The following is a 107517-nucleotide window of genomic DNA, read 5'->3' on the forward strand; positions in this document are numbered from 1 at the left end:
GCAGCCCTATCACCTCGGCGCGGGGTGGAGCAGCCCGGTAGCTCGTCAGGCTCATAACCTGAAGGTCACAGGTTCAAATCCTGTCCCCGCAACCAACACCACAACGCCCCCGCCTCGATAGAGCCGGGGGCGTCGTCGTGTCCGCCCTACAACAGCCCCAGCGCCCGAAAACTCGTCAAACCCGTCCGCGTCACGATCACGTGATCCACCAACGTCACGTCCAGCCGCCCGAACACCTGCGCCGCCGAACGCGTGACCGCAATGTCGCTCTCGCTCGGCCGTCCGTCCGCAGACGGATGATTATGCGCCATCACCACACCTGCCGCCTCCAATGACAAGGCTTCCCGCGCAACCAGCCTGAGGGAGAGATCGACGGCGCTCACATGACCCGCCTCACCCTGACGGATGGCAATCACCCTGTGCTGCCGATCGAGAAAGGCAAAGGCAGCGAGTTCGATGGCCGCGCCCCCCAGCGGCGCGAAGATCCTTCGCGCGCCGCCGATATCCACAAGGCATTGGTTTGCCGAGGTCATTTCCTGAGCATGCCATGAACGAGGGCTTCGGGGATTGCCAAGCGCCTCCGTTTCGGACCTGCGATCCGCATGCTTGGGTTTCGGAGCAAGCGCAGCCGGGCTTGCCCCGCCGCTCCCCGCGGCTAAACCGCAAGGCGGATTACGGAGCACCGGCATGGACCATTTCGAGCGACAATATCTCGACCTGCTCGAGGCGGTCTGGACAACGGGCGACGAGCGCCGCGATCGTACGGGCGTGGGCACGCGGTCGCTGTTCGGGCCGACGCTGCGCTTCGATCTGTCGGACGAGCGGGTCCCGCTCCTCACGACCAAGCGCGTGGCGTGGAAGACCGCGGCGCGCGAGATGCTGTGGTTCCTGACCGGCGATACGAACATCCGCGAGCTGGTCCGGCAGAAGGTGCATATCTGGACCGACTGGCCGCTCGACCGCTACCGGCGCGAAACGGGTGAGGCGATCGAGCGCAACGCATTCGAGGCTCGGATCCTGGCAGACGACGATTTCGCTGCGCGGTGGGGCGATCTTGGGCCGGTCTATGGCAAGCAATGGGTGGCGTGGGACACCTATGCGCCGGCGGGCGACGGCCTCTATCGCCGGGGCGAGCCGGTGAACCAGATCGCGGCGCTGGTGGATGCCATCCGCAACAACCCGACGTCGCGGCGCCTGCTCTTCACCGGGTGGAATGTCGCCGAGCTTGGCGGGATGGCGCTGCCGCCCTGTCACATGACCTATCAATATCATGTCGCGAACGGGCAGCTGTCAGGAATGTTGTGGCAGCGGTCGTGCGACCTGGGGCTCGGCTTTCCATTCTTTTCCGGCGTAGCGCCAACCCATCACTGAATGAATGGCGAGGGTGAAGCCTGCCGTTCGGTCGGCGTAGCGCTACTGTCGATGAATGGTTTCGCGTTGCGGGGTCTAGCTTCCCCGACGTACCAAAAATGACCAATTCGAAGCACGGTGCGGCAGATGGATCGAACCGTTTCTACAACAGCGTCTGTTCCGACACTCAGTGCCATAAGCAATGTGCTGGAAAGGGTGCGTGGATGAAGTTTTGGTACGCCCGTGTCTCCACCGACGAGCAGAAACTGGATCTGCAGCTTGATGCGCTCAGGACTCATGGCGTGAATCGGGCGCGCGTGTATGTCGATGCGAGAAGCGTGCGGTATTTTAGGATGCCCAAACTTCAGGGTCCGCTGAAGGCGATGCGTGGAGGGGACGAATGCGTAGCCTGGTGGCTCGACCGGGATGGCGCATCGACCAAGGAACTGCTGGCTACAGTTGAGCTGCTATGCTCTCGTTAGATCGGGTTCGCATCGTTGCGAGATCGAATCGAAGCGATCACTGCTAATGGCAAACTTATGTTCACCGTCTTCGCTGCGATCGCGGCTTTCAAGCGGGACCTTTTGGCTGAGAGGTCGCAGGCCGGCCTAGCCTCGGCACGTGCGCGAGGTCGAACAGGTGGTAGACCTCCTGCACTAAGTAGTACTGATATCGAGCTCGCGTGATCGATGCGTTCCAAAAAGGAGGTATCAGTCACAGACGTAGCAGAGCACTTCAAGGTTTGGCAAAATACGCTATACAGTGCTCTAAGCAAGGAAAAGTAATGATTAGGCATCCAGAACATCAATACCTAGATCTTCTTGCGCAAGTCCTTGAGCGAGGGGACGAGCGAGAGGATAGGACGAGAGTCGGAACCAAGTCGATTTTCGGTGCGATGGTGCGCTTCGACCTTTCTCAGGGAGATGTACCAATCCTCACGACTAAGCGCGTCTACTGGAAAACCGCCGTCAAGGAAATGCTTTGGTTCCTAACCGGCGAGACAAACATCCAACCGTTGCTGCGGGAAAATGTCCGTATTTGGAGCGATTGGCCGCTTGCGACGTATCGGCGCGAGACGGGCGAAGCGATTTCACAAGAGGAGTTCGAACGGCGCATTGTAGAGGACGACGCCTTTGCCTCGCGTTGGGGAGATCTCGGACCGGTCTACGGCAAGCAATGGCGCCGTTGGCTCGGCTCGGACGGTCGTGAATATGACCAAATCGGCGAACTGGTCCGTACACTCCGTGAAAATCCCACAAGCCGTAGAATGCTCTTTCACGGCTGGAATGTCGCCGAACTAAGCGCAATGGCCTTGCCGCCATGTCACATGGTTTATCAATACCATGTAACCTCTGACGGACGGCTCAACTGCCTTCTCTTCCAGAGGTCGGTCGATCTACTGCTTGGAGCTGCGTTTAATTATGTTGGTGCAACCGCGCTTCAGCTTATGCTTGCTCAGCAAACAGATCTTCGGCCCGGTGAGCTTATCTGGGTAGGAGGCGACGTTCACCTTTACATGAACCATCTCGAACAGGCGCGCGAACAGGTCCAACGGCTTCCCCGGCCATTCCCCAAGATGCGCTTAGTTCGAAAGCCTGAGAATATCGACGGATACAGGATCGCGGACTTTGAGGTGGAGGGCTACGCACCGCATAGCGGAATCAAGGCTGACGTGGCGGTATAGCCTACACTCCTCCCCTCATCTCACGTCCTCTGGCCATTCGTGTCCAAGCAGCCAGGGGAAGTGCCAGTCGACATTGATCAACGTGGACTGGCCCTCCTCCGCTCTAAAGAAGCGGAGGCCAGCGTGGCGCCCTTCTTCGTCGGGAGGGTACGTCTCACGTCCGTCGAGATCGAACGCCCTGAGATGTAGGTCGATGTCCTCAAGATGTCCGAACTGACCTTCGGCGAGGATGCGCAGCACCCTCATCATCAGAGAGGCGAACTGGTCAATGGTATACCTTCCCTCGAAGCTCACCCTCATCTGCCATCCTTCCGAGTTGCCAACGCGAGTTTGCGTGACGCAACCTCTCCTAGCGGATAAGTGAGGGACTCAAAAGCCGTGTTCCGCTAGGCCGTGGACGTCCTAACGACTCAACGTCACGTCCTTTTCATGGAACGAGAGGTGCTGCAGATCATCGGAGCGACAATCAGGCGGCTCCGGGAACAATCGGGCCTGAGTCAGGAGGCTTTCGCGCAGGCTGCCGACCTGGATCGCTCCTTCTATGGACGAGTCGAGCGCGGAACGCAGAACATCGCATTAACGACCTTGTGCATCGTGGCGTCGAGTCTAAAAGTTCATCCCAGCGAGCTCTTAGCTGATCTCACGAACGCTGACATCAGCAAGCTGAAGCCTTCCCGGCGGAGGCAGAACGCCGCTAAGTGACCAATTCGCTCAATCAATCAATTACTCGGCTTGATTTTCTCTGCCGCTCGCTGAAGCTCTCGGGCAGGATCGAAATCGAAAAAATCTGACGTTCGAAACAGTTCTACTACTCGAGCAGAACAGGGTGATTTCATCTAAAAGGCTCGGCCTGTTGGCGATCTAATTCTGCCTCCTTCAGAGAGCCGGGATGAGCGACCTGTTCTGGATGACGGATGCACAGATCGAGTGGATGCGGCCGTTCTTTACCGAGAGCAACGGCGAGCCGAGGGTGGGTGACCGGCGGATGCTGAGCTGCATTCTGTTCGTCAACCGCAACGGGCTTCGGTCGCGAGATGCGCCCGGCGAGTACGGCCCGCACAAGACGCTGTACAGTTTGTAGAAGCGTTGGCGCGAAGCCGGCGTGTTCACACGAATGAGGGAAGGTCTGGCTGCAGTTGTGGCGAGCCACAGACAATCATAATCGACGCTACCTACCTGAAGGGCGCACCGCACGGTCTAGATGCTGCGGATTACAATGGGGATCCTGGTCGCCTGATCGGGCGCACCAAAGGTGGCGTGAGCGTCAAGCTAAATGCCTTCGCCGATGTGTACGGCCGTTTCTTGATCTTTTTCATGACCGCCGGGCAAGTCAGCGAATACGCCGGCACGGCAGCGCCGCTCGACGACATGCCAAAAACGCAGTGGCTGCTCGGCCACCGCGGCTATGACGCTGACCGGTTTCGGGACGCTCTACAAGCCAAGGGTATCCGGCAATGCATCCCAGGCGGCAGGTCGCCCAGCGAGCCCGTCGGGTACGACAAGCGGTGCTACCGGCACCGCAGCCGCATCAATATTATAATCGGCCTCCGCAAGGACTGACGTTGCGTCGCTACGCGCTACGATCGCCACCCCACCGCCTTCTTATCCACCGTCGCTCTAGTCATCACTGTCGTCTTACTGCTATGACCATCGAGGCCTGACGCTAGTTACCCTGTCCTTCGGACTAGAAATCGTCGTGCAGCAGCGTTTTTCGCACTGACCTGCGGCACAACTAGTTAAGCGCTACAATCTCACGTCTGGAAAATCAGCAGATTGCAAATAACCACCTGCCGAAAGCGATATCGGTGCGGGGAAGACGAGTATATTACAGCGCCTATAAATTTATCGTTCAGTCGCACCGACCAAGTCGTATTAGCTCATATCCTGGAACCAAACGAACAGACTTAAGCGAATTAATGCCTGGAATACTTCCCTTCAGAGGAGTGCAAACCAGCTTCTGGTAGCGGCTGAATGAGACCCGGATCCGTGCTACCTAGGGCGCGCGCCAATGCAGACGATAACTGCGTCTGATGCGATGCGCCCTCACGATCAGGTCCGCTATCAAGATCGCACCCAGCGCGCTGCAAATGATGCAGAAGCACACGAAGATGTATTTCGGCGCAGGTATGGGCGGCAGGACGCTCACTACGATGAGCATCAAAAGAACGGGGAAGTTCACCATCGAGCGGCGATAAGAGCGCGGCGCGATGCAGACCGTCCGGATGTATATCGCGATCGCCAGAAACAAGATCGGCAAACCAAGGTCGTGCATCGCAGCCTCCTGTCAGCCCATGTCGTAACCCAATCGACCTGAAAAGTCGGCGACAATTCGCATATCGCTTTCCCCGCCATCTGCACCTAGAGCATTGCGGGCGCCATGCGAGCCGCAAACGAGGCTCTTATTTTCGGGACGTGCCCAATCAGTCAGGCTCGCGGTTTGCAGCCCCTCCAGGCCGATGCCATACCGATAGTCATGAGGACCCGGATCAAGGTGTGCTGCATCGCCTCGCCCGACGAGGCGACGATGGCAATCAAGGCCGGCGCCGACGCTCTCGGGCTGGTGGCGCGTATGCCGTCCGGTCCCGGCCCGATCCCTGATACCGCCATCGCTGAGGTGACGGCGTTCGCGCCGCCACCGATCGCAACGTTCCTGCTGACCTCGGAGACGACCGCCGAGGCTATCTCAGCGCATGTTCGAGCCACGAATCCGTCCACGGTTCAGGTCGTGTCGCATATCGAACCGGTCGAGTCGGAAAGACTGGCCGCGCTGGAGGCTCATCTGCGGCGGGTCCAGGTCATCCATGTCGAAGGGCCCGAAGCCCTGGACCTGATCCCCGCCTATGCGCCTCACGTCCACGCCTTCCTGTTGGACTCGGGCAAGCCGAACGCTGCGATCGCGGAGTTGGGTGGGACCGGTCGTGCTCACGATTGGGCGGTAAGCGCCGCCTTCGTTCGGGCGACCGAACGGCCGGTGTTCCTTGCGGGTGGCCTGTCGGCCGCCAACGTGGCCGACGCGATCAAGCGGGTCCGCCCCTACGGACTCGATCTGTGTTCCGGCGTGCGGACCGACGGTCGGCTTGATCCGGAGAAGCTGGCTGCGTTTGTACTGGCAGTCGAGCAGACCGATGCCGTGGTTACCTCCAGGCACCCGATCATCTGAAGCGACCTCCGATCCGGGTTTATTGGTCGCCAGGTTTCTGGGTACCGTAACGTTCGCCTGGTCTCTGAGCCGCACCGCGGCGACGAGCAAGGATCACGGATAAGAAAGCGTCTGGGGATCGCAACGGGGAGCACCGCACGGTCAAGGCCGGGCGGTGCTCCCACCAGGACTAGGCTTCCCCGGTCTTCTTCCGGCGGCGGGTGGCGGGCTTCACCTCGGTTGCGGCAGCCGGCTCCTTCGATGCGTCTGCACGCGCCTGACGCCCTTTCGACCCGAGGCCGATCGCCTTGGCCATAGAGCGCCGCGCCTCCGAATAGCTGGGAGCGACCATCGGGTAATCGGCTTTCAGGTTGTAGCGCGCGCGATATTCGTCCGGCGTGAGGCCGTTCGTCGAAAGGTGACGACGAAGCGTCCGGTAAGGCTTACCGTCGATCATCGAGACAATGTGATCCGGTGAAGCCAGCGACTTCCGCACCGAAACCGCCGGCGTGTATTCGGCAGTATCGACTTTCGCATCGGCGGCTTCAACCGTCGGGGCCGCGCTTCCCGAAAGCTCATTGAGCGTCGCGTGCATCGTACGGAGGAAAGCCGGCACGTCGTCAGGCGACACCCGATTGTTCTGATTGCCGAGCCAGGCGATCGTGAGTTCGGTGGCCAACTCGACCGGGTTGAACGTCGTCTCTTCTGACATGGTCATTTCCAATCTTGAAGCCGCGGAACGAAGTGAAATCCAAAAGCTCGACATGCGGCAGAACGCGATATGTCCATAATGGAGGTTCTTCGCAATCGCTTAAATAGTCATGCGTTTTCGAAGCAGCCGTAATTTATGTTGCCGTCGCTCGCGAGTTAGCCCCTGCAGTGACATTGCGGCAAGTCGAATGGACGTGATTTGTAAGCGCCGCCCTGAACCCGCTTGCCGTCAACGATCCCCGGTGGACCGCTTGAAGCTTTAGTGCGCTGCTATTCCCCCAACCAACTCCCGCCCAACTCGCGGAGCGCGTTGATATCGCGTCGAGCTGCTCGATGCTCTAGACGAGCGCGGATGCTGTTGCTGTTCGTTCTGTCCGTCATCGATGTGGTTCCAGCCGGCACGACCTTCGTCTGCACGCCTGATCGGGTGTGGGATGGAGACGGCCCTTTGTGGTGCAAGGAGGGGCCTCGCATCCGCCTGGCGGGCATTGCCGCCCGGGAGATCGGCGGCGACTGTCGAAAGAAGCAGCCCTGCCCCGCTGCCTCCGCCGAACGCGCACGAGATGCGTTGGCGCAGCTGGTCGGTAAGCCAGTCGGCCGATCACGCGAGGGTCACGTCATCGTCACGGGACCGCAGCTGACATGTCGATCAGACGGCGATGGGCGCGGCAACCGAACTGCCGCGTGGTGCAGGTCCGCGAGGACAGGCGACCTGTCCTGCGCGATGTTAAAGACGGGGACTGTGCTCAAGTGGCAGCGCTATTGGCGGAGACATCGCTGTGACGCCTGACGAGGAGCGCTGGGCAGAGGCGTTGATGGTCGAGCGTCAGCACGGCAGCAGGGCGGGAGAGCACATCGCGGAGCGGGTCACCGCGCTCGCGCTTGCAGGCGACGAAACGGGCGTAGCCAGATGGCTCGAAATCGCTGCGCGACTGGACGCTCTCGATCAACGCCCCGAGCGACCGTCGTGACCGTTCCATGAGGCGTCCGAGCCGGCTAGAGATCGAGGCTTGGCTGATCGGGGCGCTGCTCCTCAGCAGTTTTCTGCTCGGCCTTGCCCACCTCGGCACGTGGATCGTCAGCTTGCTTCACTGACATTAGCTGCGATGGGAACGGCTTCGCCAAGGCAACGGCGTCATCGAACGAGCAGGTGAGCCATCGCTCCTCGTCCTCCTCATCAAGCAGCACCGGCATCGCCTTCGGATGAACCGGGGCAACGAGCGGGTTCGGCTCGGTCGTCAGGAACGCAAAGACGGCGCCGGCCTCGGTTGGACGCCAAACCCCCGCAAAGCTGACAATGGGTCGGCTGGGGACGCCGAACCAGAACAGCGGGCGTTTCCCCGTCGGACCCGGCCCATATTCGCTGAAGCTTGTGAATGGGACCAGGCAGCGCCGCTCGGGGTTGGCCAGCGCTGATTTCCAGAAGGGCGAGGTGTAGTTGCGGACGTTCGTCACCTTTGTGTCGAGCAGCACGGGCTTTCCCGTAATCTTGTCGATCCGTTTGCCCGGGACCTTCCGCGGAAATCCCCACGACATCGTGTCGAGCCGCCGTCCATCATTATCCTGCCGAAGCACCCAGGCCTCGCGATCGGGGAACAGCTCGGGCGGGGGAAAGTTGGCGTCCTCCGGATAGATCGCATCGACGCCGTATCGAGCCGCGAGATCGGCCTGCTTTGCTGTCATCCGGTACCTGTTGCACATCAGAAGTCGCCTACCTCGGTGTCGCTCTCGTCACTTCCGCTGCCGGACTGCTCCTCGGCATATGATCGGCATCCTTCGACGAAGCTCCACGACTTTCCGCCGCAGTCGTCCGCGCTCGTGACACCGCGCCGTTCAGCCCACTGCCTGCCGGCATCATGGCCGCTGCAGTCCTCGGTGCATTCATCGCCTCCTGAATAGAGGCCGGTGGCGATGGCATCGCGTCGCTCATCATATTGGGGATACGTTTCGCCAGCGATGACACGGCCGTCGAATACATCCTCACGATCGTTGGCATCTTGCTGGTCGTCCGTTTCGATCGGTGTGGCGTCGGCCTCGTCCGGGGATGAGTCGTAGGCGGTGATCGTGCTGGCGGTGGCTTCAGGCTCGTCCTTTTTCAGTGAGCAGTAGCCAGCCAAAAGGACCGCCCCGACGACAAGCCAGCCGCCTCCATTCGATGACTTCTTTTGCACAGCGTTGCCCCCCGGATCAGGCAGGGTCGTCCCGACAAGCGGATGAGTCAACGCGTTCCCTCAGGAGCGATTTGCGGCCGTCACGTCCACGCCCAAATCCGTCAGCTGCTGCACGATCCAGCGATATGGCAGGTGACAGCTTGCCCACGGGTGACGAGGCTCTGCGGTTGCCGCCTTCCAGAACTCGTTGAGCAATCGCTGATTGCGAACGAACGGCCGCAGGACATGCAACGCGAGCCGTACTTCCAGCGTCCCGACCGCCTCGTTCGCTGACCGAGCTGTAGCCTCGCGCAGAATCTGCAGCGACAGATCGACGAGCGCGTGATGATGCGCCTCGCGGCGCGCTCGCCGCCTTCCGAACGGTAACGGAAGCAGATCGATTAGCGGCGATGCGCATCTTTTGGGACACTTGATCGATCGCCGTGCCGCCCGCCAATCGGTGTTGCCGCCGTTCCTGCGAACCTCGGCGATCAGTGCGTTGAGCTCCCAGACCTCGGTTGCCTTGCAACCCCGGCACGTAACCCGAACCTGCGCCTCGATCTTGTTGAGTTCGTCGAGGGTCTTGGGGTCGCTAACCACATCAGGCGAAGACTGGCAGGGCCAGCTGCTCGCCGCGCGCGGCCATCACGGCGCGGGCCTGAAGTGCGGCATCGACGGCTTGGCGATAGTGGACCGTTCCGAACCGCTCGGCCTCATCGAAACCGACCGGGGACCAGTCCTCGCTAGGGTAGCAGGCGTTGTAGACCGCGCTAGCAGCCGCACGCAGTTGCAGATCGTACTGCATTCTCATGTCCCTGTGACCGTCGAATCGCCGTCGCTTCGGCGGCCCCAATGTTAGAACGTACAGGGAACGTTTTTCAAGCCGGTGGATCGCCTCGCAGCTTCTCATTTTGCGCCTGGCGTTCGAGCGGCAGATCAATTGGCAGTCGTAGAAACGACCGCCGATAACGGACGGATACCGATCCAGTCGGTCAGGCTTAACGACCGCTTACCACTGCGGGCTTTGCAACCCGGGAAGGCCTCTTTCGCGAAGGCGATTCAGTTGCCGATCCTGCCCGTCCGAATGACCGATCAGCAAGCACCGGCCTTCTCGTACCACTGTGACACCCGGCACCGGATCGGTCGGATCTCAATAGACTCCAGCGGAAAGAGCTCGCAGGCGCCCTCCGAAGCCGCGACTATCTGCCAATTGTCCCCCACCTATTTTCCCGCCGATTTGAGGCAGTGTTCGGCGTGGGCTACCCCGCCTATGTACGCGCGCTTCGCCTGAACCTCGCCTCCCGCCGATTGTTGGAAGTCGGTGAGAGCGCGGCGACGATCGCTTATGCCTTAGGGTTTGCCAGTCCGGCGCACTGCTCGAACCGGTTCAGGGCCCACTCCGGGGTAGCGCCAATCGCCTTTCGCCGCGGCGAAGGCGTTCGCCACGCTGCAGGCGCATGAAGTCACTGCCGAAAGGACCCACTTGCGGTCGTTCAGCGGCATCTTTGCCCTTCCCGGAAGCGGACGCTTGTTCATCTCGGCAGGTACGAACCGGGCGCGCGGTTGGTGGGTCTGCACCGGATGGCCGCTCATTCCCCCGCAGACGATCTGACACAGAATTCTGACACGCCGAACCTCGCATAAAACGCCCGGTAGCGCGGCGGTGTCACAACCGGACGGTTCTGACACCTCAGGCGTTCGGTAAGGCCGCTGGTCCCAATGCCTCAATGATCCGGCATTCAGCGACTGTGCCGCCGTCGCAGGAGTCGATCACCGCCTTCAGTTCGCGGCGAAGGGCGGTCAGATCGGCGAGCTTGCGATCCACCTCGCGCAGATGCTCGTTGGCGATACGGTCGATGCCGGCACAGTCGCACGTCCGATCGTCGGACAGACCCAGCAGAGCGCGTACCTGATCGAGCGAGAAGCCGAGGTCGCGCGCGCGTCGGATAAAGGACAGACGGCCCAACTCGGCCGCGCCATAGGTGCGGTAGTTGCCCGTGCTGCGGGATGGCTTCGGCAACAAGCCGATGCGCTCGTAATAGCGAACCGTTTCGACCTTGGTGTTGGTCGCCTTGCCCAGATCGCCGATCGTCAGCGCCATCACCTTGACCCTGTAGCTGCTACAGACACTAGATGGGGTGTCGCGCTCGGCTTCAAGAGGTGACGACATGGCAGGAGGATGCTGCGGCGGCTGTGCCGCTCCAACCGACAGGGACGACGACCGCGCATGGCGGCGCGTGCTGTGGATCGCGCTTGCCATCAACGCCGGCATGTTCGGCGTCGAGGTCGTCGCCGGCGTGGCCGCGCATTCCGCCTCGCTCAAGGCGGACGCGCTCGACTTTCTCGGTGATGCCGCGAACTACGCAATCAGCCTCGGCGTTGCGGGGATGGCGCTGCACTGGCGAGCGCGCGCCGCGCTCGCGAAGGGCGTCTCCCTGCTCCTGCTCGGCCTGTGGGTGCTGGGCTATACCGTCTGGATGGCGGCGTCGGGCACGCTGCCGGGCGCGGAGACGATGGGGGTTGTGGGCGTGGCGGCGCTGATCGCCAACATGGCTTGCGCCGCGCTGCTCTGGCGGCATCGAGGCGGCGACGCCAACCGGCAGTCGGTCTGGATATGCTCGCGCAACGACGCGATCGGCAACGTCGCCGTCGTCGCCGCGGCGTTCGGCGTATTCGGCACCGGCACCGGCTGGCCGGATATCGCGGTCGCCGCGATCCTCGCAGGCCTCGGCGTCTCCGGGGGCTGGCAGATCATCCGAAAGGCGTGTGTCGAGCTGGCTCAATCCCCGCCGAACCGGAAGCGGACGCCGCCGTTGATGGTGCGGCCGTCCAGCGGACCCCAGGCATCGACCGTCCACGCCCCGTCCGGCGCGCGCCGGGGCAGCAGCAGCGGATCGTAGCGGGTCTGGCGGAAGTTCAGCAGGTTCTCGGCGTTGAGGAACAGGCTGACCTTGCCCAGCTTCAGCTCGCCCATCGCGCCCAGCTCGACATAGGGACGGCTTCGGCTGCGATAGGGGTCGTCCTCAAGGCTCTGGCGGCCGGTATAATAGGCCTCCAGCCCGATTCGGCCGCGCTCGTGCTTCTCCCACACCGCTGTCAGCCCGGCGGTATTGCGCGGAGTGAGGGGAACGGCTCGCCGGCCGATGCCGTCCGGGTTCGGTTCGCGCGCGTCGGTGCGGACATAGCTTCCGGTGAAGGTGATGGCGTTTAGACGGTAGCGCAGCAGCAGCTCGGCCCCGCGCGAGCGCGTCACGCCATCGGCGTTGACCAGTTCGGCGCGGGTGGCGCTCACATCGCGGAGCTGGACGGCATGGTCGATGTTCGACCCGAACAGCGTCAGGCTCGCCTCGATCGGCCCGTGCGCATAACCGAAGTCGATCGAGGCGGTGTCGGCCGTTTCGGCGCGCAAGCCCCGTAGCGGCTCGATCCGCGACAACCCTGCCGCCTCCACTTCCTCGATGAACGGGGTCGGCGCATAGAAGCCGCGACCCAGCGACGCGCGCACGGTGAAAGGGCCGGGCCTGAACAGCGCCGACACGCGCGGACTGACGCGCGTACCGTATTCGCTATGGTCGTCGAGGCGCGCGCTGCCCGCAAGCGTCAGGTTCGCCGACACCTTCTGCTCGGCCTGCACGAACAGCGCGGGCACTCGATAGGTGTAGTCGAAAGCCGGGAAGGTCCGCGAGCGATAGCTGTCCACCTGGTAGGCGGCACCGGCGAGCCAGGTCGTGTCGCCGGTGCCGCCGCCCAGCGATGCCTCGGTCAGGACGGTGTTGTGGCGGTCATTCTCGATCACGTCGCCGAAGGTGTGCCGATGGGCCTGCGTTACGCCCGACGCGCGCAGATAGAGCGTACCGACGCCCTCGATCGGCGCCTGGGCGTTGAGGCCGGCGTCAAATCGCCGGCTGCGCTGATCCTGGGCGAAGGTCGAACCGTCCGGCACGACGCGGCCGGGCAGTGTGCCGCCGCGGCGCTGCTCGGCGAGCGCCCCGACCGTCAGATAGGCTTTCGCGCCGCCCGCACCGTCCCAGAACAGCCGCGGTCGGAACGTCCAGCGATCATAGCCGGGAATGTTCGCCCAACCGTCGCCGTCGATATCCTGGGCGGACTGCCGGTTGAACCCGCCGGTCAGCGAGTAGCCGATCGCCTCTGTCAGCGGACCGGAATTGTAGCCGGTCACGTCCTGCCCGCCCCGGCTGGTCGCGTTCACCAGCAACTCACCCAATTGTGCCGGCGAAGGTCGGCGCGACACGAGATTGATGACGCCGCCCAGCGCCGATGGGCCGTAGAGCGCGGATGCCGCACCCTTGATGATCTCGACCTGTCCAAGGTCGGTAGGCGGTATTTGTAGAAGGCCGATCGATGGCGTCTGCCCGCCGTAGAGCGGCAATCCATCGGCGAGGATTTGCGTGAAGCGACCTTTCAGGCCCTGCACCCGGACGTTCGCCGCCCCCAGCGCCGGCGACGTAACCTGGACGCGCAGACCGGGCGTCTCGTTCACCAGCATGGAGATGTTACCGGGCTGCATGAGGATTTTCTCCTCGACCTCTTCCCGGTTCAACACCTCGACGCGGATCGGCTCGTCCTGCACCCGGCGACCGGTGCGGGTAGCCTGGACCACGATGTCCTCGCCCTCATCAGCTTCCTCGGTGGACGTCGGCGGCACAGCTACGGTTGGTCGATCCTGTGCCGCCGCAGCGTTCGCTGTCAGGCATAGGACCGCAAACACGATGGGCGACGCTATCAAAATCCTGTCGCCTGCTCTGTACGGCAAAACGCTACCCCTGCATGGGCGTCGCGATCATCGGGACGCTTGTGAGGGACGGCCCATAAGGGCTGTAGCCGCTACAGGGTCAACACTGTATTGGTCAGGACCGTTGTGCGCGGTCCCTGGTCGATCTACGACACCGCCATGTCGCTCCGGGCCTTCCCGCTTTTCCGGCTCGTCCGCACCGCCACGATCGTCGTCCTGGCGGTGATGATGCTCGTGCGGCTCGGCCCGCTCTGCGAGACGATGGCGATGGCCGCGACGCCGATCGCGTCCGCGGCGATGGATTGCGCCAACACCCCAGGCCACGTTCCGATCAAGAAAATCCCGCCCTCGGCCTGCGCCACGCCGTGCGCGGCGATGCCCGGCGAGACGGTTGCGCACGTCGAACCGATGCTGTTCGTGCCGCTGTCGCCTTGGGCGGTCGCCCATACCGGGCTGCTCGGACTTACCAGCGCACCGGCAACGCCCCCTCCGCAGACCGCGTGACGTCGAACCTGACCTCACACGAATCGACACGGAGAATACCATGACCAAGTTCAAGCTCATCAGCGCCGCTTTCGCCCTCACGCTCTCGACGGGCGCCTTCGCCGCGGTCGCGAATTGCTGCGCCGATATGGCGTGCTGCAAGGACGGTGCTGACTGCTGCGATCATGGCGACAAGGCGAAGGGCGGCGATCACGCCGGCCACGCCATGCCGAACATGAAGTAAGACGAAGGGACGGGGGGCGGGCGACCGCCCCCCGTTTTCATGGCGCGCCATATCGAGCGTGAAGCCACCACTAGACTACACTTATATATCCACTATGCTAGATATATGGAAAATGAGTCGGCAATCGCTGCGCTAGGCGCGCTCGCCCAAGGGACGCGGCTCGACGTGTTCCGCCTGTTGGTGCGTCACGAACCGGACGGCATGGCGGCGGGCGATATCGCGCGGGCGCTCGACGTGCCGCAGAACACCATGTCGGCGCATCTCGGCATCCTCGCGCGCGCCGGCCTGGTCCGCTCTGAACGGCATAGCCGCTCGATCATCTACCGTGCCGATCTGGACGGCCTGCGCGCGCTGACGCTGTTCCTCGTCAAGGATTGCTGCGCCGGCAATGCGGAGCTGTGCGCGCCGCTCGTCGCCGAACTCGCCCCCTGCTGCTGAAAGGACGCCCCGTGGCCGTCGATATCGTCATCTATCACAACCCCGAGTGCGGCACGTCGCGCAACGCGCTGGCGATGATCCGCAACGCCGGCATCGAGCCGCATGTCGTCGAGTATCTGAAAACTCCGCCCTCGCGCGCGCTGCTAGTCGAGTTGATCGATCGCGCCGGCATGACGCCCCGCGAGCTGCTACGCGAGAAGGGGACGCCCTTTGCGGAGTTGGGCCTGGGCGACACGGCGCTGTTCGACGACGTGTTGGTGGATGCGATGATGGCGCATCCGATCCTCATCAACCGGCCGCTGGTCGTCTCGCCGCTCGGCGTGAAGTTGTGCCGGCCGTCCGAAGCCGTCCTCGATCTGCTGCCGAGCGGCCAGCTCGCCGCGTTCGCCAAGGAAGACGGCGAACAGGTGGTGGACGCTTCGGGCCAGCGCGTCGCCTGATGCTCCTTGCCCTCCTGATCTTCGTCGCGACGATCACGCTCGTCATCTGGCAACCGAAGGGCCTCGGCATCGGGTGGAGCGCGATGGGCGGGGCGATCGTGGCGCTGCTCACGGGTGTCGTCACCCTGTCCGACGTGCCGGTAGTATGGGGCATCGTCTGGAACGCGACAGCCGCGTTCGTCGCGATCATCGTCATCAGCCTGCTGCTCGATGAGGCCGGGTTCTTCGAATGGGCGGCACTCCATGTCGCGCGCTGGGGCAGGGGGCATGGTCGCCGGCTATTCGTTCTGATCGTGCTGCTCGGCGCGGCGGTGTCCGCGCTGTTCGCCAACGACGGCGCGGCACTGATCCTGACGCCGATCGTCATCGCCATGCTGCGCGCGCTGGGGTTCAAGGACAAGGCGACGCTGGCCTTCGTCATGGCGGCCGGGTTCATCGCCGACACCGCCAGCCTGCCGCTGGTCGTGTCGAACCTCGTCAACATCGTGTCGGCCGACTTCTTCAAGATCGGGTTCGGCGAATATGCGGCCGTGATGGTGCCGGTCGATCTAATGTCGATCGCGGCTACGCTGGGCGCGCTGCTCATATTCTTCCGACGTGATATCCCGCGAGATTACGATGTGACCGCGCTGCGTGCGCCCGGTGCCGCTATCCGTGACGCCGCGACCTTCCGCGCCGGATGGATCGTCCTTGCCCTGCTGCTCGCCGGCTTCTTCCTGCTCGAACCGCTCGGCGTGCCGGTCAGCGCCGTCGCCGCTGCCGGCGCGATCCTGCTGCTGGTGATCGCTGGGCGGGGCCATGTCATCCAGACAGGCAAGGTGCTGCGCGGCGCGCCGTGGCAGGTCGTCATATTTTCGCTCGGCATGTACCTGGTCGTTTATGGCCTGCGGAACGCCGGCCTGACCGACCATCTGGCGGCGCTGCTCGACCGCACCGCACAAGGCGGCGTGTGGAGCGCAGCGCTGGGAACGGGCGTGATCGCGGCCGTCCTGTCGTCGGTAATGAACAACATGCCAACCGTGCTGGTAGGCGCGCTGTCGATCGACGCCACGCATGCGACAGGGGCGGTCAAGGAAGCGATGATCTACGCCAACGTCATCGGCTGCGATCTCGGCCCCAAGCTGACGCCGATCGGCTCACTCGCCACGCTGCTGTGGCTGCATGTCCTGGGGCAGAAGGGCGTTCGGATCGGGTGGGGCTATTATTTCCGGGTCGGGGTCACACTGACCGTACCGGTTCTGCTCATCACGCTTGCGGCGCTGGCGTCGAGGATCACGATCGGATGACGGCATTGATCTACATTGGCGCGGCGCTCGCGGAAATTGCTGGATGCTTTGCCTTCTGGGCCTGGCTCCGTATGGGAAAGTCGCCCGTGTGGCTGGCGCCCGGCATCGCTTCGCTGATCCTGTTCGCCTGGCTCCTGACTCGCGTAGACAGCGACGCGGCGGGCCGTGCCTATGCCGCCTATGGCGGCATCTACATCTGCGCCTCGCTACTCTGGCTATGGGGCGTCGAGGGCGTTCGGCCCGATCGATGGGACGTGGGCGGTGCGGTCCTGTGTCTTGTCGGAACCTGCGTCATCCTTCTTGGCCCGCGGGGGGCATGATGGAGCTGACTGCCACATCGCTTGGTCCCGATGAAATCGCCAAGCTGGCATCGTTCCTCGAAACCGCGAACCTGCCCAGCGCCGATCTCGCTGATCCCGGCCGCCTGTTCTTCCAGTTCGAGGCCGATAGCCTCGTGGGTTATGGCGGCCTGGAGGGTGGAGGGGCTGACCGCCTGCTTCGCTCGATCGTCGTACTCCCCGATCGCCGGGGGCATGGCCTCGGGCGGGCATTGGTCGCCACCCTCGAAAGACAGGCGCGCAACCTCGGAGTGGAACGCCTGCATCTGCTGACGACGACGGCCGCGCCGTTTTTCCGAACGCTCGGCTATGCCGACGCCGATCGCGGCGCTGCTCCTCCGGCCGTCGCCGCATCGCGCGAGTTTACCGCGCTCTGCCCCGCATCGGCCGCCTATCTCATGAAAGCCATCTGATGCCGCTCCGCACCCTCACTGAACCCGATACCCTGCCAGCGCTCGATCCGGCCTATGCCGTTCAGCGGCCGGCGCTGGGGCTCGGCCCGCTAGAACCCGCGCCGCGCATCCTCCTCCTCTATGGATCACTCCGCGAGCGATCCTATTCCCGCCTGTGCGTTGAGGAAGCGGCGCGGTTGCTCCGGTTCTTCGGCTGCGAGATACGCATCTTCGACCCGTCCACCCTGCCGCTGCCCGATCAACATGCCGGCGACGATCATCCGGCCGTCCATGAGCTGCGCGAGCTGTCTTTATGGTCGGAAGGTCAGGTGTGGTGCAGCCCGGAACGTCACGGTCAGATCACCGGCATCATGAAGCTGCAAATCGATCATCTGCCGCTGTCGATGGGCGGGATGCGCCCGACACAGGGGCGCACGCTCGCGGTCATGCAGGTGTCGGCCGGATCGCAGTCGTTCAACAGCGTCAACACCCTGCGCGTGCTGGGTCGCTGGATGCGAATGGTGACGATCCCGAACCAGTCGAGCGTCGCCAAGGCGTTCAACGAGTTCGATGACGCCGGGCGCATGAAGCCGTCCAGTTACTATGACCGGATCGTGGACGTGATGGAGGAGCTGGTCCGCTTTACGGTGCTGCTGCGTCCGCACACCGAACATCTCGTCGATCGCTACTCGGAAAGGAAAGAGGCCGGCATACCGATCGACGCAACGACTGATCTGTCGAGCATCGCGACCGAAGCACAGCGCTCGTCCTGACGTGTCATAGGCATGTCGCGGGACGATCATAGCCGCATCGGCCACGTCATGGCACAAACCCGAATATGATCGATCCGGAAACACAATCACGGGGCCGCCCGGGACTACTTGCCATTGCAGACGTGTTCGCCCGCTACGGCAATTTCACGCTGGGCGGCGGTAGCGCGACGGTGGGCACGCTGCATCGCGAGCTGCTGGATCGGCGACGCTGGATCGATGCCGATGCCTTTACGCTGTGCTTCAGCCTCGCTCGCCTGACACCTGGCACCAACGTCCTGGCCTTCTGCACTGGCATCGGATGGCTGCTGCGCGGCTATCCCGGCGCGATCGTGGCGCTGCTCGCCGCCTCCGTCCCCTGCACCCTGATCGTCGTTGTCGCGAGCGCGCTGTTCACCGAGGCGGAGGGCAACGGCCTGGCGCAGGCGGCGATCCACGGCGCGATCGCCGCGGCCGTGGCGATCACCGTCAAGACGTGCTGGACGATCGCGCACCCGCACTATCGACCCGGATCGCGGCTGCGGGTCGTCGCCATCGCGACGGCTGCATTCCTGCTCTACGTCGTGGCGGGCATCCCCGCGATCGAGGTGCTGCTGGGCGCGGCCGTGCTGGGCGCGATCCTGCCCCCGGTCCGCGCATGAACATCGTCCTGCTCTATCTGATCCTGCTCAAGGCGACGTGCACAGCGTTCGCCGGGCTCGCCTCGCTGCCGGTCGTCCAGGACTCGCTCGTCGCCCATCATCACGTCCTGACCGACAAGCAGCTCAACGAAGCCTCGGCGATCGGTGCCGTTCCCCTCTTTCACTAGGCTATCCGTTGGACACCTACACCCTGCTCGCAATCTGCGCCCTGCTCGGGCTGGGCGCTCTGCTCTATACCTCGGTCGGGCACGCCGGGGCGTCGGCCTACATCGCCATCATGGCGCTGTTCGGCCTCGCTCCGGCGACGATCCGACCGGCTGCGCTGGTCATGAACATCATGGTCGCCTCATTCACCTCGTGGCGGTTCATCCGCGCCGGCCAGTTCGACGGGCGACGCCTGCTCCCCTTTCTGCTCGGGTCGCTACCGCTCGCCTTCCTTGGTGGTCGCATCACCTTGCCGGGCGCAACCTACCGGCCGCTGATCGGCATCGTTCTCCTGGTCGCCGGCGTGCGACTGCTCTGGCCGCGACAGATGAAACGACAGGACGAAATCACGACACCGCCGCCTGCTGCCGGGGTCGCGAGCGGCGCCGCGATCGGGCTGCTCTCCGGCCTGACTGGCACTGGGGGCGGCATCTTCCTGAGCCCGCTGCTCATCATGGCGGGCTGGTCGAGCGCGCGGATGGCGAGCGGCATCGCGGCTGTATTCATTCTGGCGAACTCGATTGCCGGCCTTGCCGGCAATCTGTCGAGCGTCGGCCATCTGCCGCCCGAATTGCCCTGGTTCATGCTGTCGGTGGCGATCGGCGCGGTGATCGGGACATCGCTGGGCGTGGCAAGTCTACCCGCACAACGTCTTCTTCAGGCCTTGGGTATCGTGCTGCTGGTCGCGGCGGGGAAGCTAATCCTGACCTGATCGCGTCGTACAGACTTGCTTGCAGCGCCGGCAGGGCTCCGGTTTCCGAATATTGGTGTCACAACCGAACGGTTGTGACACCTGGCATACATCCGCTCGCTGCTGCTCTGACCCAACTTCGGCCATTCGTGGCCTCGCTTCGGCTCCCCAACTTCTGCCATTCATTCATGTCGGCAGGAGGACAGCCGCTGAGCCTCGACCTCCCCGATTCTGTTCGGCTTTCCCAAAAACGATGGTATTTCGGGATTATGGAAGTAGATCGGTTAGCCGGTTCCACCTGAGACATCAGGAGCCACTTTGGGGTCCGGGTCCTGCGCCTTGCCGGTCGCGGGTGCCACCTTCTGGCTCGGCATAGCGGTGAGATAAGCAACGATCGCATCGACGTCCTTCTCGGCCACTGGCGCCTTATACACCTCACGCATCTTGGTGACGGTCGCCTTCCACTGATCCGCCGATAGCGCAGGCTGGGTCAGCGCCATGCTGGCTGAGTGGCACGAGGTGCAATTGGCATTGATGACGTCGGCGTGCGGACCGTCGGGGTAGGTCGCGTCGTCGGCCGGCAGGTCGACGCTGGTCGAGGCAAGCGAGAAGCCGCGCGCTGACACGCTGGCGGCCGGTGCCGGCTCAGACATCTCGGAGATCGGAACGGGCGCCTTGCGGCTGCTCGGCGCGCCGATCGAGACGAGGATGATGCCGGTCAGGCCGATCAGGCCAGCAGCCATCATGCCGGGAGACGGAGTCTTCATGATTTGCTCGCTCCTCAGGCCGCGATGATGGTGGTGGTTTCAATGTTGCCGCGCATGAACCCGCCGGGATTCCAGATCGGCTTCATCGGCTGAGCGACACCGTTGGTGTTCCAGCAGCGCACCATGATGGGGTTAGGCCCGCGTCTCAGCGGCACCCGCCCGTCCCAGCGCCGGAAGCTGTACCTGCCCTCGTCCGCTCCGAGCGTCGTCCTGTACCAGGTGCGGCCACCGTCCGACGACACATCGACCTTGGCGACGTCGCAATCGCCGCCCATTGCGATGCCGCCGACCGGGATCGACGCTTCATAGGCGATCGCCTGACCATCGGGCAGGCTGGTCATCCAGCTACGCGGGATCATGCGATTGATCGGTACGGTCGGGAAGTCCTTGGCACCGGGGGCGACATTCGCGCCGGGTGTCGCGGGGATCTTGTAGGCCTTGGCCATCCAATACTGGTCGTCAGGGCCGGGCAGTACCTCGATCGCGTTCAGCATCTTGACCCAATAGGTCGAGTACCAGCCCGGCACGATCAGCCGGCAGGGAAAGCCGTTGAGGAGCGGCAGTTGCTCGCCGTTCATGCCGAAGGCGATCATGACCTCGCCGTCGCGGGCATGGTCGATGTCGAGTGCCTTCTCGAAGTCAGGAGCGCCCGCCACGACCGGCTGATCGAGAGCGCCGAAGCGCACCTGCACCGCGCCTGCCTTGACCCCGGCGAGGTCGAGCACGTCGCGCAGGCGAACGCCGAGCCACTTGGCGTTGCCCATCGCGCCATTGCCCCATTGCGCGCCGGCGACGCGCGGCTGGAATAGCCCGCGACTGTTGCCCGAGCACTGATTGACCGCCGCCATTTCGACCCGTGGAAGGCGCAGCAGCTGAGCGAGGCTGATCGACAGCGGCCGGTTGACGTGGCCGAAGACGTTGAGGCGGAAAGTCTCGACATCGATCGAGGTCGGGATATCGGCCCAGTGCCAGCGGACGAAGAACTGGTCGTTGGGCGTGAACACCGACTTGTCGAAGACCTCCATCGGCGTCTCCAGCAAGGGTGGATGGACACGCTGGAGGATCATGCTGCCCTTGCCGGGAAAGGCGCTGGTCATCGGCCGTTCGGCATTGCCGCCAGGCAGCTTCAGGTCGACGAGCTGCTGTGCCAGCGCAGGTGCTGCGGCAAGGCCGGCGCTGCCGAGCGCGGCATGCCTAAGAAAGCGGCGACGGCTGGTCTCACTCGCCAGCCCGGCGTCGAAATTGTCCATGACAAGGCTCTCCTGTGGCCAGCCACGCTGGCGGATCGAAGGGGCGTTCTGCAAGTGATCGAACCGACTGATCCGATCACCACGGCGGATCAGTTCGGGGTGGCGATGCAGGGCGAGACGAACAGGTTGCCCCGCCATGCGCCAGCCAGCGTCTTGGCACCGACCAGCAGCCACATCGCCGCAAGCGCGACTGTCAGCACCGTGCCAGCTATGCCGAAGAAGCCGAGGTTCAGCGTCGTGCCGAGGCGGAAGGTGGCGACGGTGTAGACGCCGAGCGGAAAGGTATAGCCCCACCAGCCCAGGTTGAACGGCACACCAGCGCGCCAGTAGCGGATGGTGATAAGCGTCGCGAGCGCCAGCCACCACAGGCCGAAACCCCACAGGCAGAGCCCGGCGACAACGCCGATCCCCTGCGCGACGGTGCCGACGCCGGCTAGCCGGTGCGCGGTGAGGATCGCCGGCGCATCCGCGCCGAGCACCAGCATGCCCAGAGCACCCGTGCCGATCGGCCCCAGCGCCAGCCAGGAGGATGCCGCCATGCTTTCATGCGGCAACTTGTGGAGTGCCATGCGCAGGATGAGGATGGCGAGGATGCCAAACGCGACCGGCACTGAATAGGCCCACAGCACATAGGAGGTCGCAAGCGTGACTAGCTGCGCGTGGGGATCGGCCAGATGCGGCGCGAGCAGCCCGCCGCTGGCACCCGCCACTTCGGCAGCGACGACCGGCAGCAGCCATACCGCGGTCATGCCGTCCAGGCTATGCTCGTGGCGGGTGAACATCAGGTACGGGATCAGCACGCCGCAGACGAGCGACATGGCGACGTCGATCCACCACAAGACCTGCGCGACCGGTACGATGCCATTCCCGAACCGCGCGATGCCGAAGGCGAGGCAGCCGTTGATGATTGTCGCCAGCCCCATCGGGATGGTCCCGATGAACATTGACACGGTGTTGTGCCCGAAGATGCGCCGCGCCTCATGCCCGAACATCACCCAGCGCGCGCCATAGAGGCCGGCGAACAGCGCGAAGAGTGCGATGTTGAAGAACCACAACACCTCGCCGAATGGCTTCAGCGAGGGTCCAATGCCGGGTACCTGCGGCAGTGCGAGCGCGAGGATGCCCGTGCCCATCGTCGCGGCGAACCAGTTGGGCGTGAACTGGCGGATCATCTCGCGGGGGTGATCGAGCCGGCTGAGCGGCTTGAGGCCGCTCAGAACGGAGTGCGTGTCGGCAGTCATGCGACCTGCTCCTTGATGAGGTCCGTCAGCGCGTCGGCCGCGCGGGTGCGATAGCGTTCCTTGTGGCGCAGCGCGTGAAAGGCGCGGTCGGGCAGCCCGAGCGGCAGCTCGACAAGGTCACCGGCCTTGAGCGCACGAGCTACGACCAATCGCGACAAGACGGCAACGCCGGCACCGGCCTCGACCGCGGTACGCACCGCCTCGTTGGACGGCAGCGTCATCGCTATCGTCAGCTGGGCCGGATCAAACCCGCGCGTTCGCAGCACGTCCTCGAAGGTCGAGCGCGTACCGGATCCCAGCTCACGGACGATCCAGCGTTCAGTGCGCAGCCAGGCCTCGTCGACACGTTCGGCGTCCTCGCGGCCGACCAGCACCATCGGATCACGCCCGACAGTCCAGTGGGCGAGTGCCGGTTCGTCCACCTCGCCCTCGACAAAGCCGAGTTCCGCCGCGCCGCTCAGGACCTGCGCTGCCGCACCTTCGGTGTTGTCGATCGCGAGCTCAACCGCGATCTGCGGGTGGCGTTCGTGGAAGGCGGCGAGCTTTGCCGGCAACCAGTAGCTCGCGATCGTCTGGCTGGCGACGATCCGCAATGAACCACGGGCAAGCCCGGCATAGTCCGCCAGCATCGTCTCGGCATGCGCTGCCCGCCCCAGCACCGCGCGCGCTTCCTCCAGAAAGCCGCGGCCTGCTTCGGTCAGCTGGATGCCACGCCCGACGCGGTGAAACAGAGGAACCCCGTAGCGCGCTTCGAGGGCAGCAATCGCGCCGGAGGCAGCAGACTGCGTGACGTTCAGCACCTCCGCTGCCTTGGTGACGTGTTCGCGCTCCGCGACACCGACGAATATTCTGAGCTGCTCCAGGGTCATGCAGCTTATATCGCGCAATCTGATCGATACGACCAACCGTTTGATCTGCTCATTCCAATCTGGATATCGGAACGATCGGCAGCCTTTCGTCTGTGATGGTCTTGAAGACTTGAAGCGATCCGCGCGCTTGCGGCGTTTGTTCGTCCATGACCGATATGATCGAGCGCAAATCCGATCCCTACAACGCCGAGCCGACGCCCAGTGCGTTGATCGAGCGGTTCCTGACGCCGCAGGCGCTGTTCTACGTGCGCAGCCACGGGCCAGTGCCGGATCTGCCCGCCAATCATCGGATCGAGGTGAGCGGGACGGGCATGGCGAGCCGCTCTTTCTCGGTAGAGGAACTGAAAGCTACGTTTTCCACGCACTCGGTGACAGCCGTGCTCCAATGCGCGGGTAACCGGCGCACGGACCTCCAGCAGGTCGGCAAGACGTCGGGCGATCCTTGGGATGTCGGCGCGATTGGCAATGCGGAGTGGACCGGCGTACGCCTGGCCGATGTGCTCGATGCAGTTGGCGCGCCTGATGCGTCCAACCTGTTCGTGGCGTTCACCGGCGCCGACGAGGTGGACGTGGAGGGCGAAGAAGCCTTGTTCGGGGTCTCGATCGCCATGGACAAGGCGCGGCAACCCGACGTCCTCATTGCCTGGGCGATGAACGGCGAGCCGCTGACGCCCGAACATGGCGCCCCGCTCCGCATGGTGGTGCCGGGCTATGCAGGCGTGCGCAGCGCCAAATGGCTGACACGGATCGAGGTGCGAGACACGCCTTCCGACGCACCGATCCAGGCGCACGACTACAAGCTGTTTCCCGCCGATGTGACGAGCGACACCGTCGACTGGAGCCAGGGTCTGACGATCAACGCCATGCCGCTCAACGCCGCGATCTGCGTGCCCGGCTCTGGCGAAAGCCTGCCGGCCGGGGAGGTGCGGATCGAGGGCTATGCCATCGCCTATGATCGCCGCGTCTCTCGGGTCGAAGTGTCGGTAAACGGTGGTCGCGAGTGGCAACAGGCGACGTTCGCCGATGATCCGGAGACGCACTGGGGTTGGCGGCGCTGGACCCTCGACGCCACGCTTGCCAAAGGTCGCCAGCACCTTGTCGTGCGCGCCTTCGACGGGGCTGGACAGGGACAGCCCGAACGGCCGGACACGATGTGGAACTTCGCCGGATATCTGTGCACCGCCTGGCATCACGTCCACGTGCTGGTCGAATGATCGAAGCGTCAGCGGCATCGGACATCGGCTTCTGGATCGATGCGATCGGGCGGCTGGTGGTGGCGACCGCGGCCGGGATGGTGCTCGGCTGGGAACGCTCGCGCGAGAACCGGCAGATCATGGGCTTGCGAACGCTGGGTCTGGTCGGTCTGGCGAGCTGCATCGCCGTGCAGGCGGTCGTGCATAGTGGCCTGCCAAATGTAAACGCCGACGCCGCAGGGCGGGCGATGCAGGGCATTCTGACAGGCGTCGGTTTCATCGGTGCCGGCGCGGTGCTGCGGGTCGGCCAGGGTCAGGAAGTGCATGGATTGGCGACCGCCGCGTGCATCTGGGTGACGGCCACGATCGGCGCGGCAGCGGGGTTGGCAGTGTGGCCGCTCATCATCGGCGGGGTGAGCCTTGCAATGCTCGTCCTGTTCGTCGGTGCGCCGCTGGAACGCCGCATCCGCGAGCGGGCTCGCCGGACGCCGGCCGAGGCCGACAGGAAGGACGTCGAGCGCAAGCCGTGATCCCGCTGGATCGCCCGGTGCCTGTCGGCGTCGGGAAGCGGCAAGGTGCAATCAGGACACCAGCGCCGCATCGGCCTGGCGCCGGACCTCGTCGGCGATCGGATGCAACTCGGCCGCGGGTCGCTCGCCCACCACACTATAGCCGATCCCATCAACCGCCCATGTGACCCGGCCCATGGTCCCGCTGGACGTGCTGGTCATGCTCGCGGTCTTGTCGATCTGCATAGGCCTCGTCAGCACCGCGAGTTTCGACGCTTGCGGTCCGTCGTAGAGGAGCAGTGCCGCAGGGCCGTGAGGCGTCGCGACCAATCGCCCCCCGCCATAGCGATAGCCGGCTGTGCTGAGGTCCGGGATGGTGACGCGCTCACCCAGTCGGGCGGAGGTCCACCGGATCAGCATGGCGCGCTGGTCGGGGCCGATTTCCGCCGGTCGTATCCGGTCGGCGGCATAGACACGGAAATTGTCACTCGCCTCGTTGGCCAGCGCCGCGATGCCCGCGCGGGGTTCACCGCTCCACCGCGCGCTCGACCAGCCCCCGCCAAACCCCAACGCCAGCAGAAGTGACGCGGCAATGGCGAGTTGCCAACGCGGTTGCCTTTGCCGTCCCCTGATCGCTGCCACGCGCATCGTCGCCGGAATGGGTTCGTCCGCGATCGTGGTGAACAGGGATGCAAGGGCTCGCGCCTGCTCCGCCTGCTCCCGCAAACGGGCATGCAGATCCGGCTGGCCTTTAAGGTAGGCGTCAACCAGGCGCTGCCGCTCGGGCGACAACCTGCCATCGATCCATGCGGCCAGATCGTCCTCGCCGATCGGGCTGGTCATTGCACGCTCCTCAATCGCGGCCGTTCACCCTCCCGGAGGAGTGTCGCCAGACGGTCGCGCCCCCGCGATATGCGCGACATCACCGTGCCCAGCGGCACGCCGACGACGGCAGCGACCTCCGCATAGGGCAGACCCTCGACCGATACGAGGAGCAGCACCGTTCGCTGCTCTTCAGGCAACGCATCAAGCGCGCGCAGCAGGTCGCGGTGGTGCAGGCCTGTGTCCTGATCGGCCGGACGGCCGAGCGCGGCGTCATCCACGAGGTGGAGCGGAACCGCCGTGCCTCGCCGGCTACGCTGCCGCTGATGGTCGACCAACAGATTGTGCAGGATCGCGTAGACCCATGGGCGAACCTCCACCCCGCGCCGCTGTCGCCATCGCCCGACCGCGCGCTCGAGGCAATCCTGCACCACGTCGTCCGCCATCGCCCGATCGCGCAGCCACGACCGGGCATAGCGGCGCAGGCCGGGGATCAGGGGTTCGATCGCGGCGGCAAGAGGGTCCATTTCAGTCGCGCTGCACCTGCACGATGCGTCCAGGCGCGCCGTTCACCACCTCCGCCACCGCCAGAAAGCGGCGGGGCGTCGCGGTGCTGCCCTGAACGATCTGCCGGATCGGACCCGATGCGTTGACGATCGCCGCACCTGCCGGGTTGCTCATGAAGTTCGCAAGCGGCTCTACCGCACCACTGCCGTCCGCATTGGCGGTCAGCACGAGCATGTAAGGCTTTTTGGGCTGCAAACCGGTAACGGCACTTTGCACGACCTGAATGATGCCCTGGTCGAAGAGGGTGATGCTGCTTGCTGTACCTTTGCCGCCGATCGGCCCCATGGTCAGATGCAACGCCTTGCCGGCCGTGCCGAGCGGCTGGAGATTGTCGGTGCCGGGGCCTGTCGGAACTGCGTTCGACACATAGGCGATCGCCTGCGGTGCCTGTCCGACCGGCACGGTGGCAACGACCGTGTTGCCAGCGGTGTCGATCGCGGCGAGCTCATCGGCATTCTCCAGCCCGACGTAGATGCGCCGGCCGTCGCCCGATGGCCAGACACCGTGCGGCATCTTGCCGACCGGGATGGTGGCGACGGGCGCGAAGTCGGATGTGCGGAACACCTTCACCGCATTCTCTCCGCCGACCGTCACATAGGCGAACTGCCCCTTGGCCGTGCGGGCGAAGTTGACATGGTTGGTGATCGGCCCGGTATCCAGCACCTTCAGGATCGCGAAGGGTGGTCTCGCATCGAATGCGACCGTCTTGCCGATGTCCTTCAGCGTGAACCACACCTGCTTGCCGTCCGGCGTCGCGGCAATATTGGGACAGAACGGGCTTGGCTGTGCCACCTGTCCGACCTGCGCGTGGGTCGCGACATCGAACACGGCCAGCACCGGATTGAACGACGAACAGACATAGCCGTACCGGCCATCGGGAGAGAAGATCGTCATGCCCGGACCACCGGGCGTCTTGATGCGCCCCGTCTCCTTGTACGTCGTAGGGTCGAGCACGGCGATATAGTCCTCGCCGCGTACCGTAACCCACACCTCCTTGCCGTTTGGCGTGAAGAACGCCTCGTGCGGACTGCGCCCGACATAGGTCGTGTGCTTGACGGTGTTGGTGGCGGTGTCGATCCACGACACGGCGTTCGATCCGATCGACACGACCGCCAAGGTCTTCCCGTCCGGCGAGAAGCCGAGGCCGTGGACCAGCACCTGTCCCTTGTAGAGCGGCGAAAAGTTCATCGGCTGGGGATCGCCCAGCTTGATGACGCCGAGCAGCCGGTTGTCGGCCGGGTCCGTCACCGACACCGTGTTGGAGAATTGTTCGGACGCATAGACGCGGTCGCGGTGGCTGACGGGTACGTCCCTGGCGTTCCATGGCGCCTGCTGGGCCATGGCGATCCCCGGTGCGGCGCTCATCAGCAAGGCGGCCGAGCGCAGGATGGTCCGGATCATGTCAGTGCTCCATATGGCTGTGGTGGTCGCCGCCCTGCGTCGGGGCTGGCGTCGAAGGGGGTAGCGGCTGACCGATCGCCAGCTTCATGGCGGCGATCTCCTGCTGCTGATCAATGATGATCTCCTGCGCGATGCGCTTGAGCTGCTCGTTGTGGCCGTAGCGAAGCTCCGCCACCGCCATATCGATGGCACCCTGATGATGCGGAAGCATCATCGTGACGAAGTCGCGGTCGACGTCGCCGGACGGCTTGACCATCATGCCCGCCATCATCCGGTCCATCGCGGCAGCCACCATGCTGGCGTAACCACCGGCAGGGGCGGCCGCGACTGCGCCTGTGAGCAGGGCCGAAGCAGTCAGACCGAGCATCCAATATCGTCTACGCATAAGCCTCCGGCGCATCAGTCCTGAAAGCATAGACGACGCTCGTCCGGGTTTATTCCATGGGTGAGCCGGTTATCAGCCTTCCCGATTGGGAACCTCAGATGGGAATCCCGCCTCGCCGATCGCTCTGTCAGACGTCTTATTGGTCCACTTTCCCGAAATTTGTTCCCGAATGCATTTTCCCGAAACGGTCACGTGAAGACGGAGAATTGGGAAAGTCGCACCAGCCGCAGGCCGCGGGTTCCGATGCGCAATCGGCAAGGCAAGCAGCGGAGATAGACCACGTCGCGACCGGTGGGTCAGCCGCTACAAGGACCCAATGTCGGTCGTTCGATCGCCTTCGCCCGCGATTCGAAATCGGCCTTTCGTTCATCTGATCGCGGATCGAAATTGCGAAGCCGGGCATCGGCCGTCAGCCCCCATTGAATTGCTTCTTCGCCGACGACGTTTGCATGTTGTTCGACCGGCCGAATGCGCTTCGAGCCGTCGCCGTTATGGGTCTGTAAAACCGCCCTCAGCGAATGCTCCCGCGAGTGGACGGCCCCGATCAACGAGAGGCATCGTTGGACGAATTCAGCGAAGAGCGCGCCGAACGATCAGCCGGTCCAGCGCCCAGTCGCCACCACCGTGCGCGACCAGCGGCAGCAGGAGCGCCACCCAGCTCAGATGCGTCGGCCAGGCGTCAGGATAGACGAAAATCTGGATGACCAGCGTCATTCCGATCAGCGCCAGCGCGGCGAAGCGCGTGCCGAGGCCGAGGATCAGCAGGATCGGAAACAGATGCTCGGCACCCGTCGCCGCGATCGCCGCAACCTCCGGCGGCACGATCGGCAGCGCGTATTCGCTGCGGAACAGCTCATACGTGCCCTCGGTGATCGTCAGCAGACCCTCGACCTTCGTCCGCCCCGACAGGAAGAAGATGGCGGCGATCGCCACCCGCGCGATCAGCAGCAGCAACGCGTCCGGCAACAGGCGCGGCAAGGCGGCCGTGCCGCTTCGATAGAGTTTGACGGCGTGCATGGTCGTCCCTTGAATAAGGAGAGGACCGGCACGCCGCAGCGCACCGGTCCTGTGCCGTTCAGGCCCTGATCGGGGTCAGCGATCCCTTGCCCTTGGGCGTCTTGATTGCGGTGCAGGTGCCGGCCTTCACCAGCTTCCAGGCGTTGCCCTGATAATCGACCTTCGACGTGCCGGCACAGCTCGTGCCGGCGCCGGCGGCGCAGTCGTTCCTGCCCGCGAGCGAGACGCCGTAGCATTTCTCCATCGCCGGCTTCTGCTGCGCGTGGGCGGGAACCGCGAGTGACGCGGCGGCGACGGCGATGGTTGCGGCAAGCGCGGCGGGGGTGGCGGACATGCGGTATCCTTTCGATCGGTCGCCTCGTCGCGCGGCCCGGCGGAGGGAAGCCGGGCCGCGCGGTGACGGGGAAGGAGGCGGGGGACCCACGTCACGCCGGGCTATTCGCGGCGACCTCGGCATCGGTTACACCGGCGCTTGCGGGAAAGTTTGGCGCCCATCTGTAACCAAGCGGCCCGCTCGCCCGAACAGGGCGGCGAGGAGGATGGATGGGGACCACCGAAGCGGCATTGCGGGACCTGATGGTCGCGGGCCTGGCCGGCGATGCGGGCGCGCACGCCGCGCTGCTCCGCGCGCTCGTGCCCCTGCTTCGCGGCTTCTATCGCCGGCGCGTGCGCGGCGGCGACGACGATATCGAGGATTTGGTGCAGGAAACGCTGATTGCCGTTCATACCCGCCGGGCGACCTGGGACCCGGATCGCCCGTTCACCGCCTGGCTGTTCGCGATCGCGCGCTACAAGATGGTCGACCAGTTCCGCCGCCATGCGCGCCTGTCGCCGATCGAGGATGCGGACGCGATCGCCGCGGCGGACGATTTCGAGGCCGAGACGATCGCCCGGCTCGACGTCGACACGCTGCTTGAACACGTCTCGCCCAAACAGGCGCGTATGATCCGCGCGACCCGGCTCGACGGGCTGAGCGTCGCGGAAGCTGCCGCGGCCGAGGGGATCGGTCAGTCCGACGTGAAGATATCGGTCCATCGCGGGTTGAAGGCGCTCGTCGCCCGCGTGCACGGAGGCACGCGATGAAGACCGACGATCTGATCCGGCAACTGGCCGCCGACGCCCTGCCGGTGCGTCGCGGCGCGATCGGGCGGCGGCTGCTCGCCGGGCTTCTCGCCGGGGGCCTGTTGTCGGCGGCGGCGGTCGTCATCGGCCTCGGCATCCGGCCGGACCTCGACCGCGCGATGCTCGGGCCGGTGTTCTGGATGAAATGGAGCTACACGCTGTCGCTGGCAGTGGCGGCGCTGGCGGTGACGGTGCAACTAGCGCGACCCGATACGGTGCGGCCGCGCGGGCTGTGGTTCTTGGCGATCCCGGTGGCGCTGCTTGCACTAGCGGGTGCCGCCGAGCTGGTGCGGACGCCCTCGACCGAATGGCTGGCGATGTGGCTGGGCCATAGCTGGAGGACGTGCCCGTGGCGCGTTCTCGCGCTGTCGGCGCCGATCTTCGCCGGGCTGCTCTGGTCGTTCCGACGATTTGCGCCGACCCGGCTGCGCGCGGCGGGAGCCGCCGCCGGTCTGTCGGCGGGGGCGTTCGCCGCCACGGTCTATTGCCTCCATTGCCCGGAAGTGTCGGCGATCTTCGTCCTCACCTGGTATTCGCTCGGCATCCTGCTGGCGGCGGGAATCGGATCGCTGCTCGGCCCGCGGCTGCTGCGCTGGTGAGCGCCGAATTTTTCGGCGTCGGACGCGTAACCGGATCACGGGGCCGGACGAATGAAGGGGGCCAATCCGGCTGAACTTTTCCTTCAGGAGAGCCCCATGATGACCCTCGACACCGGCCTCGGCCTTGCCGCTTCCGCCGCCGCCATCGCCATCGTTGCCGCCGCCGCGCCTGCGCCCGCCGAAGCGTTCGCCGCCGGCAAGATCCACTGCTACGGCGTCAACACCTGCAAGGGCACGTCGGACTGCAAGACCGCCGCGCACGAGTGCCGCGGCCAGAACGAATGCAAGGGCCAGGGCTTCAAGGAACTGAGCGCCAAGGCATGCAAGAAGGCCGGCGGCAGCCTGACCGAAGGCGCCTGACCCCCGCGATCTGGCCCGGCGCGATCGTGCCGGGCCGCCCATCGAGGAGCGATCCCATGATGCCCCGCCCGACCTTCGGCCTTGGCCTCCGCAAGCCGCATTATGCCGAGTTCCTGTCGCACAAGGTGCCCGTCGATTTCGTCGAGGTCATCTCGGAGAACTTCATGGTCGACGGCGGCCAGCCGCGCCGCATCCTGCGCGAAGTGCGCGAACGCTATCCGGTCGCGCTGCACGGCGTGTCGATGTCGCTGGGCTCCGCCGACGGTCTCGACCCCGCCTATCTCGCGCGGCTGCGCGCGCTGGTGGACGAGGTCGATCCGCTGTTCGTGTCCGACCATCTGAGCTGGTCGCGGATCGACGGGTTCAGCGCGCACGACCTGCTGCCGATCCCCTATACGCAGGAGGCGCTATCGGTCGTCTGCGCGAACATCGACCGGGCACAGGCCGCGCTCGGCCGCACGATGCTCATCGAGAATCCGTCGAGCTACCTCGCGCTCGGCCCTGCCGAGATGACCGAATGGGCGTTCCTGGAGTCGGTGTGCGATCGTACCGGTTGCGGGGTGCTGCTCGACGTCAACAACGTGTTCGTCAGCGCCGCCAATCACGGCTTCGATGCGCTCGACTATCTGGACGGTCTGCCCCATGCGCGCGTCCGGCAGGTGCATCTGGCGGGGCACAGCCAGGGCGAGCAGCTGCTGATCGACACGCATGACCGGCCGGTGCCGCCCTCTGTCTGGGACCTTTATGCGCATGTCCTGCCGAAGCTCGGCGCGGTTGCGACGATGATCGAGCGCGACGACGACATTCCGCCGCTTGCCGAGCTGCTCGGCGAACTCGCCACCGCCCGCCGTATCGCGGCCACCGGCATCCGGCACGCGGCATGATGCTGGTCGTGCAGCAGCGAGCGATGCGCGACTGGCTGAGGAGCGGCTGCGCCGCCGGCTTTGACGCCGGGGCTGCGCCGGGCCTCGCGGTTTATCGCAACAATCACCGTGCGGCGCTGGTGGCCTGTCTGGAGGCCGGCTTCCCGCGGACGCGCGCGTGGATCGGCGACGATGCGTTCCTCGACACGGTGATCGACCATGTCGGACGCGTCCCGCCGAGCAGCTGGACGCTCGATGCCTATGGCGAGGATTTCCCCGTCACGCTGGCGCTGCGCTATCCCGACGATCTCGAAGTGGCGGAAATCGCCGCGATCGAGCTCGCCCTCGACCGCGCGTTCATCGGGCCGGACGCGTCCGTTGTGGGGATCGATCGCCTCGCCGGCTATGACTGGGATCGGGCGGTGCTCCACATCACGCCGACGCTCGAGCTGCTCGAAGGGGCGACGAACGCCTTCGAGCTTTGGGAGTTGCTGTCCGCCGGCGCCATGCCGCCCGCCGCCGCTCGCCTCGATACGCCGCGCGCCCTCTTCGTCTGGCGGCAGGCGGGCATATCGCGCATCCGCATCGCCGATCCGATCGAGGCACAGGCGCTTTGCCGCGTCCGTGCCGGGCTGCCGTTCGGCGACCTGTGCACGCACACGGCGGAGGCATTCGGCCCGGACGAGGGCATTAGCCGCGCCGGCGTCTGGCTCGGCCGATGGATCACCGACGGTTTGGTGTGTGCGATCGACGACGACAGGAGTATCCTATGATCCTTGCCCAGCTGAGATACCGCGCGCCGCTGCTCGCCGCAGCGATCGCGCTCACCGCTTGCAGTGCTGCGGGCACATCGACCGCACCACCCCGCACCGCCGATGCCAGCCCCGCACTGGTTGTCGAGCTATATCAGAGCCAGGGATGCTCGAGCTGTCCGCCGGCGATCGCCAACGTCAACGCGATCGCCGACCGGCCGGATGTCCTCGCCCTGACCTTCGCCGTCACCTATTGGGACCGGCTGGGATGGAAGGACACGTTCGGCGACCCCGCCTTCACCGATCGCCAGCGCCGCTACGCCGTCGCCGCCGGCCGACCGGGCGTCTTCACGCCTCAAGTCATCGTCAACGGTCGCACCTCGATCGTCGGCGGGCGGCGGGCGGAACTGGATGCGGCGCTCAAGGCGACCCCGCGGCTGGCGGGCGGTCCGGCGATCGCGGCGAACGGGTCCGACGTGACCATCGCGGCGGGCATCCGCCCCGGGAGGCCGGCGGCCGTGTGGCTCGTCCGCTACGACCCCCGCACGCTGCGCGTTGCCATCGGCCGGGGGGAGAATGGCGGCCGAAAGATCGACCACCGCAACGTCGTGCGCCAGCTGATACGGCTGGGCAGCTGGAACGGCAGCGCGACCCGGTTTAGCGTAGGACAAGCAGTGCCCAAGGGGCTTGCGGGAGCGATCCTCGTTCAGGATGGCGCGAACGGTCCAATCCTCGCCGCGCGCCATGTCTAGTAGACTGGCGGAGCGAAGCTGAGCGAGAGCGCAATGGCGGCCTCGCGGCAACTGCGACCCAATTCCAGCCGTTCGCAGCCGGCTTTCACCACCCCAACTTCGGTCATTCGTTCATACTGCGCGACAATGCCGATCGGCAGGGCGGAAGGGCGAGGATTGGGACAAAGCCGTCGTTCCCACGCCGCAGGCTGAGCGTCAGCTCTTGTCAGAAGCCGACGTTCAGCACTTGCCTGCGTCATGAAGCGTGACGTAACGTGCAAAGCTTATCTTCGGCGAACAACTCTCGATTGAGCTGGAGCCTCAAGGTAACCTTATACCTCTGACCGGTGCCCCAACTCAGCTCGGCTAAAGCTATCAGCTGAAGTCGTTGTCACCCCGTCGCCAATGGATGAGCTCGAGTTCGTCGATGGCTGACCCGGCGGTGACCAACGCGAGGCCGTCGGCAAAAACCGCGCCGCCGCGTCCCTCAAGATCGAGTCCACGGGCGCGATTGCGTAGATCGTCTCCCATCACCTCGAACGGAATCGACGAGCGATCGGTATCTATCGCGTCGTTCAGGAACGAGCGCAGGGCGAGCTTAGCGACGTCTGCGCGGATCGCAAACAGGTGCGAGTGGACAAATGGGCGCAGCCACGGCCAGTCCGAAGCCGCATGCAGCCGCGTTTGCGGGACGTTCGACACGTCGCTCCAAATGGTCGGCGGAACGAGAGGACCGGTAACCCAATACTGATCGAGCCAACGGAAACGCAGGAACGGGACGAACTCTGTATACCCCGCTCGGTCCGTTCCATGCCGGATCGCGTTAGCTAAAACTGGCGAATGGGCGAGCCCGAAAGCGGTCGCGAAGTTATTCTTCTGAATATCCGTCCCGACCTCGTCGTCATCAACGCTGGCAACAGGGGTGGAGTTCGGCGGGGCGGGCGACGGCGTGGTCGGTGCGGTGTGATGGACCCGAAACTCAGCGGCGGTGGGCGATCTCATCCACGCGCCGATGCTGTAGCCCCGCACCGCGGTCTGGTTGCCTACGACGTGTCCGAGATGCGGCTCTGCGGCAGGAAACGCAGGCCGGTATCAGTGGCTGAAATAGCCAGTTGGCCGGGCTTCTCATACAGGCGTTCGGAGATTTCCGAAAAGGTGCGGCTCGCTGTATCGACGATCGCCGATCGCTCGCGGCGGTCCTGACGCATCGCGCGCACGGCTTCCTCCACCTCGCGTTCAAGCGCCTCGGCTCGCTCTTCGAGCTTTCGAGCCTCCTGCAGACGCCCCTCAAGCTGCTTGAGCTCAGACTCACGTCCGGCGAGTTCATCGCGTAGCCGTAGCAGTTCGTCGGCAGGGCCGCTCGCACGCAAAGATCGCGTGATGTCGCGGCGGCGCGCTTCTATGAGTTCGCGAAGCGGCTGGCGCTTGGCGATACGCTGCTGCGCCGCCGCGATTTCGTTTTGCAGATGGGATTGCCGGTTCTCGAGCAACTTCTCGTGAAAGCGGTGGACCTCTTCATATCGATCGGTCACGAGGTCAGGGAAGACGATCCTCGCTTCTTCGAACAAGCGGGCGATGTCCGGTACGTCGGTAAAGATCTCCGCCTCCAAAGCCCGCGCGTTCACGTCGATCGCCTCTTGATCGATCACATCGCCGTCGGAGAGATCGCGGAAATCTTGATTGAGGGTAGCGAGTTCGCGTTCCAGCTCGCGAAAGGCGGGCAGGACGTTGAACGCTTCGATCCGCTCCGCCAGACGATCGCGCCCGAGCTTTACCGAGGCGATCTGCGCCTCAAGCTGAGCCTCAAGGTCGGCGCGCTTGGCCCCCTCGGCAGCGGCCTTATCCAAGGTGGCTAGAGCGGTCTGTGCATCCTTGGTCTGTTTGAGTGCTGCCTTTGCCTGGTGCAGTCGACGCACGAGTTCAGCATCGAGACCAAACAGGTGGGCGAGTGAAGTTTCAGCCGAAGCGGTGGACTGGTTCCTGAAGGTCCGGACGGGGCTGTCGAGGCCGCCATCCCGCTTGCGGCGGGCGAAATAGCTGACGAGTTGCCGATATGAGACGTCGCCGTTGCCGCGCTTCTCGCGCAGCCTGAACCACTCCTCGCCGAGCCGTTTGCACCACTGCGCGTTCTGAATACGATCTACGCCGGACTGTGGAGAGCGGATGAAGACCTGCTTGGCGTTGGCGACGCTGCGCGTGACCTCGATCCGCTCGGGACCGACATCGAGATCAAGCGTGAAATTCCATTCGGCCAGGGCAGGTGCGGTAAGGGCGCCCTCGGGTTTGCCCCCGAGAAGGAAGTGAACCAAATCGATGGTGCTCGACTTGCCGGCACCATTGCGGCTGCGCCTCTCGCTGGCGCGACTACTATCCTGGTCGCTCCCATCGGCGCGCGTCGCGAGAAGGATGTTGAGGCCGGGGCGGAGGTTCAGCGTCCTGAAGCCTGCCCGGTCCGCTGCCAGCCTGTGCAGCATCAATGCCCTCCTACGCGGCGACGAATCAAGCCGTCGTCGCCGAGCGAGACCAACTTCATCAGGAAGAGGAGATCGATCGCAAGGATGAAGAAGGCATACGAGACCGGCCGGGCCTCCTGCTGCATGCGGAATTCGTCCCAAACTCCGGAGACCGTGCGCGGGGAGCCGAGGCCGTCAAAAACCTTACCCGCCAGGGTGAGCAGTGCCCGATCCGGACTGATGTTCTTCGTTGGAAGAATCACGGCGCAAAACCCATCACTGGAATCTCAAATATCTGACACGTCACAAAAAAGCGGGTCACGATCGCGAGAGCCGCGGTGTCGCGCTCTGCTTCGCCCGTGCCGCCGCCTGCGAAGATTACCAATTCCCTAAATGTGTGATCGGGTTCAAGGCCGGAGGTGACGCACTCTGCGTATCGGGCCTTGAACCCTTGGGCCATACGTTCGGGCTCCTCGGGGTCGGGCTGATCGCGCAGATACTCTTCGACCTTTGCGACGCCGGTCTGGCCGATCGAGAGGAAGTGGCGCGTCGCATCGGATAGCGCGTTGAAGGCCACCTTGGTCGCGAGATCGGCAGAGAGGGATACGGGCTCGTTCGGATCGGTGGCGATGGCGCGGCGAATCAAGGTTAGTGCACGCCCAAGGTTCGCGTAGGTGATCCTTGCCATGTCCGTCGGCCGGGGCGCGCGGCCATATAGTCGCATACGCTCCTCCGCCGGCAGGCTTTTGATCAGGTCCAGAATGTCGGACCGCGTGAGCGGTCCGGCCGGCACCTTAAGTTCGTCGGCGAGCTGCTCTATCTTGCGCACCAGTTCTGAGGGCATCGGCCGGCGGTGCACAGATGCGCAGTCAAGGCTCGATCTCGGCTGCGACGCCGCCATCGAGTCGTTCGAACGCCAGGCAAGCAACGCTTTCAAGTTGGCGGAGAAGCAGCGCGCTGCAATCCGCAACGCCATCGAATTGCCGTTGTCGATCGTCATCGGGGGAGCTGGAACCGGTAAGACAGCATGTCTCGCCGCTCTCCATCACGCCGTGGAACAGCTTCAGGATAGAAAAGACGCTGTCCTTCAGATGGCGCTCGCGGGGCGAGCAGCCAAGAGGATGCGGGAGGCGACTGGGAGAGAAGCTGTGACGATTGCTGGCTTCATTCATACGATGGAGCAGAGTCGCATAATGCAGGCCACTCATGTCATCATCGACGAGGCGTCGATGCTGGACGTAGCCAGCTTCTATGCTGTTCTTCGACGTCTGAAGGGGCGTGCGAACCTCGTGCTGGTCGGAGATGACTTCCAGTTGCCGCCGGTCGGCAGCGGGAAGATCCTTCATCTGTTAGCTGGACGCGAGGGGCTTCCCGTCACGGTACTCGATCAAATCTGGCGGCAGGAGAAGGGTAACTCAATCCGGGACGTCGCGCGCGCCGTACGGAAAAAAGAAATCGACCATCTCCCAATCTTTGAGGGACCCGCAGATGGCGTATTCATGATCGCGCCTGGGGAGGACGCGGTTAGAACCACCTGCGAAGTATTCGCCGATCTCGGGGGTACCGAGGATCATTGTGACATCTGCGTCATCGCTCCTCGCCGTCGCACCGGACACGGCAATGCCCTAACAATCAACACCGCCATCCACGAAAGCCATTTCAGTGCGCGAGGCGTAGCGAACGGCTTGGCGGGGAAGAGCGGGTTCTGCTTGGGGGATCGGTTCGTTTGCGACGTGAACCATTGGGATGTCGACCTGATGAACGGTAGTCTTGGCCGGATACTCAGGTTGGCGACGAGCGACGAGATCGACCAAAGCCGCCGGGACCGCGCAGCGCGTGGAGCCGAAAATGGCGATCTGCCGTTCGTGTTGGTGGAAGTCGATGGCACGACCCGCCTTTTGGATCGCCGACACTTGGCAAGCTGTTCGTGGGGATACGCGCTAACCTGCCATCGAGCGCAAGGATCTGACTTCGAGCGTGTCATCGTTTTCCTCGACGACGACATGGATCAAAGCTGGTTGTATACGGCGATTACCCGTGGAAGGCGGCAGGTCGTGCTTGTGGGGACGCCGGACCAATACCGCCGCATTGTGCGAACGACGCCCAAAGTTGATCAACGGCGTGTCGCGTTGGACGTCCTCCTTGCTTCTCACAGATCCTCCGAAATTTCATCACATGCCTGAATCCGACGTTGCTAACGGGTTGATCGTTCTCACCGATGCGACCTGCATGATCAAAGAGAAGCGCTATCCAGGGATCCCCACGCTTGTGTGGAATGACGGCATTGATGAGGACGCTTCAGACTGGTTTCGAGACCTTGTGGTTCGCGATGGACTAGCGATCAGTAGTGTGGAAGAATATGCGAATATCCTCCGACCCTTCCTTCGCTTCTGCCGCTCGAGACGGAGAAACTGGAGGACCGTCGATGATGACTTCCTGCTGGTTTGGCGAGAAGAGCTGCACCGCGGCCAAAGCGTCGGAATCCCTCGGGTGAACACCTCCTTGGACGTAATATTCAGCTTCTATCAGTGGGCGGAGGAGAAGAGGCGTATTCGTTACCACGTCGGCATCTACACCGATGACGAGATACCGGCTCAGATCAGAGAACACGGCTTTTCCATAACAGCTAAGCGAACATTCCGAAAGACGCGACATGGAAAGGTTTTCGCGAGCTGGTCAACGAAGCTGAAGCTTGCTGGTGCGAGGCAAAGTTCGCGTCTTCGTCATACTCCGACCGAAGATGAGACACGTCGCGCTCACGAGGTAATCGCTGAGCAACCTCTGGGTGAACGAGACTCGCTAATGTTCTCTTGGGCGGAGGAAGTCGGAACCCGTCGGTCTGAGATTCTGCAAGTACGCAAGTCGCATATGCCAACCCAGTCAGAACTGGAAAAGCTTATTGATCTAGGTGAGGACTGGTGTATTGAGCTCAAACGCAAGGGGGGTAAAACAAAGCCAATTTACGTTTCACCAGACCTGGTAATCAGAACGATGGACTTCATAGAGGTTGGAAGGGCAGACATCGTCAGCCTCTGTAAGGCTAAGATCGTTGATTACCACGAACCGGATGAGGTGTTCATCTCGACCCGCACCGGTCTCGTTCTGCATCCAGACAGTGTGACCTCTCTTGGGGCAAAGGCCTTCAACAGCGCGGGTATCACGAACGCGAACATACACCGGCTACGCGCGCGCAAGGCCGTCGAGGTGGTCGAAACGCTCGTCGAGGCGGTATTCAGCGGTGAGATGATCGGCTCCCAGACGAGCTGGATCGAAACCATACTCACGCTTGCAGCCGAGCGCATGGGACATATGAGTCCCGAGTCTCTGCGCCCGTACCTAAATTATGTACTGAAAAGGCGTATCGAGAAATCCGACGCGAACGCAGTGGCGAAGCTCAAAACGAAGCGGCGTCAACTCGAGGCACATGTAGGTACGCTTGCCCGTCGCTTGTCGCAGCACTGCGAGCTTCATCGCGCTGCGCGGTTGATCGCGGATTTGAGAAACGAGGAAGCAGCTTCAGCGTTGCGGCGGATCGCCGACGAGCTGCTTCTCGGTGCCTAAGACTTCTTCCAAATGGATTGTTACCATAAAGACCGTCCGCTCGCTTCACTCGCGCTGCCGACTCCTAACCGAGCGGATGCGTGTTGACCGAGCCCGCTGCTGGTGCAGCGGGAGTGAAAGTCGGTCGTGGGTCCGGCCAATCCCGGTACTCCACAGGTACCTCCCGCGGGCATCACCGCCAGCGCTCTGGGCTGCGCGCGGCGATGCCCGCGGGGCCCTCCTATGGATTACCGGGATCGACCTCTGTCGGTGTATGGCGCATTAGGGTAAGCAGCGATAAGTGTGGTTACTGTAGCGATTGATGCTGATTCATCGCACACCGGAAAAGCGTTCAACGCGTTTTCGGCATCGATGCTGCTTCGGATGCTGGCGCAACAATGCGATCTCGAACCCCGCGAGCTCGTCTGGAGCGCGGGCGACGCGCACATCTATCTCAACCACGCGCATCTGGTCGAGGCGACGCTGGCGCGCGAACCGCGATCGGAGCCGCGGCTCAGGATCACGCGCCGGCCCATCTCGATCTTCGATTACGCGATCGAGGATTTCGAGGTCGAGGGCTACGACCCGCATCCGCATATCGCGGCGCCCGTTGCGGTCTGAAGGCCGGGGTTGAAGCCGGGGGCGTCACCGCCACATCGGACCTGGACATCAAGGAGCAAGCCGATGGGCCAGCGCCCGCCGCACGTCAAACCGCCCGCCTATCTCTCGAAGAGCCCGCCCGTGCCCAAGCCCGAGCCGGCGGAGCGCAAGCCCGATCCCGACGGCCGCGATCCCGTGCGATACGGCGACTGGGAGCTGAAGGGGATCGCGATAGACTTTTAAAGCCTCGCCCGTCATCCTAGCGAAGGCTGGGATCGCTTCGTATGGGAGCGCTCAAACGGCCGGGGTCCCAGCCTCCGCTGGGATGACGGCTTGTCGTTCAAGCTTCGGGCCGCAGCGGCCGTGCCAGCAGCGCCTGGGTGATCGCGCCCACATCCGCGCCCTCCAGCAGCGCGCATACTGCTTCAGTCACCGGCATGTCGACGCCGCGCGCGCGGGCGTCCTCGCGCAGGACGGGTGCGGTAAACGCGCCCTCCGCCACGGTCCGGCGATCGGCGAGCATCGAGGCGGCGGGGCGCCCCTCGCCGATGCCGACGCCCAGCGAGAAATTGCGGCTGCTGGTCGAGGAACAGGTAAGGACAAGGTCGCCGAGGCCCGACAGGCCGCTGAGCGTCTCGACCCGAGCGCCGCGGGCGATGCCGTAGCGCGTCATCTCGGCGAAACCGCGCGCGATCACCGCGGCGCGGGCGTTCTGGCCAAGGCCCGCGCCATCGACCACGCCGCAGGCGATGGCGAGCACGTTCTTGACCGCGCCGCCGATTTCCGCGCCCACCACGTCGTCGCTCGCATACGGGCGAAGACTGGGCGAAGCGAGCCGCTCAGCCAAAGCATCGCGAAGGCCCGCATCGGCGCAGGCCAGCGTGACCGCAGTGGGCAGGCCCGCTGCGACTTCGTGCGCGAAGGTCGGGCCGGACAGGACGGCGAGCGGCGAATCGGGGCGCGCTTCGCTCGCGATCTCGCTGACCAGGCGGCGCGTGCCCGCCTCGATCCCCTTGGCGCATAGGACGAGCGGGCGGCTTGCGACGTCGATCTCGCGCAGGACCGCGCCGACATGCTGGGCGGGCACGACGACCAGCAGCGCCTCGGCATCACCCAGTTCGGCAAGATCTCCGGTCGCGCGGATGGCGGGCGACAGCTTCGCCTTGGGCAGGAACAGCGTGTTGACGTGGGTGTCATTGATGCTCGCGACGACTTCGGGCTCGCGCGCCCAGAGCGTCACGTCCTTGCCGCCGGTGGCCGCGACCTGGGCGAGGGCGGTGCCCCAGGCGCCCGCACCGATGACGCCGATCTTCATGCCTTCACTCCCGCCCCGCGCGCCGGCGCCGCATGGGGATCGAGCGGCCAGCGGGCGCGCGCCGGCGTGTCGAGCGGATCGGTCAGGCCCGCGGCAAAGCGCTCGGCCCCAGCCCAGGCAATCATCGCGGCATTGTCGGTGCACAGCCACAAGGGCGGCGCGACGAAGCGCAGGTCGTGACCCGCCGCCAGCGCCTGAAGCGCGGTGCGAACCCCCTGATTCGCCGCGACCCCGCCCGCAACGACGAGCGCGGTGGCGCCCGGCGCCTGCCCGATCGCGCGGCGGGTGCGGTCGATCAGGCAGTCGATCACCGCTTGCTGAAAGGATGCGGCGGTATCCTCAGCGCGATGCTCGCCCGATTGCGCGGCGCGGGCGACCGCGCTTTTGAGGCCGGCGAAGGAGAAATGGGGCTCGGCGCTGCCGACCAGCGGGCGGGGGAGCGGCACGGCCCTAGCATCGCCCAGCGCCGCGGCGCGCTCGACCGCGGGACCGCCGGGAAAGCCGAGGCCGAGCAGCTTGGCGGTCTTGTCGAACGCCTCCCCCGCGGCATCGTCGATTGTGGTGGCGAGGCGAACGTGATCGCCAACGCCGCGCACCAGCAAGAGTTGGCAATGCCCGCCCGAGACGAGGAGCAGAAGATAAGGAAAGGCAAGGTCGGGTTCGGCCAGCCGGGGGCTCAGCGCATGCCCCTCCAGATGATTGACCGCGATCAGCGGCTTGCCCGCCGCATGGGCCAGTGCCTTGCCGGTGACGAGGCCGATCATCACCCCGCCGATCAGCCCGGGCCCCGCGGTCGCGGCGATCGCATCCACGTCGGCCAGCGTCACACCCGCCTCGGCCAGCGCGCCTTCGATCAGCGGAGCGAGAATATCGGCATGGGCGCGCGCGGCGATTTCCGGCACGACGCCGCCATAGGGGGCATGCGCCGCTTCCTGCCCCGCCAGCTTGTGCGAAAGGATCTGCCGATCGCTGGTGACAAGTGCCGCGGCGGTTTCGTCGCAGCTCGATTCGATGCCCAGGATCAGCGCCATCGCTTCCATCTAGCCGCGCGCCCGGCTAGCACAAGCCATGGCCCGACCCTTCCGCATCGGCACGCGCGGTTCGCCGCTCGCCCTCACCCAAGCCAATCTGGCGCGTTCGCTCCTGTCTGCGGCGCACGGACACGACGCTGCCGCCTATGAAATCGTGCCGATCCGCACGACCGGCGATGCGGTGCAGGACCGTCCGCTGGCCGAGATCGGCGGCAAGGCGCTGTGGACCAAGGAACTCGACCGCGCGCTGATCGAGGGGGACATCGACTGCGCGGTGCATTCGATGAAGGATGTCGAGACGTTGCGCCCCGGCGCGATCGCGATCGCCGCGATCCTCGAGCGCGCCGACGTGCGTGAGCGGCTGCTCGGCGCGCCGTCGATCGAGGCGCTGCCCGAAGGCGCAGCGATCGGCACGTCCTCGCCCCGGCGGGCGGCACAGATGCGGCGGATGCGCCCCGACCTGCGCATCGTGCCGCTTCGCGGCAATGTCGACACGCGCATCGCCAAGCTGACCACCGGCGAGGCGGACGCGACGCTGCTCGCCGCCGCGGGGCTTCAGCGGCTGGGCCGCAGCGAAGTGGGCGTCGCGGTGCCGATCGAAACGATGCTGCCCGCCCCGTCGCAGGGCGCGATCGGGATCGAGGTGCGCGCCAACGATCCCGATTCGATCGCACTGGTCGGTGCGATCGACCACGAAGCCACGCGGGCCTGCGTGATGGCCGAACGCGCGCTGCTCGCCGCGCTCCAGGCCGATTGTCACTCGCCCGTCGCCGCCCATGCGCGGTTCGAGGGGGGCGTGATGACGCTCGCCGCGCAATTGCTGAGCGAGGACGGGGCCGAGCATGTCACCGGCCGCCTGTCAGGCCATGACGGGGTCGCGCTGGCGGAGGCGTTGGCGCGCGACCTGCTCGACCGTGCGCCGCCGCTCGTTTGCGCACGTTTCGGCAAGTGCGCCGCCTGATCGTCCTTCGCCCCGAACCGGGCAATGCGAAGACCTGTGCCGCGATCCGTGCGGCGGGCGGCGAGGCGATTGCGCTGCCGCTGTTCGAAGTCCGGCCGATTGATTGGCTAGCGCCCGATCCCGCAGGGTCCGACGCGCTGGTGCTGACGAGTGCCAATGCCGTTCGACATGCCGGGCCGCAGATTGAACGGTTCGCGCACCTCCCCGTCGTCGCGGTCGGTGCCGTGACCGCGCGCACCGCCGAGGCCGCCGGCATGTCGGTGGCGGCGGTGGGGGAGGGCGACGCCGGCGACCTGCCGCCGCTGCTTGCCCGGATCGGCAGCCTCGCGCCGCTGCACCTGACCGGGCGCGAGCATCGCGATCTGGGCGCCGGATGTGCCATCGCGGTCTATGCGAGCGAGGCGATCGAGGGCGTCGATGCTGCGCCGCTGGTGGGCGCCACCGCGCTCGTCCATTCGGCGCGGGCGGGCGAGCGACTGGCACAGATCGTCGATGTCGCCGGCCTCGACCGCGCGGGCATCGCGATCGCCGCGATCAGTCCGGCGGCGCTTGCGGCGGCGGGTGAGGGGTGGGCGGCGGCGGTCTTAGCGCCGGTGCCGCGCGACGACCCGCTGATCGCCGCGGCGCTTTCGATTGACCGTCCCGTGGCGGGCGGGGATAAGACCGCATGATCGCCGACGAAGTTTCGTTCGAAGCGCGCCCCCGTCGGCGCGGGCGGGGCCTGTCCCTGTTTCTCGCCATGCTGGTGGCGCTGGTCGCCGGCATCGTCGTCGCCGTGATCTGGGTCGCGCCCGCGTGGCAAAAGTGGCGGATGCCGACAGCGCAGCAGGCCGCCTCGCTGCCGAAGACCACGACGCAGCCGCAGCAGCCGGCGGTCGAGCCCGGCGCAGACCTCACCTCGCTCTACGGTCGGGAGGTCGCGCTGGCCGCGCGGCTCGAATCGCTCGAGACCGAATTGAACGGGATCGAGACCGACTCGCGCCTCGCCTCCGGCTACGCGGGCCGGGCCGAGGGGATGCTGATCGCCTTTGCCGCGCGCCGCGCGCTCGATCGCGGGCTGCCGCTCGGCTACGCCGAAACGCAGCTTCGCGAGCGGTTCGGGGCGCTGCGCCCCAATGCGGTGACTGCGGTGACGCAGGCCGCAGCCGCGCCGGTGACGCTGGAGGATTTGCGGCTCGGGCTCGATTCGATGGCGCCGACGCTTTTGAGCGGGACGCGCGACGGCTGGTGGCCGGCGCTTCGCCGTGAGCTGGCCGGGCTGATCGTGCTGCGCGAGGAAACGAGCCCCAGTGCGCGGCCCGCCGACCGGCTGACGCGCGCGCGCCGCCTGGTCGATGCGGGCAATGTCGAGGCGGCGATGGCCGAAGTCGCGCGGATGCCCGGTGCACAGGGTGCGCAGGGCTGGCTCGACGCCGCCCGTCGCTATGTCCGCGCGCGGCGCGCGCTCGACATCATCGAAGCGGCGGCACTGGCGCAGCCCGCGCCGCCGCCACTGCCGCCCGAGGCAGCGCCCGCACCCAAGTCACCTGCGCCGACGGTGCCGGCGGCGCGCTGAGTCGCTACGTCGCGCAGGCGACGCGCGCCGCGTCGATCGCGGTCGCCGCGCCCGACAGGCGGTAGACATCGGCGAACGGCCGGCGATCCGTGCCCACGCTCTCGACGCTCAGGCTGCGCGCGCCTCGCATTGCTGCCACAATCGCCCGGTCTGTCTCGGCATCGGGTGCCCAGCCGTCGCGCGGCCCCGCAGTCAGGCGAAAGCGCCGCTCGCCGATCGTCAGCGTGACGCGGGCGCTGTCGCTGCGCGGCCGGCTGAAGCGGACGTGCAGCTGCGGTCGCGCGCTGGATGCCGGCCAGACGCCGACCGCGACGAATGCGGTGCGTCCTTTCTGCACCGGCGCGCTCATCGCATAGCAGCGCCGCGGCCCCCGATCGGCGAACGCGCCCCACGCGTCATAGATGCCAAGGGATTGCGGCGCGGCGGGCAGCAAAAGGGCGATAAAAAGGCTCATGCGCTTCCGATTGCGGCGTTGGAACGGGGCGCGTCGGCTTCAACCCCCTGTTGCTGAGATACCACGAAAATTCCTGTTTATCTGAGGTTCATGCAACGCCGACGCATCACGCCCATTTGAGCCCACCGTCCGGGACGCCGCGAGCGAACCGGACGCGTGTTCAGGTAAGGAGTTTCTCATGCGTTATGCAATCGCCGCGGCCCTCGTCGCTTCCACCGCCTTTGCCGCCCCCGCCTTCGCGCAGGACCAGGTGAACCCCGCGTTCACCGGCCCGCGCATCGCGGTGCTGGGCGGCTATGACGGCATCCGTCCCGGCTCGAGCGAGGACAGCGACGTTGAGGGTGACGACCAGACGGTCAACGGCTTCCTCTATGGCGGCGAGATCGGCTACGACTTCGCATTCGGCGGCGCGCTTGTCGGCGTCGAGGCGGAGCTGACCGATTCGACCGGCAAGGTTGAGACGAACCGCGTCAATCCCAACACCTTCGGCTTCGGCGAAGTGTCGACCGGGCGCGACATCTATGTCGGTGCGCGCGTCGGTGCGCTCGTCGATCCGTCGACGCTCGTCTATGCCAAGGGCGGTTACACCAACACGCGCCTGAACGTGCTGGCGAGCGACGGGACGACCGATCTCGACACCAACTTCAACCTTGATGGCTGGCGCATCGGCGCAGGTGTCGAGCGCGCGATCGGCACCAACACCTTTGCCAAGGTCGAGTATCGCTACTCGAACTACGAGCGCGCACGCCTCGAATATCCGAACGGCGCGACGACGGGCCGTTTCGACGTCGACACCGACCGCCATCAGGTGGTTGCGGGCGTCGGTCTGCGCTTCTGAACAAGGCCGGGTTCGTTAGCGGGGCGTTAACCCCCGCGACCTAGTCGATCGAAGGGCCGGGGCGCTTGCTCCGGCCCTTTTTCGCGCTAGACATAAGCGGCTGAGGCCGCTCCCGGTGCGGGAGGCGTGACGTTGTTGGGGCGCGGCCCCGGGGGATTGAGATGAAGGCGACGATCGAACGCGCGACCCTGCTCCGGGCGCTGAGCCACGTCCAGTCGGTGGTCGAGCGGCGGAACACCATCCCCATCCTGTCGAACGTGCTGATCGACGCGCAGCCGCAGGGGACGATCCGCCTGATGGCGACCGACCTCGACCTCCAGATCGACGAGACGATTGCCGCCGCGGTGGATCAGGCGGGCGCGACCACGGTGTCGGCGCACACGCTGTTCGACATCGCCCGCAAACTGCCCGAGGGCGCGCAGGTCGAGCTTTCGGCTGCCGAGGGCCGGCTGACGATCGTGGCGGGCCGCGCGCGCTTCCAGCTGGCGACGCTGCCGCGGGACGATTTTCCGGTGATCGCCGAAGGCGAGCTGCCGACGCAGTTCGAGCTGCCGGCCGAGACGCTGAAGGCGATCATCGACAAGACGCGCTTCGCGATCTCGACCGAAGAGACGCGCTACTACCTCAACGGTATCTTCCTCCACGTCGCCGACGACGGCGGCCCGGCGGGCGGACAGGCTGTGCTGAAGGCCGCGGCCACCGACGGCCATCGCCTTGCCCGCGTCACTGTGGCAAGGCCCGAGGGGGCCGAGGCGATGCCCGATGTGATCGTGCCGCGAAAGTGCGTGGGCGAGTTGCGCAAGCTCTTGGACGAAATCGACGGATCGGTCGGCGTGTCGCTCAGCCCATCGAAGATCCGCTTCGACCTGGGCCAGGCGATCCTGACCTCCAAGCTGATCGACGGCACCTTCCCCGATTATTCGCGCGTCATCCCGACCGCGAACGACAAGCTGCTCAAGCTCGACCCCAAGAGCTTCATGGAGGGCGTCGACCGCGTGTCGACGATCGCCACCGAAAAGACGCGTGCGGTGAAGATGGCGGTCGATCGCGACAAGATCACGCTGTCGGTCACGAGCCCGGAGAACGGCACCGCGGCCGAGGAAGTGCCCGGCGACTATGCCGCCCTGCCGCTCGAGATCGGCTTCAACAGCCGCTACCTGCTCGACATTCTCCACCAGATCGAGGGAGACAGCGTCGAGGTTCATCTGGCCGATGCTGCCGCACCGACGCTGATCCGCGAGAACGACAAAAGCCCCGCCCTATATGTGCTGATGCCGATGCGCGTCTGAGGTGATGCAGTGCCGGCCGGCGAGTCGCGCGCTGGTCGCGGCTCTCGCCGGCTAGTCTTGCTGCGCTGCAAGATGCAGCAAAATCAACTACCTCCTTTGGCTCAGATCGCATCTAAATCGTCACGTTGCGCATTCACTCTTCGCTAGCCCGGTAAAACTATAACTGGGATCGGAGAGGTACGATATGAATCGGTCGCAGCCCTTTGACGAAGCGATGGCATCCAGCCGCTCGGACGCCGGCAACGTTTCGAACATGGCCGTCTATTCTTCGATCGCGGTGTTTCTGGCGGTGTTCTGGCTCACGGTCGCGCTGCTCGTCTTCTGACGACTTGCCTCGATGTCGCCGACGCGATATTGACAGGATTGTCAGTAAGGAGCGAGCGGTGGCCACTCTTCCCGATACGATCGGCATTGATGCCGATAACCGCGACAGCGATTTCAACTCCGGTCGACCGCTGAAGCGCGACTGGCGCGGCGCCTTCGTCGCGGTCCGCAAGCTGCTGCAGAACGCCGATGACACCGGTCAGGTGTTTCGCATCATGCGCTCGCTCAACGCCGATACCAGCCACAAGAATTATATCCGCCTCCTGCGCACAGCGGAGGGCGGGCGCATCGCCTTTGCGCATGTCGAACTCGCCGAGCGATTCAGTGACCGAGCCTGGGTCGATACACTTCCCGCCGGATCGGTGGGCGCAGCATATCGCGACTTTCTCGACCGCACGGGTTTTTCGGCACAGGGGCTGGCCGAGATCAGCTATGCCGAAAATGCCGAGTTTCGCGGCAGCGATCATCCCTATGCTTGGTTCGGTCGCCGCGAACGCGACGTGCACGACATCTGGCACGTGCTCACCGGCTATACCGCGGAGGAGCCGCTGGGCGAGGCATGCCTCGTCGCGTTCAGCTATGCGCAGACGAAAGGATTGGGCTGGGCGGCGATCGGCGTGGCCGCGGCGCTCAAGAGCCTGAAGATCACCGGCGACACGCTGTTCGCGAAGGCGGTGTGGGAAGGCTACGCCCATGGCAAGCGCGCGGCATGGCTGCACGGCGAGGATTACGAGGCGCTGCTCGCCGAGCCGCTGGAGGCGGCACGGCGGCGGCTGCGGATCGCCGAGCCGGTGGCGTATCACCGCGCGCAGGTGTCGCTGAGGGCGAAGGGCCTGAGCGGAATCTAGGAACGAAGGCAGTAGGACCCCGGATCAAGTCCGGAGTGACGAATTGTTTGGCGATATCGGTTGCGAACAAAATCTCTTCATCCCGGACTTGATCCGGGATCCCGCTTTTTTACTTCGTAACCTCGACCGCTTCCTCGACCAGCAGCACCGGTACGCCGCCGCGAATCGGATAGGCGAGGCCGCCCTCGTCCGACACCAGCCGGTCGCCCTCTTGCCTGAGCGGCGTGCGCGTCGCTGGGCACACCAAGCGCTCGAGTAGCCACGGGTCGATCGGCGGCGTCATTGCAGCGTCGCGTCGTCCTGGCCATGGCGGCCGAAGAACTGGATGAGCTGGACGAGGAGTTCGGCACGATCGTCGAGGCTTTCGGTCTCGAGCAGCGCCTGCTTCGACGCCACGTCGAACGGCGCGATCTGGGCGATCCCGTTGACCAGGCTCTCGTCGTCGAGCCGCGTCACCGCTTCCCAGTCGACGGCATAGCCATGCACCTCGGCGAAGCGGCGCGATTCCATCTCGATCGACGCCCGCATGCCGAGGCTCAACGTCTCGTCCTCGGTCCGGGGCAACAGCTCGGCCTCGACCTGTCGGAACAGCGTCGTCACCTCAAGCTCGCGGACGATGCGGAACAGCGCGACGCCCTCGAGCACGATGTCGAAGCGGCCGTCGTCATGCGCCTCAACATCGACGATCCGGCCGACGCAGCCCGTCTCGAACAGGGGCGGCGGGTCGCCGGGGCCGCGCGGCTGGACCATGCCGATGCGGCGGTCGCGGGCAAGCGCGTCGCTGACCATCGCGCGATACCGCGGCTCGAAGATGTGCAGCGGCAGGTGCATCCCGGGAAACAGGATGGCGCCCCCCAGGGGAAAGACCGAGAGGCGCGTCGCGCTCATCCGAACAGGATCGCCGACAGGCGGCGGCGCTGCTGCGACACCCACGGGTCCTCAAGCCCGACGACTTCGAACAGCTTGAGCAGTCGCTGACGCGCCGCGCCCTCGTTCCAGTCGCGATCGGCCTGGATCATTTTCAGGAGCAGGTCGACGGCGGCATCGCGTTCGCCGGACGCCATTAGCCCGCCGGCCAGTTCGTATGCGAGCGCCGGATCACCGGGATTGGCCGCCACCTGCGCCTTGAGGCCGGCGAGGTCGTCGACCGGCGCTGCCTCCCGCGCCAGCGCGAGCGCCGCCTGCGCGCGTGCGACTTCGGGCGCCTTGGCCGCTTCCTCTGGCAACGCCGCGAGTGCGCCCTCGGCCTCGTCCACCCGGCCAAGTGCGATCAGCGCACGCGCACGCCCTCCCGCGACGGCAGGATGCTCGGGCGCCATTTCGGCAAGCTGGTCGTAGACCGACAGCGCGCGCTCGGCATCGCCGTCGGCCAGCACGCCCTCGGCCATTTCGATCAGCGGTTCGAGTTCGGCTTCGGCTTGGCTGTCGGCGCCGCCCACGGGCAGCTGGCGCAGGATCTGGTCGAGATTGGCCTTCAGCGCCGATTCGGTCCGTGCCTGGCCGAGGTCGGCGACGAGCTGGCCCTGAAACATCGCATAGACGGTCGGGACCGACCGCACCTGGAACTGCGCGGCGATGAACTGGCTCTTGTCGACGTCGAGCTTGGCGAGGCGGACGCCCTTCGACGCATACTCGCCCGCGACCTTTTCGATCACCGGGCCCAGCGCCTTGCACGGGCCGCACCATTCGGCGGTGAAATAGACGATCACCAGCTCGGTCATCGACGGTTCGACGATGTCGCGGCGGAACGCCTCGACGGCTTCCTTGTCGGCGGCGGAAAGACCCAGCGTGGCCAAGAGGGCACCCCTATATGGAGAAACGGAACGTCGCCCTCATGTGGGCCTTTCGCCGGGCAAGGCCAACCCCTCACTTCGTCACGCGCAAATGGGCGAGAAAAAGGGGTTGCAGGCCCGAAAACCCGGTGCTAGTGGCCCCGCCTCGACACGGCACGCCGGTCGATGAACGCCAGAGCGGGCGTAGCTCAGGGGTAGAGCACAACCTTGCCAAGGTTGGGGTCGAGGGTTCGAATCCCTTCGCCCGCTCCAGTTCGCTGCTGCTGATTAGCAGCGCTAATCAGCAAGATTGCAGTGAACCGGCCGGCGGTGGCAGAGCCACCGACCGACGACGTGGATTCGCCGCGGCGCTACCCGAGCCGTTCCAACGTCGCCGCATCCGCCCCGCCGAAGAACGTCCCCAACGCGTCCTCCACCAGCGCCCCACCGCCCGCCGCCGCGAACAGCGTCAGCGAGGACCGCAGCTTCATCGCATCGACGGTGCCCATGATCGCCTCGGCCGAACGCCCGCGATGCATCAACAGCGCCTCGACACATTCGAGATAGCGCGGTCCCAACACCGGGTGCGCAAGATACGCTCGCGCCTCCTCGATCGACCCGATCGCATAGGCCGCCGCCATCGCGCTTCGCCCCAGCCCGGCGATCTGCGGAAACACGAACCACATCCAGTGGCTGCGCTTCTCGCCCGCGCGAAGCTCCGCCAGCGCGGCGGGATAGACGCCCGCCTGCGCGGTCACGAAGCGTTCGAGATCATAGCCTTCGGTCACGGCATTGCCCTTGGCCACCCCGATGGTTACGCCCGGCACCAAATAACGATCCAGTCGGGGAGACCATCATGCCGCGCACCGCCGTTTCGCTGCTCGCGCTCAGCCTTTCGCTCGGGACCGCGCAAGCCCAGACGCCGCAGACCCAGCCCCCGGTCGAGGCGACCGAAGCGCCCGAGAATGTCGCCCGCTTGCCGCAGCCCGCCGCCGCGCCGCAAGCCGCCCCCAACCCCGCGAGCGTACAGGCGCCCCCCGCGCCCGCCGACAAGAAGGCGAAGTGGGATGTGAATGCGCCGCAGGGCGCGCAGCTTCGCCAGGTGAAGATCGACACTGACGAGGGGAGCTGGATGGACGTCGACGTCAGCCCCGATGGTGGCACGATCGCGTTCACGCTGCTGGGCGACATCTACACCATGCCCATCGCGGGCGGCACGCCGCGCCGCATCGCCGAGGGGCTGGCGTGGGAAGTGCAGCCGCGCTTCTCGCCCGACGGGCGCCGCATCGCCTTCACCTCCGACCGGGGCGGCGGCGACAATATCTGGATCATGAACGCCGACGGCAGCGACAAAAGGCAGGTGACGAAGGAGGATTTCCGCCTGCTCAACCAGCCGAGCTGGTCGCCGGACGGGCAGTATATCGTCGCCAAGAAACACTTCACGACCGGCCGCAGCCTCGGCACCGGAGAGGTGTGGATGTACCACGTCTCCGGCGGGGCAGGCGTGCGGCTGGTCAAGCGGCCGAACGAGCGGCACCAGAAGGAACTGGGGGAGCCGGTTTTCGCACCCGACGGCAAGAGCGTCTATTTCACGCGCAACGTGACGCCGGGGCCGATCTTCGAATACGCGCAGAACTCGAACACCGACCTGTTCCATATCGAAAAGGTCGATCTGGCGACCGGCGAGACGAGCGCGGTCGTTACCGGCAATGGCGGCTCGGTCCGCCCGCAGCCCTCGCACGACGGCAAGAAGATCGCCTTCGTCCGGCGTGAGGCGACACGCTCGAAGCTCTACGTCCGCGATCTGGAGAGCGGGGCGGAGCGCAAACTCTATGACACGCTCGATCAGGACGTGCAGGAAACCTGGGCGGTCACCGGCGTCTATCCGAACATGGCCTGGATGCCCGGCGACAAGGAGATCGTCGTCTGGGCGGGCGGCAAGCTCAACCGCATCGACGTGGCGACCGGACAGGCGCGGCAGATCCCGTTCCGCGTCACCGACACGCGCACGGTGACGCAGGCCCCGCACCCTCAGATCGCGGTGGGCGAGGAACGCTTCACGACGAAGATGCCACGCTTCGCCGCCGTCTCCCCCGATGGCGGGCGCGTGGTGTTCGAAAGCCTGGGCAAGCTCTACCTCAAGCCGATGGCGGGCGGCGCGGCGAAGCGGCTGACGCGTTCGGGCGACGGGCGCGAGCTGTTCCCGACCTGGTCGCCCGATGGCCTCACCATCGCCTATATCGAATGGACCGATGCCGGTGCGGGCCGGCTGATGACTGTGCCCGCTACGGGCGGCGCGGCCAAGGCGATCACGACGCGGCCCGGCCATTACGCGCGCCCGCGCTTCTCGCCCGATGGCAAGACGATCGTGTTCGAGGGCAAGGGCAATCGCAGTGTGACGCTGCCCGGCTATGCGCTCGACACCGGCGTCTACCGCGTGGCCGTGAGCAGCGGCGCGCCGGTGCTGGTCGCCAAGGACATGGCGCTGCCGCAGTTCGGCGCGGCCAGCGACCGCCTGTTCATGGTGGGCGAGGACGAGGGCAAGCAGGTGCTCGTCTCGACCGACCTCAATGGCGGGGCGAAGCAGACGCATTTCGTCGGCGAGCTCGCGACCAACTTCTCGGTCTCGCCCGATGGCCGGACGGCGGCGTTCGTGCAGAATTACGAGGCGTTCGTCGTGCCGCTCGTCCCCGGCAACCAGGCGCTGGAAATCGATCCCGACTCGAAGGCGCTGCCGGTAACCCGCGTCAGCGCCAACGGCGCGACCTATGTGAACTGGTCGGCAAAGGGCGACCGTATCCACTGGTCGACGGGCCCGACGCTGTATACCGCCGAGCGATCGCGGCTGTTCCCCACCGCCCCCGCGAGCGAGAATGCGGCAAAGTTCGTGCCGCCGGCCAGCGGCCTCGACCTGTCGATGCCGGTCGAGGCGGCGAAGCCGACCGCGACGGTCGCGCTTACCGGCGCGCGGCTGGTCACGATGGCGAATGCCGAGGGCGGGATCGTCGACGACGGCGTGGTCGTCATCCGCGGTGATCGGATCGTGGCGGTCGGGCCGCGCGCTTCGACGCCCGTGCCGACCGGTGCGAAGACGATCGACGTTGCGGGCAAGACGATCATCCCCGGCCTCATCGACGCGCACGCGCACGGGCCGGAGGGCGATGACGAGGTGGTGCCGCAGCAGAACTGGTCGCTCCTTCAGAACCTCGCGCTCGGCACGACGACGATCCACGATCCGTCCTCGACCGCGAGCGAGATCTTCGTCGCGAGCGAAATGCAGCGCGCCGGGCTGCTCACCGGCCCGCGTATCTATTCGACCGGCGAGATCATCTACGGCGCGCGCGCGGCCGACGTGTATGCGCGGATCGACGGCTATCAGGACGCGCTCGACCATGTCCGCCGGCTGAAGGCGCAGGGCGCGCATTCGGTGAAGAACTACAACCAGCCGCGCCGTGAACAGCGCCAGATGGTGGTCGCCGCCGCGCGGGCCGAGGGGATGCAGGTGGTGGCCGAGGGCGGGTCGCTGTTCGGCATGGACATGAACCTGATCGCCGACGGCAACTCGACGCTCGAGCACAACATCCCGCTCGAAAAGTTTTACGACGACGTCGTCCAGATGTTCGGCCAGTCGGACACCAACTACACGCCGACGCTGATCGTCAGCTATGGCGGGCTGGCGGGCGAGCCCTATTGGCGACAGGCGACCAACGTCTACGACAACCCGCTCTTGATCCACACGCCGCGCGACGAGCTGCTCGCATCGACCGCGCGGGTGGTGAAGGCGCCCGAGAGCAACTTCGTCGACGACGACAATGCGCGCGAGGCACGGCGGATCGCCAAAGCCGGGCGCCACGTGTCGATCGGCGCGCATGGGCAGCAGGCGGGTATCGGCTCGCACTGGGAACTCTGGTCGTTCGTGCGCGGCGGCATGACCCCTGTCGAGGCGCTGGCGGCGGGAACGATCGAGTCCGCCCGCTCGCTCGGCATGGCACGCGATATCGGCAGCCTTGAGGCGGGCAAGCTCGCCGACCTGGTGGTGCTCGATGCCGATCCGACGCAGGATATCCGCAATTCGGACAAGGTGGCGCGGGTGATGCTCGGCGGGCGCCTCTATGACGCTCGGACGATGAACGAGGTCGAGACCGGGACGGGCAAGCGCCTGCCCTATTGGTGGGAGTGATGGGGCGGCGTCCGTCCCGCTAGGGGACGGGCGCCCCCGCAATCGGGCTTGAGCCAAATCGTAAACGGCGCGTTAACGCTGTCATGCGATCCCGTGCCGTTCCCGCCAGCCACCCGCTCCGCCGTCAGCTCAAGCTGACGCGCACCGACCGCGCCGCCAATGCGAAACGCGCGGAGGACAGCGACGTGAAGCTGTTCATCCTGAGCTTCACGGCGTTCTTCGTCTGCTTCTACACGTTTCTGCTCTAGGCCGTCGCCCCGGCGAAGGCCGGGGCCGCTTGCGGCACTTGCAGTGCACCGTCACCGGGCGATCCCAGCTTTCGCTGGGATGAAGCAGTGGGGTGGGTTCAATCGCAGGCGAGGTGTAGCTGCCGGGCGATCCAGGCCGACACTAGGCACATGCCCGCCACCACCAGCAGCATGTCGGCGGGCCCGACGCCCAGCGCGGTGATCGCGATGACCGCGGCCGCGCCGATCACCATGGCTCCTGCATTGACGACGTTGTTCGCCGCCACCGTGCGCGCGGTCTGGTCCTTGGTCACCGTGGTCGTCAGGAACGCATAGAGCGGCACGACGAACATGCCACCCGTCGTCGCGATCGCCATCAGCGTGCCGAGCACCAGCAGCGACTGTGGATGGCTGACGAAATCCCACACATTGTAGAGCTGCCCCGGCGGCGCCGCGATCCACAGCCGCGATTCGATCGAGAAGGCGACAACGAACAACGCCATGCCGATCACCGAAATGGGCGAATATTTCGCCGAGATCTCCGACTTGAGCATCGAATTGATGATGACCGACCCGATCGCCACCCCGATCGAGAAGATCGCGATCATCAGGCTCGCCACCTTCTCGTCGGCAGTCAGCACGTTCTTGGCGAGGGGCGGGAAGATGACGATCAGTACGGCGCCGATCGTCCAGAAGAAACTGATTGCGCAGATGGCGAGGAACAGGCGCCGGATGTGCATCGTCTGGCGAATGAGCGCGTAGGAGGCGGTGAAGGGGTTCCAGTTGATCTTCAGCATCGCGCCTGCACGCGGTGCCGGCGGCACCTGTCGTCCGGCCAGGAGGCCGACGCAGGCGACGAGGATCACCGTGACCGCCGCTGCCTCCACCCCGATCCATCCGGCGGTCACGGTGCCGAGCAGGATCGAGAGGTACGTCCCCGCCTCGACCAGCCCGGTGCCGCCCAGCACCTGATCCTCGTCCAGATGCTGCGGCAGGATCGCGTATTTGATTGGGCCGAAGAACGTCGAGTGGACGCCGAGCATCAGCACCGCGCCGAGCATCATCGCGATGCCGGGCGTCACATAGCCGTGCTTGGCGATGATGAGGCCGGCGGCGCCGAAGATCATGATGCCGATCTCGGCCAGCTTCACGAGCCGTATGATCCGCGCCTTGTCATAACTGTCGGCAAGCTGGCCTGACAGTGCGGACAGGAGGAAGAACGGGATCAGCGACAGGCCGGTGGCCAGCGCATTGAAGTTCGATTCGGTCGCCGGGTCCTTGAAGATCTGGTACGTCGCGAACAGCACCATCGCGGTCTTGAACAGGTTGTCGTTATAGGCGCCGAGGAACTGCGTCACGAACAGGGGGAGGAACCGGCGCTCCTTGAGCAGTCCGAGCGCGTTGATCATGCGGGGCAACCGGCCTTGTTGGGACGCGTGGCGACAGGAAGCGGTGGGTGTAGCCGCTAGGGGAGGGGCGCTCAACCCGCTCGCTGGTACGCATGGGAAGCGTGGCGCGGCGGGCAATCGGGTGTTAGGGGGCGTCGATGCTGACGCTGCCCAACATCCTGACCCTGTCACGGATCTTCGCGGTGCCGCTGCTCGTCGGCCTGCTCTGGTGGCCGCAATGGGCGGCCGGTTACGCCATCGCCTTCGTCCTCTACTGCATCGTCGGGTTCACCGACTATCTCGACGGCTATCTGGCGCGGTCGCAGGGGACGGTGTCGAAGCTCGGCATCTTTCTCGATCCCATCGCCGACAAGATCATGGTGGCGGCGGTCATCCTGATGCTCGCCTCGACGCGCGACATCGGCGGGGTGCACCTGATCGCCGGGCTCGTCATCCTGCTGCGCGAGATCATGGTGTCGGGACTGCGCGAGTTCCTCGGCAGCCTGCGCGTATCGGTCCCCGTGTCGCGGCTGGCCAAATGGAAGACGACGCTGCAACTGGTCGCCCTGGGCGCGCTGATCCTGGCGGGCGCAGTGCCCGATTATGGCTTCGTCCGGGTCGTTGGGCTCGCCAGCCTCTGGGGCGCGGCGGTGCTGACGCTGGTGACGGGATGGGATTACCTCCGCGTCGGCCTACGGCACATGGATAGCTGATGGCGATCGAGATGCTCTATTTCGCCTGGGTCCGCGAAGTGATCGGCACCGGGCATGAGCGTGTCGATCCGCCGGCGGAGGTGGAGACGGTGGGCGCGCTGATCGACTGGCTCGCTGCATCGAGCGACACCCATGCCGCGGCCTTCGAGAATCGCGAGCGGCTGCGTGCCGCCGTTGACCAGGCGTTCGTTCCGCTCGATGCAGCCATCGCGGGCGCGCGGGAGATCGCGATCTTCCCGCCGGTGACGGGCGGATGATCCGCATTCTCGTCACCCCCGATCCGATCGACGTTGCCACCGAAGTGGCGCGGGTCGAGGTCGAGGGGGCGGGCGGGATCGCCAGCTTCATCGGCCGCGTGCGCGCCGACGATGGAGTGAGCACGCTCGAGCTCGAGCATTATCCCGGCATGACCGAAGCCGCGCTGGAGGCGGTGGCGAGGACCGCCGCCGCGCGCTGGTCGCTGGCGGCGGTGACGATCGTCCACCGCGTCGGCCCGATGGGGCCGGGCGAGCGCATCGTCCTTGTCGCGACCGCCGCCGCGCATCGACAGGCCGCGCTCGACGCCTGTGCCTATTGCATCGACCGGCTGAAGACCGATGCGCCGTTCTGGAAGCGGGAGGTCACGCCCGAGGGCACGCGCTGGGTGGAGGTGCGTGCGGCGGATGCGCAACGGGCCACCGACTGGGCATAGCAAAAGGGCGCCGCATCGCTGCGGCGCCCCTTCGTTCGGGTCGGGACCGGAGGCTTACGAGCCCGAGGTCGACGTCGCCGGCGCCAGTTTCGGCACCACGACGCCGTTGACGACGTGGACGACACCGTTCGAGGCCATCACGTCGGGCTGCGCGACATAGCTCTTGTTGCCGCTGGCATCGACCAACGCGATCGCCGCGCCTTCCTCGGTGACGGTCAGCGGGCTGCCCTCGACCGTGGTCAGCGTGGCCTTGCCGCCGCCGGCCTTCATCTGCGCGCGAAGCTGCTCGAGCGTCACCTTGCCCGGCACGACGTGATAGGTCAGCACCTTGGTCAGCGTCGGCTTGTTCTCGGGCTTCAAGAGCGTGTCGAGCGTACCGGGGGCGAGCCGCGTGAACGCCTCGTTCTCGGGCGCGAAGACGGTGAAGGGGCCGGGGCCCGACAGCGTGGTGGCGAGGTCGGCGGCCTTCACCGCGCTGACCAGCGTCGACAGCTTGGGGTTGGCCATCGCGGCGTCGGCGATCGTGCCGGTGGCGGCCGCGGGGGTGGCCGCCGTCGTGGTGGTAGCCTCGCCGGCCATCGGCTGCGCCTGAGTCGTGGTCGGCATCGGCGTCCTGCCCGGCGTGGTCTGGGCCATCGCGAGGGTCGAGGTGGCGGCGAGGCCGGCCAGGGCGATCATCGAAAAGCGGTTCATCGGGCGTCTCCATCGACTGGAACGTGAAACGGGGTGCGCGCCGCGGCGGGGGAGGGGGGGAGCGACACGGCGCGCGATTGATCTACGTTTCAGTGCTGCGATGGTTTCCCCTACCGACCTTGGTCCGTACGCTCGGCAGCGGCGGTCCGCAGCACCCCGGCCAGCAGCCGGAAGTCGCGCTCGCGCGGGCTCGCCTTGCGCCAGACGAGCGCGATGCGGCGCTCCGCCCGCTCGGCATCGATCGGCCGCGCGTCGATATGCGTGCCGCGCAGGATCCCCGCGCCGATCGCCATTTCGGGCAGCATCGTGACGCCGAGGCCGTTTTCCACCATCTGCACGATCGTGTGCAGCGAGGTGCCGAGCATCGCCGCCTGTCCGCGCAGTTCGCTAGTGGCGCAGACCGCCAGCGCATGATCGCGCAGGCAATGACCGTCCTCGAGCAGCAAGAGCCGCGTCTCGTCGATGTCGTCGGCCATCACCGGCCCGGAGCCGGGCAGCGTATCGGCCTGGGGGAAGGCGACGAACAGGCGGTCGGCGAACAGCGGCTCGACCTCCACCTCGCCGCAGGCATAGGGCAGCGCGAGGAGCACGCAGTCGGTGCGGCCCGAATGCAGCGCCTCGCACGCCGGCCCCGTCGGCTCCTCGCGCAGGAAGAGCTTGAGGTCGGGATATTCGCGCCTCAGCTGCGGCAGGATCTGGGGCAGCAGGAAGGGGGCGATCGTCGGGATGACGCTCATCCGCATCTCGCCGGTCAGCGGGCGGCCGGCTGCACGCGCGATCTCGCCCAGTTCGTCCGCCTCGCGAAGCACGCGGCGCGCCTTGTCCGCGATCCGCTCGCCGAGCGGGGTGAAGCGCACGACCCGCCGTGTCCGCTCGACCAGCGTCACGCCAATCAGCGTCTCGAGCTCGCGGATGCCCGCCGAGAGCGTCGATTGCGTGACGTAGCAGGCGTCGGCCGCGCGCCCGAAATGCCCCGCGTCGTTCAGCGCCACCAGATACTGGAGCTGCTTCAGCGTGGGGAGGTAGGTCGTCATCCCCGACAGATGGATTGATCGGTTCAGTCGATCAATAGGCGGCGCGGATCAGGCCGAAAAGAAGCGATAGATGCTGAACAGGCTGGTCGCGGTCAGGACGATGCCGACGAGCACCAGCAGCGTCTTGGTCGGCACGCGCTTGGCGATCATCGCGCCGAACGGCGCGGCGATGACGCCGCCGATCAGTAGGCCGAGGACCGGGTGCCAGAAATCGGGGCCAAACCCCTTGGTGCCGATGCCGATCAGGAAGGTGATCGAGACCGAGACGGTCAAGAAGAACTCGACCGAATTGACCGTGCCGATGGTGGTGCGCGGCGTGCCGCCCTGGATGAGCAGGTTGGAGGTCACGACAGGCCCCCATCCACCGCCCCCCGCGGCATCGAGGAACCCGCCGGCCAGCCCCAGCGGCTCGATGATCTTCGGCTCCCGCTCCCGGTGCGGCGGATAGCGAAGCCCGCGCCAGAGGAGGTAGAGGCCGATCCCCGACAGATACGCCATCACGACCGGCCGCGTCACCGATGCATCGATCGAGGTGAGCAGATACGCCCCCGTCACGCCGCCGACGATGCCGGGGAGGAGGAGGCGCCAAAACATCCGCCAGTTGACGTTCTTGTGCAGCGCGTGGCTGATCCCCGACACGCCCGTCGTCGCGCATTCGACGAGGTGGACGCCGGCCGAGGCGGTGGCGGGCGGCACGCCGATGACGCTGACCAGCAGCGTGCTCGAGATCACCCCGAACGCCATGCCGAGTGCGCCGTCGACGATCTGCGCGACGAGGCCGACCGCGATGTACGGCAGCAATTCGGCAACCTGAACCCCCTCGAACATGCGCGTCCTTATCGTAGAGTGCGATGATGGGGATTGCCGCCCCCGCCGCCCGGAAACAAGACAGTTCGGGTTTAGCGTTGCCAAGCGGCAACGGTTCCGCGCTTGGAATGACCTGTGCGGCGTCCTACATGCCAATCTTCGTGGCTAGGGGACACGCCATGCTTGCGGCGCTTCGCGTCTATCTCGATTCGATCCGCGCGCGCGATCCCGCGCCGCGGTCGCGGGCCGAGATCATGCTCTATCCGGGCGTCTGGGCGCTCGGCTATCACCGGATCGCCAACGCGCTGTATCGGCGCGGATGGTTCTTCGCCGCGCGGCTCGTCAATCACTGGTCGCGCTGGATGACGGCGATCGACATTCATCCGGGCGCGACGATCGGGCGCAATTTCTTCATCGACCACGGTTTTACCGTCATCGGCGAGACCGCGGTGATCGGCGACGACGTGACCATCTATCAGTGCGTGACGCTGGGCGGCACCAGTCCCGACAACGGTGTCGCGGGCAAGCGGCATCCGACGCTGATGGACGGCGTCATCATCGGATCGGGTGCGCAGGTGCTCGGCCCGATCACCGTCGGTCCGCGCGCGCGCGTCGGCGCCAACGCGGTCGTGACGAAGGACGTGCCCGAAGGCGCGACGATGGTCGGTATTCCCGCCAAGTCGACGCTGGTCGAGGCCGAGACGTACCAGAAGCCCTTCGTCCCCTATGGCACACCGTGTGCCGAGATGTTCGACCCCGCGACGCAGCGGGTCGAGATCCTGCGCTGCGAGATCGAGACGCTGAGGAAGCGCCTCGACGCGCTCGTCGCCGAGGAAGAAGGGCGCCGGGACAGCGCGTGACGGCAGAGGTCGTCAATCTCGCCACGCGCCGCACGCCGCAGATCGGGTTCGAGCGGCTGGAGCTCAACCGCATCCTCGACCTCTATGGCCGGATGGTCGCGGCGGGGCACTGGCGCGACTATGCGATCGAGCTGGGTCGCGAGGCGGCGGTGTTCGCCGCCTTCCGCCGCGCCGCCGAACGGCCCGAGGTGCGGATCGAGAAGCGCCCGGCGCTGCGCCAGAAACAGGGCATGTGGGCTTTGGTCAGCGAAGGCGGCGCGATCCTGAAGCGCGGGCACGATCTGGCCGGCGTCCTGGCCCCCCTCGAACGCCGGCTGATGAAGATCGTCGAGGATTAGGCGACCGCTGGTGGCAACCGCATCGCCGCGCTTTCGCCCAGCATCGTTACCACTCGCCGCCGCATCGGCTGCCAGAAGGCCGAGAGCGTGAGCAGCGCCGATCCGATGATGAGGCCCGTGAACGCCGTACCCAGTTCGACCGCGCCGGCGCTGCGGAACAGCTCGTAAAGCGCGAACAGGACATAGGCGAGGCTGGAGACGAGCAGCGCGCGGCGATCGACGGCGAGCGCGACGACCGCGAAGCCAAGATAGAGCGCGAGCACCAGCGCGGCGATCGCCGGCCCCACCGGCCCCTCGAACACGCCCAGCATGTTGAAGATCGGATGCGCGATCAGCGGCGCGGCGGCGAGGTGGAGCCAGAAGGCCACGTCGCTCGCCCGGGTCGTGCGCGCCCGGTCGCTCATGTCCCAGCGCATTGCGAGGGCAAAGGTGGCAAGGCCTGCCGCCAGCACCAGCGGCAGCGCCGCGTCGTCGAGGCCCGGCCAGATCGCGAAAGCGGCGCCGACGCCCGCGCCGGTCAGCGCCAGCGCGCCCGCCGCGACGGTGATCGGCACCATGAACCGCCGCCAGTGCGCCCACGCCGCCGCGACGCCGGTCAGGCCGACGCCGGCCAGGATCAGCGCATTCACCCGGTCGCCGTAGTTCGGCTCGAGCGCGACCAGCGCGCCGATCGGCGTCGCCACCACGCCGCCGACGAACGCGCCGAGCAGCAGGATGCTGGGCAGCGCCATCCGTCGCCGCTTCGTGAAATACTCGGCCAGCAGCCACGCGGCGACCGCGACCCCCGCGCCGCCCATCGCCGGGGTGATCGCCGCGCCGATCTGGCCGATCGCGGCGAGCAGCAGGGCGAGCGCGACCGCGACGAAGATGTCGTTGAACCCGGTCAGCAGCCGGAACGATTCCTCGTCAACGGCGGGGGTGTTGCGCTGCGCGGCGACGTGCGCGCGCAGGCTTTCCGCGGCGGCGGGACTGATCGCCCCCGCCGTCACCGCAGCATCGAGATCGGATTCGCTATACATGGCTTTCCCTCCTGTATTGCCCGACTATGACACTAGTGTCGTAGCCTTGCAATACACCGAATGGGTCAGCCCTGGACGGTCACCGTGGCGGGGTGATGCTTGTCGAGGTGGCGGCGGATGATGCGCAGGTTGCGCGTGTTCGACCGGAAGAAGAAATCGGGAATGATGCCGATCCCGGGGATCAGCCCCAGCGCCCAGTCGACGCCGACATTGCCCGCCATTCGCGCCATCGCGAGCTTCGACATGCCGAGATTGCGCGCTTCCCACAGCATGTACGCGCCCGCCGCCGCACCGACGAAGCTGCCCGCGACCGGAATGAGGTCGAGGATCACGTCGAGGCCGACCGGGCGGTTGATCCCCGGAATAACGACGGCGCGTTCCATCACCCGCTCGATCGCCTCGATGCGGGTGCGGCACGACTGCGCGTCGCGCTTGAGGGGGAGGCGATCGAAGATCGCGGGGTCGATGCGGCGGGTCTGTGCCATGAACCCTAGTTGGTCTCGCGGCGCAGGTGATTCAATGGATGCCACGCGCGCGCATTCGCCCGCCATTCGCGAAGGCGCAGCGCGACCAGCGACCAGCGCAGCGGCTGGGCGAGCGGAATGAACGCCACGTCCTGCACCAGCGCGACGTCCGCCTCGGCCAGCAGGCGGCTGCGCTCGATAAGGTTGCCGCTTTCGCGCGCACGCTCCAGCGTGTCGGCGATCGGTTGCGCGCACGGCTGGCACGCCATGCGCAGGTACCAGCGCGCGCTGTCATAGGGTGCGATGAGGTCGACGAGACGCAGGTCGGCGCGGGTGCCCGGCGCCACGCGCCGTGCGAGAATGCCGATGCTGGCGAGATCGGCGGTCAACCGCGCGGCAAGGCGGCTGGCGCCCGGCCCCGCCGGCATTGCGATCGTCAGCTCGGGCGCGGTCCCGCCATTCGCCGCGCGCCATTCGGTCACCCGCACCTGCGCCGCCGCCCGCCGCGCGTCGAGATCGAAGGCGAGCCACGGCGCGCGCGCCGGCTGCGTCACCGAATCGAGCTGATCGGGCAGCACCGTTTCCGCCGGGGTCCAGTCGGGAGCGAAGTCGCGGGTCAGCGCATTCCGGTCGATCGCCATCGCCACCGCCTCTCGCCGATCGGCAGCGGCGAGGAAGCCCTGACGCCGCGCGACCGAAAGTCCGAACAGCCCGCGCGCGGGGTCCAGCCGGCGGTTTGGCGGCGACACGTCGGCGGCATCGACCAGCGGCCAGTCGGCAAAGGTGCCGCCGGTGACGTAATCCGACTGGCGCTCGCGAAAGCGCAGGATGGCGTAGGCGGGCCGCTCGGCGTGGATCTGAACGAACTCGGCGGCGTCGGGCGCCTCTGGCGCATCGTCGGCGGCGGTCGGGTCGTAGCCGGGGCGCAGGCGGGGGGCATTGCCCGCACGCTCGATGCGGAACGGCCCGCTGCCGCCGCCGCGCGGACCGGGGATGGCGAGTTCGGGCTGCGCGAATAGCGGGAGCAGGTCCGGGCGTGGGCGCGACAGGCGAACCTCGATGACGAGTGGCGTCATCTCTACCACTTCGTCGATCGCGGTCAGGTGCGGGCGCAGCGGGTTGCGCGGGTTTGCGATCGCGCGTTTGAGGCCGGCCACGACCTCGCGCGCGGTCACGCGGTCGCCGTTCGCCCATTCGGCATCGGCGAGGCGGAAGATATAGCTGCGCCCCTCGTCGATGACGATCCAGCGTTCGGCCAGCCCCGGCTCGACCTGTCCCGACGCATCGAAGCGGACGAGGCCCTGTGCAGTGGAGGCAGTGAACAGCGCGGCGGGCAACGGCAGCGCGTCGCCCGGCCGCATGGGCAGGCGCGGCACGCCAAATCCGATCGCGCTCACCACCACGGGCACGTCGTCGGGCCGGCGATCGCACCCGGCCAGCGCGGCGAGCATGAGAAGGGGGGCTAGGCGGCGCATCGGTTCGACCCGGTAACGATCCATCGGGCGGTCGGTGCCGCGATCAGAAGCTGCTTTCGATGCCGACGCCGGCGGGCAGGCCGGTGAACGGCAGCATCGCCGCGCCATCGGGGGTCAGCATCACCTTGTACCCGCCATCCTCGCTAACGGTCGAGTCGATCAGCGTGCGTCGGCGTTGGCCGATGGGGGCCAGGCGGATGCGGCTGTCGGTGCCCAGATGCTCGGCGGTGAGGATCATCGCCGGGGTGGGGACACGCGCGCCGTCGGGCGTCTTGCGGCAGGCGCCGGGATCGATCGTCGCCTGCCCCTCGATCAGGCCATGGCCCGGCCCGAACGACAGGTGCGGAAACTCGGCCTGCATGGTGAGGTCGCAGGTGAAGCCGACATCGGGGAGTAGTGCGGACAGGAGCGTGCCGTTCGCCGTCCCGCTGACATTGTCGAGCCGTACCCCGCCCGGCCGCAGCAGCGCCTGTCCGCCAAGGTCGGTATTCTCCCCGCTCGCGCGCCAGTCGACCGCGAAGCCCAGGGACGTCAGAGAGCGGAGCGGCGCAAAGGTCCAGCGGACGATGCTGCCCCCCGCGACGCCCACTTCGCCCGACCACACCGTGCCCGCGACGCCGGTGCGCCACGGCCGGTTCTTGATGAAGACGCTGGCCGGCATCGTCGCCAGCATCGCGATCGCATAGGCGGCTATGCCGATGCTGCCGAACAGGATAAGACGCCGGCGTGCCGCACCATCCGCCTTCGGGAGCAACGCCGCTGGATCGGCGGGCCGCGCTAGCGTTTCTGCGATCGTCCCTCGTCGCAGCAGCGTCTGCATCCGTCGTGTCCCCCGTCTGGGCAGCGGCAAAGGTCGACAAGCGGCCCGTCGCGCTCCTGATCCCGCGCACCGGACCGCGCGCGGCGCTGGGGACTAGCATGGAGCGCGCGGCGATGCTCGCCGAAAACACGCCCGGCCGCCTGATCGTGTTCGATACCGGCGGTACCGCGGCGGGCGCGCAGGCGGCGGCAGAGGCGGCGATGAAGCGCAAGGTGGCGATGATCCTCGGCCCGCTGCTGGCCGAGGAAGTCGGGCCGGTTGCGGGCGTCGCGGGGGCGAGCGTCCCCGTCCTCGCCTTTACCAACGATCCCGGTGCGCGGGCGCCGGGGGCGTTCACGATGGGCATCACCGCGCGCCAGTCGACGGGCGCGATCCTTCGCTATGCGCGCTCGCGCGGCGTACGGCGGGTGGCGACGATCGCCGACGGATCGCGCTGGGCGGTCGCGGCGGCGGAGGCGGCGGCGGCGCTGCAGGGCGAGCTCAACCTCGATGTGCGCCGCATCGACGTGGCGGCGGGTCAGCCGCTGCCGGCAGCGGGCGATGCGCCCGATGCGGTGCTGATCCCGGGTGGCGGCGATCCCGTCATGGCGGCGGCGCGCAACCTGAAGGACACGGGCATCCAGCTGCTCGGCACCGTCCAGGCGCTCGACCACCGGCCTGCCAGCCTCGCGGTGCTCGACGGCGCGTGGCTGGCGAGCCCCGATCCGGCGGCGTTCGCGGCGTTTTCGCAGGCGTATGAATCGCGGATGGGTGGGAATGCGGGGGTGATCGCGGCGCTCGCCTATGACGCGGCGGCGATTTCGAAGACGCTGCGGGAAAAGAACGCGTTGAGCCGCGCCGGGCTGCTCGCCGAACCGGGTTTCGACACCGCGACCGGCCCGCTTCGCTTCCGCGAGGACGGCAGCGTCGCGCGCGACATGGCGATCGTCGTTGCCGGACCCGAGGGCTATGCCAAGGTCGCAACCAGCCGCGGGGCTTGAGGGGGTGGACTTCCCCCCCCCGCGCCGTCACCCCGGACTTGATCCGGGGTCCCGCTGCCTTTCACTTGCAGAAGTAGAAGCGGGATCCCGGATCAAGTCCGGGATGACGAGAGAGGCTGAGGCCGGCTTCACTCTCATCGAACTCATGATCTCGCTCGCGCTGTTCGCGCTGATCGCGGTGGCGGGGATCGCGCTGGTCGATTCGATCCTCGGCGTGCAGGGGCGGACCGCCGCGCGGCTCGACGATCAGGGGGCGATGGCGCGCGCGGTCTATGTGCTGACGAGCGACATCGACCAGATCGCGCGCGGGCGGATCGTGTCGAACGGGCACGAGCTCATCTTCACCCGCGCCGCTCCCGGCCTCGGCGGCGCGCCGGTCGAGGTCCGTTGGATACGGACGGGCGATACGCTCACGCGGCTGGTCGGCGGTGCGCCGCAGCCGGTGATGGCGGGCGTCACCGGCCTCGACGCGCGCTTCCTCGACGGCGGCGCGTGGCGGGCCGGCTGGCCGCCGAGCGCGGATCGCGGCGAGGACTGGCCGCGTGCGGTCGAGATTACGGTGGGCCTCGGCACGCGCGGGACGCTGCGCCGCGTCGTCGCCCTTCCCGCGCGCCCGGCGAGCGGACCGTGAGGGCGCCGGCACGGGGCGAGGAGGGGCTGATCCTCGTCAACGTCCTCCTCTTCGTCGCGATCGCCAGCGGGCTCGTCCTCCTGATGGTCAATCGCGAGGAACTGGCGCTCGACGGCGCGCTTCGGATGCGGGAGGCGTCGCGGGCGGCGGCGATCGTGCGCGGCGGCGAACTGTCAGCGCTGACGGCGCTCCGCCGCGATGCGGAGGACGCGCCCGAGGTCGATCACCGCGCCGAACCCTGGGCCCGGGTCGCCGAGCGCGCTATCCCGATCGAGGGCGGCGGCACCTTCGACCTCGCCGTCGCCGATGCCGAGGGGCGGTTCAATATCAACAACCTGCGCACCGGCGAAGCATCGGCCGCGATTCTGTTCGAGGCGATCGCCCGCGACGCCGGGCTGACGCCCGAGCAGATCATCCAGGCGATCGGCTATATTCGCGCTGCCGGTCTCGTCACCGACCTTCGCCCCATCCGCCTCGCCGGGCTCGACCCCGCCGCTGCAGACCGGCTGGCGGGGATGGTGACGGCGTTGCCCACGCCGACGCAGATCAACCTCAATGCGGCGGACCGACCGCTGCTGACGCTGATGCTGCGCGATCCCGTCGCGGTCGAGCGGCTGCTGGCGGTGCGCGACCGGCAGGGGTTCCTGACGCCGGAGGATCTGTCACGCGAGAATCTGACGATGCCGCCGGGCACGCGGCTTGCGTCCGACCATTTCTGGGTCCGCACGCGCGCCAGCGTGGGGGCGACCAGCCAGCAGGGCGCGGCGCTGATCGAGCGGCGAAAGCGTGAGGACGGCACGCGCGATACAGTGGTGGTGGAACGCTGGCGCGGCGCGGCGATCCCGCCCGACGTGCCCGACTTTCCGGCAGCCAAGTAATTCACATGTGCTCCCGCGGAAGCGGGAGCCTAAGGGCGTCGAAGGATGACGCTTGTGGCTCTGGGCTCCCGCTTCTGCGGGAGCACGGCACCGCTTGCGGGTGGGGCCCCGCTCCCGCTAGGCCTGTGCCCATGGCAATGACCTATGGCGACTATCTTGCGCTGCCGACACTGTTCGATGCGCAGCGGCCGATTTCGGACCATCCCGACGAGCCGCTGTTCATCGCGATGCACCAGACGCAGGAATTATGGATGAAGCAGGGCATCCACGAGCTGACCCAGGCGCTCGCGCTCCTCCGCGCCGATCGGCTGCCCGAGGTGTACAAGGTGCTCGCCCGCGTCAGCCGGATCCAGGCGGTGATGACGCTGTCGTGGGACGTGCTGACGACGATGACGACCACCGACTACATGCGCTTCCGCAATGTGCTCGGCAGTTCGTCGGGGTTCCAGTCGGACCAGTTCCGCACGGCCGAGGTGATGATGGGCTTTCGCGACGGCCCCCGCCACGGACCGCAGACGCGCGCGGCGGCGGCGCAGCCGAGCCTGTGGGACGAGGCGAACATGGCCGCCGCGCGCGCCGGCCTGCCGATGCCGGCGGCGGCGCTCGCTCGCGACTGGTCCGCTCCCTACACCCCTGACCCGGCGGTCGAGGCGGCATGGGCGACCGTGTACCGCGAGGAGCAGGCCTGGTGGCCGCTCTATCAGCTCGCCGAGAAGCTCGTCGACCTTGATGAGGCGTTCGCGACGTGGCGCCACAAGCACGTGCTGACGGTCAGCCGCATCATCGGCCACAAGCGCGGGACCGGCGGCACCGGCGTCCATTATCTCGAATCGACACTGCCCAGGCGCGCCTTCCCCGAACTCTGGTCGCTGAGAACGAGCCTGTGACGACGAGCTACAAGCACCTTTTCCAGCGGTCGCTCGCCGCCAATCCCGACCGGCTGCACATGGCCGCGCACAGCCATCACCTGTGGCCCGATGCCAGCTGGCTGGGGCACCGGGCGGCGTGGGAGGATGCCGCGCGGCTCGCCGACACCAAGTGGAAGCGGGTGATGGAAGAGATGTGGCCCGCGGGGCAGGACCATGTCGCGCGCGAATTGGGGCTGCCCGATCCCTCGACCGTCTGCTTCGCGGGCAACACGCACGATTTCCTCGTTCGGCTGGTCTCCGCGATCCCCCGCCGCCCCGTTCGCATCCTCGCCACCGCGGGCGAGTTCCACAGCTTCACGCGGCAGGTCGCGCGCTGGGTGGAAAACGGCGAGGTCGTGCTCGAGACCGTCGAGGCGGACGACGCTTTGGAGGAACGGCTGGTCGAGCGGGCACGCTCCGGCGACCACGACCTGATCGTCGTCAGCCATGTCGCGTTCGGCACGGGGCGAGTGTTCGGCGGCTTGAGCGACCTTGCCGCCGTGGCCGCGCCGGAGGGGCCGTGGGTGCTGGTCGACGGCTATCACGGGTTCATGGCGGTCGAGACCGATTTCTCGGCCTATGCCGGATGCCTGTTCTACACCTCGGGCGGGTACAAATACGCGATGGCGGGGGAAGGCGTCGGCTTCCTCCATGCGCCGGCCGGCTATGCGGCGCGCCCGGCCGTCACGGGCTGGTATGCCGCGTTCGACGACCTGAGCGCCCCGCCCGGCGGGGTGGGCTATCCGCCCGACGGCCGCCGGTTCCTGGGCGCGACGTTCGACCCGTCCGGGCTCTACCGCTTCGTCGCGGTGCGCGACATGCTCGCGAGGGAGGGGCTGTCGACCGCGGTCGTCTCCGCCCATGTCGCCGAATTGCGCGACCAGCTGATCGGCTCGCTCGACCGGTCGCCGCTCGGCGATGCGGAGATCGTCAATCCGCCCGGCCCTGTGCAAGCGCGCTTCCTCGCGCTGCGCAGCCCGCGCGCGACGGAATGGCAGGCGAAGCTGCTCGCGCAGGACGTCGTCACCGACGTACGCGGCGACGTGCTGCGCATCGGCCTCGGCCTCTATCACGACGCGCGCGACGTCGAGCGGTTTGGTGAGATCGCAACAAAGCTATAGTCGGGCTGGTCTTTCGCGCACGAAAGCTGCATAGGGCGCGCCTCACCGCCGCTTGAGGAAGTCCGTCATGCCTGCCTATCGTTCCCGCACCACCACCCATGGCCGCAACATGGCGGGCGCGCGTGGCCTCTGGCGCGCGACGGGGATGAAGGACGAGGATTTCGGCAAGCCCATCATCGCCGTCGCCAACAGCTTCACGCAGTTCGTGCCCGGCCATGTCCACCTGAAGGACTTGGGCCAGCTCGTCGCGCGCGAGATCGAGGCGGCGGGCGGCGTCGCCAAGGAATTCAACACCATCGCCGTCGATGACGGCATCGCGATGGGTCATGGCGGCATGCTCTACTCGCTGCCCAGCCGCGAGCTGATCGCCGATGCGGTCGAGTATATGGTGAACGCGCATTGCGCCGACGCGATCGTCTGCATTTCCAACTGCGACAAGATCACGCCGGGGATGCTGATGGCGGCGATGCGTCTCAACGTCCCTGTCGTGTTCGTGTCGGGCGGGCCGATGGAAGCAGGCAAGGTTGTGGTGAAGGGCAAGGCACGCGCGCTCGACCTGGTCGATGCGATGGTGGTCGCCGCCGACGACAGCTATTCGGACGAGGAAGTCGCCGCGATCGAGCGGTCGGCCTGTCCCACCTGCGGCTCCTGCTCGGGCATGTTCACAGCGAACTCGATGAACTGCCTGACCGAGGCGCTGGGGCTGGCGCTGCCCGGCAACGGTTCGGTGCTGGCGACGCACGCCGACCGCGAGAAGCTGTTCCGCGAGGCAGGCCATCTGATCGTCGACCTTGCCAAGCGCTGGTACGAGCAGGACGACGAGACCGCGCTCCCCCGGACCATCGCCAGCCGCAAGGCGTTCGAGAATGCCATGAGCCTCGACATCGCGATGGGCGGATCGACCAACACCGTGCTCCACCTGCTGGCGGCGGCGCAGGAGGGCGGGGTCGATTTCGGCATTGCGGATATCGACCGGCTGAGCCGCCGCGTGCCCGTCCTGTGCAAGGTCGCGCCCGCGGTCGCCGACGTGCACATGGAGGACGTCCACCGCGCCGGCGGGATCATGGCGATCCTCGGCCAGCTCGAGCGCGGCGGACTGTTCGACGCCTCGCTCCCCACCGTCCATTCGGCGACGTTCGGCGACGCGCTCGATCGCTGGGACGTGTCGCGAACCAACTCGGATGAGGTGCGCCAATTCTATCGCGCGGCGCCCGGCGGCGTGCCGACGCAGGTGGCGTTCAGCCAGGCGGAGCGGTGGGACGAGCTCGATACCGACCGCGCGGGCGGCGTCATCCGCTCGGTCGAGAACGCGTTCTCGAAGGATGGCGGGCTGGCCGTGCTGTTCGGCAACCTCGCGCCCGAGGGGTGCATCGTGAAGACCGCGGGCGTGGACGAATCGATCCTCACCTTCCGCGGGAGCGCGCATGTGTTCGAGAGCCAGGACGCCGCGGTCGCCGGCATCCTCGGCAACATGGTCAAGCCCGGCGAGGTCGTGTTGATCCGCTACGAGGGGCCGAAGGGCGGGCCGGGGATGCAGGAAATGCTCTACCCGACCAGCTATCTAAAGTCGAAGGGGCTGGGCAAGGCGTGCGCCCTCGTGACGGACGGGCGCTTCTCGGGCGGCAGCTCGGGGCTCTCGATCGGCCATGTCTCGCCCGAGGCGGCGGAGGGTGGCCTCATCGCGCTGGTCGAGCAGGGCGACCCGATCGTCATCGACATCCCCAACCGCCTGATCGCGATCGACCTGCCCGAGAATGTGCTGGCGGAGCGCCGCGCGGCGATGGAGGTGAAGGGCGCGAAGGCATGGAAGCCCCTTGGGCGCAAGCGCGAGGTGTCGGCGGCGCTCCGGGCCTATGCGGCGCTGACGACGAATGCATCGCGCGGCGCGGTCCGGGATGTGGGGCAGGTCGAGCGCTGATTTCCTCCCCACTTGAGGGGGATGATACAAAGACTTGGCGGCGTGAGCCGCCTAGTCGCAGTTGGAGAGGGGGAGCGACCGCTTGACGGTCGCGCGGCGCTTTGCGCCGCTCCCCCTCTCCAAGCTTCGCTAGCCGCTAAAGCGGCAAGCTGCGCTATCCTCCCCCTCCAGGGGGAGGAAATTACGCTGCGATGTCGTACGGCTTGATCTCACCCGCCAGGTACAAGTTCCGTGCCTTTGCTCGCGACAATTTCCCCGAGCTCGTCCGCGGGAGCGTGCGCGGCGGGACCAGCTCCACCACGCAGTTCATGCCCGTCACCGAGCGCACCCGCTCGCGGATCTCGTCGCGCAGGCGGCTGCGCTCGGCATCGTCGCTGGTACGGCACTGAACGAGGACGGCGGGCGTCTCTTCCCCGCCCGGCGTGGTGATCGCGAACGCGGCGATATCGCCCGCCTTAAAGCCAGGCAGCTGCTCGACCGCCCATTCGATGTCCTGCGGCCAGTGATTGCGGCCATTGACGATGATCATGTCCTTGGCCCGGCCGACGATGTAGACATAGCCGTCCGACAGGTAACCCATGTCGCCGGTGTCGAGCCAGCCGTCCTTCATGCATGCCTCGGTCGAGGCTTCGTCGCGGAAATACCCGGCCATGACGCTGGGGCCGCGGCACCAGACCTTGCCGATCGCCTTGTCGGGCAGCGGCGTGCCATCCTCCTCGCGGATTTCGACTTCCATATCGCGCACCGGACGACCGCAATTGACGATCGCGCGATATCGCTGCGGGCGCCCGCCATCGGCGGAGATGCCGGAAAGCTGCGTTTCCTCGACCAGCTCGACGACGATACCCTCGCCTGGCGGCATGATCGAGACCGCCAGCGTCGCTTCGGCAAGGCCATAGCTCGGCAGGAAGGCCGACGCCTTGAACCCGGCATCGGCAAAGGCGTCGACGAACTTCTGCATCACGTCGGGGCGGATCATGTCGGCGCCGTTGCCCGCAACGCGCCAGCGCGACAGGTCGAATCGCTCGCTCGCCTTGGTCTGGCTCGACATGCGGCGCGCGCAGATGTCGTAGCCGAAGGTCGGCGAATAGCTGAGCGTCGTCCCCGGATTGCGGCTGATGAGGTCCAGCCAGGCGAGCGGACGGCGGGCGAAATCCTCGGTCTTCAGATAATCGACCGACACCTGGTTGGCGATCGGTGACAGGAAGCAGCCGACCAGCCCCATGTCGTGATACCAGGGCAGCCACGACACGCAGCGGTCGCTGTCGATCAGCGCCATGCCGTGCGCGTGCGCGGCCAGGTTGTTGAGGAGGGCATGGTGCGTGACCGCGACGCCGTGCGGGAAACGCGTCGAGCCACTCGAATATTGGAGGTAAGCGATATGGTCGCCCTTGGCCTCGGGCAGCGCCGTCTCGGTCGCGGTGGCGGCGGCGAACGTTTCCCACGCGATCCCCTCGACGCCGATGCGCTGCGCGGCGGCACCGGCCATCGCCTCGAGCTCGGCGGGATAGAGGAGCAGGCGCGGGTCGCAGCTTTCGAGCTGGACCGCGAGCTGGTCGATATAGCTGTCGCGCCCGCCGAAGCTGGTGGGGAGCGGCAGCGGCACCGGCCACGCGCCGGCATAGACGGTGCCGAAGAACAGCGACGCGAACTCGGGGCCGGTTTCGGCGACGAGGGCGATGCGCTCGCCCGGCTTCACGCCCATCGCGATCAGGCGGTACGCCTGTTCGAGCGCATCGACGCGAAGCTCGCTATAGGGATAGGCGCGCGTCAGCGTTCCGCGCGCGTCGTGGAAGTTGAGGCCCCGCGCGCCCGTGGCGGCGAAGTCCAGCGCCGCACCCAGCGTCTCGAAATCGGAGAAGCGGCGCGCGAGCGTACAGGCGCTCGGCGTGGCGTTCAGGGTTCCGGCGGCGGCACTGGTCACGAATGGCGATCCTGGATTGTTGTCATTTTCGGCGCTTATCCTCCCAGTCGCCGGCTTCTAACCGGCGCAAGATAAGCGCAGGCTGACACCGGTCGCACGGCCTCGCGTTCAAAATCGACCGTCACTATGGCACAAACATGGCCGATGCCCGGACGCAAGCCTTCATTACGGCCGTATGACGCCAAGACGCTCGAGCGGTCGGCGCTTCGCTATGTCGAGCGATTCGCGACGACGCGTGGCAAACTGGCCGACTATCTGACGCGAAAGCTGCGCGAGCGCGGCTGGGCCGAGGACGCGCCGCCGCCGGTGGAGGCGCTGGTCGAGCGGTTCGCCGGCCTCGGCTATATCGACGACCGCGCCTGGGGTGAGGCCAAGGCGGCTTCGATGGCGCGCCGGGGGCTCGGCGCGCAGCGGGTGCGCCAGACGCTGGGCGCGGCGGGAATCGCGGGCGAGGACATGGCCGCGATCGGCGACGCGGTGGCGGAGGGCACGATCGAGAGCGCCGTCGCCTTTGCCCGGCGCAAGCGAATCGGTCCATTCGGGACCCCCGTCGACGACCGCGCGGCGATCGAGCGACAGGTGGGACAAATGGTCCGCGCGGGCCATTCGCCGATGCTCGCGCGCCGGATCGCGACCACCTCGTTGGAATCGCTCGAACCGGCGTCCCGTTTCGAGGATGCCGACGATGTTGCTTTGCGACTCATTCGTTCGCTTTCGTGAAATGCTGTGATAGGTTCTGCTTTCGGGGGTACACCAATCATGCGTAGCGATCCGCAAAGACGGATGGAGGATTACGAGGCGCCGGCCTTTCTGTCGGGGGGCAGCATGACCGATCACGATGCCCAAGACCGTATCTATGCCGGAACGGTCAAATGGTTCGACGTGACGCGCGGGTTCGGCTTTCTGGTCGCCGACGATCCGGCGGTCGGCGACATCCTCGTCCATTTCTCGGTGCTTCAGGAACATGGGCGTCGCAGCCTGCCCGAAGGTGCGCGGATCGAATGCCGCACGCTCCAGCGCCCGCGCGGGCTTCAGGCGCGAGAGATCGTGTCGATCGACCTGTCCACCGCGGTCGAGATGCCGCCGGCGCGCAATCCCGACCGCGTCGATCGCACCAAGCTGATCGACACCGCCGGCCCGTTCGAGGCGGTGACGGTGAAGTGGTTCAACCGCCTCAAGGGCTATGGCTTCGTGATTCGCGATTCGGTGCCGGGCGACGTGTTTGTCCACATGGAGACGCTGCGCCGTGCCGGGGTCGAGGAGGTCGAGCCCGACCAGCGGCTGCGCGCCCGCATCGTCGAGGGCGAGAAGGGCCCGCTTGCGGTAGCGGTCGAAAAGCCCGAATAATCGCGACCATGTTGACGCGCATCCTCGCCCTGGCGCTCGTCGCCGGGCTCGCACCGCTTGCCGCCTGCACTGGTGGTGCCACGTCGCTGACGGCGGAGGAGCAGGCCAAAGGCATCGTCCCCGTCACGGTGACGACGAAGGGCGGCAAGCACGTGTTCAAGGCCGAACCGGCAGTGACGGCGGCCGAGCAGCAGCGCGGACTGATGTTCCGCACCGATCTCACCGACACCTCGGCGATGCTGTTCTGGCCCTATCCGGCGGGCGGCGGCGCGCCGAAGGAGGCGAGCTTTTGGATGCAGAACACGCCGACCGCGCTCGACCTCATCTTCATCCGCCCCGACGGCACGATCGCCCGCATCGCCCGCGGCGAACCCTTCGACGAGACGCCGATCCCCTCGGGCGAGCCGGTGGGCGCGGTGCTGGAGGTAAAGGCCGGCGTCGCGGCGGCGACGGGGATGGCCGAGGGCGACAAGGTTACCTGGCCGCAGAAATAGTCGGCGTCAGGCCGGCTCGGCGACCCTGTCCGGCGTCGCTGTCGGCTCTGCCGCCAGTTCGCGCCAGCCGCCGGCGCCCAGCACCTCGAGCGGCTGGAAGCGCGCTTTGTACGCCATGCGCGCCGATCCCTTCACCCAATAGCCGAGATAGACGTAAGGCAGGCCGACCGCGGTCGCGCGGGCGATGTGGTCGAGGATGATGAACGTGCCGAGCCCGGGCCGTGCGTCCGGCCCCGAATCGTAGAAGCTGTAGATCATCGACAGGCCGTCGGCCTGCTGGTCGGTGATGCACGCGCCGACCAGCTTGCCCGGCCGGCCGTTCACCGACGGCTCGCGATACTCGATCACGAACGAGCGGACGGGGCTGTGCTCGACCATGTCGGCATAATCCTGCTCGTCCATACCCGCCATGCCGCCGCCGGGATGCCGGGTGGAAAGATAGCGCTGGAGAAGGTCGAACTGCTCGTCGGTGGCCCAGGGGCGACAGGCGCTGACCTCCAGATCGGCCATGCGGCGCTGGAGCTTGCGCTGCGTCGCGCCGGGGACGAAGCGGTCGGCGACGACGCGCACCGACTGGCACGCGTTGCAGCTGGGGCAGGAGGGGCGATAGGCGACCGACTGGCTGCGGCGAAAGCCGATCCGGCCGAGCGCGTCGTTGAGTTCGCCGGCGTGATTGCCGGTCAGTTCGGTGAACACCTTCCGCTCCTGCCGGCCCGGCAGATAGGGGCAAGGCGCGGGGCTGGTGACGAAGAAGCGTGGAAAACGGAACGGCGCAGTCACGCTTCGCAAAGCCCCTGAAACAGGGCCGCGACATACGGCCCGTGTCCAATATGCAGGTCGCCCCGAGTCATGAAAAGACGGTTTACCATGAAATGCGGGTAGCCGATTCGGGGGATGCGGCGATCGTCATGAACCGCGCGCCCGATCGTGCCGAAATCGTACGGTTCGCCGGTCAGGCAAGCTCGACCAGCGACACCTCGTACTGCGCGGCGCGCAGCGCGTCGATCAACCGGTCGAGATGCGGGCGGTCGCGCGTCTCGCACTCGATATCGGTGATGAGGCCCTTGGCCGGCAGCGTCGTGAAGACGCGCTGGTGATAGATCTCGATGATGTTGACGGCCTGCTCGTGAAAGATCTTGGCGACCCCGAACAGCGCGCCGGGCCGGTCCTGCAACCGCACGCGCAGCCGCGCGAGTCGCCCCGAGCGGGCGAGGTCGCGAAGCAGCACGTTGGCGAGCAACCGCGTGTCGATATTGCCGCCGCACAGGACGATGCCGATGTGCCGCCCGGCGAACCGCTCCTTGTGCGTGAGCAGCGCGGCAAGGCCAGCGGCGCCCGCCCCCTCGACCACAGTCTTCTCGATCTGGAGTAGGAGGCTGACCGATTCCTCCAGGCTGCGCTCGCTCACCAGCACGATGTCGTCGACCAGTGCCTTGACGATCTGTGCGGTCAGGCCGCCCGGTTCCTTGACCGCGATCCCCTCGGCCAGCGTGTCGCCGCCGATCGGCAGGCTCTGGCCCGAGACGCGGTTGTACATCGACGGATAGAGCTCGGCCTGCACGCCGATCACCTCGATCGGCCGCGACTGCGCCTTGGCGACGGTGGCGATGCCGGAGATTAGCCCGCCGCCGCCGATCGGCACGACAAAGCTGTCGATCCCCGGCGCATCCTCGAGCATCTCGAGCGCGATCGTGCCCTGTCCTGCGACGATGCGCGGATCGTCGAACGGATGGACGAAGGTATAGCCGTTCGACGCCTCGAGCTTACGGGCATGGGCGTATGCCTCGTCGAAGGTTTCGCCCTCGAGGATCACGGTCGCGCCGTGCCCCTCGGTCTGCGTCACCTTCACCGTCGGGGTCGAACGCGGCATGACGATCGTGACCGGGATGCCGAGGCGGATGCCGTGATAGGCAAGTCCCTGCGCATGATTGCCGGCGGAAGCGGCGATGACGCCCTTCGCCCGCTGCTCGGTCGAGAGCTGGAGGAGCGTATTGAGCGCGCCGCGCTCCTTGTAGGCGGCGGTGAACTGGAGGTTCTCAAACTTCAGATAGACGGTCGCGCCGACGAACTGCGACAGCGTCTTGCTGACCAGCGTTGGCGTCCGCACCACTGACCCCGCGATCCGCGCGCGCGCCGCGAAAACGTCGTCTAGCGTGACCGGCGTATCGGTCGGGGCGGGCGATGCGGGAAGGCTGGCCATGGCCGCCCCCCTAGCGGATTGGCGGCACCGGGGGAACAGGGTGGCGAAAGCCCGCCCTTGCGCGGCCGCGGGCGCGCGGCGATAGCGCGGCATGGCAAAAGTCGCATTTCTGGGTCTGGGCGTCATGGGCGCGCCGATGGCGGGGCATCTGGCAAAGGCCGGGCACGACGTCACCGTCTTCAACCGCACGCGGGCCAAGGCCGAAGCCTGGGTCGCGGCGAACGGGGGCCGCGCGGCGGCGAGCCCCGCTGAGGCGGGCGAGGGGGCGGCGGCGGTGTTCGCCTGCGTCGGCAACGACGACGACCTGCGCCAGGTGACGCTGGGCGAGCAGGGCTGCTTCGCGGCGATGGCCGAGGATGCGGTGTTCGTCGACCACACCACCGTCTCCGCCGCGATCGCGCGTGAGATGGCGGGCGAGCGCGCGCTGGTCGTCGACGCGCCGGTGTCGGGGGGACAGGCGGGGGCCGAGGCGGGTAAGCTCTCCGTCATGTGCGGCGGCAGCGACGCGGCGGTGGCGGCGGCGCGGCCTTTGATGGAGGCCTATTCGGCGCGGATCGTCCATGTGGGCGCGGCGGGCGCGGGCCAGACGACCAAGATGGTCAACCAGATCTGCATCGCCGGCGTGCTGCAGGGGGTGAGCGAGGCGCTTCGCTTCGCGCAAGCGTCCAACCTCGACCTCGACAAGGTGCTGGAGGCGATCTCGGGCGGCGCGGCGCAGAGCTGGCAGATGGTTAACCGCTGGTCGACCATGGCCAAGGACGAATTCGACTTCGGCTTCGCGATCGACTGGATGCGCAAGGACCTGGGCCTGACGCTCGACGAGGCGAAGCGGAATGGCGCACTCCTCCCGATGACCGCGCTGGTCGACCAATTCTATGCCGAGGTGCAGAAGGCCGGCGGCGGGCGCAAGGATACAAGCGCGCTGGTGACGCGGCTGCCGAAGGGTTGAAGACGAAGCGTGACTTCGGATCAAGTTCGGGGTGACGAGCTCACTTCGTGCCGAACGCATCCCGGTACGCCGGCTTCACCGCCGCCAGCAATGCGTCGGTGACGGGCAGCGTCACCTCGAACGTACCCTCCGCATAGGGCCCCGCGACGTATGGCCCGACCAGCAGCCCGATCCGGTCGATCGTCTGCCGGTCGGTGGACCCGAGGATCAGTGTCGCGTCGGCGACCTTGGGGCAGGCGTCGAAACTGTCATCGGAGCGGACGACCGGGGCACCGCGGCGCTTTTCGCGCTCCTTATCGATCGCGGCGCAGAACGGCGCGCCGATCGCCCGCTGGATCGCGTCGGTCGAGGTGAAGACGTCGGTCGGCTTCAGCCGCTGCCCCGCCGCCTTGTCCCAGACGATTGCGTCATAGCCCGGGCTGCCGTGCGCGCCGCCGGTATAGACCCAGGTTTCCGCCGACAGGCTCAGGAACCGGGGGGTGTCGGTAACGACCTGCCATTCGTGCGTCGATTCGTACGGGCGAAACTCGAAATCGCCGTCCGCGGCTTCCTTGCGAAAGGCGGCGGTATCCTTGTCGAGTTCGGCGATCAGCGCGGCGCGGTGACCCTCGAACCATTGGGCGAGCGCGGGGATCGCCGCTGCCTGCGCCGGATAGGCGAACTCGAAGCTATAATTGTCGTTCTTGACCGCGGTCTTGCTGGGCTTCGCCGCAGAGCTGGGCGACGGCGCGGGTTCGGGCGTCGTGGTCGATGCGGGCGCCCCCGCGGTCACCCCGTTCTCGGGTGCGGCCGGCTGCTCGGGCACGCCGCCACAGCCCGACAGGAGCGCGCCGAGCGCCAGGATCGCCATCGTCCGCATCGATGCCCTCGCCAAAAACATGGCCAAGTCATATGGCATGGCCATGAAACTTCTCAACCGCTTCGCCGCCCTCATGCTCGCCGCCACCGCGCTGTCCGCGCCTGCCCTTGCCGACGGGCTGGTCGACAATGTCGACGGCGTGACGCTTGACGAAAAGGGCCGGCCCGAGCGGTTCACCGGCATCCTGATCGACAAGGACGGCACGATCACCCGCGTTCTGGGGCGCAAGGACAAGCGGCCCGAAAAGCTCGACTGGCGCACCGACATGAAGGGGCGCGTTGTCATGCCCGGCATGATCGACGGCCACGGCCATTTCATGGAGCTTGGGTTCAAGGCGCTGTCGCTCGACCTTTCAGACACCAAGAGCTTTGAGGAAGCGAAGGCGAAGATCGCCGCCTATGCCGCGGCCAATCCTAATCGCCCGTGGATCACCGGCGGCGGCTGGAACCAAGAGAAATGGGGCCTCGGCCGCTTTCCGACCGCGGCCGAACTCGATGCCATTGTGCCGGGCAAGCCGGTCTGGCTCGACCGGGTGGACGGCCACGCCGCCTGGGCGAACTCGGCCGCGATGAAGGCGGCCGGCGTGACCGCCAAGAGCGTCGCGCCCACGGGCGGCCGGATCGAGAAGGGCCCTGGCGGCGCCCCCTCCGGCGTGTTCGTCGACGCGGCGATGGCGCTGGTGGCCAAGGCGGTGCCTGCCGCGCCCCCGCGCGAGCGCAACGCCGCGTTCCTCGAGGCGCAGCGCATCCTCCTGTCGAACGGCATCACCGCGACCGCGGACATGGGCACCAGCCTCGATGACTGGCTGACCTATCGCTACATGGGCGACCGCAACCTCCTGCGCATTCACATCATGAGCTATGCCAATTCGGTCGAGACCGCGGTGCGTGTTGGCGTCAGCGGGCCGACGCCGTGGCTCTACAACGACCGGCTGCGCATGGGCGGGATCAAGCTTTATCTCGACGGCGCGCTGGGCAGCCGCGGGGCGTGGCTGAAGGCGCCCTATGCCGACGCGCCGGGCCAGACGGGCCTGCCGCTCCAGACCGATACGCAGCTTCTCAACCAGATGAGCCGCGGGGCGATGGACGGGTTCCAGCTGGCCGTCCACGCGATCGGCGACCGCGCCAATGCCGAGGTCCTGAACGCGATCGAGGAGCTGTCTGGCAGCTATACCGGCGACCGGCGCTGGCGGATCGAGCATGCGCAGATCGTCGATCCCGCCGACCTGCCGCGCTTCGGCCGCAACGGCGTCGTCGCGTCGATGCAGCCGGTCCACCAAACCAGCGACCGGGTGATGGCGGAAACGCGGCTGGGTGCGCAGCGGCTGGCGGGTGCGTACGCCTGGAAGTCGATCGCCGCGACGGGCGCGCGCGTCGCGTTCGGTTCGGACTATCCGGTCGAGAGCCCCAACCCGTTCGCGGGCTGGGCGGCGGGCTTCACGCGGCAGGATGCCGAGGGCCAGCCCTTTGGCGGCTGGCGGCCCGAGGAAGCGCTGACGCGCGAGGCGGCGTGGCGCGCCTTCACCATCGATGCGGCTTACGCGGGGTTCGCCGAGAAGAAGCTCGGGCGGATCGCGCCGGGGATGCGTGCGGACTTCATCGTCGTCGATCGCGATCCGACGATGGCAGCGCCCGCGGAACTGCGCGCGACACGCGTGCTCGAAACCTGGGTCAATGGCGAGAAGGTGTGGGTCGAGGGCCAGCGTGCACTGCCCGTACCCGAAGGCGGCACGGCGCCCGCGCCGGTGGCGGCGGCGCCGGTGGCGGCCGCGCCGGTCGAGCCGGGCCGGTAAGCGTGCGCCCGCGAAAGCGGGAGCCCAGAGCCAAGCAGCGCGCCGTTCGCGACCCTGCGCTCGCGTGCGGCTTCGTCATCCCAGCGAAGGCTGGGACGACGTAGAGGAGGGGGCGGGACCCTCTCGGTCGCCGCCCCCCAACCCGTTACTGAACCCCGTGCATCCACTTCCGGATGATCGGCGACAGCGCGAGGAGGACGAGGCCGATCACCGCCGAGGCGATGCCGATCGTCCAGAACACGCCGTTATAGGTGTCGAGGCTGACCTTCAGGTTGGTCACCTGACCGCCCACCGTCTCGACGCTCGCCACCTGCGCGACGATGCCCGCGACATACTGCGCGACCGAGATCGACAGGAACCACACGCCCATCATCAGCCCGACGATGCGCACGATCGACAGCTTGGTCACCATCGACAGGCCGACCGGCGAGATGCAGAGCTCCGCCAGGCTGTGGATGAGGTAGAGGCCCGCGAGCCACCACAGCGCCACCTTGTAGTCCGGCCCAGCAAACTGCCCGCCCCAGACGAGGAACAGGAAGCCGGCGCCCACGCCCATCAGCGCGATGCCGAACTTCACCGGGATCGACGGCTCGATCCCCCGCTTGGCGAGCGTGGTCCAGAGCGCCGCCATGATCGGGGCGAAGGCGACGATGAAGAAGGCGTTGAAGAACTGCGTCTGACCCGCCGAGATGTTGAATAGGCCGAAGACGCTCAATTCGGTATTGCGGTCGGCGAACAGCGTCAGGCTGGACCCCGCCTGCTCGAACAGCGTCCAGAACACGACGTTGAAGATGATGAGCACCATTGCGGCGACCATCATCTGGAACTCGCGGCGATCGCCGTTGACGTAGGACCAGATCAGGATGCCGGGGACGGCGACGAGGAACGTGCCGAACAGCAGCTTGCCCATCAGCGGTAGCGACAGGACGTAGCCGAGGATGCCCGCACCCGGCGCCGGCGGCTCGGCATTCATGAGGTTGGAGAAGAGAAGGTAGAAGAGCGGCACGCCGAGCAGCGCCGCGGCATAGATGCCGAGCGCGCGCTGCGGCCCCTGTCCCGCGGGCGGCTCGCCGTAACCGGCCAGGCGGCCGCCATCGAACTGGATCAGGAACCACGAGAAGAACATGCCGATCGCGGCGAGGCCGAAGCCTGCCCACCAGCCGATCGTGGTCGCGAGCAATGGGCAGAGCAATTGCGACCCCAGCGAGCCCAGGTTGATGCCCATGTAGAAGATGGTGAAGCCGGTATCGCGCCGCCGGTCACCGGGGGCGTAGAGTTCGCCCACCATCGTCGAGATGTTGGGCTTGAAAAAGCCGTTGCCGACCGAGACCATGCAGAGCGCGATCAGCATCACGGTCACGAAGAACGGGCTGCGCTCGCCGTCCGACACGAAGCCGCCCTTGGCCACCGTGCGGTCGACCGCGCCCGCATCGTTTAGCAGCGACACGGTGCCGTCGTCATTGCCCTTGATCGCCAGGCGCCGGTCGCCGTCGAGGACGTAGCGTGTCTCGGTGCCGTTGTTCGCCTCGATCTGCACTTCGTACCGCTGGCCGTCGATCGTCGCGAAGGGCTTGGCCGTCTCGCCGCCGAAGCAGAGCGTCAGATAGCCGAACGCCATCAGGATCGCGCCGAACTTCACCGCGCGCTTCGACCCTAAGAACTGGTCGGCGAGGTATCCGCCGATCAGTGGGGTCAGATAGACGAGCGCGGTGAACCCGCCATAAAGGCCCGTCGCCTGCCGGTCGCCGAACAGGAAATGCTGCGTCAGATAGAGCGTCAGCAGCGCGCGCATGCCGTAGAAGCCGAACCGCTCCCACATCTCGGTCGTGAACAGGCGGGCAAGCTGGGCGGGATGGCCGAACCAAGTCTTTTGCGACGACGGATCGACGCGGGAGATATCGGGTTCGGCCGGGCTGTCCGCGGTCGGCGTTTCTACCATGTGGGGGGAAGGCTCCTGATGGATGCGCAGCGGACAGCGCCCGCGCGAGTGGTTGCGGCGGAGACTAGCGCGATTGTCGCGCCTGTAAACCTTGGCGGCAGCAGGGGCGGTCGCTAGCTGACGCCCATGTTCAACGATCCCACCAGCCTTTCCGCCTATCTCGCCAGCCGCCGGTCGGGAAAGCCGCGCGACATGGTCGCCCCCGGCCCCGACCGCGATCAGGTCGCCGCGATGGTCGAGATGGCCGCGCGCACGCCCGATCATGGCAAGCTCGCCCCCTGGCGCTTCGTCGTGATCCCGCCAGACCGGCGCGAAGCGTTCGCGGCGATGCTGGAGGCGGCGTATCTCGCCGAACGGCCCGAGGCCAAGCGGCTGGAGATCGAGGCAGTGCGCCAGTTCGCGCTTCAGGCGCCGACGCTGATTACCGTGCTGTCGAGCCCGCGCGACAGCCACATCCCCTTGTGGGAACAGGAATTGTCGGCGGGCGCGGCAGTGATGAACCTGCTCCATGCCGCCAACGCGCACGGCTTCGTCGGCGGGTGGCTGACAACCTGGGCCGCCTTCTCGCCCGCGGTGCTGGCGGGGCTTGGCGGGCGTGCGGGCGAGAAGATCGCCGGGTTCGTGTTCGTCGGCACCCCCTCGCGCGCGCTCGACGAGCGGCCGCGCCCGCCGCTCGACCTCATCCTTTCGGATTGGTCCGGCTGAGGCGGTTTCCAAACGCACCCACTTGCCGTATTAAGTCGGCATGACAGCGATCGAGCATGACGATTCTCCCGTGTACATGCGGCTTCGCGCCACGATCGCCGCGGCGATCCTGCGCGGCGAGTATCGCGCGGGCGACCAGCTTCCCTCGGTCCGCGCGCTCGCGGCCGAAGTCGGCGCCAACCCCCTGACTGTCGCCAAGGCGTATCAAACGTTCCAGGACGACGGCTATGTCGAGGTGCGCCGCGGCGTCGGCATGTTCGTGCTGCCCGGCGCGGCCGAGGCGCTCAGGGTGGCCGAGCGCGACCGGTTCCTTAAAAGCTACTGGCCGCGGGTGCGCGACCATATCGCGCTGCTCGGCCTCAGCCCCGAGGAATTGTTCGAGCGCGTTTGAGCCTCCACCCCGGCGAACGCCGGAGTCCTGTATCGGGCCATTCGCGTTGGCGTGCCTTCGCTGGCCGCTCGTTACCGGACCCCGGCCTTCGCCGGGGTACGGGTAAGAGCCTTTTCCACCACCGGCTCCACGCGATCGACGATCCGCACGATCCCCTCTGGCTTCGGGTGGATGCGGTCGGGGAGCATCAGCGCGGGGTTCGTGACGACGCCCTCGAGGAAGAACGGGTCGAGTGCGGCGTCGTATTTCTTTGCCAGGTCGGGATAGATTGCCTCGAACGCCCGAACGTAATCCGGGCCAAGATTGGGCGCCGCGCGCATCCCCGTCAGCACGATGGGAATGCCGCGCTTCTGCAATTCGGCGCAGATCGCATCGAGATTGGCGCTTGTTTCCTTTGGGTCGATCCCGCGCAGCATGTCGTTGCCGCCCAGGCCTACGATCGCGAGGTCGGGCTTCCTCGGCAGGCCATCCAGCGTGAAGGCAAGCCGCCTGAGCCCCGCCGCGCTGGTGTCGCCCGACACGCCGGCGTTGCGCACGCTGGACGCGATCCCGGCAGCGCGCAGCTTCTGTTCCAGCACATAGGGGAATGCCTGCTGCGGCAGCACGCCGTAGCCCGCATAGAGGCTGTCGCCGAACGCCAGGACGAGGCGCGTGTCCGCCGCCTCTGCGGTCGCGCGGGCTGTTGGCGTGGGCACGGGCTTTGGTGCCTCGCCCGAACAGGACTGGAGAAGCAGCGCCGCCACCACATATGATGCACCAAGCATTATCGAAGGACGCACATTGCCACCCATGCCAGCCGGACCGTTGACGGCCGATATCGCGATCCGCGCGCGCAATGTCACGCTCTCGCTCGGCAGCCGCCAGGCGCCGACCGAGATCCTGAAGGGCATCGACCTGGATGTTGCGAGCGGTAGCTCGGTGGCGATCCTCGGGCCGTCGGGCTCGGGCAAGTCGTCGCTGATGGCGATCCTGTCGGGCCTCGAACGCGCGAGCGGCGGTAGCGTCGAGGTGGCGGGGGTCGATTTCACGTCGCTGAACGAGGACGGCCTGTCGCGCGCACGGCGGGGGCGGATCGGTATCGTGCTTCAGGCCTTTCACCTGCTCCCGACGATGACGGCGCTCGAGAATGTGGCGGTGCCGCTCGAACTGGCGGGCACGGATGATGCGTTCGCGCGGGCAGAGGCGGAGCTGGCGGCGGTCGGGCTCGGCCACCGCGTCACCCATTATCCCGCGCAATTATCTGGCGGCGAGCAGCAGCGCGTGGCGATCGCCCGTTCGGTCGCGCCCGCCCCCGCGATCCTGTTCGCGGACGAGCCCACCGGCAATCTGGACGAGGCGACGAGCGGCGCGATCGTCGACCTGTTGTTCGAGCGGCAGCGGGCGGCGGGCGCGACGCTGGTCATGATTACCCATGACCCGTCGCTTGCCGACCGCTGCGACCGCGTCATCCGGATGCGCGACGGCCGCATCGTCGAGGACAGCGCTGCTTGAGCCCCGCCGCGCTATGGCGGATCGCCCGCCGCGACCTCAATGCCGGGTTTCGCGGGCTGCGCCTCCTGTTCGTCTGCCTGTTCCTCGGCGTCGCGACGCTGGCGACGATCGGCAGCCTGACCGCCTCGATCTCCAGCGAACTGACCGCGCGCGGCCGGGTGATCCTTGGCGGCGATGTCGAGGTGGCGATGACCCAGCGAGAGGCGAGTGCGCCCGTGCTGGCGGCGATGCGACAGGGGACGACGGGTTTCTCCGCGACGATCCGGCTGCGCGCGATGGCGAACGGGCCGGCGCGGCCGGGTACGCCGGGTGCGGTGCTGACCGAGTTGAAGGGCGTCGACGGCGCCTATCCGCTGACCGGCACGCTGCGACTGGCGAACGGTCGATACGTGCCGCTCGCGCCCGATGCGGTAATTGTCGACCGCGCGCTGGCCGAGCGACTGCTGCTGCGCGTCGGTGATCCGCTCCGCTACGGCACCGCACGGTTTCGTGTCGCGGGGATCATCGCCGAGGAGCCCGACCGGGTCAGCGAGGGGTTCACGCTTGGTCCGGTAGCGATCGTGTCGCTAGACGGGCTCAGGCGCACCGGGCTGGTCCAGCCGGGCGCGATGTACGAGGCGAAGTATCGGCTGACGCTTTCCCCCACCGCATCGCCGACGGCAGTGGTCGATCGGCTGAAGGCGCGCTTCCCCGTCGAGGCGCTGGAGACCAAGACGCGTGACCGGGCGGCGCCGGGGGCGGATCGCTTTTTCCAGCGCCTCGGCCAGTTCCTCGGCCTGATCGGGCTCGCTGCGCTGGTCATCGCCGGAATCGGCGTCGGCAACGGGGTGGGCGCGTACCTGATCGCCAAGCGCGGCGGGATCGCGACGCTGAAGGTGCTGGGCGCCACCAGTCGCGATATCGAGCGGCTCTATCTGATGCAGATCGGCGCGGTGTCGTTGGCCGCGGTGGTCTGCGGGCTGGCAGTCGGGGCGGCGCTGCCCGCGGTGATCGTCGCGGCTGTGGGCGACCTGTTGCCGGTGAAGCCGGCGGTGGGCCTGCATCTGCTGCCGCTGCTAACCAGTGCGACCTTCGGGCTGCTCATCGCCTATGCCTTTGCGCTGCCGCCGCTCGCCCGCGCGCGGTCGATGCCTGCCGCTGCGCTGTTCCGCGAGGGCGTGGAGCGGCGGGCGGGGATCCAGCGGCGCACCGTGCTTCGGGTCGCTGTCGCTGCGGCGGCGATCGTCGCGCTGGCGGTCGGCACGGCGCGCGACCCGCTGTTTGCCGCCGTGGTGCTGGGCAGCGTCGCGGGTGTGCTGCTGCTGCTCGCGGGGCTCGGCTGGGCGATCCGGCGGCAGGCCGCGCGAGTGCCGCGGCCGAAGGCGCCGCTCGTCCGGCTGGCCGTCGCCAATCTCCACCGGCCGGGGGCGCAGACGGGCGCGCTGGTCGTCGCGCTCGGCTTGGCGCTGACGCTGTTCGTGACGCTGGCGGCGATCCAGACCAGCCTCGATGCGGAGATTGCCCGCGCAGTGCCGGCCCGCGCGCCCGACCAGTTCGTGCTCGACGTGCCGAGCGACCAGCGCGCGCGGTTCGAAGCGCTGGTGAAGGCCGATGCACCCGAAGCGAAGCTCAACATCGTCCCCTCGCTGCGCGGCACGATCGTCGCCTATGCCGGTACGCGCGTCGCCGATTTGAAGGCGATCCCCGACGATGCCTGGTTCCTGCGCGGCGAGCGCGGCGTCACCTATTCGGCGGCGCTGCCGCAGGGGAGCGTGCTGAGCGCGGGCGAATGGTGGCCCGCCGGTTATGCCGGCCCGCCGCTCGTTTCGCTGGACCGCGAGGCCGCAAAGACGCTGGGGCTGAAGGTCGGCGACACGATGACGGTCAGCGTGCTCGGGCGCGAGATCGAGGCACGGATCGCCAACCTGCGCGAGATTCACTGGGAGACGCTGGGCTTCAACTACATCATGGTCTTCTCGCCCAACACCCTCGCCGCGGCGCCGCATAGCCTGACCGCGACGATCGAGATGGACGACCGTCATCAGGGCGCCGTGACGCGCGCGCTGCTCGCCGCCTTCCCGTCGGCCTCGATCATCGCGACGCGCGAGATCATCGGACAGGTGCGCACGATCCTCGACCAGATGGCGGCGGCGATCCTGCTCTCCGCCTCGGTCGCGATCCTCGCGGGTATCGCCGTGCTGGTGGGCGCGATCGCCGCCAGCCGGGCCGCGCGGACCTATGACAGCACGATCCTGAAAACGCTGGGCGCGACGCGCGGACAGGTGCTGGGCGCTCAGGCGATCGAGTACGCGCTGCTCGCCGGCGTGCTCGCGCTGCTGGCGCTCGGTCTTGGCGGCGGGGCGGCGTGGTTCGTCATCGTGCGCGTGTTCGACTTCGGCTGGGCGCCCGACTGGGGCGTGGTGCTGGGGACGCTGGGCGCGGGGGCGTTCCTGACGCTCGGCATCGGGCTTGCCGGAAGCTGGCCGGTGCTGTCGGCGCGTCCCGCAGCGGTACTCCGGCGCCTCTGATTAACCGCCGCGGCAGGGCGGCGCGGGTGATAGATGGTGCGGGGAATCAAAAAGGATGTCCCCATGCGCCACATCGCCGCGCTGCTTGCCGCCACGCTTCTTGCCGCGCCCGCCCTCAGCCAGGGCGGCGGGCCGTATCAGGTCGAGGGCGGCCGCACCTATTCGAGCCTTCAGGACGCGGTGAATGCGATCGGCGGCGGCACGGGAACGATCCGCATCGCGCCGGGCCGCTACCGCGACTGCGCAGTGCAGGAAGCCGGCCGCATCGCCTTCGTCGCGGAGCCCGGCAAGGTCGTGTTCGACGGCGCGATCTGTGAGGGCAAGGCGACGCTCGTCCTGCGGGGCAAGGGCGCGAAGGTCGACGGCATCGTCTTCACCCGCACCTTCGTCCCCGACGGCAACGGCGCGGGCATCCGCATCGAGACGGGCAATCTGGAGGTCGTGAACACGATGTTCGTCGACGGCCAGTGCGGCATCCTGTCGGCCGAGGACCCGTCCTCGACGATTAGCGTGGACAAGACGACGTTCGCGCGGCTGGGCAAGCATCCTGACGGGACCGGCGCGCACGCGCTCTACATCGGCAATTATGGCGGGCTTCGCGTAACGCGCAGCCGGTTCGAGCAGGGGACCGGCGGCCATTACGTGAAGAGCCGCGCGCCGCGGGTCGAGATCGTCGACAACAGCTTCGACGACAGCCGTGGGCATACGACCAACTACATGATCGACCTGTCCAACGGCGCGGCGGGCCGCATCGCCGACAACAGCTTCGTCCAGGGGCCGGACAAAGAGAACTACTCGACGATGATCGCCGTGGCGGCGGAGGGCGTGCACCATTCGTCGCGCGGACTGGTGGTCGAGAACAACCGCGCGAGCCTGGCACCGACGTTCAAGGAATCGACGACGTTCGTCGGCGATTGGGCGAAGGACGGGGTGACGGTCCGCGGCAACATCCTCGCGCCGCGCATCAAGGAATATGCGACCCGCTAGGCCAGCCGTCCGCCCAGCCACGTTCCCAGATATTCGAGCGCCGCGAGCCGCCGCCACACCGCACTGTCTGCGACGCGCTCGACCGCGAAGAAGCGCGCCATCAGCGGCATCCGCAAGTCGATGACGCGGCGCATATAGTCCGCCTCCAGCAGCCCGCCATGCTCGTCGCCCATGGGCCTCAGCCGCCGCTGGAGCGCGTAGCTGCGCTGGCGCAGCCAGGTGGGCCGCACGCGCGACGACCATTCCGACCGGCGGTGGCGCTTGTCCGGCCCGCTCGCGAAATCATGGCCATAGGCGGAGGGCTGCGCCGCCAGCACCGGGTCGATCGCGGTCAGCAGCGCGCTCTCGAACGCGCCCGCCTGCTTGAGCGCCATCGGCAGCTTCATCGCCTCCCCCACGACATGCTGGTCGAGGAACGGCATCGCATAGGCGCCCTGCCGCGATTCGAGGCTGATCTCGCGCCCGAACAGCGAGCGACAGCGCACGCGGGGATAGGCGTGCTCGATCCACTGGCGCGACAGGCGCGCGATGGGCGAGGGCGCACCGAGCGCGTCGGCGATTTTGCCCTCGATCGTTTCGAGAAACGCACCGGCATCGAACAGCGCGGTCGCGTCGCGCGGGTCGAAGCGCGCGAAGAAGCTGCGCGCCACCGTCCGCGCACTGAGTGGCCGGTCGGGCAGGAAGAAGAAGTCGCGCCACACCTCGCCGCATCCGCCCGAGGCGGCGAGCCCGCCGCCCGCGTGCCGCTTGTTGCGCGCCCACACCGCGCCGCCATTGTCGAAGATGTTGCCGAAGGTGGGCAGCGCGTCCCACGCTCTGAAATTGGCCTCCACCACCGCCGGAAATGCCTCGGGCGTCGGCGAGAAGACGCCATCCTTGTCCACCCATTCGACGCCGAAGCCGAGCGCGGCGGCCATCGCCTCGGCGATCACCACGTCCTCGTCATCGCGAGTGCCGTAGACATAGAGCGCGGGATCGACTCCCTCTGCTCGGAGCGCGGCGAGGAGCAGGCGCGAATCGAGGCCGCCCGACAGCGGCGCATGGACGGTGCGGAAATGGCCGAGATGCGCGGTGAGCGTATCGGCAAGCGCCTTGCGGTGGCGCCCGATGCGGTCGGCGAGCGGCTCTTCGCTGGCGATATCGGGGAGCGGGCGGTCGTAGCGATGCCGGACGACGCCCTCGCGCGTCAGCTCGATCACCATGCCGGGGCCGAGCGTCTTCAGCCCGGCGAACACCGTGTCGTCGCCGATGGGGACGACGTTGAACGCGTATTCGTACACGCCCTGTGCGTCGAACGACACGCGCGGCAGCGAGACGAGCGCGGCAGTGAGCGAGGTCGAGAACAGCGTGTCGCCGGTGTCGTGGTGCAACTGATGCGCGGCGAACCAGTCGCAGAAGACCCATGCCCGCCCGTCCTTGACGATCAGCGCGCTGAATTGTCCGCCAAGCCGCGCCCAGTCGGGATCGCCGCCCCGATAGTCGTCGAGCAGCGCCGCGAGCGCCGCGGTGCCGATCCGTCCGGCATAGGTGAGTGTGCCCGCGACCGCGATGAGGTCGTCGCCGACGCGGTGCCACGTCGCCGGGCCGCCCTGCACATAGCCGTAATGCATCCCCGTCCAGCCGGGGATTGCGATCCGCGTCGGCTGGCCGAAGCCATGATCGGCGTACTGGCGCGCGGCGGCGTCGATCCGCTCGCGTGTCCGTTCAGGGTCGTCCGCGCGGGTCAGGTACAGGCCGGCCATAAGGCTGGCCTAGCGCGCCGTAGTTAACAAAGCGAATAGCGGCGAAGGAAGGGGCGGGTGCTGCGTCGTGCCTCGGCGGGGCCGTGCCCCGGCGAGGGTCGGGGTCCAGTTGCGATGGTTTGGCAGCGACACGCGACCCACGCCGCGTGCCCACCTGGACCCCGGCCTCCGCCGGGGCACGGCAAGTGGCGGTCGTCGCTATTTCCCCATCGTCACCCCGGCCTCCGAGCCGGGGTCCCGCTTCTTCTTTGCGGGTCGCAGAAGGACGAAGCGGGGACCCCGGATCAAGTCCGGGGTAACGGGAAGGGGAGGTCAGGCGTCCTTCGCCGCCGCCTTTTTCGCCGCCGGTTTCTTCGCCGCGGCCTTCTTGGCAGGTGCCTTGGCCGCCGCCTTCTTCGCGGGCGCCTTCTTCTTCGCACCCTTCTTGGCCGGCGCCGCAGCGGCGCGGGCGTCGATCAGTGCGGTGGCTTCCTCCAGCGTCAGCGCATCCTTGTCGGCGGTCTTGGGGAGCGTCGCGTTGGTGGTGCCGTCGGTGACGTAGGGGCCGTAGCGGCCCTCCATCAGCTTCACTTCGCCGCCGCTGGTGGGATGCGTGCCGAGCACCTTGAGCGGCGCCTGCGCCGCGCCGCGCGCGGGGCGTCCGCCACCCGCCGCCGCTTCGGCGAGTTTGACGACGGCGGCGTTCATGCCCGTCTCGAACACCTCGGCGGTCGAAGTCAGGCGCGCATATTTGCCGGCATGCGCCAGATAGGGGCCGTAGCGCCCGATCGAGGCGGTGATCGGCTCGCCACTTTCCGGGTGCGTGCCGATCGTGCGCGGCAGGCTCAAAAGTTTCAGCGCCATTTCGAGGTCGAGGTCGCCGATGTCCTTGGGGATCGAGGCGCGCTTGGCCTCCTTGCCTTCGCCGAGCTGGATGTAGGGGCCGAAGCGACCCGATTTGCGCTCGACCGGCAGGCCGGTTTCGGGGTCGTTGCCCAGCGTCTCCGGCCCGGTGTCCTCGCCCGCCTCACCGCCTGGCTGCGCGAAGCGGCGGGTGTATTTGCACTCGGGATAGTTGGAGCAGGCAACGAACGCGCCGAACCGGCCGCCGCGCAGCGCGAGGCGCCCGTTGCCGCAATTGGGGCAGAGGCGCGGGTCGCTGCCATCGGCCTGCTTGGGGAAGAGATAGGGTTCGAGGAACTTGTCGAGCTCGACGGTGATGTCGCTCGGCTTCTGCTCCATCACCTCGTCGGTGCGCGGGCGGAAGTCGCGCCAGAAGTCGGCGAGCACCGACTGCCATTCGGCGCGGCCGCCCGAGACGTCGTCCAGCTCCTCCTCCAGCCCGGCGGTGAAGTCGTAGCTGACATATTTCTCGAAGAAGCGTTCGAGGAACGCGGTCAGCAGCCGGCCGCTTTCCTCGGCGAAGAAGCGGTTCTTCTCGACGCGGACATAGGTGCGGTCCTTCAGCACCTGAATGATCGAGGCGTAGGTCGACGGGCGACCGATGCCGAGTTCCTCCAGCCGCTTGACCAGCGACGCTTCGGAGAAGCGCGGCGGCGGCTGGGTGAAATGCTGCTCGGCATTGACGCCGTGCTTGGCGGGCGCGTCGCCGGTGCGCATCAGCGGAAGCCGGCGCGAATCCTCGTCGCCCTCGTCATCGCGGCCTTCTTCGTAGAGCGCGAGGTAGCCGGGGAAGAGCACGACCTGGCCGGTCGCGCGCAGCATGTGACGGCCGGTGCCGTCCTCCATCTCGACCGCAGTACGCTCCATGCGGGCCGACGCCATCTGGCTGGCGAGCGCGCGCTTCCAGATGAGGTCGTAGAGCCGGGCATGATCGCCCGACCCCGCCTTGTCCCGGCCGAAGTCGGTGGGGCGGATCGCCTCGTGCGCTTCCTGCGCGTTCTTGGCCTTGGTCTGGTACTGGCGCGGTTTGTCGGGGACGTAGCCGGCATCATAGCGGTTCGCGATCGCCGCGCGCGCGGCCTGGATGGCCGAGCCATCCATCTGCACGCCGTCGGTCCGCATATAGGTGATCGCGCCGTCCTCGTAGAGGTTCTGCGCGACCCGCATCGTGTGGCTGGCGGAGAAGCCGAGCTTGCGCGCCGCCTCCTGCTGCAGGGTCGACGTCGTGAAGGGCGGCGGCGGGTTGCGGGTCGCGGGCTTGGTCTCGACCGCGGTCACGGTGAAGCGGCCTTCCTCGACCGCCGCCTTGGCGCGCATCGCGGTGCCCTCGTCGCCGATCGACAGGCGGTCGAGCTTGTCGCCGTCGAACCGGGCGAGGCGGGCGGTGAAGCGGGTGCCGTCCGCCTCCATCTCGGCCAGAACCGACCAGTATTCCTGCGGCGTGAACCCCTCGATCTCGCGCTCGCGCTCGACGATCAGGCGCAGCGCCACTGACTGGACGCGGCCCGCCGACTTGGCGCCGGGCAGCTTGCGCCACAGGACGGGCGAGAGCGTGAAGCCGACCAGATAGTCGAGCGCGCGGCGTGCCCGGTACGCGTCGATCAGATCGGTGTCGAGCTCGCGCGGGGCCTTCATCGCCGCCAGGATCGCGGGCTTGGTGATCGCGTTGAAGGTGACGCGCTCGACCTCCTTGGGCAGCACCTTCTTCTTGGCGAGCACTTCCTGCACGTGCCACGAAATCGCCTCCCCCTCGCGATCGGGGTCGGTGGCCAGGATCAGTCGGTCGGCCTTCTTGGCCTCGTCGGTGATCGCCTTGAGCTGCTTTGCCTTGTCGGCGTACGTCTCCCATTCCATCGCGAACCCGTCGTCGGGGTTCACCGACCCGTCCTTTGGCGGCAGGTCGCGGACATGGCCGTAGGAGGCGAGGACGCGGTAATCGCCGCCCAGATATTTCTCGATGGTTTTCGCCTTGGCGGGCGATTCGACGATGACGAGCTGCATGGAGGCGAACGGGTCCCTTACGTGTACGCGCGAGGATGGGGAGCCGTCCGGGCCGGCGTCAACCCGTCGAGAGTGGTGGCTGCCCACACGCATCGTTAACCGGGATATGCGCATTATCGTACCGATGTCTCCGTTGCTGCCCCCGATCGCGTCCTATGCGCGGCTGATCGGCGAACATGCCGAGATCGCGAGCCGTGCGGCGCGGCTGGCGACCGCGACCGCGCGCAGCGAGGCGGCAGCGGTGCGAGAGGCGCTGGACGAGCTGGCCGATGCGCTGATCGAACACCTTGCCAACGAGGATCGGGAGATCCACCCCCGGCTGATGGCGGCGCGCGACGGCGGCGTGCGGATCAGTGCGCAGGAAGCGCGCGTCCGCTACGAAACGCTGGCGGCCGACTGGATCGCGCTGATCGAGAAGTGGCCGTCGCCGCGCATCGAATCGGATCGCGAGGGGTTCGCAACCGAATCGGGTGCGCTGATCGAGCGGCTGTACGCTCGCATCCGCGACGAGGACGACCTTCTCTATCCTGCCGCACTGGCGAGCGGGCAGATGGCGTTGAAGGGCTGACGCAGCGTCAGGCGCGCGGCGCGGTCCGGCGATAGGACAGCGCCTCGGCGACGTGCAGGCGGCCGACCTTTTCGACACCCGCCAGATCGGCGATCGTCCGCGCGACGCGCAGCACGCGGGTATAGCCGCGCGCCGACATCCGCGTTGCCTCCGCCGCCTGAGCGAGTAGCGCCCGCCCCGCCTCGTCCGGCGTCGAGTGAGCGTCGAGCAGCGCGCCCTCCGCCTCGGCGTTGGTGCGCGCGGGGTGGCCGTCGTAGCGACCGGTCTGGATCGCGCGCGCCGCCGCGACGCGGGCGGCCACTTCCGCCGTTCCTTCGGGGGGCGGCGGCAGGACAAGGTCGGCGGCGGTCACCGGCGACACCTCGACATGCAGGTCGATGCGATCGAGCAGTGGGCCCGACACCTTGGCCTGATAGTCCGCCGCGCATTTGGGCGCGCGGGCGCACGCCAGCGCCGGATCGCCGAGATGCCCGCAGCGGCACGGGTTCATCGCCGCGACGAGCTGAACGCGGGCGGGGAAGGTGACGTGCGCATTGGCGCGCGCGACGCTGACGACGCCGCTCTCCAGTGGCTGGCGGAGCGAATCAAGCACCGCGCGCTGGAACTCGGGCAATTCGTCGAGGAACAGGACGCCTAGATGCGCGAGGCTGACCTCGCCCGGCTTCACGCGAAGGCCGCCGCCGGTGAGCGCGGCCATCGAGGCGGAGTGATGCGGCGAGCGGAACGGCCGCGTGCGCGTCAGCCGCCCGCCCGACAGCGTGCCCGCGACCGACTGGACCATCGACACCTCCAGCGCCTCGGCTGCGCCGAGCGGCGGCAGGATGCCGGGCAGGCAGGCGGCCATCAGCGACTTGCCTGCGCCCGGCGGGCCGACGAACAACAGGTTGTGGCCGCCCGCCGCCGCGATCTCCAGCGCGCGCTTGGCGGTTTCCTGTCCCTTCACCTGTTTGAGGTCGGGGCCGTGCGTGCCCTCCTCGACCTCGCCCGGGGCCGGGGTGGCGAGAAGCGCCGAGCCCTTCAGATGGTTGATGAGGCCGATCAGGTCGTCGGCGGCGATGACCTCGATCCCGCCCGCCCAGGCCGCTTCGGGGCCCTGAGCGGCGGGACAGATCAGGCCCTTTCCGATCGCGCTGGCGTGCATCGCCGCGAGTAGCACGCCGGGCGAGGGGGCGATTCGCCCATCGAGGCCGAGTTCGCCGACGACGACGTAATCGGCCAGCGTCTCGACATCGACGACGCCCATCGCGCCCAGCAGCGCGAGCGCGACGGGCAGGTCGTAGTGGGAGCCTTCCTTGGGCAGGTCGGCGGGCGACAGGTTGACGGTGATCCGCTTGGGCGGGAGCGCGAGGCCGATCGCGGCGACGGCGCCGCGCACCCGCTCCCGGCTTTCGCCCACTGCCTTGTCGGCAAGGCCCACCATGACGAAGGCGGGGACGCCGGCGACGAGGTTACACTGCACCTCGACCCCGCGTGCCTCCAGTCCCAGATACGCTACCGTCGATACGATCGCGATCAATGCCGCTTCCCCCCATTTCGCCCGTCGGTTACAGGCTTAGCGGGCCGCGCCGCGATTGGAACGGGGCATCGCGCGATTGACTCGGGCGACGGGCGTGCGTAAGGGCGCGGGCTTGTGACGGCCGTCTTTGGGCGGCCCTTTTTCGTTATGCCAGGGAATGAGCGATGAAGCGGACTTTTCAGCCGAGCAATCTGGTGCGTGCGCGCCGGCACGGCTTCTTCGCGCGGATGGCGACGGCGGCGGGCCGCAAGGTGATCCGCGCGCGTCGTGCCCGCGGTCGCAAGAAGCTGAGCGCCTGATTCGACTGACCGAGCGCCGCGACTATCTCGCGGCGAACGGCGGCAGGCGCGCGGCCATGCCGGGATTCGTCCTGCAGGCGCGCGATCGCGGCGACGGCGACGTCGCCATGCGGATCGGCATCACCGTATCGAAGAAAGTCGGAAACGCCGTCGTCCGCAACCGGATGAAGCGGCGTTTTCGCGCCTTGGCGCGTGCGGTGCTGCCGCAGCACGGGCTGCCTGGCCACGACCACGTGCTGATCGGCCGGGCGGGCGGGATCGAGCGGCCGCATGCCGACCTGGTCCGCGAACTCGAAAAGGCGCTGCGAAAGGTCGCGCGCCCTTGATCGCGCGGGCGCTGATCCTGGTGGCGCGCGCCTGGCAGGTCGGCCCGTCGCGCATCCTGCCCCCGACCTGCCGATACGCGCCCTCCTGTTCGGCCTATGCAATCACGGCGCTTGCCCGCTATGGCGCGCTCAAAGGCGGCTGGCTTGCGCTCAAGCGCATCGCCCGCTGTCATCCATGGGGCGGTTGCGGCCATGATCCGGTGCCCTGAGGCGCGGATCGCCAGTCCAGCCACCCCGCATTGGGAAGTCGTTCGGTGAAGGAAGACAGCAAGAATTTCGTCCTGTTTGCGGTGCTGGCGGCGCTGATCCTGTTCGGCTGGCCCGTCATCTCGCGCTATGTCTTCCCGACCGCCAACCCGCCGGTGACGAAGATCGAGGGCGGCCAGACCAAGGTGGTGCCAAATCCGGGTGCCGACCCCACCGCCGATGCGCCCGGGGCGCTGCGCGATCGTCGTATCGTGCTGGCCGAGACGCCGCGCGTGCGCATCGACACGCCGGCGCTGGCGGGCTCGATCAACCTCAAGGGTGCGCGGCTCGACGACCTGGTGCTCAAGCGGTACGACGAGACGGTGGCGAAGAACTCGCCGCCGATCCACCTGCTCTCGCCCGCGGGCGCGGCGGGGGCCTATTTCGGGGGCTTCGGCTGGCAGGGCGCGGGCGTGCCCGATGCCAACACCGTCTGGACCGCGACCGGCGACGTGCTCGGCGTCGGCCGGCCGGTGACGCTCCAGACCACGGGCGCTTCGGGCCAGCGCTTTCAGATCAAGCTCTCGGTCGACGAGAACTACATGTTCACCGCCGAGCAGACGGTGGCGAATGCCGGTCCCGCGCCGATCGCGGTGCGCCCCTACACCTATGTCCAGCGCGCCGACAAATCGACCGACGTCGACCAGTGGACCGCGCGCGTCGGCCCGATGGCGGTCGTCGATAATGACGAGACCAACCTGAAATGGGACGAGGTCACGCAAGCCGGTAGCCGCTTCGCGACGACCAAGGGATGGGCGGGCTTTACCGACCATTACTGGCTGACCGCGATCATCCCCGATCAGCGGACGCCCGTCGATCTCACGATCCGCAAGAGCGCAGCGGGCCGGTTCGGCGCGGAGGCGCTGGCGAAGAACCCGGTCGTGGTGCAGCCGGGCAAGGCGATGACCCAGACCGTCCGCCTGTTCGCCGGTGCCAAGGAAGTGAAGGTGCTCGACGGCTACGCGGCCGAGCTCGGCATCCGCAACTTTGACAACGCCATCTACTGGGGCTGGTTCAAGGTCCTGGAAAAACCGATCTTTTACTATCTCGACTGGCTGTTCAAACTGGTCGGCAATTTCGGCGTGGCGATCATGCTGCTGACGCTGACGATCCGCCTGCTCCTGTTCCCGATCGCGCAGAAGCAGTTCGCGTCGATGGCCGGCATGCGCGCGCTGCAGCCCAAGATGAAGGCGCTGCAGGAGAAGTACAAGGACGACAAGCCGCGCCTGCAGCAGGAGATGATGCAGCTCTACAAGACCGAAAAGGTCAATCCGATGGCGGGCTGCCTGCCGATGCTGCTTCAGATCCCGATCATGTTCGCGCTCTACAAGGTGCTGATCCTGACGATCGAAATGCGGCATCAGCCCTTCGTCGGCTGGATTCGCGACCTGTCCGCGCCCGACCCGCTGACCCCAGTCAATCTGTTCGGCCTGTTGCCCTTCACCCCGCCGCATTTCATCGCGATCGGCGTCGTGCCGATTCTGCTGGGCGTGTCGATGTGGCTGCAGTTCAAACTCAACCCGCAGCCTGCGGACGAGGTGCAGAAACAGGTGTTCGCGATCATGCCGTGGATGCTGATGTTCGTGATGGCGCCGTTCGCGGTCGGGCTCCAGGTCTACTGGATCACGGGCAACGTCCTGACGATGGCGCAGCAATGGTGGCTGTACCGGCAGCATCCGTCGATGAAGGTGGCGACCGCAAAGTGAACCCTGCGTTTGACGAGGACCTGACGGAGGACGCGCGGAAACTGTTCGCGGGGCCGGTTTCGTTCCTGAAATCGGCACCCGAGCTGCGCTTCCTGCCAGATGCCGAGGTGCCTGAGGTCGCGTTTGCGGGCCGGTCGAACGTCGGCAAGTCGTCGCTGCTCAACGCGCTCACCAACCGCAATGCGCTGGCCCGCACGTCGAACACGCCGGGGCGGACGCAGGAGCTCAACTTCTTCAATGTGGGCGAGCCGCCGGCGCTCCGCCTCGTCGATATGCCGGGTTATGGTTTCGCCAAGGCGCCCAAGGACATGGTGCGCAAGTGGCGCTATCTGGTGAACGATTACCTTCGCGGGCGGATGGTGCTGAAGCGCGCGCTGGTGCTGATCGACAGCCGCCACGGGATCAAGGAGGTCGATCGCGACATCCTCAAGATGCTCGACGACGCCGCGGTCAGCTATCGCATCGTCCTGACCAAGGCGGACAAGGTGAAGGCGACCGATCTCGCCGACGTGCGCGCCCGCACCGAGGAGGAAGCGAGGAAGCGCCCGGCGGCGCATCCGGATATCCTCTCGACGTCGAGCGAGGGGGGCATGGGGATCGCCGAACTGCGCGCCGCGGTGCTCGAGGCGATAGGCTGACGGAGCCTTCGCGGCGCCCAACGCGTTGATCGGCCAAGGAGAATGCCCATGGCCGACGAGAAAGCGCAGCCCGACGATCGCAAACCCGAAGGCAGTCGTCCGCAGGAAAAGGTCGAGGACCGGCCCGTCGTCGGCACGACCACACCCGATGCCTATCCCGACAAGGCCAAGGGCCAGGAATAAGAACGCTGGTGCCGGCTGCAGGGATCGAACCCGCGACCCCCTGATTACAAATCAGGTGCTCTACCAACTGAGCTAAGCCGGCGTCGGCGCCTCTTTGCGTCAGGCGATGCCGAAGGTCCAGCCTTCGGTTGTGCCGATTTCGGGGGTCATGCCCTCGGGCTGCCAGAGTGCCGGCCGGTGCGCGTCGCGGCGGAGCCAGGCGGCGGTGAGGATCGCGTCGCTCTTGTGGTCGTCGATCGGACCGTGCCCGCCGGTCGGTTCGCTGCCCAACATTGCAAGCGCCTCATCCAGCGCGGCGTGGTTGCGCATCTTCGCGCGGCCCTTGGGGCGGCCGGCGGCGAGGGCGGCGAGACTGGTGTAGATTTCCAGCGCGACCGGCCCTGTTGCGGGCAGCGGATCGAACGGCCAGATCGCGATCCGGCCGGCCAGGCGGTGGAGGACGCGCATCCCCGTCAGGCTCGACTTGCCCACCTGCGCCGCGCCGACGAGATTGAGGTTGCTGTAGGGGTTGAGCCCCTGTTCGCGCTGCGCGACCTCCGTTACGCGAAGGCGGCCGCGGCCGGTGAAATACTCGCCCTTGCGCCCGCCGTGGCGGCGAAAATGGCGGGCGATCTCCGGGTGGTCGACGAAACTGCCCGCCGACAGATGCGGGTCGCCGGCGGCAATCGCCTCGATCGTCGCCCACAGCGCGCGCGCGTCGGGCGGGCTGTCGACCCAGCCAGGAAAGAAGGCGCCAGCGTCCGCGAACGGCAACGATGCGCCGAGGTCGAGGCCGACGATCGCATCAAGGGGCAGCTCGTGGATCAGCCAGTGCAGCACCTCGGCCCGCGACCAAATATGGCCGGGCCGGACGAGCGTCGGTGTGGCATCGCCCGCCGCGCACATCGCCACCGCGATCCCGCGCTGCCGCTCCCCCGCCGCGCCCGACCAGTCGATGCCGACGAAATGGCCGAAGCGGTCAGGGGCGGGGACCGTAATCGTTCCGCTCCGCGCGTTTAGCAACGTCCCACCAACGGCGCGCGATCAACGCCTCGATCCGCTCGCGGTCCCCGCTGCCGTAGCGGACGAGGACGGCGGGCCAGCCGCGATAATGGTCGGTTTCCCAGAAGGTGGCGGGGTCGGTGTCGATCAGCACCGCCTTTTCCTCGACCCCGATCATCAGCACGAAGCTGTCCGGCTCGCGACCCGGCGCGACCAGCGGCTTGCCGTTATGCTTGGGGACGGGCGATCCATAATAGCTGTCCATGACGACGCCGGGCAGCGTGCAGGCATAGGAGACGACCGCGTCCCAATCCTCCATCACCGCGTCTCCAGCACGGCCTTGGTGAAGGCGGCGATGTCGAAGCTGTTGCCCGTCCCATCCTCGCCGCGGCGGACAACGACGAGGCGGGCCGAGGGCACCACCATCACATATTGTCCGCGATTGCCCTGCGCAGCGTAGCTGCCCGCGGGCAAGCCCTGATCCGGCCCGAACAGCCACAGCGTCGCGCCGTATCCCGGTCCCTTTGCCGGCTGTGGCCCCGCGGGCGTCGTCATCCGCTTCATCCAGCCGGCGGGGAGCAATCGCCGACCCTGCCAAACCCCGTCGTCGAGCCAGAACTGGCCAAGCCTGGCGAGGTCGCGCGCGGTCGACCACACCTGCGACGACAGGATGTAGTTGCCGCGCCAGTCCTGTTCGGCGACGGTGTGGGTCATGCCGAGCGGCGCGAACAGCCGCTGCGGCAGCGCCTGATAGGCTCGCTCGCCCTGCGATTCGCGAACCGAGCGGATTGCGAGCAGAATGTCGTTGTTGGCGTAGCGGAAGCGGGTGCCGGGCGCGGCCTCCAGCGGCCAGCCGGTCGCCTGTTCCTCGACCGAGGTGCCCCCGAAATAGAGTGCGTCGGTGCGATTGCCCGCGGTGTCGCTGTGGAGGCCGCTCGCCATCCGCATGAGCTGGTCGAGGGTGATCGCGCGGCGCGGGTCGCCAGGGTTCTGCCACGCGGCGATCGTCGCAGGCTCGGCGGGATCGACGCCCGACATGCCGATCAGCGTGCCGGCGATGCTCTTTGCAACTGACCAAGTACGATTGGACACGAACGGCCCCCAGCCCTCGGCGTAGCCTTCGCCGACGATCTTGCCGTCGTGCAGGATCACGACGCCGGTCGTCTTCGCCGCCTTGCCGAACGCCCCGGTAAAGGTGCGGTCAATCGTTGCGGCAAGCGCAGGCGAGGGGATAGGCGCGATCCCGGCATCGCCGAGCGGCCAGCGGCGCGGGTCGGCGCCCCGTACCGGCGGCACCGGGGTGCCGGTGGCGGGCGGGGTCCAGCCGATCGGCTCGCTGCGGCAGCCGCGCCCGGCGGCGAAGGTCGAGACGCGCGGCGGCAGCCGGTCGTCGAAGGCAACGCTGACCCGGCCCCGCGTGCGATCGATTGTGGCGGGCAGGGCGGCGATCAGCGGCTGATATTCGGGATAGATGCCGGCGAGTTCGTCACGGGCGACCTGCGCCTCGGTCCGCCCCGCGTTGAACACGCCGCTGCACAGCATCGCCGCCTTGTACCCGGCGGCGATCGCGCGGGCGTAGGGGGCGGGGGCCTCTACGACCTGCTGCGCGGGCGCAGCGGCGCTAAGCGTCGCCAGTCCCGCGATGCTCAGTGCGGCGCGCATCCCACCACGCCATGCGCTCGGCGATGCGCTTTTCGTAGCCGCGGTCCGTGGGCTCGTAATAGGTTTCGGCATCCATTTCCCCCGGCCAGTAATCGGCGCCCGAAAAGCCGCCCTCGCGGTCATGGTCATAGGCATAGCCGCTGCCATAGCCGATGTCCTTCATCAGCTTCGTCGGCGCATTGAGGATGTTCTGCGGCGGCATCAGCGATCCGGTCGCGCGCGCCGACTTGAACGCCGCCTTCTGCGCCTTGTACGCCGCGTTCGACTTGGGCGCGGTGGCGAGGTAGAGGCACGCCTGCACGATCGCCAGTTCGCCCTCGGGACTGCCGAGAAAGTCGTAGGCGTCCTTGGCGGCAAGGCACTGGACCAGTGCCTGTGGGTCGGCGAGGCCCACATCCTCGCTCGCGAACCGGACGAGGCGGCGCAGGACGTAGAGCGGCTCCTCCCCCGCGGTCAGCATCCGCGCGAGATAGTAGAGCGCGGCCTGCGGGTCCGAGCCGCGCAGCGATTTGTGGAGCGCGGAGATGAGGTTGTAATGCCCCTCCCGATCCTTGTCGTAGACCGCGACGCGGCGGTGGAGCAGCGCCGACAGCCCGGCGGGATCGAGCGGTTCGCTGAGGTCGACGGCGAACAGCGTCTCGACCTGGTTGAGCAGGAACCGCCCGTCGCCATCGGCACTGGCGATCAGCGCGGCGCGCGCCTCCGTCGTCAAGGGCAGGTCGCGGCCGACCTCGACCTCGGCCCGTGCGATCAGTTCGCCGAGCGCCGCGGCGTCGAGGCGGTGCAGGATCAGCACCTGTGCACGACTCAGCAGTGCGGCATTGAGCTCGAACGATGGATTCTCGGTCGTCGCGCCGATCAGCGTGACGGTGCCGTCCTCGACGTAGGGGAGGAAGCCGTCCTGCTGCGCGCGGTTGAAGCGGTGGATCTCGTCCACGAACAGCAGCGTGCGGCGGCCGGTGCGGGCGTGGTCGCGGGCCTCGGCGAACACCTTTTTCAGGTCGGCGACGCCCGAGAAAACAGCCGAAATCTGGGCATAACGAAGGCCCACCGCATCGGCGAGCAGACGCGCGATCGTCGTCTTGCCCGTGCCCGGCGGCCCCCAGAGGATGATCGACGACAGGCGGCCGGCGGCGACCATCCGGCCGATCGCGCCCTCCGGCCCGGTCAGATGATCCTGCCCCACGACCTCGGAAAGGCCCTGCGGGCGCAGCCGGTCGGCGAGCGGGGTGTCCACGGCGGGCGGGGTCGGCGGGGCGAGGTCCCCGAAAAGATCGGCCATCACGCGAACATAGCGTGTCCGAGAGATTTTTTCAGCGGGGGCTTGCGGAAGCTCTTTCAAGATATATCTTGAGCGCATCAAGACTGATTAGGGAATCATTATGTTCGGAAGACATCATCAACATCACAGGGGTGGTCACGGCCGCTTCGCCATGCGCGGCGGTCGTCACGGCGGGCCGTTCGCGATCGAGATCGACCTGGGCGAGGGGCCGCGGCGCGGCGGCGGCGGGCGTCGGCGCTTCGACGGCGACGAACTGCGCCTCATCCTTCTCAAGCTGATCGCAGAGGCGGCGCGCCACGGCTACGACCTCATCCGCGAGATCGAGGCGCGGACCGGCGGCGCCTATGCCCCCAGCCCCGGCGTCGTCTATCCGACGCTCACGCTCCTCGACGAGATGGGGCTGATCGAACAGGCGGCGAGCGAGGGCACCAAGAAGCTGTTCGCCGCGACCCCGGCGGGCGAGGCGCATCTGGCCGAGCATGCCGAAAAGGTCGAGGCGCTGTTGGCGCGGCTGACCGACCTGTCCGATGCGCGTGCGCGGGGCGAGGGCGGGCCGGTGCGCCGGGCGATGCACAACCTAAAGGCTGCGGTGATCGGCCGCGTGTCTCAGGGCGCGGAGACCGAGACGCTGCACGCCATCACCGACATCCTCGACGACGCAGCGCGCCGCATCGAACGCCTGTGAAGGACGAGCCCATGACCTACACCACCACTGCCGCAGTCCCGACCGAGCACGTCTCGAAATATCTCCAGCAGCTCTGCAAACACTGGACGCACAACCTTGCCGTCGAGTTCGACGCCGATCACGGCCGCGTCGTGTTCCCGAAGGACGCGCGCGGAGCCGAGTGGCCGGGCGACGCGGTTGTGCGCTTCGATGCGGCGCCGGGCGCGCTCACCATCACGATCGAGGCGAGCGCCGACGGCCAGCGACAGGGCCTCAAGGGCGCAGTCGAACGCCACCTCGACCGCTTCGCGTTCCGCGAGGCACCGATGACCTACGACTGGCAGGATGCGTGAGTACCTTGGTTACCCCGGATCAAGTCCGGGGTGACGGGGCTTTCATGAGCTCGAGATACGCGTCCAGCACCGCCCTGTTCGCCGTATCCCAGACGTAGCGTTGCGCCGCGCGGTTCCCGGCCGCGCCCGCCGAGCGGCGAAGCCCCTCGTCCTCGACCAGCCGCTGGATCGCGTCGGCATAGGCGGCGACGTCGGTCGGGGGGACGAGGAAGCCGGTCACGCCCTCCTCGACCAGGTCGATCGCGCCGGTTGCGCGCGCGGCGACGACGGGAACCCCTGCGGCCATCGCCTCGGTCGTCACGTTGCCGAAAGTTTCGGTGACGCTCGGCATGAAGAACACGTCCATCCCAGCGACCGCACGGCCGAGGTCGTCGCCCGACTGGAAGCCGGTGAACACCGCTTGCGGCACGCGCTCGGCGAACCAGCCGCGTGCCGGCCCCTCGCCGATCACCAGCACCTTGTGTGGCACGCCGCGGCGGCGCAGTTCGCCGACCACATCGGCAAAGATGCCGAGGCCCTTTTCGAGCACCAACCGGCCGAGAAAGCCCACCGCCACTTCGCCATCCGCGATGCCGAGCGAGCGGCGCCACGCCTCGTCACGGCGGCCGGGGTTGAAGCGTGCATGGTCGATCCCGCGCGACCAGATGCCGATCGGGCTCGTCACGCCCCATTCGCGCAGCAGGGTCGCCATGCCGGGGCTGGGCACCATCACCCGGTCGGCGCGGTTGTAGAAGCGGGTCGACAGCTTCACCGCCAGCGGCTCGAGAAAGCCGATGCCGTAATAGCGCGGGTAGGTCTCGAACCGGGTGTGCAGCGAGGCGAGCGTCGGGATGCCGCGCTTCTTCGCCCAGGTCAGCATCCGGTGCCCCGACCAGTCGGGGGCCGAGACATGGACGATATCGGGGCGATACGCCTCCAGATCGGCACGCACGCTAGGCGGAAGGCCGCGGCCCAATTTGTATTCGTCGCGCCCGCCGGGCAAAGGCACAGCCGGCACGTCGACCAAGTCCCCGGTCGCCGGGAAGGCGGGCTTCACCACCGTCGGCGAATAGGCGCGATAGGTGACGCCCTTGTCGATAAGGAACGCCGCCAGCCGGTTCAGCGCCTGGTTCGCGCCGTCCCGCACGTAATTATAGTTGCCGCTATAAAGCGCGATCCGGAGGTCCTGGGGCTGCATCGCGGCTCCGCTTAGACCGGATACGGCCCTTTGGCCATTGGAACGAAGCCCCCCGAATCAGGTTAGCTTGGCGAAACAGAACTTTCGGGAGCAGCCGCATGTCCAACGCCTTTCGCAAGGGTCAGGCCGTAAAGTGGGAATGGGGTCAGGGGACCGCCAAAGGCAAGGTCGCCGACAAGTTCACCCGCCGTGTCCAGCGCACGATCAAGGGGTCCAAGGTCGTCAAGAACGGGACCGAGGACAATCCCGCCTATCTGGTCGAACAGGACGACGGCGATCAGGTACTGAAGCGCGGCAGCGAACTGAGCGCGGGCTGAGCCGGACGCCGCGCGGCGATCAACCAGTCGAGCGCGGCATCGGCGGTGGCGGCGACCTCCAGATAGGGCTGGCGCATCTCGCGCAGCACCTGAAGCGCCGCGAGCTTGCTCTGCGTGACGACGGCAATCCGCGTGGCGGGCGGAAATCCGGCGAACTCGCGGCGAAAGGCGGCCAGCGATTCCTGGCTCTGGACGCCCGCTTCGGCCATATCGATTCGCAGCAAGTAGCCAGGGGCGAACGCCATCTCCTCGAACTGGCGCCGCACCATCGCCGCGTAGCGCGCGACCTCCCGCGGGCAGAACAGGCCGCTCCACCGCACGTCGAGCAGATCGAAACCGCGATCGAAATCAAAGGCGTACATGAGCCGGGCTTATCCCCCACGCCTTTCGAAAGCGTAAGCGGGGCGGTGCATATTCCCCTTTCGTTCTGCGCCTGCTAAGCTCGCGTCATGGCGAAACCCCGCAAGCGTTATGTGTGTCAGGCGTGCGGCAGCGCCACCGCGCAATGGGCGGGGCAATGCACCGACTGCGGCGAGTGGAACACGCTGGTCGAGGAAGCGCCCGTCGCGGTCACGCCGTTCCAGCAGAAGCACAATCTGCAATCCGGCGGGCGCGCGATCCTGCTTTCCGGCCTCGACACCGACGTAGCGCTGCCCGACCGGATGGCGACGGGCATCGCCGAACTCGACCGCGCGCTGGGCGGCGGATTCGTCGAGGGGTCGGCGACGCTGATCGGCGGCGATCCGGGAATCGGCAAATCGACGCTGCTGCTGCAAGCCACTGCGAAGCTGGCGCTAGCGGGCAAGCGGGTCGCCTATGTTTCGGGCGAGGAAGCGGCGGACCAGGTGCGGCTGCGCGCGCGGCGGCTGGGCCTCGGCAACGCGCCGGTGCAACTGGCGGCGGCGACGTCGGTGCGTGACATCCTGACGACGCTGGGCGGGGCCAATCCGCCCGACCTGCTCGTCATCGATTCGATCCAGACGATGCACTCCGACCTGATCGAGGGCGCGCCCGGCACCGTAAGCCAGGTGCGCGCGGCGGCGGGCGAGCTCATCCGCTTCGCCAAGGAGCGCGGCACCGCGGTCGTGCTCGTGGGCCACGT

At 67.1% G+C, this 107517-nt stretch carries 122 protein-coding genes, 3 tRNA genes and 5 pseudogenes (1 of these 130 only partly in view); 74 read left to right on the forward strand and 56 right to left on the reverse strand.

Translation table 11 applies throughout. From position 1 onward, the window contains the following. Positions 1-18: 18 nt before the first annotated feature. A tRNA-Met gene (locus FHR19_RS15825) sits at positions 19-95 on the forward strand. A gap of 51 nt (positions 96-146) precedes the next feature. Here the strand turns inward: FHR19_RS15825 and FHR19_RS15830 are convergent. Beyond that, positions 147-533 carry a JAB domain-containing protein gene (locus tag FHR19_RS15830; protein ID WP_184030503.1) on the reverse strand — a complete coding sequence of 129 codons (387 nt, stop codon included), beginning with the start codon at positions 531-533 and terminating at the stop codon, positions 147-149. A 154-nt stretch (positions 534-687) separates the two neighbouring features. On the opposite strand from FHR19_RS15830, the pseudogene thyA (FHR19_RS15835) reads away from it, so the two are divergent. From thyA (FHR19_RS15835) to thyA (FHR19_RS15850), 3 genes and pseudogenes are all read left to right on the forward strand, one after another. Then, a pseudogene (thyA, locus tag FHR19_RS15835) lies at positions 688-1341 on the forward strand (thymidylate synthase); the annotation flags it as partial. Positions 1342-1574: 233 nt separating this feature from the next. Further along, positions 1575-2036, forward strand: a pseudogene (locus tag FHR19_RS17770) (recombinase family protein). Positions 2037-2134: 98 nt separating this feature from the next. Next, positions 2135-3034: a thymidylate synthase gene (gene thyA / locus FHR19_RS15850; RefSeq protein ID WP_184030800.1), complete on the forward strand. Its 900-nt coding sequence runs from the start codon at positions 2135-2137 to the stop codon at positions 3032-3034. Between the two features lie 15 nt (positions 3035-3049). Here thyA (FHR19_RS15850) and FHR19_RS15855 read toward each other — a convergent pair whose 3' ends face one another. After that, positions 3050-3334, reverse strand: coding sequence for a hypothetical protein (locus FHR19_RS15855; protein WP_184030512.1), 285 nt, complete (start codon positions 3332-3334; stop codon positions 3050-3052). Positions 3335-3475: 141 nt separating this feature from the next. On the opposite strand from FHR19_RS15855, the gene FHR19_RS15860 reads away from it, so the two are divergent. Further along, entirely contained in the window at positions 3476-3736 is a 261-nt protein-coding gene (locus FHR19_RS15860) for a helix-turn-helix domain-containing protein (protein ID WP_343053298.1), read from the forward strand. Between the two features lie 187 nt (positions 3737-3923). Continuing rightward, a pseudogene (locus FHR19_RS15865) lies at positions 3924-4681 on the forward strand (IS5 family transposase). Between the two features lie 346 nt (positions 4682-5027). Here the strand turns inward: FHR19_RS15865 and FHR19_RS15870 are convergent. Next, complete coding sequence (locus FHR19_RS15870) at positions 5028-5306, reverse strand: hypothetical protein (RefSeq protein ID WP_184030516.1); 279 nt, start codon at positions 5304-5306, stop codon at positions 5028-5030. A 201-nt stretch (positions 5307-5507) separates the two neighbouring features. Between FHR19_RS15870 and FHR19_RS15875 the strand changes: the two genes are divergently transcribed. Next, on the forward strand, positions 5508-6194 hold the full coding sequence (locus tag FHR19_RS15875) for a phosphoribosylanthranilate isomerase (RefSeq protein ID WP_184030517.1): 687 nt from the start codon (positions 5508-5510) through the stop codon (positions 6192-6194). Between the two features lie 169 nt (positions 6195-6363). Here FHR19_RS15875 and FHR19_RS15880 read toward each other — a convergent pair whose 3' ends face one another. Continuing rightward, complete coding sequence (locus FHR19_RS15880; RefSeq protein WP_184030802.1) at positions 6364-6885, reverse strand: Ros/MucR family transcriptional regulator; 522 nt, start codon at positions 6883-6885, stop codon at positions 6364-6366. A gap of 778 nt (positions 6886-7663) precedes the next feature. Between FHR19_RS15880 and FHR19_RS15885 the strand changes: the two genes are divergently transcribed. Then, positions 7664-7855: a DUF6961 family protein gene (locus FHR19_RS15885; RefSeq protein WP_184030518.1), complete on the forward strand. Its 192-nt coding sequence runs from the start codon at positions 7664-7666 to the stop codon at positions 7853-7855. A gap of 25 nt (positions 7856-7880) precedes the next feature. Here FHR19_RS15885 and FHR19_RS15890 read toward each other — a convergent pair whose 3' ends face one another. Genes FHR19_RS15890 through FHR19_RS15905 form a run of 4 tightly spaced genes read right to left on the reverse strand, consistent with a single transcriptional unit; the run spans position 7881 to position 9839 of the window. After that, positions 7881-8585: an SOS response-associated peptidase gene (locus FHR19_RS15890; protein ID WP_184030519.1), complete on the reverse strand. Its 705-nt coding sequence runs from the start codon at positions 8583-8585 to the stop codon at positions 7881-7883. Beyond that, entirely contained in the window at positions 8585-9106 is a 522-nt protein-coding gene (locus FHR19_RS15895) for a hypothetical protein (RefSeq protein WP_184030521.1), read from the reverse strand. The genes FHR19_RS15890 and FHR19_RS15895 overlap by 1 nt, the downstream gene beginning before the upstream one ends. Before the next feature lie 9 nt (positions 9107-9115). Beyond that, positions 9116-9634: a hypothetical protein gene (locus FHR19_RS15900; RefSeq protein ID WP_184030523.1), complete on the reverse strand. Its 519-nt coding sequence runs from the start codon at positions 9632-9634 to the stop codon at positions 9116-9118. Position 9635: 1 nt separating this feature from the next. Then, the gene (locus tag FHR19_RS15905; RefSeq protein ID WP_184030525.1) at positions 9636-9839 is read right to left on the reverse strand and encodes a hypothetical protein; all 204 of its coding nucleotides are present in this window, start codon (positions 9837-9839) and stop codon (positions 9636-9638) included. A gap of 404 nt (positions 9840-10243) precedes the next feature. Here FHR19_RS15905 and FHR19_RS15910 point away from each other — a divergent pair, with 404 nt between their 5' ends. Beyond that, a complete protein-coding gene (locus FHR19_RS15910; RefSeq protein ID WP_343053317.1) occupies positions 10244-10495 on the forward strand; it encodes a helix-turn-helix domain-containing protein in 252 nt (83 codons plus the stop codon). A 229-nt stretch (positions 10496-10724) separates the two neighbouring features. Here FHR19_RS15910 and FHR19_RS15915 read toward each other — a convergent pair whose 3' ends face one another. Then, complete coding sequence (locus FHR19_RS15915; RefSeq protein ID WP_183930283.1) at positions 10725-11135, reverse strand: MerR family transcriptional regulator; 411 nt, start codon at positions 11133-11135, stop codon at positions 10725-10727. 136 nt (positions 11136-11271) lie between these two features. Here FHR19_RS15915 and FHR19_RS17780 point away from each other — a divergent pair, with 136 nt between their 5' ends. Further along, entirely contained in the window at positions 11272-11934 is a 663-nt protein-coding gene (locus tag FHR19_RS17780; protein ID WP_343053299.1) for a cation efflux transmembrane domain-containing protein, read from the forward strand. 32 nt (positions 11935-11966) lie between these two features. Here the strand turns inward: FHR19_RS17780 and FHR19_RS15920 are convergent. Then, positions 11967-13763, reverse strand: a pseudogene (locus tag FHR19_RS15920) (TonB-dependent receptor plug domain-containing protein); the annotation flags it as partial. 183 nt (positions 13764-13946) lie between these two features. On the opposite strand from FHR19_RS15920, the gene FHR19_RS15925 reads away from it, so the two are divergent. The 11 genes from FHR19_RS15925 to FHR19_RS15975 all read left to right on the forward strand — a co-directional run bounded on the left by FHR19_RS15925 (position 13947) and on the right by FHR19_RS15975 (position 19735). After that, positions 13947-14291, forward strand: coding sequence for a hypothetical protein (locus tag FHR19_RS15925; protein WP_184030528.1), 345 nt, complete (start codon positions 13947-13949; stop codon positions 14289-14291). A gap of 40 nt (positions 14292-14331) precedes the next feature. Further along, positions 14332-14514 (forward strand): hypothetical protein, encoded by a 183-nt coding sequence (locus tag FHR19_RS15930; RefSeq protein ID WP_183930285.1) that lies wholly within the window; start codon positions 14332-14334, stop codon positions 14512-14514. 105 nt (positions 14515-14619) lie between these two features. Then, positions 14620-14952, forward strand: a complete 333-nt coding sequence (locus FHR19_RS15935; protein ID WP_183930437.1) for an ArsR/SmtB family transcription factor — start codon at positions 14620-14622, stop codon at positions 14950-14952. An 11-nt stretch (positions 14953-14963) separates the two neighbouring features. Further along, positions 14964-15392 carry an arsenate reductase (glutaredoxin) gene (gene arsC / locus FHR19_RS15940; protein WP_184030531.1) on the forward strand — a complete coding sequence of 143 codons (429 nt, stop codon included), beginning with the start codon at positions 14964-14966 and terminating at the stop codon, positions 15390-15392. Next, on the forward strand, positions 15392-16678 hold the full coding sequence (locus FHR19_RS15945; protein ID WP_184030534.1) for an arsenic transporter: 1287 nt from the start codon (positions 15392-15394) through the stop codon (positions 16676-16678). The genes arsC and FHR19_RS15945 overlap by 1 nt, the downstream gene beginning before the upstream one ends. Continuing rightward, a complete protein-coding gene (locus FHR19_RS15950) occupies positions 16675-16998 on the forward strand; it encodes a YnfA family protein (RefSeq protein WP_184030537.1) in 324 nt (107 codons plus the stop codon). Before FHR19_RS15945 ends, FHR19_RS15950 begins: the two co-directional genes overlap by 4 nt. Further along, positions 16998-17429, forward strand: a complete 432-nt coding sequence (arsN2, locus tag FHR19_RS15955) for an arsenic resistance N-acetyltransferase ArsN2 (RefSeq protein WP_184030540.1) — start codon at positions 16998-17000, stop codon at positions 17427-17429. Before FHR19_RS15950 ends, arsN2 begins: the two co-directional genes overlap by 1 nt. Further along, positions 17429-18181, forward strand: coding sequence for an arsenical resistance protein ArsH (gene arsH, locus FHR19_RS15960; RefSeq protein ID WP_183930296.1), 753 nt, complete (start codon positions 17429-17431; stop codon positions 18179-18181). Before arsN2 ends, arsH begins: the two co-directional genes overlap by 1 nt. A 122-nt stretch (positions 18182-18303) precedes the next feature. After that, positions 18304-18819, forward strand: coding sequence for a chromate transporter (locus tag FHR19_RS15965; RefSeq protein ID WP_221228588.1), 516 nt, complete (start codon positions 18304-18306; stop codon positions 18817-18819). Continuing rightward, positions 18816-18986, forward strand: a complete 171-nt coding sequence (locus tag FHR19_RS15970) for a hypothetical protein (RefSeq protein ID WP_221228589.1) — start codon at positions 18816-18818, stop codon at positions 18984-18986. Before FHR19_RS15965 ends, FHR19_RS15970 begins: the two co-directional genes overlap by 4 nt. Positions 18987-18994: 8 nt before the next feature. Next, positions 18995-19735 carry a sulfite exporter TauE/SafE family protein gene (locus FHR19_RS15975; protein WP_184030543.1) on the forward strand — a complete coding sequence of 247 codons (741 nt, stop codon included), beginning with the start codon at positions 18995-18997 and terminating at the stop codon, positions 19733-19735. Positions 19736-19998: 263 nt separating this feature from the next. On the opposite strand, the gene FHR19_RS15980 is transcribed toward FHR19_RS15975, so the two are convergent. From FHR19_RS15980 to FHR19_RS15995, 4 genes are all read right to left on the reverse strand, one after another. Beyond that, positions 19999-20481 carry a c-type cytochrome gene (locus tag FHR19_RS15980; protein WP_007406258.1) on the reverse strand — a complete coding sequence of 161 codons (483 nt, stop codon included), beginning with the start codon at positions 20479-20481 and terminating at the stop codon, positions 19999-20001. Between the two features lie 14 nt (positions 20482-20495). After that, a complete protein-coding gene (locus tag FHR19_RS15985; protein WP_184030546.1) occupies positions 20496-21731 on the reverse strand; it encodes a molybdopterin-dependent oxidoreductase in 1236 nt (411 codons plus the stop codon). 89 nt (positions 21732-21820) lie between these two features. After that, entirely contained in the window at positions 21821-22972 is a 1152-nt protein-coding gene (locus FHR19_RS15990; RefSeq protein WP_184030549.1) for a TDT family transporter, read from the reverse strand. Beyond that, positions 22969-23841: a LysR family transcriptional regulator gene (locus tag FHR19_RS15995; protein WP_058733710.1), complete on the reverse strand. Its 873-nt coding sequence runs from the start codon at positions 23839-23841 to the stop codon at positions 22969-22971. The genes FHR19_RS15990 and FHR19_RS15995 overlap by 4 nt, the downstream gene beginning before the upstream one ends. Before the next feature lie 146 nt (positions 23842-23987). Here FHR19_RS15995 and FHR19_RS16000 point away from each other — a divergent pair, with 146 nt between their 5' ends. Continuing rightward, entirely contained in the window at positions 23988-25055 is a 1068-nt protein-coding gene (locus FHR19_RS16000) for a molybdopterin-dependent oxidoreductase (RefSeq protein ID WP_097064887.1), read from the forward strand. Beyond that, positions 25052-25564 carry an MgtC/SapB family protein gene (locus FHR19_RS16005; RefSeq protein WP_058733712.1) on the forward strand — a complete coding sequence of 171 codons (513 nt, stop codon included), beginning with the start codon at positions 25052-25054 and terminating at the stop codon, positions 25562-25564. The genes FHR19_RS16000 and FHR19_RS16005 overlap by 4 nt, the downstream gene beginning before the upstream one ends. 51 nt (positions 25565-25615) lie before the next feature. Here the strand turns inward: FHR19_RS16005 and FHR19_RS16010 are convergent, their stop codons facing one another. The 7 genes from FHR19_RS16010 to FHR19_RS16040 all read right to left on the reverse strand — a co-directional run bounded on the left by FHR19_RS16010 (position 25616) and on the right by FHR19_RS16040 (position 30069). Next, entirely contained in the window at positions 25616-26386 is a 771-nt protein-coding gene (locus tag FHR19_RS16010; RefSeq protein ID WP_058733713.1) for an anti-sigma factor family protein, read from the reverse strand. Further along, positions 26383-26892, reverse strand: coding sequence for an RNA polymerase sigma factor (locus FHR19_RS16015; protein WP_088368483.1), 510 nt, complete (start codon positions 26890-26892; stop codon positions 26383-26385). Before FHR19_RS16015 ends, FHR19_RS16010 begins: the two co-directional genes overlap by 4 nt. A gap of 1 nt (position 26893) precedes the next feature. Further along, a complete protein-coding gene (locus FHR19_RS16020; RefSeq protein ID WP_088368484.1) occupies positions 26894-28333 on the reverse strand; it encodes a YncE family protein in 1440 nt (479 codons plus the stop codon). 1 nt (position 28334) lies between these two features. Beyond that, positions 28335-28700 carry a DUF305 domain-containing protein gene (locus tag FHR19_RS16025; RefSeq protein ID WP_206379054.1) on the reverse strand — a complete coding sequence of 122 codons (366 nt, stop codon included), beginning with the start codon at positions 28698-28700 and terminating at the stop codon, positions 28335-28337. Positions 28701-29014: 314 nt separating this feature from the next. After that, positions 29015-29266, reverse strand: coding sequence for a hypothetical protein (locus FHR19_RS16030; RefSeq protein ID WP_184030552.1), 252 nt, complete (start codon positions 29264-29266; stop codon positions 29015-29017). A gap of 22 nt (positions 29267-29288) precedes the next feature. After that, entirely contained in the window at positions 29289-29735 is a 447-nt protein-coding gene (locus FHR19_RS16035; RefSeq protein ID WP_184030554.1) for a DoxX family protein, read from the reverse strand. Between the two features lie 58 nt (positions 29736-29793). Next, positions 29794-30069, reverse strand: a complete 276-nt coding sequence (locus FHR19_RS16040) for a BufA1 family periplasmic bufferin-type metallophore (protein WP_184030557.1) — start codon at positions 30067-30069, stop codon at positions 29794-29796. A 209-nt stretch (positions 30070-30278) separates the two neighbouring features. On the opposite strand from FHR19_RS16040, the gene FHR19_RS16045 reads away from it, so the two are divergent. From FHR19_RS16045 to FHR19_RS16070, 6 genes are all read left to right on the forward strand, one after another. Next, positions 30279-30818, forward strand: coding sequence for a sigma-70 family RNA polymerase sigma factor (locus FHR19_RS16045; RefSeq protein ID WP_184030559.1), 540 nt, complete (start codon positions 30279-30281; stop codon positions 30816-30818). Then, positions 30815-31456, forward strand: coding sequence for a DUF1109 domain-containing protein (locus tag FHR19_RS16050; protein WP_184030562.1), 642 nt, complete (start codon positions 30815-30817; stop codon positions 31454-31456). Before FHR19_RS16045 ends, FHR19_RS16050 begins: the two co-directional genes overlap by 4 nt. A gap of 96 nt (positions 31457-31552) precedes the next feature. Then, positions 31553-31816 carry a BufA2 family periplasmic bufferin-type metallophore gene (gene bufA2 / locus FHR19_RS16055; RefSeq protein ID WP_184030564.1) on the forward strand — a complete coding sequence of 88 codons (264 nt, stop codon included), beginning with the start codon at positions 31553-31555 and terminating at the stop codon, positions 31814-31816. Positions 31817-31872: 56 nt separating this feature from the next. After that, on the forward strand, positions 31873-32700 hold the full coding sequence (gene bufB, locus FHR19_RS16060) for an MNIO family bufferin maturase (RefSeq protein ID WP_184030567.1): 828 nt from the start codon (positions 31873-31875) through the stop codon (positions 32698-32700). Continuing rightward, a complete protein-coding gene (locus FHR19_RS16065; RefSeq protein WP_184030570.1) occupies positions 32697-33452 on the forward strand; it encodes an HvfC/BufC N-terminal domain-containing protein in 756 nt (251 codons plus the stop codon). The genes bufB and FHR19_RS16065 overlap by 4 nt, the downstream gene beginning before the upstream one ends. Then, a complete protein-coding gene (locus FHR19_RS16070) occupies positions 33449-34183 on the forward strand; it encodes a DUF1223 domain-containing protein (protein WP_184030573.1) in 735 nt (244 codons plus the stop codon). Before FHR19_RS16065 ends, FHR19_RS16070 begins: the two co-directional genes overlap by 4 nt. Positions 34184-34537: 354 nt before the next feature. Here the strand turns inward: FHR19_RS16070 and FHR19_RS16075 are convergent, their stop codons facing one another. The 4 genes from FHR19_RS16075 to FHR19_RS16090 are packed head-to-tail and all read right to left on the reverse strand — an operon-like array spanning position 34538 to position 37615. Beyond that, positions 34538-35164: a hypothetical protein gene (locus FHR19_RS16075; protein ID WP_184030576.1), complete on the reverse strand. Its 627-nt coding sequence runs from the start codon at positions 35162-35164 to the stop codon at positions 34538-34540. 41 nt (positions 35165-35205) lie between these two features. Next, entirely contained in the window at positions 35206-36636 is a 1431-nt protein-coding gene (locus FHR19_RS16080) for a hypothetical protein (RefSeq protein WP_184030579.1), read from the reverse strand. Continuing rightward, positions 36636-36878 carry an ABC-three component system middle component 6 gene (locus FHR19_RS16085; protein WP_184030582.1) on the reverse strand — a complete coding sequence of 81 codons (243 nt, stop codon included), beginning with the start codon at positions 36876-36878 and terminating at the stop codon, positions 36636-36638. The genes FHR19_RS16080 and FHR19_RS16085 overlap by 1 nt, the downstream gene beginning before the upstream one ends. Further along, entirely contained in the window at positions 36875-37615 is a 741-nt protein-coding gene (locus FHR19_RS16090; RefSeq protein WP_246359586.1) for an ABC-three component system protein, read from the reverse strand. Before FHR19_RS16090 ends, FHR19_RS16085 begins: the two co-directional genes overlap by 4 nt. Here FHR19_RS16090 and FHR19_RS16095 point away from each other — a divergent pair. From FHR19_RS16095 to FHR19_RS16110, 4 genes and pseudogenes are all read left to right on the forward strand, one after another. Then, the gene (locus FHR19_RS16095) at positions 37602-38798 is read left to right on the forward strand and encodes an ATP-dependent DNA helicase (protein ID WP_246359587.1); all 1197 of its coding nucleotides are present in this window, start codon (positions 37602-37604) and stop codon (positions 38796-38798) included. The two genes, FHR19_RS16090 and FHR19_RS16095, sit on opposite strands and share 14 nt — an antisense overlap. Next, a complete protein-coding gene (locus FHR19_RS16100; RefSeq protein WP_184030591.1) occupies positions 38791-40176 on the forward strand; it encodes a hypothetical protein in 1386 nt (461 codons plus the stop codon). The genes FHR19_RS16095 and FHR19_RS16100 overlap by 8 nt, the downstream gene beginning before the upstream one ends. Positions 40177-40497: 321 nt before the next feature. Further along, positions 40498-40776, forward strand: a pseudogene (locus FHR19_RS16105) (thymidylate synthase); the annotation flags it as partial. 63 nt (positions 40777-40839) lie between these two features. Beyond that, entirely contained in the window at positions 40840-40998 is a 159-nt protein-coding gene (locus FHR19_RS16110; protein WP_184030597.1) for a DUF1674 domain-containing protein, read from the forward strand. A gap of 97 nt (positions 40999-41095) precedes the next feature. On the opposite strand, the gene FHR19_RS16115 is transcribed toward FHR19_RS16110, so the two are convergent. Both FHR19_RS16115 and tsaD read right to left on the reverse strand, forming a co-directional pair. Beyond that, positions 41096-42070 (reverse strand): NAD(P)H-dependent glycerol-3-phosphate dehydrogenase, encoded by a 975-nt coding sequence (locus FHR19_RS16115; protein ID WP_184030600.1) that lies wholly within the window; start codon positions 42068-42070, stop codon positions 41096-41098. Then, positions 42067-43101 (reverse strand): tRNA (adenosine(37)-N6)-threonylcarbamoyltransferase complex transferase subunit TsaD, encoded by a 1035-nt coding sequence (gene tsaD / locus FHR19_RS16120; RefSeq protein ID WP_184030603.1) that lies wholly within the window; start codon positions 43099-43101, stop codon positions 42067-42069. The genes FHR19_RS16115 and tsaD overlap by 4 nt, the downstream gene beginning before the upstream one ends. Positions 43102-43138: 37 nt before the next feature. Here tsaD and hemC point away from each other — a divergent pair, with 37 nt between their 5' ends. Genes hemC through FHR19_RS16135 form a run of 3 tightly spaced genes read left to right on the forward strand, consistent with a single transcriptional unit; the run spans position 43139 to position 45617 of the window. Continuing rightward, positions 43139-44062: a hydroxymethylbilane synthase gene (hemC, locus tag FHR19_RS16125; protein ID WP_184030606.1), complete on the forward strand. Its 924-nt coding sequence runs from the start codon at positions 43139-43141 to the stop codon at positions 44060-44062. Next, a complete protein-coding gene (locus tag FHR19_RS16130) occupies positions 44050-44733 on the forward strand; it encodes a uroporphyrinogen-III synthase (RefSeq protein ID WP_184030609.1) in 684 nt (227 codons plus the stop codon). The genes hemC and FHR19_RS16130 overlap by 13 nt, the downstream gene beginning before the upstream one ends. Continuing rightward, positions 44730-45617 (forward strand): hypothetical protein, encoded by an 888-nt coding sequence (locus tag FHR19_RS16135; protein WP_184030612.1) that lies wholly within the window; start codon positions 44730-44732, stop codon positions 45615-45617. Before FHR19_RS16130 ends, FHR19_RS16135 begins: the two co-directional genes overlap by 4 nt. Positions 45618-45621: 4 nt before the next feature. Here FHR19_RS16135 and FHR19_RS16140 read toward each other — a convergent pair whose 3' ends face one another. After that, on the reverse strand, positions 45622-46071 hold the full coding sequence (locus FHR19_RS16140) for a hypothetical protein (protein WP_184030615.1): 450 nt from the start codon (positions 46069-46071) through the stop codon (positions 45622-45624). Positions 46072-46249: 178 nt separating this feature from the next. On the opposite strand from FHR19_RS16140, the gene FHR19_RS16145 reads away from it, so the two are divergent. From FHR19_RS16145 to FHR19_RS16155, 3 genes are all read left to right on the forward strand, one after another. After that, a complete protein-coding gene (locus tag FHR19_RS16145) occupies positions 46250-46909 on the forward strand; it encodes an outer membrane protein (protein ID WP_184030618.1) in 660 nt (219 codons plus the stop codon). A 161-nt stretch (positions 46910-47070) separates the two neighbouring features. After that, on the forward strand, positions 47071-48198 hold the full coding sequence (dnaN, locus tag FHR19_RS16150) for a DNA polymerase III subunit beta (protein ID WP_184030620.1): 1128 nt from the start codon (positions 47071-47073) through the stop codon (positions 48196-48198). 383 nt (positions 48199-48581) lie between these two features. Continuing rightward, on the forward strand, positions 48582-49370 hold the full coding sequence (locus FHR19_RS16155; RefSeq protein WP_343053303.1) for a Coq4 family protein: 789 nt from the start codon (positions 48582-48584) through the stop codon (positions 49368-49370). 109 nt (positions 49371-49479) lie between these two features. Here the strand turns inward: FHR19_RS16155 and FHR19_RS16160 are convergent, their stop codons facing one another. The 3 genes from FHR19_RS16160 to FHR19_RS16170 are packed head-to-tail and all read right to left on the reverse strand — an operon-like array spanning position 49480 to position 51166. Then, positions 49480-49653 (reverse strand): Trm112 family protein, encoded by a 174-nt coding sequence (locus FHR19_RS16160; RefSeq protein ID WP_184030623.1) that lies wholly within the window; start codon positions 49651-49653, stop codon positions 49480-49482. Continuing rightward, positions 49650-50258, reverse strand: a complete 609-nt coding sequence (locus FHR19_RS16165; RefSeq protein WP_184030626.1) for an LON peptidase substrate-binding domain-containing protein — start codon at positions 50256-50258, stop codon at positions 49650-49652. Before FHR19_RS16165 ends, FHR19_RS16160 begins: the two co-directional genes overlap by 4 nt. After that, on the reverse strand, positions 50255-51166 hold the full coding sequence (locus FHR19_RS16170; protein ID WP_184030629.1) for a tetratricopeptide repeat protein: 912 nt from the start codon (positions 51164-51166) through the stop codon (positions 50255-50257). The genes FHR19_RS16165 and FHR19_RS16170 overlap by 4 nt, the downstream gene beginning before the upstream one ends. Before the next feature lie 174 nt (positions 51167-51340). On the opposite strand from FHR19_RS16170, the gene FHR19_RS16175 reads away from it, so the two are divergent. Continuing rightward, positions 51341-51415, forward strand: a tRNA-Gly gene (locus FHR19_RS16175). Between the two features lie 98 nt (positions 51416-51513). Here FHR19_RS16175 and FHR19_RS16180 read toward each other — a convergent pair. Next, positions 51514-51969 (reverse strand): DUF1810 domain-containing protein, encoded by a 456-nt coding sequence (locus tag FHR19_RS16180; RefSeq protein WP_343053305.1) that lies wholly within the window; start codon positions 51967-51969, stop codon positions 51514-51516. A gap of 29 nt (positions 51970-51998) precedes the next feature. On the opposite strand from FHR19_RS16180, the gene FHR19_RS16185 reads away from it, so the two are divergent. Both FHR19_RS16185 and FHR19_RS16190 read left to right on the forward strand, forming a co-directional pair. After that, complete coding sequence (locus FHR19_RS16185) at positions 51999-55322, forward strand: amidohydrolase family protein (protein WP_184030631.1); 3324 nt, start codon at positions 51999-52001, stop codon at positions 55320-55322. 83 nt (positions 55323-55405) lie between these two features. Further along, positions 55406-55570, forward strand: coding sequence for a hypothetical protein (locus FHR19_RS16190; protein WP_184030633.1), 165 nt, complete (start codon positions 55406-55408; stop codon positions 55568-55570). A 98-nt stretch (positions 55571-55668) separates the two neighbouring features. Here the strand turns inward: FHR19_RS16190 and FHR19_RS16195 are convergent, their stop codons facing one another. Then, on the reverse strand, positions 55669-56958 hold the full coding sequence (locus FHR19_RS16195; RefSeq protein WP_184030635.1) for an MFS transporter: 1290 nt from the start codon (positions 56956-56958) through the stop codon (positions 55669-55671). A gap of 137 nt (positions 56959-57095) precedes the next feature. Between FHR19_RS16195 and pgsA the strand changes: the two genes are divergently transcribed. From pgsA to FHR19_RS16210, 3 genes are read left to right on the forward strand one after another with little or no spacing between them, the layout of a single operon-like run. Beyond that, positions 57096-57650: a CDP-diacylglycerol--glycerol-3-phosphate 3-phosphatidyltransferase gene (pgsA, locus tag FHR19_RS16200; RefSeq protein WP_184030637.1), complete on the forward strand. Its 555-nt coding sequence runs from the start codon at positions 57096-57098 to the stop codon at positions 57648-57650. Next, entirely contained in the window at positions 57650-57907 is a 258-nt protein-coding gene (gene moaD / locus FHR19_RS16205) for a molybdopterin converting factor subunit 1 (RefSeq protein ID WP_184030639.1), read from the forward strand. Before pgsA ends, moaD begins: the two co-directional genes overlap by 1 nt. Beyond that, positions 57904-58341: a molybdenum cofactor biosynthesis protein MoaE gene (locus FHR19_RS16210; RefSeq protein WP_184030641.1), complete on the forward strand. Its 438-nt coding sequence runs from the start codon at positions 57904-57906 to the stop codon at positions 58339-58341. The genes moaD and FHR19_RS16210 overlap by 4 nt, the downstream gene beginning before the upstream one ends. A 54-nt stretch (positions 58342-58395) precedes the next feature. Here the strand turns inward: FHR19_RS16210 and FHR19_RS16215 are convergent, their stop codons facing one another. The 3 genes from FHR19_RS16215 to FHR19_RS16225 form a co-directional block, all read right to left on the reverse strand. Then, positions 58396-59034 carry a fasciclin domain-containing protein gene (locus FHR19_RS16215; RefSeq protein WP_221228593.1) on the reverse strand — a complete coding sequence of 213 codons (639 nt, stop codon included), beginning with the start codon at positions 59032-59034 and terminating at the stop codon, positions 58396-58398. A gap of 110 nt (positions 59035-59144) precedes the next feature. Continuing rightward, the gene (locus tag FHR19_RS16220) at positions 59145-60068 is read right to left on the reverse strand and encodes a hydrogen peroxide-inducible genes activator (protein WP_184030643.1); all 924 of its coding nucleotides are present in this window, start codon (positions 60066-60068) and stop codon (positions 59145-59147) included. A 48-nt stretch (positions 60069-60116) separates the two neighbouring features. Next, positions 60117-60896, reverse strand: a complete 780-nt coding sequence (locus FHR19_RS16225; protein ID WP_184030645.1) for a sulfite exporter TauE/SafE family protein — start codon at positions 60894-60896, stop codon at positions 60117-60119. 158 nt (positions 60897-61054) lie between these two features. Here FHR19_RS16225 and epsC point away from each other — a divergent pair, with 158 nt between their 5' ends. Next, complete coding sequence (gene epsC / locus FHR19_RS16230; RefSeq protein WP_184030647.1) at positions 61055-61735, forward strand: serine O-acetyltransferase EpsC; 681 nt, start codon at positions 61055-61057, stop codon at positions 61733-61735. Then, complete coding sequence (locus FHR19_RS16235) at positions 61732-62073, forward strand: DUF2794 domain-containing protein (protein WP_184030649.1); 342 nt, start codon at positions 61732-61734, stop codon at positions 62071-62073. Before epsC ends, FHR19_RS16235 begins: the two co-directional genes overlap by 4 nt. Here the strand turns inward: FHR19_RS16235 and FHR19_RS16240 are convergent. The 4 genes from FHR19_RS16240 to FHR19_RS16255 form a co-directional block, all read right to left on the reverse strand. Further along, positions 62070-63092 (reverse strand): hypothetical protein, encoded by a 1023-nt coding sequence (locus FHR19_RS16240; RefSeq protein ID WP_184030651.1) that lies wholly within the window; start codon positions 63090-63092, stop codon positions 62070-62072. The genes FHR19_RS16235 and FHR19_RS16240 overlap by 4 nt on opposite strands. A gap of 65 nt (positions 63093-63157) precedes the next feature. Next, complete coding sequence (locus FHR19_RS16245) at positions 63158-63577, reverse strand: DUF4112 domain-containing protein (RefSeq protein ID WP_184030653.1); 420 nt, start codon at positions 63575-63577, stop codon at positions 63158-63160. A gap of 5 nt (positions 63578-63582) precedes the next feature. Next, entirely contained in the window at positions 63583-65007 is a 1425-nt protein-coding gene (locus FHR19_RS16250; protein WP_246359588.1) for an ABC transporter substrate-binding protein, read from the reverse strand. Between the two features lie 67 nt (positions 65008-65074). After that, positions 65075-65851: a type II secretion system protein N gene (locus FHR19_RS16255; RefSeq protein ID WP_246359589.1), complete on the reverse strand. Its 777-nt coding sequence runs from the start codon at positions 65849-65851 to the stop codon at positions 65075-65077. A gap of 5 nt (positions 65852-65856) precedes the next feature. Between FHR19_RS16255 and FHR19_RS16260 the strand changes: the two genes are divergently transcribed. The 6 genes from FHR19_RS16260 to ilvD all read left to right on the forward strand — a co-directional run bounded on the left by FHR19_RS16260 (position 65857) and on the right by ilvD (position 72287). Then, positions 65857-66831 (forward strand): ABC transporter substrate-binding protein, encoded by a 975-nt coding sequence (locus FHR19_RS16260; RefSeq protein ID WP_343053308.1) that lies wholly within the window; start codon positions 65857-65859, stop codon positions 66829-66831. 103 nt (positions 66832-66934) lie between these two features. Next, the gene (locus FHR19_RS16265; protein WP_184030656.1) at positions 66935-67462 is read left to right on the forward strand and encodes a type II secretion system protein GspJ; all 528 of its coding nucleotides are present in this window, start codon (positions 66935-66937) and stop codon (positions 67460-67462) included. Further along, positions 67459-68340, forward strand: a complete 882-nt coding sequence (locus tag FHR19_RS16270; protein WP_184030658.1) for a type II secretion system protein GspK — start codon at positions 67459-67461, stop codon at positions 68338-68340. Before FHR19_RS16265 ends, FHR19_RS16270 begins: the two co-directional genes overlap by 4 nt. Before the next feature lie 131 nt (positions 68341-68471). After that, complete coding sequence (locus FHR19_RS16275; RefSeq protein ID WP_246359590.1) at positions 68472-69227, forward strand: tryptophan 2,3-dioxygenase; 756 nt, start codon at positions 68472-68474, stop codon at positions 69225-69227. Continuing rightward, positions 69224-70369, forward strand: coding sequence for an aminotransferase class V-fold PLP-dependent enzyme (locus FHR19_RS16280; RefSeq protein ID WP_343053309.1), 1146 nt, complete (start codon positions 69224-69226; stop codon positions 70367-70369). Before FHR19_RS16275 ends, FHR19_RS16280 begins: the two co-directional genes overlap by 4 nt. 67 nt (positions 70370-70436) lie before the next feature. Beyond that, positions 70437-72287 (forward strand): dihydroxy-acid dehydratase, encoded by a 1851-nt coding sequence (gene ilvD / locus FHR19_RS16285; RefSeq protein WP_184030660.1) that lies wholly within the window; start codon positions 70437-70439, stop codon positions 72285-72287. A gap of 181 nt (positions 72288-72468) precedes the next feature. Here ilvD and FHR19_RS16290 read toward each other — a convergent pair whose 3' ends face one another. After that, positions 72469-74211, reverse strand: coding sequence for a fatty acyl-AMP ligase (locus tag FHR19_RS16290; RefSeq protein ID WP_343053310.1), 1743 nt, complete (start codon positions 74209-74211; stop codon positions 72469-72471). A gap of 144 nt (positions 74212-74355) precedes the next feature. Between FHR19_RS16290 and FHR19_RS16295 the strand changes: the two genes are divergently transcribed. The 3 genes from FHR19_RS16295 to FHR19_RS16305 all read left to right on the forward strand — a co-directional run bounded on the left by FHR19_RS16295 (position 74356) and on the right by FHR19_RS16305 (position 76052). Continuing rightward, entirely contained in the window at positions 74356-74931 is a 576-nt protein-coding gene (locus FHR19_RS16295) for a regulatory protein RecX (protein WP_184030662.1), read from the forward strand. A gap of 105 nt (positions 74932-75036) precedes the next feature. After that, on the forward strand, positions 75037-75558 hold the full coding sequence (locus FHR19_RS16300) for a cold-shock protein (protein ID WP_246359606.1): 522 nt from the start codon (positions 75037-75039) through the stop codon (positions 75556-75558). Positions 75559-75566: 8 nt separating this feature from the next. Next, positions 75567-76052, forward strand: coding sequence for a DUF192 domain-containing protein (locus tag FHR19_RS16305; protein WP_184030664.1), 486 nt, complete (start codon positions 75567-75569; stop codon positions 76050-76052). A 6-nt stretch (positions 76053-76058) separates the two neighbouring features. On the opposite strand, the gene FHR19_RS16310 is transcribed toward FHR19_RS16305, so the two are convergent. Together FHR19_RS16310 and FHR19_RS16315 are read right to left on the reverse strand one after the other, a co-directional pair. After that, positions 76059-76832 (reverse strand): arginyltransferase, encoded by a 774-nt coding sequence (locus tag FHR19_RS16310; RefSeq protein ID WP_184030666.1) that lies wholly within the window; start codon positions 76830-76832, stop codon positions 76059-76061. Positions 76833-77004: 172 nt separating this feature from the next. Next, the gene (locus FHR19_RS16315) at positions 77005-78252 is read right to left on the reverse strand and encodes a threonine ammonia-lyase (RefSeq protein WP_184030668.1); all 1248 of its coding nucleotides are present in this window, start codon (positions 78250-78252) and stop codon (positions 77005-77007) included. Positions 78253-78343: 91 nt separating this feature from the next. On the opposite strand from FHR19_RS16315, the gene FHR19_RS16320 reads away from it, so the two are divergent. Then, positions 78344-79201: an NAD(P)-dependent oxidoreductase gene (locus FHR19_RS16320; protein ID WP_184030670.1), complete on the forward strand. Its 858-nt coding sequence runs from the start codon at positions 78344-78346 to the stop codon at positions 79199-79201. Positions 79202-79241: 40 nt separating this feature from the next. On the opposite strand, the gene FHR19_RS16325 is transcribed toward FHR19_RS16320, so the two are convergent. Then, positions 79242-80051 carry a DUF4163 domain-containing protein gene (locus FHR19_RS16325; RefSeq protein ID WP_184030671.1) on the reverse strand — a complete coding sequence of 270 codons (810 nt, stop codon included), beginning with the start codon at positions 80049-80051 and terminating at the stop codon, positions 79242-79244. A gap of 46 nt (positions 80052-80097) precedes the next feature. Here FHR19_RS16325 and FHR19_RS16330 point away from each other — a divergent pair, with 46 nt between their 5' ends. Further along, positions 80098-81852: an amidohydrolase gene (locus tag FHR19_RS16330; protein ID WP_184030673.1), complete on the forward strand. Its 1755-nt coding sequence runs from the start codon at positions 80098-80100 to the stop codon at positions 81850-81852. Between the two features lie 145 nt (positions 81853-81997). On the opposite strand, the gene FHR19_RS16335 is transcribed toward FHR19_RS16330, so the two are convergent. Beyond that, the gene (locus tag FHR19_RS16335) at positions 81998-83791 is read right to left on the reverse strand and encodes a peptide MFS transporter (RefSeq protein WP_184030675.1); all 1794 of its coding nucleotides are present in this window, start codon (positions 83789-83791) and stop codon (positions 81998-82000) included. A 126-nt stretch (positions 83792-83917) separates the two neighbouring features. Between FHR19_RS16335 and FHR19_RS16340 the strand changes: the two genes are divergently transcribed. Together FHR19_RS16340 and FHR19_RS16345 are read left to right on the forward strand one after the other, a co-directional pair. Continuing rightward, positions 83918-84496, forward strand: a complete 579-nt coding sequence (locus FHR19_RS16340; RefSeq protein ID WP_184030677.1) for a nitroreductase family protein — start codon at positions 83918-83920, stop codon at positions 84494-84496. A gap of 40 nt (positions 84497-84536) precedes the next feature. Continuing rightward, positions 84537-84887 (forward strand): GntR family transcriptional regulator, encoded by a 351-nt coding sequence (locus tag FHR19_RS16345; RefSeq protein ID WP_184030706.1) that lies wholly within the window; start codon positions 84537-84539, stop codon positions 84885-84887. Between the two features lie 71 nt (positions 84888-84958). Here the strand turns inward: FHR19_RS16345 and FHR19_RS16350 are convergent, their stop codons facing one another. Further along, on the reverse strand, positions 84959-85651 hold the full coding sequence (locus tag FHR19_RS16350; RefSeq protein ID WP_425505979.1) for an arylesterase: 693 nt from the start codon (positions 85649-85651) through the stop codon (positions 84959-84961). A 25-nt stretch (positions 85652-85676) separates the two neighbouring features. Between FHR19_RS16350 and FHR19_RS16355 the strand changes: the two genes are divergently transcribed. The 3 genes from FHR19_RS16355 to FHR19_RS16365 all read left to right on the forward strand — a co-directional run bounded on the left by FHR19_RS16355 (position 85677) and on the right by FHR19_RS16365 (position 89872). Beyond that, complete coding sequence (locus FHR19_RS16355; RefSeq protein ID WP_184030711.1) at positions 85677-86378, forward strand: ABC transporter ATP-binding protein; 702 nt, start codon at positions 85677-85679, stop codon at positions 86376-86378. Then, on the forward strand, positions 86375-88885 hold the full coding sequence (locus FHR19_RS16360; RefSeq protein WP_184030713.1) for an ABC transporter permease: 2511 nt from the start codon (positions 86375-86377) through the stop codon (positions 88883-88885). Before FHR19_RS16355 ends, FHR19_RS16360 begins: the two co-directional genes overlap by 4 nt. 63 nt (positions 88886-88948) lie before the next feature. Further along, positions 88949-89872, forward strand: coding sequence for a right-handed parallel beta-helix repeat-containing protein (locus FHR19_RS16365; protein WP_184030715.1), 924 nt, complete (start codon positions 88949-88951; stop codon positions 89870-89872). On the opposite strand, the gene FHR19_RS16370 is transcribed toward FHR19_RS16365, so the two are convergent. Next, positions 89869-91614, reverse strand: a complete 1746-nt coding sequence (locus tag FHR19_RS16370) for an asparagine synthetase B family protein (protein WP_184030718.1) — start codon at positions 91612-91614, stop codon at positions 89869-89871. The genes FHR19_RS16365 and FHR19_RS16370 overlap by 4 nt on opposite strands. A gap of 312 nt (positions 91615-91926) precedes the next feature. Continuing rightward, positions 91927-94497 (reverse strand): type I DNA topoisomerase, encoded by a 2571-nt coding sequence (topA, locus tag FHR19_RS16375; RefSeq protein ID WP_184030720.1) that lies wholly within the window; start codon positions 94495-94497, stop codon positions 91927-91929. Between the two features lie 124 nt (positions 94498-94621). Between topA and FHR19_RS16380 the strand changes: the two genes are divergently transcribed. Then, positions 94622-95065, forward strand: a complete 444-nt coding sequence (locus FHR19_RS16380; protein WP_184030736.1) for a hemerythrin domain-containing protein — start codon at positions 94622-94624, stop codon at positions 95063-95065. Positions 95066-95072: 7 nt separating this feature from the next. Here the strand turns inward: FHR19_RS16380 and FHR19_RS16385 are convergent, their stop codons facing one another. Next, positions 95073-96581 carry a YifB family Mg chelatase-like AAA ATPase gene (locus FHR19_RS16385; RefSeq protein WP_184030738.1) on the reverse strand — a complete coding sequence of 503 codons (1509 nt, stop codon included), beginning with the start codon at positions 96579-96581 and terminating at the stop codon, positions 95073-95075. 164 nt (positions 96582-96745) lie between these two features. Between FHR19_RS16385 and rpmH the strand changes: the two genes are divergently transcribed. Genes rpmH through FHR19_RS17920 form a run of 6 tightly spaced genes read left to right on the forward strand, consistent with a single transcriptional unit; the run spans position 96746 to position 99979 of the window. Further along, the gene (rpmH, locus tag FHR19_RS16390; RefSeq protein WP_096343204.1) at positions 96746-96880 is read left to right on the forward strand and encodes a 50S ribosomal protein L34; all 135 of its coding nucleotides are present in this window, start codon (positions 96746-96748) and stop codon (positions 96878-96880) included. Between the two features lie 56 nt (positions 96881-96936). Then, positions 96937-97206: a ribonuclease P protein component gene (gene rnpA, locus FHR19_RS16395; RefSeq protein ID WP_246359592.1), complete on the forward strand. Its 270-nt coding sequence runs from the start codon at positions 96937-96939 to the stop codon at positions 97204-97206. Further along, a complete protein-coding gene (gene yidD / locus FHR19_RS16400) occupies positions 97203-97415 on the forward strand; it encodes a membrane protein insertion efficiency factor YidD (protein WP_184030740.1) in 213 nt (70 codons plus the stop codon). Before rnpA ends, yidD begins: the two co-directional genes overlap by 4 nt. A gap of 45 nt (positions 97416-97460) precedes the next feature. Continuing rightward, positions 97461-99158: a membrane protein insertase YidC gene (yidC, locus tag FHR19_RS16405; RefSeq protein ID WP_184030742.1), complete on the forward strand. Its 1698-nt coding sequence runs from the start codon at positions 97461-97463 to the stop codon at positions 99156-99158. After that, positions 99155-99796, forward strand: a complete 642-nt coding sequence (gene yihA / locus FHR19_RS16410) for a ribosome biogenesis GTP-binding protein YihA/YsxC (protein WP_343053314.1) — start codon at positions 99155-99157, stop codon at positions 99794-99796. Before yidC ends, yihA begins: the two co-directional genes overlap by 4 nt. A gap of 48 nt (positions 99797-99844) precedes the next feature. Beyond that, positions 99845-99979: a hypothetical protein gene (locus tag FHR19_RS17920; RefSeq protein ID WP_281375737.1), complete on the forward strand. Its 135-nt coding sequence runs from the start codon at positions 99845-99847 to the stop codon at positions 99977-99979. A gap of 6 nt (positions 99980-99985) precedes the next feature. Here the strand turns inward: FHR19_RS17920 and FHR19_RS16415 are convergent. From FHR19_RS16415 to FHR19_RS16435, 5 genes are all read right to left on the reverse strand, one after another. Beyond that, a tRNA-Thr gene (locus FHR19_RS16415) sits at positions 99986-100061 on the reverse strand. A gap of 17 nt (positions 100062-100078) precedes the next feature. Next, positions 100079-100981 carry a hypothetical protein gene (locus tag FHR19_RS16420; protein ID WP_221228596.1) on the reverse strand — a complete coding sequence of 301 codons (903 nt, stop codon included), beginning with the start codon at positions 100979-100981 and terminating at the stop codon, positions 100079-100081. Then, positions 100938-101279, reverse strand: a complete 342-nt coding sequence (locus tag FHR19_RS16425; protein WP_184030747.1) for a hypothetical protein — start codon at positions 101277-101279, stop codon at positions 100938-100940. The genes FHR19_RS16420 and FHR19_RS16425 overlap by 44 nt, the downstream gene beginning before the upstream one ends. Continuing rightward, the gene (locus FHR19_RS16430; protein WP_184030749.1) at positions 101279-102622 is read right to left on the reverse strand and encodes a serine hydrolase domain-containing protein; all 1344 of its coding nucleotides are present in this window, start codon (positions 102620-102622) and stop codon (positions 101279-101281) included. The genes FHR19_RS16425 and FHR19_RS16430 overlap by 1 nt, the downstream gene beginning before the upstream one ends. Beyond that, a complete protein-coding gene (locus FHR19_RS16435; protein WP_184030751.1) occupies positions 102582-103904 on the reverse strand; it encodes a replication-associated recombination protein A in 1323 nt (440 codons plus the stop codon). Before FHR19_RS16435 ends, FHR19_RS16430 begins: the two co-directional genes overlap by 41 nt. Before the next feature lie 151 nt (positions 103905-104055). Here FHR19_RS16435 and FHR19_RS16440 point away from each other — a divergent pair, with 151 nt between their 5' ends. After that, positions 104056-104589, forward strand: a complete 534-nt coding sequence (locus tag FHR19_RS16440; RefSeq protein ID WP_246359593.1) for a PadR family transcriptional regulator — start codon at positions 104056-104058, stop codon at positions 104587-104589. A gap of 11 nt (positions 104590-104600) precedes the next feature. Beyond that, positions 104601-104921, forward strand: a complete 321-nt coding sequence (locus FHR19_RS16445) for a DUF2218 domain-containing protein (RefSeq protein ID WP_184030756.1) — start codon at positions 104601-104603, stop codon at positions 104919-104921. 19 nt (positions 104922-104940) lie between these two features. Here the strand turns inward: FHR19_RS16445 and FHR19_RS16450 are convergent, their stop codons facing one another. Continuing rightward, on the reverse strand, positions 104941-106098 hold the full coding sequence (locus tag FHR19_RS16450) for a glycosyltransferase family 4 protein (protein WP_184030759.1): 1158 nt from the start codon (positions 106096-106098) through the stop codon (positions 104941-104943). A gap of 98 nt (positions 106099-106196) precedes the next feature. On the opposite strand from FHR19_RS16450, the gene FHR19_RS16455 reads away from it, so the two are divergent. After that, positions 106197-106415, forward strand: a complete 219-nt coding sequence (locus tag FHR19_RS16455; RefSeq protein WP_184030761.1) for a hypervirulence associated TUDOR domain-containing protein — start codon at positions 106197-106199, stop codon at positions 106413-106415. Here FHR19_RS16455 and FHR19_RS16460 read toward each other — a convergent pair. Beyond that, on the reverse strand, positions 106376-106777 hold the full coding sequence (locus tag FHR19_RS16460) for an STAS/SEC14 domain-containing protein (RefSeq protein ID WP_184030763.1): 402 nt from the start codon (positions 106775-106777) through the stop codon (positions 106376-106378). The genes FHR19_RS16455 and FHR19_RS16460 overlap by 40 nt on opposite strands. Positions 106778-106864: 87 nt before the next feature. Between FHR19_RS16460 and radA the strand changes: the two genes are divergently transcribed. After that, a protein-coding gene (gene radA / locus FHR19_RS16465; protein WP_184030765.1) for a DNA repair protein RadA crosses the window boundary here: on the forward strand, positions 106865-107517 show its 5' portion. 718 nt of this gene lie beyond the right edge of the window; the window shows 653 of its 1371 coding nt (coding positions 1-653); it begins with the start codon at positions 106865-106867; its stop codon lies off the right edge, out of view.

The organism is Sphingomonas yantingensis (assembly GCF_014199325.1).
Taxonomy (GTDB): Bacteria; Pseudomonadota; Alphaproteobacteria; order Sphingomonadales; family Sphingomonadaceae; genus Sphingomonas; species Sphingomonas yantingensis.

Coding starts and splice junctions, on each gene's coding strand:
- FHR19_RS16135 (WP_184030612.1), top strand. CDS start 44,730: ATGATCGCCGACGAAGTTTCGTTCGAAGCGCGCCCCCGTCGGCGCGGG.
- FHR19_RS16450 (WP_184030759.1), bottom strand. CDS start 106,098: ATGCAGCCCCAGGACCTCCGGATCGCGCTTTATAGCGGCAACTATAAT.
- FHR19_RS16250 (WP_246359588.1), bottom strand. CDS start 65,007: ATGCTCGCCGCGCTGGCCGGGTGCGATCGCCGGCCCGACGACGTGCCC.
- FHR19_RS15980 (WP_007406258.1), bottom strand. CDS start 20,481: ATGAAGACTCCGTCTCCCGGCATGATGGCTGCTGGCCTGATCGGCCTG.
- FHR19_RS16110 (WP_184030597.1), top strand. CDS start 40,840: ATGGGCCAGCGCCCGCCGCACGTCAAACCGCCCGCCTATCTCTCGAAG.
- FHR19_RS16255 (WP_246359589.1), bottom strand. CDS start 65,851: ATGCAGACGCTGCTGCGACGAGGGACGATCGCAGAAACGCTAGCGCGG.
- tsaD (WP_184030603.1), bottom strand. CDS start 43,101: ATGGCGCTGATCCTGGGCATCGAATCGAGCTGCGACGAAACCGCCGCG.
- FHR19_RS16035 (WP_184030554.1), bottom strand. CDS start 29,735: ATGCACGCCGTCAAACTCTATCGAAGCGGCACGGCCGCCTTGCCGCGC.
- epsC (WP_184030647.1), top strand. CDS start 61,055: ATGCTTGCGGCGCTTCGCGTCTATCTCGATTCGATCCGCGCGCGCGAT.
- FHR19_RS15995 (WP_058733710.1), bottom strand. CDS start 23,841: ATGACCCTGGAGCAGCTCAGAATATTCGTCGGTGTCGCGGAGCGCGAA.
- FHR19_RS15985 (WP_184030546.1), bottom strand. CDS start 21,731: ATGGACAATTTCGACGCCGGGCTGGCGAGTGAGACCAGCCGTCGCCGC.
- FHR19_RS16305 (WP_184030664.1), top strand. CDS start 75,567: ATGTTGACGCGCATCCTCGCCCTGGCGCTCGTCGCCGGGCTCGCACCG.
- FHR19_RS16050 (WP_184030562.1), top strand. CDS start 30,815: ATGAAGACCGACGATCTGATCCGGCAACTGGCCGCCGACGCCCTGCCG.
- FHR19_RS16345 (WP_184030706.1), top strand. CDS start 84,537: ATGACAGCGATCGAGCATGACGATTCTCCCGTGTACATGCGGCTTCGC.
- FHR19_RS16225 (WP_184030645.1), bottom strand. CDS start 60,896: ATGTTCGAGGGGGTTCAGGTTGCCGAATTGCTGCCGTACATCGCGGTC.
- FHR19_RS16440 (WP_246359593.1), top strand. CDS start 104,056: ATGCGCGGCGGTCGTCACGGCGGGCCGTTCGCGATCGAGATCGACCTG.
- FHR19_RS16325 (WP_184030671.1), bottom strand. CDS start 80,051: ATGGCGATCCTGGCGCTCGGCGCGCTCCTGTCGGGCTGTGGCGGCGTG.
- FHR19_RS16220 (WP_184030643.1), bottom strand. CDS start 60,068: ATGACGACCTACCTCCCCACGCTGAAGCAGCTCCAGTATCTGGTGGCG.
- FHR19_RS16265 (WP_184030656.1), top strand. CDS start 66,935: ATGACGAGAGAGGCTGAGGCCGGCTTCACTCTCATCGAACTCATGATC.
- FHR19_RS16435 (WP_184030751.1), bottom strand. CDS start 103,904: ATGGCCGATCTTTTCGGGGACCTCGCCCCGCCGACCCCGCCCGCCGTG.
- FHR19_RS16445 (WP_184030756.1), top strand. CDS start 104,601: ATGACCTACACCACCACTGCCGCAGTCCCGACCGAGCACGTCTCGAAA.
- FHR19_RS15970 (WP_221228589.1), top strand. CDS start 18,816: ATGAACATCGTCCTGCTCTATCTGATCCTGCTCAAGGCGACGTGCACA.
- FHR19_RS16340 (WP_184030677.1), top strand. CDS start 83,918: ATGTTCAACGATCCCACCAGCCTTTCCGCCTATCTCGCCAGCCGCCGG.
- FHR19_RS16145 (WP_184030618.1), top strand. CDS start 46,250: ATGCGTTATGCAATCGCCGCGGCCCTCGTCGCTTCCACCGCCTTTGCC.
- FHR19_RS16065 (WP_184030570.1), top strand. CDS start 32,697: ATGATGCTGGTCGTGCAGCAGCGAGCGATGCGCGACTGGCTGAGGAGC.
- FHR19_RS16240 (WP_184030651.1), bottom strand. CDS start 63,092: ATGTATAGCGAATCCGATCTCGATGCTGCGGTGACGGCGGGGGCGATC.
- FHR19_RS15905 (WP_184030525.1), bottom strand. CDS start 9,839: ATGCAGTACGATCTGCAACTGCGTGCGGCTGCTAGCGCGGTCTACAAC.
- FHR19_RS16275 (WP_246359590.1), top strand. CDS start 68,472: ATGGCAATGACCTATGGCGACTATCTTGCGCTGCCGACACTGTTCGAT.
- topA (WP_184030720.1), bottom strand. CDS start 94,497: ATGCAGCTCGTCATCGTCGAATCGCCCGCCAAGGCGAAAACCATCGAG.
- FHR19_RS15945 (WP_184030534.1), top strand. CDS start 15,392: ATGCTCCTTGCCCTCCTGATCTTCGTCGCGACGATCACGCTCGTCATC.
- FHR19_RS16005 (WP_058733712.1), top strand. CDS start 25,052: ATGATCGAAGCGTCAGCGGCATCGGACATCGGCTTCTGGATCGATGCG.
- FHR19_RS15925 (WP_184030528.1), top strand. CDS start 13,947: ATGTCGCTCCGGGCCTTCCCGCTTTTCCGGCTCGTCCGCACCGCCACG.
- FHR19_RS16210 (WP_184030641.1), top strand. CDS start 57,904: ATGATCCGCATTCTCGTCACCCCCGATCCGATCGACGTTGCCACCGAA.
- FHR19_RS17920 (WP_281375737.1), top strand. CDS start 99,845: ATGGCCGACGAGAAAGCGCAGCCCGACGATCGCAAACCCGAAGGCAGT.
- FHR19_RS16190 (WP_184030633.1), top strand. CDS start 55,406: ATGCGATCCCGTGCCGTTCCCGCCAGCCACCCGCTCCGCCGTCAGCTC.
- FHR19_RS16100 (WP_184030591.1), top strand. CDS start 38,791: ATGCCTGAATCCGACGTTGCTAACGGGTTGATCGTTCTCACCGATGCG.
- FHR19_RS15935 (WP_183930437.1), top strand. CDS start 14,620: ATGGAAAATGAGTCGGCAATCGCTGCGCTAGGCGCGCTCGCCCAAGGG.
- FHR19_RS16350 (WP_425505979.1), bottom strand. CDS start 85,651: ATGCTTGGTGCATCATATGTGGTGGCGGCGCTGCTTCTCCAGTCCTGT.
- FHR19_RS16370 (WP_184030718.1), bottom strand. CDS start 91,614: ATGGCCGGCCTGTACCTGACCCGCGCGGACGACCCTGAACGGACACGC.
- FHR19_RS16460 (WP_184030763.1), bottom strand. CDS start 106,777: ATGTACGCCTTTGATTTCGATCGCGGTTTCGATCTGCTCGACGTGCGG.
- FHR19_RS16430 (WP_184030749.1), bottom strand. CDS start 102,622: ATGCGCGCCGCACTGAGCATCGCGGGACTGGCGACGCTTAGCGCCGCT.
- FHR19_RS15880 (WP_184030802.1), bottom strand. CDS start 6,885: ATGTCAGAAGAGACGACGTTCAACCCGGTCGAGTTGGCCACCGAACTC.
- FHR19_RS15830 (WP_184030503.1), bottom strand. CDS start 533: ATGACCTCGGCAAACCAATGCCTTGTGGATATCGGCGGCGCGCGAAGG.
- FHR19_RS16140 (WP_184030615.1), bottom strand. CDS start 46,071: ATGAGCCTTTTTATCGCCCTTTTGCTGCCCGCCGCGCCGCAATCCCTT.
- FHR19_RS16215 (WP_221228593.1), bottom strand. CDS start 59,034: ATGAACCGCTTTTCGATGATCGCCCTGGCCGGCCTCGCCGCCACCTCG.
- FHR19_RS16000 (WP_097064887.1), top strand. CDS start 23,988: ATGACCGATATGATCGAGCGCAAATCCGATCCCTACAACGCCGAGCCG.
- arsH (WP_183930296.1), top strand. CDS start 17,429: ATGCCGCTCCGCACCCTCACTGAACCCGATACCCTGCCAGCGCTCGAT.
- FHR19_RS16300 (WP_246359606.1), top strand. CDS start 75,037: ATGACCGATCACGATGCCCAAGACCGTATCTATGCCGGAACGGTCAAA.
- FHR19_RS15870 (WP_184030516.1), bottom strand. CDS start 5,306: ATGCACGACCTTGGTTTGCCGATCTTGTTTCTGGCGATCGCGATATAC.
- FHR19_RS16245 (WP_184030653.1), bottom strand. CDS start 63,577: ATGGCACAGACCCGCCGCATCGACCCCGCGATCTTCGATCGCCTCCCC.
- FHR19_RS16365 (WP_184030715.1), top strand. CDS start 88,949: ATGCGCCACATCGCCGCGCTGCTTGCCGCCACGCTTCTTGCCGCGCCC.
- dnaN (WP_184030620.1), top strand. CDS start 47,071: ATGAAGGCGACGATCGAACGCGCGACCCTGCTCCGGGCGCTGAGCCAC.
- FHR19_RS16025 (WP_206379054.1), bottom strand. CDS start 28,700: ATGCTCGGTCTGACTGCTTCGGCCCTGCTCACAGGCGCAGTCGCGGCC.
- FHR19_RS16425 (WP_184030747.1), bottom strand. CDS start 101,279: ATGGAGGATTGGGACGCGGTCGTCTCCTATGCCTGCACGCTGCCCGGC.
- moaD (WP_184030639.1), top strand. CDS start 57,650: ATGGCGATCGAGATGCTCTATTTCGCCTGGGTCCGCGAAGTGATCGGC.
- FHR19_RS16090 (WP_246359586.1), bottom strand. CDS start 37,615: ATGACGATCGACAACGGCAATTCGATGGCGTTGCGGATTGCAGCGCGC.
- FHR19_RS16185 (WP_184030631.1), top strand. CDS start 51,999: ATGCCGCGCACCGCCGTTTCGCTGCTCGCGCTCAGCCTTTCGCTCGGG.
- FHR19_RS16015 (WP_088368483.1), bottom strand. CDS start 26,892: ATGGACCCTCTTGCCGCCGCGATCGAACCCCTGATCCCCGGCCTGCGC.
- FHR19_RS16070 (WP_184030573.1), top strand. CDS start 33,449: ATGATCCTTGCCCAGCTGAGATACCGCGCGCCGCTGCTCGCCGCAGCG.
- arsN2 (WP_184030540.1), top strand. CDS start 16,998: ATGGAGCTGACTGCCACATCGCTTGGTCCCGATGAAATCGCCAAGCTG.
- hemC (WP_184030606.1), top strand. CDS start 43,139: ATGGCCCGACCCTTCCGCATCGGCACGCGCGGTTCGCCGCTCGCCCTC.
- ilvD (WP_184030660.1), top strand. CDS start 70,437: ATGCCTGCCTATCGTTCCCGCACCACCACCCATGGCCGCAACATGGCG.
- FHR19_RS15950 (WP_184030537.1), top strand. CDS start 16,675: ATGACGGCATTGATCTACATTGGCGCGGCGCTCGCGGAAATTGCTGGA.
- FHR19_RS16165 (WP_184030626.1), bottom strand. CDS start 50,258: ATGAGCGCGACGCGCCTCTCGGTCTTTCCCCTGGGGGGCGCCATCCTG.
- FHR19_RS15890 (WP_184030519.1), bottom strand. CDS start 8,585: ATGTGCAACAGGTACCGGATGACAGCAAAGCAGGCCGATCTCGCGGCT.
- bufB (WP_184030567.1), top strand. CDS start 31,873: ATGATGCCCCGCCCGACCTTCGGCCTTGGCCTCCGCAAGCCGCATTAT.
- FHR19_RS16320 (WP_184030670.1), top strand. CDS start 78,344: ATGGCAAAAGTCGCATTTCTGGGTCTGGGCGTCATGGGCGCGCCGATG.
- FHR19_RS15990 (WP_184030549.1), bottom strand. CDS start 22,972: ATGACTGCCGACACGCACTCCGTTCTGAGCGGCCTCAAGCCGCTCAGC.
- pgsA (WP_184030637.1), top strand. CDS start 57,096: ATGCTGACGCTGCCCAACATCCTGACCCTGTCACGGATCTTCGCGGTG.
- FHR19_RS16080 (WP_184030579.1), bottom strand. CDS start 36,636: ATGCTGCACAGGCTGGCAGCGGACCGGGCAGGCTTCAGGACGCTGAAC.
- FHR19_RS15915 (WP_183930283.1), bottom strand. CDS start 11,135: ATGGCGCTGACGATCGGCGATCTGGGCAAGGCGACCAACACCAAGGTC.
- FHR19_RS16020 (WP_088368484.1), bottom strand. CDS start 28,333: ATGATCCGGACCATCCTGCGCTCGGCCGCCTTGCTGATGAGCGCCGCA.
- FHR19_RS16075 (WP_184030576.1), bottom strand. CDS start 35,164: ATGAGATCGCCCACCGCCGCTGAGTTTCGGGTCCATCACACCGCACCG.
- FHR19_RS16195 (WP_184030635.1), bottom strand. CDS start 56,958: ATGATCAACGCGCTCGGACTGCTCAAGGAGCGCCGGTTCCTCCCCCTG.
- FHR19_RS16380 (WP_184030736.1), top strand. CDS start 94,622: ATGTCTCCGTTGCTGCCCCCGATCGCGTCCTATGCGCGGCTGATCGGC.
- FHR19_RS16045 (WP_184030559.1), top strand. CDS start 30,279: ATGGGGACCACCGAAGCGGCATTGCGGGACCTGATGGTCGCGGGCCTG.
- rpmH (WP_096343204.1), top strand. CDS start 96,746: ATGAAGCGGACTTTTCAGCCGAGCAATCTGGTGCGTGCGCGCCGGCAC.
- FHR19_RS16355 (WP_184030711.1), top strand. CDS start 85,677: ATGCCAGCCGGACCGTTGACGGCCGATATCGCGATCCGCGCGCGCAAT.
- thyA (WP_184030800.1), top strand. CDS start 2,135: ATGATTAGGCATCCAGAACATCAATACCTAGATCTTCTTGCGCAAGTC.
- FHR19_RS15875 (WP_184030517.1), top strand. CDS start 5,508: ATGAGGACCCGGATCAAGGTGTGCTGCATCGCCTCGCCCGACGAGGCG.
- FHR19_RS15930 (WP_183930285.1), top strand. CDS start 14,332: ATGACCAAGTTCAAGCTCATCAGCGCCGCTTTCGCCCTCACGCTCTCG.
- FHR19_RS16315 (WP_184030668.1), bottom strand. CDS start 78,252: ATGGCCAGCCTTCCCGCATCGCCCGCCCCGACCGATACGCCGGTCACG.
- FHR19_RS16010 (WP_058733713.1), bottom strand. CDS start 26,386: ATGACCAGCCCGATCGGCGAGGACGATCTGGCCGCATGGATCGATGGC.
- FHR19_RS16335 (WP_184030675.1), bottom strand. CDS start 83,791: ATGGTAGAAACGCCGACCGCGGACAGCCCGGCCGAACCCGATATCTCC.
- FHR19_RS16295 (WP_184030662.1), top strand. CDS start 74,356: ATGCCCGGACGCAAGCCTTCATTACGGCCGTATGACGCCAAGACGCTC.
- FHR19_RS15855 (WP_184030512.1), bottom strand. CDS start 3,334: ATGAGGGTGAGCTTCGAGGGAAGGTATACCATTGACCAGTTCGCCTCT.
- rnpA (WP_246359592.1), top strand. CDS start 96,937: ATGCCGGGATTCGTCCTGCAGGCGCGCGATCGCGGCGACGGCGACGTC.
- FHR19_RS16455 (WP_184030761.1), top strand. CDS start 106,197: ATGTCCAACGCCTTTCGCAAGGGTCAGGCCGTAAAGTGGGAATGGGGT.
- FHR19_RS16160 (WP_184030623.1), bottom strand. CDS start 49,653: ATGACGCCGCCGATCGACCCGTGGCTACTCGAGCGCTTGGTGTGCCCA.
- FHR19_RS16330 (WP_184030673.1), top strand. CDS start 80,098: ATGGCCATGAAACTTCTCAACCGCTTCGCCGCCCTCATGCTCGCCGCC.
- FHR19_RS16115 (WP_184030600.1), bottom strand. CDS start 42,070: ATGAAGATCGGCGTCATCGGTGCGGGCGCCTGGGGCACCGCCCTCGCC.
- bufA2 (WP_184030564.1), top strand. CDS start 31,553: ATGATGACCCTCGACACCGGCCTCGGCCTTGCCGCTTCCGCCGCCGCC.
- FHR19_RS16040 (WP_184030557.1), bottom strand. CDS start 30,069: ATGTCCGCCACCCCCGCCGCGCTTGCCGCAACCATCGCCGTCGCCGCC.